102 protein-coding genes, 1 tRNA gene and 3 pseudogenes (1 of these 106 cut by a window edge) are annotated in these 114,407 nt (G+C 70.9%); 70 read left to right on the forward strand and 36 right to left on the reverse strand.

The annotated features are described in order from the left end of the window. The 3 genes in view from OHA72_RS20540 to OHA72_RS20550 are tightly spaced (at most 48 nt apart) and all read left to right on the forward strand, a layout consistent with a single transcriptional unit that may run on beyond the window. On the forward strand, positions 1-661 hold the end of the coding sequence (locus OHA72_RS20540) for an AMP-binding protein (protein WP_327009413.1). It extends 797 nt beyond the left edge of the window; the window shows 661 of its 1,458 coding nt (coding positions 798-1,458); the start codon falls outside the window, past its left edge; the stop codon is at positions 659-661. A gap of 48 nt (positions 662-709) precedes the next feature. Continuing rightward, positions 710-1,381: a response regulator transcription factor gene (locus OHA72_RS20545; protein WP_327009414.1), complete on the forward strand. Its 672-nt coding sequence runs from the start codon at positions 710-712 to the stop codon at positions 1,379-1,381. Between the two features lie 3 nt (positions 1,382-1,384). After that, entirely contained in the window at positions 1,385-2,770 is a 1,386-nt protein-coding gene (locus OHA72_RS20550; RefSeq protein ID WP_327009415.1) for a sensor histidine kinase, read from the forward strand. Positions 2,771-2,789: 19 nt separating this feature from the next. Here the strand turns inward: OHA72_RS20550 and OHA72_RS20555 are convergent, their stop codons facing one another. From OHA72_RS20555 to OHA72_RS20575, 5 genes are read right to left on the reverse strand one after another with little or no spacing between them, the layout of a single operon-like run. After that, entirely contained in the window at positions 2,790-3,728 is a 939-nt protein-coding gene (locus OHA72_RS20555; protein ID WP_327009416.1) for a TAXI family TRAP transporter solute-binding subunit, read from the reverse strand. Then, a complete protein-coding gene (locus OHA72_RS20560; RefSeq protein ID WP_327009417.1) occupies positions 3,725-4,321 on the reverse strand; it encodes an HAD family hydrolase in 597 nt (198 codons plus the stop codon). The genes OHA72_RS20555 and OHA72_RS20560 overlap by 4 nt, the downstream gene beginning before the upstream one ends. Beyond that, positions 4,318-5,436 (reverse strand): carboxylate-amine ligase, encoded by a 1,119-nt coding sequence (locus tag OHA72_RS20565; protein WP_327009418.1) that lies wholly within the window; start codon positions 5,434-5,436, stop codon positions 4,318-4,320. Before OHA72_RS20565 ends, OHA72_RS20560 begins: the two co-directional genes overlap by 4 nt. Further along, positions 5,430-6,416 carry an aldo/keto reductase gene (locus tag OHA72_RS20570; RefSeq protein WP_327009419.1) on the reverse strand — a complete coding sequence of 329 codons (987 nt, stop codon included), beginning with the start codon at positions 6,414-6,416 and terminating at the stop codon, positions 5,430-5,432. The genes OHA72_RS20565 and OHA72_RS20570 overlap by 7 nt, the downstream gene beginning before the upstream one ends. Before the next feature lie 17 nt (positions 6,417-6,433). Then, the gene (locus tag OHA72_RS20575) at positions 6,434-8,215 is read right to left on the reverse strand and encodes a bifunctional metallophosphatase/5'-nucleotidase (RefSeq protein WP_327009420.1); all 1,782 of its coding nucleotides are present in this window, start codon (positions 8,213-8,215) and stop codon (positions 6,434-6,436) included. 84 nt (positions 8,216-8,299) lie between these two features. Here OHA72_RS20575 and OHA72_RS20580 point away from each other — a divergent pair. Next, a pseudogene (locus OHA72_RS20580) lies at positions 8,300-9,837 on the forward strand (M28 family peptidase). Here the strand turns inward: OHA72_RS20580 and OHA72_RS20585 are convergent. The 4 genes from OHA72_RS20585 to OHA72_RS20600 form a co-directional block, all read right to left on the reverse strand. Continuing rightward, positions 9,824-10,450, reverse strand: a complete 627-nt coding sequence (locus tag OHA72_RS20585; RefSeq protein WP_327009421.1) for a TetR/AcrR family transcriptional regulator — start codon at positions 10,448-10,450, stop codon at positions 9,824-9,826. The pseudogene OHA72_RS20580 and the gene OHA72_RS20585 overlap by 14 nt on opposite strands. A 237-nt stretch (positions 10,451-10,687) precedes the next feature. After that, complete coding sequence (locus OHA72_RS20590) at positions 10,688-12,745, reverse strand: hypothetical protein (RefSeq protein ID WP_327009422.1); 2,058 nt, start codon at positions 12,743-12,745, stop codon at positions 10,688-10,690. Between the two features lie 157 nt (positions 12,746-12,902). Further along, entirely contained in the window at positions 12,903-13,775 is an 873-nt protein-coding gene (locus OHA72_RS20595) for a hypothetical protein (protein ID WP_327009423.1), read from the reverse strand. 6 nt (positions 13,776-13,781) lie between these two features. Then, positions 13,782-15,050, reverse strand: coding sequence for a sensor domain-containing phosphodiesterase (locus tag OHA72_RS20600; protein ID WP_327009424.1), 1,269 nt, complete (start codon positions 15,048-15,050; stop codon positions 13,782-13,784). Between the two features lie 108 nt (positions 15,051-15,158). Between OHA72_RS20600 and OHA72_RS20605 the strand changes: the two genes are divergently transcribed. Both OHA72_RS20605 and OHA72_RS20610 read left to right on the forward strand, forming a co-directional pair. Further along, positions 15,159-15,728, forward strand: coding sequence for a hypothetical protein (locus tag OHA72_RS20605; RefSeq protein ID WP_327009425.1), 570 nt, complete (start codon positions 15,159-15,161; stop codon positions 15,726-15,728). Between the two features lie 30 nt (positions 15,729-15,758). Then, entirely contained in the window at positions 15,759-16,574 is an 816-nt protein-coding gene (locus OHA72_RS20610) for a spermidine synthase (RefSeq protein ID WP_327009426.1), read from the forward strand. Between the two features lie 37 nt (positions 16,575-16,611). On the opposite strand, the gene OHA72_RS20615 is transcribed toward OHA72_RS20610, so the two are convergent. Further along, a tRNA-Leu gene (locus OHA72_RS20615) sits at positions 16,612-16,685 on the reverse strand. A 96-nt stretch (positions 16,686-16,781) separates the two neighbouring features. On the opposite strand from OHA72_RS20615, the gene OHA72_RS20620 reads away from it, so the two are divergent. From OHA72_RS20620 to OHA72_RS20640, 5 genes are all read left to right on the forward strand, one after another. Then, positions 16,782-17,393: an ANTAR domain-containing response regulator gene (locus OHA72_RS20620; RefSeq protein WP_327009427.1), complete on the forward strand. Its 612-nt coding sequence runs from the start codon at positions 16,782-16,784 to the stop codon at positions 17,391-17,393. Positions 17,394-17,564: 171 nt separating this feature from the next. Continuing rightward, a complete protein-coding gene (locus OHA72_RS20625; protein ID WP_327009428.1) occupies positions 17,565-18,845 on the forward strand; it encodes a branched-chain amino acid ABC transporter permease in 1,281 nt (426 codons plus the stop codon). A 10-nt stretch (positions 18,846-18,855) separates the two neighbouring features. Continuing rightward, complete coding sequence (locus OHA72_RS20630) at positions 18,856-19,848, forward strand: branched-chain amino acid ABC transporter permease (RefSeq protein ID WP_327009429.1); 993 nt, start codon at positions 18,856-18,858, stop codon at positions 19,846-19,848. Beyond that, entirely contained in the window at positions 19,838-20,827 is a 990-nt protein-coding gene (locus tag OHA72_RS20635; protein ID WP_327009430.1) for an ABC transporter ATP-binding protein, read from the forward strand. The genes OHA72_RS20630 and OHA72_RS20635 overlap by 11 nt, the downstream gene beginning before the upstream one ends. Then, on the forward strand, positions 20,824-21,624 hold the full coding sequence (locus tag OHA72_RS20640; RefSeq protein ID WP_327009431.1) for an ABC transporter ATP-binding protein: 801 nt from the start codon (positions 20,824-20,826) through the stop codon (positions 21,622-21,624). Before OHA72_RS20635 ends, OHA72_RS20640 begins: the two co-directional genes overlap by 4 nt. Positions 21,625-21,748: 124 nt before the next feature. On the opposite strand, the gene OHA72_RS20645 is transcribed toward OHA72_RS20640, so the two are convergent. Then, positions 21,749-23,005 (reverse strand): ABC transporter substrate-binding protein, encoded by a 1,257-nt coding sequence (locus OHA72_RS20645; protein ID WP_327009432.1) that lies wholly within the window; start codon positions 23,003-23,005, stop codon positions 21,749-21,751. A 292-nt stretch (positions 23,006-23,297) separates the two neighbouring features. On the opposite strand from OHA72_RS20645, the gene polA reads away from it, so the two are divergent. Then, the gene (gene polA, locus OHA72_RS20650) at positions 23,298-25,988 is read left to right on the forward strand and encodes a DNA polymerase I (protein WP_327009433.1); all 2,691 of its coding nucleotides are present in this window, start codon (positions 23,298-23,300) and stop codon (positions 25,986-25,988) included. A gap of 344 nt (positions 25,989-26,332) precedes the next feature. On the opposite strand, the gene OHA72_RS20655 is transcribed toward polA, so the two are convergent. Next, positions 26,333-27,142 carry a class I SAM-dependent methyltransferase gene (locus OHA72_RS20655; RefSeq protein WP_327009434.1) on the reverse strand — a complete coding sequence of 270 codons (810 nt, stop codon included), beginning with the start codon at positions 27,140-27,142 and terminating at the stop codon, positions 26,333-26,335. 257 nt (positions 27,143-27,399) lie between these two features. On the opposite strand from OHA72_RS20655, the gene rpsA reads away from it, so the two are divergent. Beyond that, positions 27,400-28,905: a 30S ribosomal protein S1 gene (rpsA, locus tag OHA72_RS20660; protein ID WP_033356766.1), complete on the forward strand. Its 1,506-nt coding sequence runs from the start codon at positions 27,400-27,402 to the stop codon at positions 28,903-28,905. Positions 28,906-29,912: 1,007 nt separating this feature from the next. On the opposite strand, the gene uvrB is transcribed toward rpsA, so the two are convergent. Further along, the gene (gene uvrB, locus OHA72_RS20665) at positions 29,913-32,066 is read right to left on the reverse strand and encodes an excinuclease ABC subunit UvrB (protein ID WP_327009435.1); all 2,154 of its coding nucleotides are present in this window, start codon (positions 32,064-32,066) and stop codon (positions 29,913-29,915) included. Between the two features lie 441 nt (positions 32,067-32,507). After that, positions 32,508-33,077 (reverse strand): annotated as a pseudogene (coaE, locus tag OHA72_RS20670) (dephospho-CoA kinase); the annotation flags it as partial. Between the two features lie 147 nt (positions 33,078-33,224). Between coaE and OHA72_RS20675 the strand changes: the two are divergent. Both OHA72_RS20675 and OHA72_RS20680 read left to right on the forward strand, forming a co-directional pair. Next, positions 33,225-33,467, forward strand: a complete 243-nt coding sequence (locus OHA72_RS20675; RefSeq protein WP_327009436.1) for a hypothetical protein — start codon at positions 33,225-33,227, stop codon at positions 33,465-33,467. A 238-nt stretch (positions 33,468-33,705) separates the two neighbouring features. Next, positions 33,706-34,614: a hypothetical protein gene (locus OHA72_RS20680; RefSeq protein ID WP_327009437.1), complete on the forward strand. Its 909-nt coding sequence runs from the start codon at positions 33,706-33,708 to the stop codon at positions 34,612-34,614. Positions 34,615-34,618: 4 nt separating this feature from the next. On the opposite strand, the gene OHA72_RS20685 is transcribed toward OHA72_RS20680, so the two are convergent. Next, complete coding sequence (locus OHA72_RS20685) at positions 34,619-34,912, reverse strand: antibiotic biosynthesis monooxygenase family protein (protein WP_327009438.1); 294 nt, start codon at positions 34,910-34,912, stop codon at positions 34,619-34,621. 21 nt (positions 34,913-34,933) lie between these two features. Here OHA72_RS20685 and pnuC point away from each other — a divergent pair, with 21 nt between their 5' ends. The 7 genes from pnuC to OHA72_RS20720 are packed head-to-tail and all read left to right on the forward strand — an operon-like array spanning position 34,934 to position 41,883. Continuing rightward, positions 34,934-35,548, forward strand: a complete 615-nt coding sequence (gene pnuC / locus OHA72_RS20690; RefSeq protein ID WP_327009439.1) for a nicotinamide riboside transporter PnuC — start codon at positions 34,934-34,936, stop codon at positions 35,546-35,548. Then, on the forward strand, positions 35,545-36,618 hold the full coding sequence (locus OHA72_RS20695) for an AAA family ATPase (protein ID WP_327009440.1): 1,074 nt from the start codon (positions 35,545-35,547) through the stop codon (positions 36,616-36,618). The genes pnuC and OHA72_RS20695 overlap by 4 nt, the downstream gene beginning before the upstream one ends. Before the next feature lie 46 nt (positions 36,619-36,664). Then, entirely contained in the window at positions 36,665-37,591 is a 927-nt protein-coding gene (locus tag OHA72_RS20700; protein WP_327009441.1) for an STM4015 family protein, read from the forward strand. Then, entirely contained in the window at positions 37,588-38,793 is a 1,206-nt protein-coding gene (locus OHA72_RS20705; protein ID WP_327009442.1) for an STM4014 family protein, read from the forward strand. Before OHA72_RS20700 ends, OHA72_RS20705 begins: the two co-directional genes overlap by 4 nt. Beyond that, positions 38,790-39,596, forward strand: a complete 807-nt coding sequence (locus OHA72_RS20710; RefSeq protein WP_327009443.1) for an STM4013/SEN3800 family hydrolase — start codon at positions 38,790-38,792, stop codon at positions 39,594-39,596. The genes OHA72_RS20705 and OHA72_RS20710 overlap by 4 nt, the downstream gene beginning before the upstream one ends. Continuing rightward, the gene (locus OHA72_RS20715; RefSeq protein WP_327009444.1) at positions 39,596-40,963 is read left to right on the forward strand and encodes an STM4012 family radical SAM protein; all 1,368 of its coding nucleotides are present in this window, start codon (positions 39,596-39,598) and stop codon (positions 40,961-40,963) included. Before OHA72_RS20710 ends, OHA72_RS20715 begins: the two co-directional genes overlap by 1 nt. Beyond that, positions 40,960-41,883 (forward strand): STM4011 family radical SAM protein, encoded by a 924-nt coding sequence (locus OHA72_RS20720; protein WP_327009445.1) that lies wholly within the window; start codon positions 40,960-40,962, stop codon positions 41,881-41,883. Before OHA72_RS20715 ends, OHA72_RS20720 begins: the two co-directional genes overlap by 4 nt. 21 nt (positions 41,884-41,904) lie before the next feature. Here the strand turns inward: OHA72_RS20720 and typA are convergent, their stop codons facing one another. Next, the gene (typA, locus tag OHA72_RS20725; protein WP_327009446.1) at positions 41,905-43,770 is read right to left on the reverse strand and encodes a translational GTPase TypA; all 1,866 of its coding nucleotides are present in this window, start codon (positions 43,768-43,770) and stop codon (positions 41,905-41,907) included. Between the two features lie 156 nt (positions 43,771-43,926). On the opposite strand from typA, the gene OHA72_RS20730 reads away from it, so the two are divergent. Together OHA72_RS20730 and OHA72_RS20735 are read left to right on the forward strand one after the other, a co-directional pair. Continuing rightward, positions 43,927-44,823, forward strand: coding sequence for a transglycosylase SLT domain-containing protein (locus OHA72_RS20730; RefSeq protein WP_327009447.1), 897 nt, complete (start codon positions 43,927-43,929; stop codon positions 44,821-44,823). 23 nt (positions 44,824-44,846) lie between these two features. Beyond that, positions 44,847-46,574 (forward strand): CocE/NonD family hydrolase, encoded by a 1,728-nt coding sequence (locus OHA72_RS20735; protein ID WP_327009448.1) that lies wholly within the window; start codon positions 44,847-44,849, stop codon positions 46,572-46,574. On the opposite strand, the gene OHA72_RS20740 is transcribed toward OHA72_RS20735, so the two are convergent. Then, positions 46,538-46,867, reverse strand: coding sequence for a hypothetical protein (locus tag OHA72_RS20740; protein WP_033356775.1), 330 nt, complete (start codon positions 46,865-46,867; stop codon positions 46,538-46,540). The genes OHA72_RS20735 and OHA72_RS20740 overlap by 37 nt on opposite strands. Before the next feature lie 4 nt (positions 46,868-46,871). Next, positions 46,872-47,969, reverse strand: a complete 1,098-nt coding sequence (locus tag OHA72_RS20745) for a DNA glycosylase AlkZ-like family protein (RefSeq protein WP_327009449.1) — start codon at positions 47,967-47,969, stop codon at positions 46,872-46,874. Between the two features lie 137 nt (positions 47,970-48,106). On the opposite strand from OHA72_RS20745, the gene OHA72_RS20750 reads away from it, so the two are divergent. Beyond that, positions 48,107-48,322: a hypothetical protein gene (locus OHA72_RS20750; RefSeq protein WP_327009450.1), complete on the forward strand. Its 216-nt coding sequence runs from the start codon at positions 48,107-48,109 to the stop codon at positions 48,320-48,322. Between the two features lie 74 nt (positions 48,323-48,396). On the opposite strand, the gene OHA72_RS20755 is transcribed toward OHA72_RS20750, so the two are convergent. Both OHA72_RS20755 and OHA72_RS20760 read right to left on the reverse strand, forming a co-directional pair. Beyond that, on the reverse strand, positions 48,397-49,722 hold the full coding sequence (locus tag OHA72_RS20755; RefSeq protein ID WP_327009451.1) for a DUF6745 domain-containing protein: 1,326 nt from the start codon (positions 49,720-49,722) through the stop codon (positions 48,397-48,399). Then, positions 49,722-50,042 (reverse strand): DUF8820 family protein, encoded by a 321-nt coding sequence (locus tag OHA72_RS20760; protein WP_327009452.1) that lies wholly within the window; start codon positions 50,040-50,042, stop codon positions 49,722-49,724. The genes OHA72_RS20755 and OHA72_RS20760 overlap by 1 nt, the downstream gene beginning before the upstream one ends. 260 nt (positions 50,043-50,302) lie before the next feature. On the opposite strand from OHA72_RS20760, the gene OHA72_RS20765 reads away from it, so the two are divergent. Then, on the forward strand, positions 50,303-51,313 hold the full coding sequence (locus OHA72_RS20765; RefSeq protein WP_327009453.1) for a terpene synthase family protein: 1,011 nt from the start codon (positions 50,303-50,305) through the stop codon (positions 51,311-51,313). 189 nt (positions 51,314-51,502) lie between these two features. Continuing rightward, the gene (locus OHA72_RS20770) at positions 51,503-52,261 is read left to right on the forward strand and encodes an SAM-dependent methyltransferase (protein ID WP_327009454.1); all 759 of its coding nucleotides are present in this window, start codon (positions 51,503-51,505) and stop codon (positions 52,259-52,261) included. 307 nt (positions 52,262-52,568) lie between these two features. On the opposite strand, the pseudogene OHA72_RS20775 reads toward OHA72_RS20770, so the two are convergent. Beyond that, positions 52,569-53,021 (reverse strand): annotated as a pseudogene (locus OHA72_RS20775) (SRPBCC family protein); the annotation flags it as partial. 110 nt (positions 53,022-53,131) lie between these two features. Here OHA72_RS20775 and OHA72_RS20780 point away from each other — a divergent pair. Beyond that, positions 53,132-53,971 carry an MHYT domain-containing protein gene (locus OHA72_RS20780; protein WP_327009455.1) on the forward strand — a complete coding sequence of 280 codons (840 nt, stop codon included), beginning with the start codon at positions 53,132-53,134 and terminating at the stop codon, positions 53,969-53,971. 10 nt (positions 53,972-53,981) lie between these two features. On the opposite strand, the gene OHA72_RS20785 is transcribed toward OHA72_RS20780, so the two are convergent. Further along, on the reverse strand, positions 53,982-55,109 hold the full coding sequence (locus OHA72_RS20785; RefSeq protein ID WP_327009456.1) for a LolA family protein: 1,128 nt from the start codon (positions 55,107-55,109) through the stop codon (positions 53,982-53,984). A 98-nt stretch (positions 55,110-55,207) separates the two neighbouring features. On the opposite strand from OHA72_RS20785, the gene OHA72_RS20790 reads away from it, so the two are divergent. From OHA72_RS20790 to OHA72_RS20815, 6 genes are all read left to right on the forward strand, one after another. Then, positions 55,208-55,867, forward strand: coding sequence for a response regulator transcription factor (locus OHA72_RS20790; RefSeq protein ID WP_327009457.1), 660 nt, complete (start codon positions 55,208-55,210; stop codon positions 55,865-55,867). An 82-nt stretch (positions 55,868-55,949) separates the two neighbouring features. Further along, positions 55,950-57,293: a sensor histidine kinase gene (locus OHA72_RS20795; RefSeq protein WP_327009458.1), complete on the forward strand. Its 1,344-nt coding sequence runs from the start codon at positions 55,950-55,952 to the stop codon at positions 57,291-57,293. An 18-nt stretch (positions 57,294-57,311) separates the two neighbouring features. Continuing rightward, a complete protein-coding gene (locus OHA72_RS20800; protein ID WP_327009459.1) occupies positions 57,312-57,911 on the forward strand; it encodes a MerR family transcriptional regulator in 600 nt (199 codons plus the stop codon). After that, entirely contained in the window at positions 57,908-61,057 is a 3,150-nt protein-coding gene (locus OHA72_RS20805; protein WP_327009460.1) for a VIT domain-containing protein, read from the forward strand. The genes OHA72_RS20800 and OHA72_RS20805 overlap by 4 nt, the downstream gene beginning before the upstream one ends. A 62-nt stretch (positions 61,058-61,119) precedes the next feature. Further along, entirely contained in the window at positions 61,120-63,150 is a 2,031-nt protein-coding gene (gene thrS / locus OHA72_RS20810; RefSeq protein ID WP_327009461.1) for a threonine--tRNA ligase, read from the forward strand. A gap of 76 nt (positions 63,151-63,226) precedes the next feature. Next, a complete protein-coding gene (locus OHA72_RS20815) occupies positions 63,227-63,691 on the forward strand; it encodes an HIT family protein (RefSeq protein ID WP_327011619.1) in 465 nt (154 codons plus the stop codon). A 7-nt stretch (positions 63,692-63,698) separates the two neighbouring features. Here the strand turns inward: OHA72_RS20815 and OHA72_RS20820 are convergent, their stop codons facing one another. Beyond that, positions 63,699-64,712, reverse strand: coding sequence for a hypothetical protein (locus tag OHA72_RS20820; protein ID WP_327009462.1), 1,014 nt, complete (start codon positions 64,710-64,712; stop codon positions 63,699-63,701). A gap of 37 nt (positions 64,713-64,749) precedes the next feature. Between OHA72_RS20820 and OHA72_RS20825 the strand changes: the two genes are divergently transcribed. Beyond that, positions 64,750-65,205: a GNAT family N-acetyltransferase gene (locus tag OHA72_RS20825; protein WP_327009463.1), complete on the forward strand. Its 456-nt coding sequence runs from the start codon at positions 64,750-64,752 to the stop codon at positions 65,203-65,205. A gap of 4 nt (positions 65,206-65,209) precedes the next feature. Here the strand turns inward: OHA72_RS20825 and OHA72_RS20830 are convergent, their stop codons facing one another. Beyond that, positions 65,210-67,372 (reverse strand): elongation factor G-like protein EF-G2, encoded by a 2,163-nt coding sequence (locus tag OHA72_RS20830; protein ID WP_327009464.1) that lies wholly within the window; start codon positions 67,370-67,372, stop codon positions 65,210-65,212. Between the two features lie 188 nt (positions 67,373-67,560). Here OHA72_RS20830 and pgsA point away from each other — a divergent pair, with 188 nt between their 5' ends. The 12 genes from pgsA to OHA72_RS20885 all read left to right on the forward strand — a co-directional run bounded on the left by pgsA (position 67,561) and on the right by OHA72_RS20885 (position 79,952). Then, entirely contained in the window at positions 67,561-68,229 is a 669-nt protein-coding gene (gene pgsA, locus OHA72_RS20835; protein WP_327009465.1) for a phosphatidylinositol phosphate synthase, read from the forward strand. Next, positions 68,226-69,143 carry a phosphatidylinositol mannoside acyltransferase gene (locus OHA72_RS20840; protein WP_327009466.1) on the forward strand — a complete coding sequence of 306 codons (918 nt, stop codon included), beginning with the start codon at positions 68,226-68,228 and terminating at the stop codon, positions 69,141-69,143. Before pgsA ends, OHA72_RS20840 begins: the two co-directional genes overlap by 4 nt. An 8-nt stretch (positions 69,144-69,151) precedes the next feature. Continuing rightward, on the forward strand, positions 69,152-70,291 hold the full coding sequence (locus OHA72_RS20845) for a glycosyltransferase family 4 protein (RefSeq protein ID WP_327009467.1): 1,140 nt from the start codon (positions 69,152-69,154) through the stop codon (positions 70,289-70,291). A gap of 24 nt (positions 70,292-70,315) precedes the next feature. After that, on the forward strand, positions 70,316-70,786 hold the full coding sequence (locus OHA72_RS20850; RefSeq protein WP_327009468.1) for a hypothetical protein: 471 nt from the start codon (positions 70,316-70,318) through the stop codon (positions 70,784-70,786). A 240-nt stretch (positions 70,787-71,026) separates the two neighbouring features. Further along, entirely contained in the window at positions 71,027-71,875 is an 849-nt protein-coding gene (gene pdxS, locus OHA72_RS20855) for a pyridoxal 5'-phosphate synthase lyase subunit PdxS (RefSeq protein ID WP_327011620.1), read from the forward strand. An 8-nt stretch (positions 71,876-71,883) separates the two neighbouring features. Further along, positions 71,884-72,495, forward strand: coding sequence for a pyridoxal 5'-phosphate synthase glutaminase subunit PdxT (pdxT, locus tag OHA72_RS20860; protein WP_327011621.1), 612 nt, complete (start codon positions 71,884-71,886; stop codon positions 72,493-72,495). A gap of 3 nt (positions 72,496-72,498) precedes the next feature. Beyond that, entirely contained in the window at positions 72,499-73,251 is a 753-nt protein-coding gene (locus tag OHA72_RS20865; protein WP_327009469.1) for a YebC/PmpR family DNA-binding transcriptional regulator, read from the forward strand. Between the two features lie 20 nt (positions 73,252-73,271). Next, the gene (locus OHA72_RS20870) at positions 73,272-74,954 is read left to right on the forward strand and encodes a recombinase family protein (RefSeq protein WP_327009470.1); all 1,683 of its coding nucleotides are present in this window, start codon (positions 73,272-73,274) and stop codon (positions 74,952-74,954) included. A gap of 248 nt (positions 74,955-75,202) precedes the next feature. Next, entirely contained in the window at positions 75,203-76,204 is a 1,002-nt protein-coding gene (locus OHA72_RS20875; RefSeq protein ID WP_327009471.1) for an AAA family ATPase, read from the forward strand. Positions 76,205-77,704: 1,500 nt separating this feature from the next. After that, on the forward strand, positions 77,705-78,859 hold the full coding sequence (locus OHA72_RS20880; protein WP_327009472.1) for a phage major capsid protein: 1,155 nt from the start codon (positions 77,705-77,707) through the stop codon (positions 78,857-78,859). A gap of 429 nt (positions 78,860-79,288) precedes the next feature. Then, complete coding sequence (locus tag OHA72_RS64720) at positions 79,289-79,462, forward strand: hypothetical protein (RefSeq protein WP_442788730.1); 174 nt, start codon at positions 79,289-79,291, stop codon at positions 79,460-79,462. A 265-nt stretch (positions 79,463-79,727) separates the two neighbouring features. Next, positions 79,728-79,952, forward strand: coding sequence for a hypothetical protein (locus OHA72_RS20885; RefSeq protein ID WP_327009473.1), 225 nt, complete (start codon positions 79,728-79,730; stop codon positions 79,950-79,952). Between the two features lie 90 nt (positions 79,953-80,042). Here the strand turns inward: OHA72_RS20885 and OHA72_RS20890 are convergent, their stop codons facing one another. Continuing rightward, positions 80,043-80,342 carry a hypothetical protein gene (locus OHA72_RS20890; protein ID WP_327009474.1) on the reverse strand — a complete coding sequence of 100 codons (300 nt, stop codon included), beginning with the start codon at positions 80,340-80,342 and terminating at the stop codon, positions 80,043-80,045. 170 nt (positions 80,343-80,512) lie between these two features. On the opposite strand from OHA72_RS20890, the gene OHA72_RS20895 reads away from it, so the two are divergent. Then, positions 80,513-80,728 carry a winged helix-turn-helix domain-containing protein gene (locus OHA72_RS20895; RefSeq protein ID WP_442788731.1) on the forward strand — a complete coding sequence of 72 codons (216 nt, stop codon included), beginning with the start codon at positions 80,513-80,515 and terminating at the stop codon, positions 80,726-80,728. Between the two features lie 141 nt (positions 80,729-80,869). On the opposite strand, the gene OHA72_RS20900 is transcribed toward OHA72_RS20895, so the two are convergent. From OHA72_RS20900 to OHA72_RS20915, 4 genes are read right to left on the reverse strand one after another with little or no spacing between them, the layout of a single operon-like run. Then, positions 80,870-81,049, reverse strand: a complete 180-nt coding sequence (locus tag OHA72_RS20900; protein ID WP_327009476.1) for a hypothetical protein — start codon at positions 81,047-81,049, stop codon at positions 80,870-80,872. 38 nt (positions 81,050-81,087) lie between these two features. Continuing rightward, positions 81,088-81,717 (reverse strand): DUF2637 domain-containing protein, encoded by a 630-nt coding sequence (locus tag OHA72_RS20905; RefSeq protein ID WP_327009477.1) that lies wholly within the window; start codon positions 81,715-81,717, stop codon positions 81,088-81,090. Then, positions 81,714-82,265, reverse strand: a complete 552-nt coding sequence (locus OHA72_RS20910; protein WP_327009478.1) for a helix-turn-helix domain-containing protein — start codon at positions 82,263-82,265, stop codon at positions 81,714-81,716. Before OHA72_RS20910 ends, OHA72_RS20905 begins: the two co-directional genes overlap by 4 nt. After that, the gene (locus tag OHA72_RS20915; protein WP_327009479.1) at positions 82,262-82,516 is read right to left on the reverse strand and encodes a hypothetical protein; all 255 of its coding nucleotides are present in this window, start codon (positions 82,514-82,516) and stop codon (positions 82,262-82,264) included. The genes OHA72_RS20910 and OHA72_RS20915 overlap by 4 nt, the downstream gene beginning before the upstream one ends. 372 nt (positions 82,517-82,888) lie before the next feature. On the opposite strand from OHA72_RS20915, the gene OHA72_RS20920 reads away from it, so the two are divergent. Continuing rightward, positions 82,889-83,353, forward strand: a complete 465-nt coding sequence (locus OHA72_RS20920) for a hypothetical protein (protein WP_327009480.1) — start codon at positions 82,889-82,891, stop codon at positions 83,351-83,353. A gap of 1,043 nt (positions 83,354-84,396) precedes the next feature. Here OHA72_RS20920 and OHA72_RS20925 read toward each other — a convergent pair. Both OHA72_RS20925 and OHA72_RS20930 read right to left on the reverse strand, forming a co-directional pair. Beyond that, positions 84,397-85,077: a response regulator gene (locus OHA72_RS20925; RefSeq protein WP_327009481.1), complete on the reverse strand. Its 681-nt coding sequence runs from the start codon at positions 85,075-85,077 to the stop codon at positions 84,397-84,399. Next, positions 85,074-86,195 (reverse strand): sensor histidine kinase, encoded by a 1,122-nt coding sequence (locus tag OHA72_RS20930; RefSeq protein ID WP_327009482.1) that lies wholly within the window; start codon positions 86,193-86,195, stop codon positions 85,074-85,076. Before OHA72_RS20930 ends, OHA72_RS20925 begins: the two co-directional genes overlap by 4 nt. Before the next feature lie 183 nt (positions 86,196-86,378). Between OHA72_RS20930 and OHA72_RS20935 the strand changes: the two genes are divergently transcribed. Then, positions 86,379-87,629, forward strand: a complete 1,251-nt coding sequence (locus OHA72_RS20935; protein WP_327009483.1) for a hypothetical protein — start codon at positions 86,379-86,381, stop codon at positions 87,627-87,629. A gap of 79 nt (positions 87,630-87,708) precedes the next feature. On the opposite strand, the gene OHA72_RS20940 is transcribed toward OHA72_RS20935, so the two are convergent. From OHA72_RS20940 to OHA72_RS20960, 5 genes are read right to left on the reverse strand one after another with little or no spacing between them, the layout of a single operon-like run. Next, a complete protein-coding gene (locus OHA72_RS20940) occupies positions 87,709-88,863 on the reverse strand; it encodes a cytochrome P450 (protein WP_327009484.1) in 1,155 nt (384 codons plus the stop codon). Next, the gene (locus OHA72_RS20945) at positions 88,860-90,515 is read right to left on the reverse strand and encodes an FAD-dependent oxidoreductase (protein WP_327009485.1); all 1,656 of its coding nucleotides are present in this window, start codon (positions 90,513-90,515) and stop codon (positions 88,860-88,862) included. Before OHA72_RS20945 ends, OHA72_RS20940 begins: the two co-directional genes overlap by 4 nt. A gap of 34 nt (positions 90,516-90,549) precedes the next feature. Then, a complete protein-coding gene (locus OHA72_RS20950) occupies positions 90,550-91,353 on the reverse strand; it encodes a sensor histidine kinase (RefSeq protein WP_327009486.1) in 804 nt (267 codons plus the stop codon). Further along, positions 91,305-91,616: a hypothetical protein gene (locus OHA72_RS20955; RefSeq protein WP_327009487.1), complete on the reverse strand. Its 312-nt coding sequence runs from the start codon at positions 91,614-91,616 to the stop codon at positions 91,305-91,307. The genes OHA72_RS20950 and OHA72_RS20955 overlap by 49 nt, the downstream gene beginning before the upstream one ends. Further along, on the reverse strand, positions 91,613-92,260 hold the full coding sequence (locus OHA72_RS20960; protein ID WP_327009488.1) for a response regulator: 648 nt from the start codon (positions 92,258-92,260) through the stop codon (positions 91,613-91,615). The genes OHA72_RS20955 and OHA72_RS20960 overlap by 4 nt, the downstream gene beginning before the upstream one ends. Before the next feature lie 147 nt (positions 92,261-92,407). Between OHA72_RS20960 and OHA72_RS20965 the strand changes: the two genes are divergently transcribed. From OHA72_RS20965 to OHA72_RS21060, 20 genes are all read left to right on the forward strand, one after another. Further along, the gene (locus OHA72_RS20965; RefSeq protein ID WP_327009489.1) at positions 92,408-93,031 is read left to right on the forward strand and encodes a GtrA family protein; all 624 of its coding nucleotides are present in this window, start codon (positions 92,408-92,410) and stop codon (positions 93,029-93,031) included. After that, positions 92,925-94,097 (forward strand): glycosyltransferase, encoded by a 1,173-nt coding sequence (locus tag OHA72_RS20970; protein ID WP_327009490.1) that lies wholly within the window; start codon positions 92,925-92,927, stop codon positions 94,095-94,097. Before OHA72_RS20965 ends, OHA72_RS20970 begins: the two co-directional genes overlap by 107 nt. Continuing rightward, positions 94,087-95,703, forward strand: coding sequence for an ArnT family glycosyltransferase (locus tag OHA72_RS20975; protein ID WP_327009491.1), 1,617 nt, complete (start codon positions 94,087-94,089; stop codon positions 95,701-95,703). The genes OHA72_RS20970 and OHA72_RS20975 overlap by 11 nt, the downstream gene beginning before the upstream one ends. 16 nt (positions 95,704-95,719) lie before the next feature. After that, the gene (locus tag OHA72_RS20980; protein WP_327009492.1) at positions 95,720-97,234 is read left to right on the forward strand and encodes a hypothetical protein; all 1,515 of its coding nucleotides are present in this window, start codon (positions 95,720-95,722) and stop codon (positions 97,232-97,234) included. Between the two features lie 5 nt (positions 97,235-97,239). After that, positions 97,240-98,313 (forward strand): sensor histidine kinase, encoded by a 1,074-nt coding sequence (locus OHA72_RS20985; protein ID WP_327009493.1) that lies wholly within the window; start codon positions 97,240-97,242, stop codon positions 98,311-98,313. Continuing rightward, positions 98,313-98,972 (forward strand): response regulator, encoded by a 660-nt coding sequence (locus OHA72_RS20990; protein ID WP_327009494.1) that lies wholly within the window; start codon positions 98,313-98,315, stop codon positions 98,970-98,972. Before OHA72_RS20985 ends, OHA72_RS20990 begins: the two co-directional genes overlap by 1 nt. A 90-nt stretch (positions 98,973-99,062) precedes the next feature. Continuing rightward, positions 99,063-100,265 (forward strand): glycoside hydrolase family 5 protein, encoded by a 1,203-nt coding sequence (locus OHA72_RS20995; RefSeq protein ID WP_327009495.1) that lies wholly within the window; start codon positions 99,063-99,065, stop codon positions 100,263-100,265. 67 nt (positions 100,266-100,332) lie between these two features. Continuing rightward, the gene (locus OHA72_RS21000; protein ID WP_327009496.1) at positions 100,333-101,241 is read left to right on the forward strand and encodes an alpha/beta hydrolase family protein; all 909 of its coding nucleotides are present in this window, start codon (positions 100,333-100,335) and stop codon (positions 101,239-101,241) included. Positions 101,242-101,428: 187 nt separating this feature from the next. Beyond that, entirely contained in the window at positions 101,429-102,583 is a 1,155-nt protein-coding gene (locus OHA72_RS21005) for a substrate-binding domain-containing protein (RefSeq protein ID WP_327011622.1), read from the forward strand. 60 nt (positions 102,584-102,643) lie between these two features. Beyond that, entirely contained in the window at positions 102,644-103,387 is a 744-nt protein-coding gene (locus OHA72_RS21010; protein WP_327011623.1) for an ABC transporter ATP-binding protein, read from the forward strand. Beyond that, complete coding sequence (locus tag OHA72_RS21015; protein WP_327009497.1) at positions 103,384-104,106, forward strand: ABC transporter ATP-binding protein; 723 nt, start codon at positions 103,384-103,386, stop codon at positions 104,104-104,106. The genes OHA72_RS21010 and OHA72_RS21015 overlap by 4 nt, the downstream gene beginning before the upstream one ends. Then, entirely contained in the window at positions 104,103-104,990 is an 888-nt protein-coding gene (locus OHA72_RS21020) for a branched-chain amino acid ABC transporter permease (protein ID WP_327009498.1), read from the forward strand. Before OHA72_RS21015 ends, OHA72_RS21020 begins: the two co-directional genes overlap by 4 nt. After that, the gene (locus OHA72_RS21025; RefSeq protein ID WP_327009499.1) at positions 104,987-106,081 is read left to right on the forward strand and encodes a branched-chain amino acid ABC transporter permease; all 1,095 of its coding nucleotides are present in this window, start codon (positions 104,987-104,989) and stop codon (positions 106,079-106,081) included. The genes OHA72_RS21020 and OHA72_RS21025 overlap by 4 nt, the downstream gene beginning before the upstream one ends. 218 nt (positions 106,082-106,299) lie before the next feature. Next, complete coding sequence (locus OHA72_RS21030; protein ID WP_327009500.1) at positions 106,300-107,058, forward strand: ABC transporter ATP-binding protein; 759 nt, start codon at positions 106,300-106,302, stop codon at positions 107,056-107,058. After that, entirely contained in the window at positions 107,045-107,737 is a 693-nt protein-coding gene (locus tag OHA72_RS21035) for an ABC transporter ATP-binding protein (protein ID WP_327009501.1), read from the forward strand. The genes OHA72_RS21030 and OHA72_RS21035 overlap by 14 nt, the downstream gene beginning before the upstream one ends. A 10-nt stretch (positions 107,738-107,747) precedes the next feature. Then, positions 107,748-108,989, forward strand: a complete 1,242-nt coding sequence (locus OHA72_RS21040; RefSeq protein WP_327009502.1) for an ABC transporter substrate-binding protein — start codon at positions 107,748-107,750, stop codon at positions 108,987-108,989. 4 nt (positions 108,990-108,993) lie between these two features. Then, entirely contained in the window at positions 108,994-109,866 is an 873-nt protein-coding gene (locus OHA72_RS21045; RefSeq protein WP_327009503.1) for a branched-chain amino acid ABC transporter permease, read from the forward strand. Continuing rightward, entirely contained in the window at positions 109,863-110,819 is a 957-nt protein-coding gene (locus OHA72_RS21050) for a branched-chain amino acid ABC transporter permease (RefSeq protein WP_327009504.1), read from the forward strand. The genes OHA72_RS21045 and OHA72_RS21050 overlap by 4 nt, the downstream gene beginning before the upstream one ends. 116 nt (positions 110,820-110,935) lie before the next feature. Further along, positions 110,936-112,528, forward strand: coding sequence for an MFS transporter (locus OHA72_RS21055; protein ID WP_327009505.1), 1,593 nt, complete (start codon positions 110,936-110,938; stop codon positions 112,526-112,528). Positions 112,529-112,586: 58 nt separating this feature from the next. Then, positions 112,587-113,201 (forward strand): TetR/AcrR family transcriptional regulator, encoded by a 615-nt coding sequence (locus tag OHA72_RS21060; protein ID WP_327009506.1) that lies wholly within the window; start codon positions 112,587-112,589, stop codon positions 113,199-113,201. Positions 113,202-114,407: the final 1,206 nt, after the last annotated feature.

Here is a 114,407-nt window from a genome sequence, read left to right on the forward strand (position 1 = left end):
GCGGTACGTCTTCTCCGGCGCCGCCCCGCTGCCGCCCGCCGCGGCGGCGGCGTTCGAGCGGCTGGTGCCGTCCGCGCGGGTCCTGGAAGGCTACGGCTGCACGGAGACCGGCGGGATCGTCAGCGGCAGCCCCCTGGACGCGCCCCGCCGGGGTACCGTCGGCAAGCCCCTGGAAGGCATCGAGGTCCGCCTCGCCGACGACGGCGAGATCCTCGTGCGCGGCCCCAACGTCATGCGCGGCTACTGGGGACCGGCGCCCGGCGAGGGGATCACCGACGGGTGGTTCGCCACCGGCGACATCGGCGCGATCGACGAGGACGGGTACCTCAGCGTCATCGACCGCAAGAAGGACCTCATCATCCGCGGCGGGTTCAACGTGTACCCGCGCGACGTCGAGGACGTGCTCACCGGCCACCCGGCGGTCGCGATGGCCGCAGTGGTCGGCCGGCCCGACGACCGCCTCGGCGAGGAGGTGATCGCCTTCGTGTCGCTGTCCGGCACCGACGGTGCGCACGGCACGGCCACCGCCGAGGAGCTCGACGCCTACGCCCGCGCGCACCTCGCCCCGACGCGACGGCCACGGGAGATCCGCATCCTGGAGCAGATCCCGCTGACCTCGGTCGGCAAGCTCAACCGTAAGGCGCTGCGGGCCCTGCTGTGAGGCTGCGGGCCCTGCTGTGAGGATGCACTCCATTACCATGAGCGCACGATGCGAGTGATGCTGGTCGAAGACGACGCTCGGGTGGCGGCCGCGCTGGCCACCGCCCTGCGCCGCCGCGGGCACGACGTCGCGCACTGCCCGACGGCGCAGGCCGCCCTCGACACGTTCGCCGGTGAGCCGTTCGACCTGGTGCTGCTCGACCTCAACCTGCCCGACGGCGACGGCATCGAGGTGTGCCGCACCCTGCGCCGCAAGGACGAGACGGTCGCGATCATCGCCGTCACCGCCCGTGGCGAGGAGCGCGACCGGGTCATCGGCCTGCAGACCGGCGCCGACGACTACGTCGTGAAGCCCTACTCGATGGCCGAGCTCAACGCCCGCATCGAGGCGGTCCTGCGCCGCGCGTCGCGGGCGCCGCAGACCGCCGTGGAGGTCCTGGCGGCCGGCCCGGTCCGCGTCGACGTCGGTGCCCGCCAGGTCGCCGTCGCCGGGCGTGACGTCGCGCTCACCCGCAAGGAGTTCGAGATCCTCGCCGTGCTCGTGCGCACCCCGGGCGTCGTGGTCTCCTACGACCGGCTGATCCTCGCCGTGTGGCAGACCAGTTTCGTCGGCCGGCACACCCTCGATGTGCACGTCGGCTCGCTGCGGGCGAAGCTCGACGTGCCGGGCCTGGTGCAGACCGTCCGCGGCGTCGGATACCGCCTCGTGCCGGGGCTCTGAGCCGTGCGGATCCGCCTCGTCACCACATACCTGCTGCTGCTGTTGCTGGTGCTCGCCGCGCTGGAGGTGCCGCTCGCGCTCGCCATCGCGGGCCGCGACACCCAGCAGCTCGTCGCCGACCGCCTCGCCGACGCGACCCGCTTCGCCGCGCTCGCCGAACCGGCCCTGCGGGCCCGGGAGACCACCGAGCTGGAGGCGGAGCTCACCCGCTACGACGAGGTGTACGGCGTCACCGCCGTCGTCGTCAACCAGGACGCCTTCCGCGTGGTCGCCTCCCGCCAGGAGGTCGACCTCACCGACCGGGCCGTGCAGCGGCAGGCCCGCCGCGCCCTGGAAGGCCGCGAGGCCAGCGACGACGGCACCGTGTGGCCGTGGCGCCTCGAGCCGTTCGTGGTCGCGATCCCCGTCGGGCGCGGCGGGGAGGTCGTCGGCGCCGTCGTCACCATCTCGCCGACGGGCCGGCGCGTCGCCGGGGTCCGCGCCGCCTGGAGCATCCTGGCCGGCGGCGGCCTCGTCGTGCTGTTCGCCGGGATCGTCGCGGCCTGGTCCCTCGCGCGCTGGACGCTGCGGCCCGTCGCCGAGCTCGACGCCGCCGCCCACGAGCTGGCGGCCGGTGACTACGCCGCCCGGGTCCCCGCCGCCGACGGCCCGCCGGAGCTGCGCCGGCTGGGCGCCGCGTTCAACGAGATGGCCGCGACCGTCGCGGACTCCCTGGAGCGGCAGCGCGCGTTCGTCTCCCACGCCAGCCACCAGCTGCGCAACCCGCTGACCGCGCTGCGCCTGCGGGTCGAGGACCTCGGCGTCGACCTCACCGACCCGCAGGCCGTCGAGGGGCACCGCCTCGCCCTGGAGGAGGCCGAACGCTTCGGTGACGTCCTGGACAGCCTCCTCGCCCTCGCCCGCGCCGAGCGGGGGCGGTATGAGCTCGCCGACATCGACGCCGGCGAGGTCGCCTGGACGCGGGTCGTCGCGTGGCAGCCGGTCGCCGCGAAGAAGGACATCACGCTGCGCTACGTCCGCCCGCCGCGCCCGCTGCGGGCGCGCGCCGTGACGACCGCGCTCGACCAGGCCCTCGACGCGCTCATCGACAATGCCGTGAAGTTCTCCACCTGCGGCAGCACCGTCACGGTCCGGCCCGTCGCCGCCGACGACGACGGGGCCGGCGGGGTCGCCGTGCACGTGGTCGACACCGGGCCGGGGCTCACCGAGCAGCAGCGGGAGCTGGCCACCGAGCGGTTCTGGCGGGCGCCCGGCACGCAGAACGTCGACGGCAGCGGCCTCGGCCTGCCGATCGTCGCGGTCCTGGTGGAGGCGTCGTCCGGCCGCCTGGACCTGCTGCCGAACGACCCGAGCGGGCTGCACGCCCGGCTGTGGTTCCCGGCGCCCTGAGCGGACGGCGAACCCGGGCCTAGGCCTTCTGCGCGCGGTAGTAGCGCACCGCGCCGGGGTGCAGGGGCAGCGGCGGAGTGCTGATCGCGGAGCGGATGTTGAGCCGGGCCGCCGCCTGGTGGGCCTTCGCGAGCTCGTCGCGGCCCTCGAACAGCAGCCGCGTCACGCCGTACGCCAGGGGCTCCGGCATCGACACCCGCACGACGAGGTAGTTGGCGATGCCGATCGCGACGGTGGGGTTGATGCCGGCGTACGCCGAGGCCGGCACGATCCGCTCGGCGTAGTAGTCGCCGAAGCTCGCGCGCAGCTTCAGCACCAGCGTGTCGAGGGCGATGAGCTGGATGGCGAACGTCTCGGCCAGTTCCTGGATCAGCGACACGGCCAGCCCGCCGGAGAAGAAGAACGCGTCGATCTCGTCCTTGCGCAGCGCCTCGACCGACTCGTTGAGGCTGAACGGCTGCGGGATGACGGCGTCCTTGAGCCCGGCGACCTCCAGGATGTGATCGGCGGTGACGGCGGTGCCGGAGCCCTTCTGGCCGACGGACACCCGCCGGCCCCGCAGGTCCTGCACGGTCTTGATCGGGCCGTCGCGGGCGACGACGAGGTGCACGTAGTCGTCGTAGATGCGGGCGAGGGCGGCGAGCTGGCCCGGCGCGGCCTTGTTGCCGTCGCCGGCGATGTCGGCCTGGGTGAACCCGACGTCGGCGACGCCGTTGAGCACGGAGTCGACGTTCTCCTTCGACGCGTTCGTGGGCAGGACGCTGGCGGTCACGTGCGGCAGGTACCGCTTCGCCAGCTCGGCGATCGCGGAGCCGTACGTGTAGTAGACGGCGCCCTTGCTGCCGGTCGCGATGCGCAGCGTCCCGGTCGCCTCGTCGCCGCCGGACTCGCACGCCGCGAGCAGGGCCGAACCCGCCCACCAGCCGAGTCCGCCGGCCACCAGCGTCCGCCGTCTCATTGCAGGCAGGCCTCGAGGAACTGCAGCGTCTCGTCCGGGGTGCGGTGCCGCACCGTCGTCATCCCCAGGGCGCGCGCCGGTTTCAGGTTGCCCGGCAGGTCGTCGACGTAGACGCATTCGTGCGGCTGGAGGCCGATCGCGGCGGCACCCAGCACGTAGATCGCCGGGTCCGGCTTGCGCACGCCGACGTCGCCGGAGATCACGATGCCGTCGAACAACTCGTCCAGCAGGATCCGGTCGTACCGCTGCGAACCCCATGAGTTGGAGATCAGTCCCGTGCGGATCCCGCGGCCGCGGGCGGCCCGGACGAAGTCGAGCATCGCCACGTCGGCGGTGGTGCTGCCGAGCAGCCGCTCGATCAGGCCCTCGGGGGGCACGCCGAGCAGCGCCGCGAACCCCGCCTCGAACTCGGCGTCGGGCAGCGTCCCGTCCTCCAGGCCACCGAGCAGCGAACGGGCCGCCGGGTCGTCGCGGAACAGGTCCCGGACCGTGCCGGGCGGCAGGCCCTCCCGCGCGCAGAACGCGTCGAACGAGGCGAACACGTCGGTGGTCAGGACCCCGCCGTAGTCGACCAGCAGCCCGCGCAGTGTCACGAGGATCCCGTCCCCTCAGCAGTTTCCGCCGCCAACGACTGTACGACCTCGCGGGCGTCCCTGACCGCCCGCTGCCGGGTCGCCGACGTGCCGCGGGCGCGCAGGTCCTCGAGCAGGTCGACGGCGATCTCCCACTCGCCGCGGGCCTCCAGGGCGGGGCGGATGTGCCGCATCAGCGCGTCGACCCGGGCGCCGGCCGTCACCGCGGAGCGGGTCGCCGGGTCGACCAGGTGGCCGCTGAGCCCGGACCGGGCGGCCCGCCACGTGGCGGCGCGCAGCAGCACCTGCGGCGCCTCCGGCAGGGGCCGGCCCGCGGCGTCCTCCTCGGCGGCGACGGTGACGAGGCCCCGGGACAGCGCGGCGAGCAGCACCGCGTCGTCGACCCGCGGGCACGAGTCGGCGACCCGGACCTCGACGGTCGGGTACCGCGCCGACGGCCGCGCGTCGAAGTAGACCATGCCGGCGTCGCTGATCACGCCGCTCTCCACGAGCGTCGCGACGACCCGCTGGTACTGCGCGTCGGAGTCCAGGTCCGGCGGCGGCCCGACGGTCGGCCAGCGGGACGTGACGACCGTGCGGTAGGAGGCGTACCCGGTGTCCTGACCGGCGAAGAACGGCGAGCTGACGCTGAGGGCGAGCAGCGCCGGCAGCCACTCCCGGATGCGCCGGGTGATGCGCACCGCCAGGTCCCTGTCGGGCACGCCGACCTGCACCTGGCAGGCGGCGACCTGCTGCTCGTCGACGAGCTGCCGGTACTCCTGCGCCATGCGTTCGTACCGCTCGTCGGGGTACACCCGGCTGGGGCCGCTGCCGGAGCCGGGGACCGAGCCGGCCGCGACGACGGCGAGGCCGAGCCGCCCGGCGGCACCGACGAGGGACCGGCGCTTCTCGATGAGGTCGGCGCGCAGCCCGGTCAGGCCGGTGTGCACGCCGGTGGCCGTCTCGACCATCGAGCGGTGCAGCTCCGGCTCCGCGTCCGCGCCGCGCAGGACCCGCCGGGCGGCGGGCTCCAGGTCACCGGTCTCCGCGTCGACGACGTGGAACTCCTCCTCGACGCCGATGGTGTCGCCGGCCTTGACCGTGCCGCCCGCGTCCGCCCTCGCGGGGCTCACCATCGACTGTGCACCGACGTGCGGATCAGCTCGTCGTAGATCTCACGGACCGCGTCGTGCGCGGTGGCGGGCAGCGGCTCGGCGGCGCCGACGGCGGCATTGGCGCGGGCCTGGTCGCCGTTGCGGGCGCCGGGGATGACCACGGACACGGCCGGGTGGTCGACGATCCAGCGCAGCGCGAACTGGGCCATGGTCAGCCCCTCGGGCTTGAGCGGCGCGAGCCGGCGGACCGCGGCCAGGCCGGTGCCGTAGTCGACGCCGGAGAACGTCTCGCCCTGGTCGAACGCCTCACCGTGCCGGTTGTACGTGCGGTGGTCGTCGGCGCCGAACGTGGTGTGCTCGTCGTAGCGCCCCGACAGCAGGCCGCTGGCCAGGGGTACCCGGGCGATGATCCCGACGCCCATCTTCTCCGCCGCGGGCAGCACGTCGTCGAGGGGCTTGAGCCGCAGCATGTTGAAGATGATCTGCACGGTGGCGACGCCGGGCCGGGCGATGGCGGTCAGCGCCTCCGCGGCCGTCTCGACGCTCACCCCGTACGCCTTCATCCGGCCTTCCTGCACCATCAGGTCGAGGCCGTCGAACACCTCGTCGGCCGAGTACACCTCCGACGGGGGGCAGTGCAGCTGGACGAGGTCGATGGTGTCCACGCCGAGATTCTCCCGCGAGCGGTCGTTCCACGCGCGGAAGTTGTCCAGGTTGTACCGGTCGGCCTCCTGCGGGACGCGGCGGCCCATCTTGGTGGCGACCGTGACGCCGTGTCCTTCGGGAAGGCCGGCGACGAACCGGCCGACGAGGCGTTCGCTGCGGCCGTCGCCGTACACGTCGGCGGTGTCGATGAACGTCACGCCCGCCTCGTGCGCGGCGGTCAGGGTCGCGAGGGCCTGGTCCTCGTCGACCTCGCCCCAGTCGGCGCCGAGCTGCCATGCGCCGAGCCCTACCACGCCGACCGGGGCACCGGTCCGTCCTAAGATCCGTTCCTGCATCCGCCCAGAGTATGGCGTTACGCGAAGACCGGCACGTTCTCCCGCACCAGCCGCCAGTTCGGGGCGTAGAAGTCGGCGGGGTTGATGGAGCCCTTTGCCTGTGCCCAGTCGATCAGCAGCTGCCGGATCTCCTGCTGGGCGTTGTACACCTGCGTCTTGACGATGCCGGGGAAGTTGCCGCCGCCGGAGCGCCGGTAGTTGTTGACCGCGACCACGAACTGCTCGGCGTCGCCGACCGGGGTGGTGGTGCCCGGGTGCACGAGCCTGGTGATGCGCTGCCCGACGGGCCTGCTGATGTCGATGTCGTAGTCGACGCCGGAGATCGTGTCGTAGTTGTAGTCCGGCACGGCCGGGTCGTTGATCGTCGCCGGGTCGACGGGCGCGCCGACCGGCAGCGTCACGAAGTACTTCGCCGAGTACTCCAGGTAGGCGCGGACCTCGGCGCCGGTCAGGACGACGGCCTCGAGGGTGTTGTCGTAGATGTACAGCCCCGCGACGTCCTTGATCTTGACGTCGCCGGCGGGGAACACCGCGGTCCGCGAGAACGGCGCCGCGATCGACAGCACCGGCAGGGCCGTGCCGAGCGCGGCGGTGACCGTGTCGGTCTGGACCTTGTTGATGTAGTCCAGGATCGGCGTGTCCTTGTAGCGGGACTCGGCCGCCGACAGCGTCTCGGTCGACGTGGCCACGACCTGGTTGACGTAGGCGACGGTCTTGGTGTGCTGCGCGCGCACGGCGGCGATGACCTTCGGGTCGGCCTCGACCGTGTTGGTGTTCAGCGACGTCGCCGCCTTCGACGTGATCGTCCAGCGGTTGCGGTCGCGGCTGAGCTGGAAGTCCATGCGGGTCAGTCGCTGACCCCACCGCGACGGCTCGGACAGCAGCACCTGCGCACCGGTCGCGGTGTTGGTCACGAAGCGCTGCGGGATGTCGCTGTGCGCGTGGCCGAACAGGATCGCGTCGATGCCCGGGACCTGCTCGGCGATGAGCGCCGACGGGTTCTCGTTCGGCAGCTCGGGGCCGTAGCTGGACTTGCCGCTGTCGCCGCCGTGCGCGGAGATGAGCACGATGTCGGCGCCGCGGCGGCGCATCTCCGGCACGTACCTCGCCGCGGTGGCGACCAGGTCGTCGAAGCGCAGCCGGCCCTCGACGTTGGCGCGGTCCCAGATGGCGACGCCGGGGTTGGTGAGGCCGAGGATGCCGACGCGCAGGTTCGGCGCGCCGTGCCCCAGGTCGACCTTCTTGATCACGTACGGCACGAACGCCGGCCGCCCGGTCTGCACGTTGACCGCGTTGGCCGCCAGGGCGGGGAAGCCCAGCTGCCGGATCCACAGGGCGAGCAGCGGCAGCCCGTAGTTGAACTCGTGGTTGCCGAGGGTGACCGCGTCGTAGTCGATGATGTTCATCGCCCGCGCCATCGGGTGCTTCTCGCCGGTCGTGGTGATCGGCTCCTGCTTCGCGTAGTACGTGGCCAGGGGCGTGCCCTGGATCGTGTCGCCGGCGTCGAGGACGAGGGTCGCCTTCCCGCGCCGCTCGGCCCGGATCTGGTTGACCAGCGTGGCGACCTTCGCCAGGCCGATGTCGTTGTGGGCGCTGTCGTCGTACTCGGCGTCCTTGTAGTAGTCCCAGTTGTAGACGTTGCCGTGGGTGTCCGACGTGCCGAGCAGCGTGAGGTCCCAGGTCCTGGGTTTCGCTGCGGGTGCCGCGCCGGCCTCACCGCCGGCGACGAAGGGTGCCGCCGCCGCGGCCGCCGCGACGGCCAGGACGGTCCGCCGTGAGGTGCCTGAAGGGTTGTTCATGGCAGGCACCCTATGCAGCTGCGGCCCGCGACGCGCGCGCGGGCCCACCCGATACCTTGACGCCAGTCGATGTCCACGCTGACGATGGTGGATGTGAAGAAGCTCTGTGCCGCGGCCCTGGTGGTTGCGCTGACGCTGGCCTCCGCCGGGACGGCACCGGCGTCCGCCGCACCGGCGAAGATCCTGCTCGCCGCCGCGCCCAACATCTCCGTGACCAGCGTCAAGGCGCACCTGTCGCAGCTGCAGAGCATCGCGACCGCCAACGGCGGCAACCGCGCCCACGGCCGCCCCGGCTACCTGGCCTCGGTCAACTACGTGAAGGGCCAGCTCGACGCCGCCGGATACACCACGGCCGTGCAGTCGTTCACGTACAACGGCGCCACCGGGTACAACCTCATCGCCGACTGGCCCGGCGGCGACCCCGGCGACGTGCTCATGGTCGGCGCGCACCTCGACAGCGTCACCGCGGGACCCGGCATCAACGACAACGGCTCCGGCTCCGCGGCCAACCTGGAGGTCGCGCTCGAGGTGTCCCGGCAGTCGCTGAGCACCACGAAGCACCTGCGCTTCGGCTGGTGGGGCGCGGAGGAGCTCGGGCTGCGCGGCTCGACCGCCTACGTCAACAGCCTGCCGGCGGCCGAGAAGGCGAAGATCAAGGCGTACCTGAACTTCGACATGGTCGGCTCGCCGAACCCCGGCTACTTCCTGTACGACGGCGACAACTCCGACGGCGTCGGCTCCGGTCCCGGCCCCGCCGGCTCGGCCGCCCTGGAGCAGACGCTGAAGGACTACTTCACCTCGATCAGCGTGCCGACCGAGGGTACCGACTTCGACGGCCGCTCCGACTACGGCCCGTTCATCGCCGCCGGCATCCCCGCCGGGGGCATCTTCACCGGCGCGGAGGGCCGCAAGACCGCCGCCCAGGCGACCAAGTGGGGCGGCACGTCCGGCGCCGCGTTCGACGCGTGCTACCACCGCGCGTGCGACACCACCGCCAACATCAACGACACGGCCCTGGACCGCAACAGCGACGCGATCGCCTACGCGGTGTGGACCATCGTCACCGCGCCCACGACCCCGCCCGGCAGCACCGTGTACAGCGACACCTTCGAGACGGCGACCGGCTGGACGGCCAACCCGTCCGGCACCGACACCGCCACGGCGGGCGGGTTCGAGCGGGCCGACCCGGCGGCGACCACGTCCGGCGTGACGCTGCAGCTCGGCACGACCGTCAGCGGCTCCTTCGACCTGGTCACCGGCGCGGCCGCGGGCAGCAGCGCGGGCACCTACGACGTGGACGGCGGGTCACCAGCATCCGCTCGCCCGCGATCACGCTGCCGTCGACCGGCACGCTGACGCTGACGTTCTCCTGGTACCTGGCGCACCTCAACAACGCCACCAGCGCCGACTACCTGCGGGTGCGGATCGTGGGCAGCACCACCACGACGGTCTTCACGCAGGCGGGTGCGGCGTCCAACCGGGCCGGTGCCTGGGCGGCAGCGAGCGTCAGCCTGGCCGCCTATGCGGGCCAGTCGATCCGGATCCTGGTGGAGGCCAACGACTCCGGCACGGCCAGCCTGGTGGAGGCAGGCGTCGACGACGTGAAGATCACCCAGTCGTGACCTGTGGGGGCCGGTCGTCGCGGCCGGCCCCCAGCAGGGCGCTGATGCCGCTGACGTACGTCTCGCGGTCGATCTGGCCGATGAGGACCCGCTGCAGGATGTACCCCTGGATGAGCCCGAAGATCGCAGAGCCGATCGCGACCGGGTCGATGTCGGCGGCCAGTTGGCCGTCCTCCTGAGCGCGCCGCGCGAGGGCGACCGCGTTGCGCCGGATCCGCGAGTAGATCTCCGAGACCAGCGCGGCGAACTCGGGATCGTGCACCGCCTCGCCCCACACCTGCACGGCGATGCGGACCGTGCCGTCGTCGGTGAGGTTGGCGTCGATCTGGCGCAGCAGGTCGTCGATCACCACGAGCAGCGGCGGCGCCGGGTCCTGCGCGAGCAGGTGGTCCGCGGTCGCCTGCACGATGCTGATCTTCTCCCCGGCGATGGCCTTGATCAGCGCACCCTTGCTGTCGAAGTAGCGGTAGAACGCCCCGACCGACAGCCCCGCCTCCTTGATGACGTCCTGCATCGACGTCTGATGGAAGCCGTTGCGCAGGAAGCAGCGGGTGGCCGCGTCGATGATCTGTTCGCGGCGGGCGGCGAGGTGGGCTTCGGAGACGCGGGGCATGACTCCATTGTAAAGCGAATGTTCGCTTTCTGGTCCTGGTGCCACAATCCCTCGACTGCGGGGCCGCGTGCTGCTGGATCGCCTGGTGCACCAGGGAGGGGGCACGAACGGTTCACCCGCGCCGCGGAGCTGCGCGCGCCGGGCCGGCCGGTCAGGGAGCAGGTGGCCGGGGTCTCCGTCGCGTGCCTGCGGCTCGAACTCGGTGGTCGTCAGTGTCGAGAAACAGGCGGGCAGGGCTCAGACGCGGGTCGCGTTGAAGATCATCGCGGTCATGACGACGCCGCCGGCGCCCGCGTTGGACAGCATCAGCCGCGGTGACAGGCGGGTCACCGGGTTGGTCTTGTCGATCGCGGTCGCCTTGCGGTTGCCGGTCGAGAAGGCGGTCAGCTCCATCCCGCCGTCGGCGGTCGGCTTGCAGGTGACCTGCAGCGGGGTCGAGGCGGTCGTCGGCGGCCCGGCGTTCTTCGGCTTCGCCGACGCGGCCAGCTTCGTCGGCTGCCCGCCGACGAGCTTGTCGATCTGGATGACGCCGTCGGCGCCGACCTCGAACGTGTAGCCGTTGCCCAGGTCGGCGCCGTCGAGGCAGGCCGCGCCGATCTTGGCGCCGCCGGCGGTCTTGCCGATCGCGGCGAACTCCAGGTCCATCGCGAAGCCGCCGCCCTGCACCGCCAGGCGCTGCTCGGGGCCCGGCGCGACGCAGCGGGTGTTGGGCTGCTCCGCGGTGATCCGCAGCGCGTCCGGCACCTCGACCTTGCAGCCGGTCGCGGCGCCCCACGGCACCTTCTGCTGCAGCGCGGCGACCGTCTTGGTGCCCTTCAGCGTCCACGGCCCGACCGCGCCGACGGAGCACGCGATGACCGGCCGCGCCGTCCAGCCCGGCGGCAGCATCGGCTTCTCCAGGGGCAGGAACGACTGGCCGTACGGCACGCCGAGGTACGCGCCGTAGGACTGCTCGCAGACGGCCTTCGCGGCCGCGTCGACGGCGTCGCGGCCCGGGTCGTCGAGGAACGGCAGGTGCCCGACGTAGGTGACCTCGCCGATGTGCGCGGCGTTGCACGGCGTCACGTACCGCAGCTGCGACGACCCGCCGATCCAGTCGAAGCACTCGCCGGCCTTGAGCTCGAACTGGTCGCCGACGAAGATGTCGGCGGCCGCCTGCGACGGGTCGGCCAGGGCCTTCGCGATCCGGTCGCCGTCGTCGTTGCCGGTGACCTGCAGCCCCTTGTCCAGCAGCGCCAGCAGCGACGGCGACAGCCCGTCGACGGGGACGGCCGTGTCGTGGACCGCCTGCCGGTGCGTGGGGGACAGGCCCGCGACCACGACCACCTTGCCCTGCTCGGTGCGCAGGTAGTACTCGAAGCCCAGCCAGTGCCCGGCGCCGATGCCGAGCAGCGGCACGGCGACGGCGACGGCGAGCACCGAGTATCCGGCGGCGGTGCCCCAGGCCCGGCCGACCGACGCCGCGATGACCGCGGCCGCGCCGACCAGGATGCCGCCGAGCACGCCGATCGCGCCGCCGGTGGCGAAGATCAGGCCCAGCGGCTCGGCGAGCAGCCAGCCGATCAGGCCCCCGGCGCGGGAGGTGCCGCCGTCCAGCAGGCTCGGGTTGCCGCGGACCAGGTGCAGCAGGCCGAGGGCGGCCAGGGCGATGCCGGTCGCGCGGGTGAGGACCCGCTCGCGCAGGTAGTGGCCGGTGGCGACGGCGAGGGTCCGCAGCTCGGCGCCGGTCCACAGCCGCCGGTCGACGAACGGCACCAGCGGCAGCTGCCACGGCCAGGTCGCGCGGGGCAGCCGCGGCAGGGGCCACAGCAGCAGCAGGGGCAGGACCGGCAGCGCGTAGGCGGCGTAGCCGAACACGAACGTGAAGATCGCCGTCGCGACGCCGTGCACCGGCACCTGCGGCACCCACAGCAGGGCCACCAGCGCGGCGACGATCAGCGCGATGATCCCGATCCGCGGCCACGAGGGGCGTTGCGGGCGCGGCCTGGCCGGCTTTTCGAGCGGTTTCTCCAGTGGTACGGCCGGCTCGTGGGCCGCGCCGCCGCGGCGGGTGCGGCGGTGGGTGCCGGCCTCGGCGGCGGTGGCGCCCTGCCAGTCCGTGAGCGCGGCGCGGACCTGGTCGGTGGCGGCGACGCCGAGCAGCAGCCCCGCCACGAGCGTGAGCACGACCTGCCAGACCGGCGGCGCCGGGGCGATCCCCAGCAGTGTGGACAGCCCGAGAACGGCCGCGGTGGCGAGCGTCAGCAGCGCGACCGCGGGTAACGCAGCGCGAACGCGTTCACCGACCTCGGACATGGCTCTGGAGCATGGCACCCGCCGTACCCCATCGCAACTGGCCTAAGTCTGCCTTAAAAAAGAGAGTTCGAGTGCGGCGCGCAGCGTCGCATGGGGGGTGTGGGGTGGCGCAGCCCCTCACAGGGCCGTGGGCGTCAGCCCGCGGAGCTGGTGACAGCTACATCTCGGTGCGGTTGGCTGCGCAGGCGTCGATCACGGGCTTGAACGCGTCACGCTCCGCATCCGTGATCTTCAGTTCCGTGTACAGCGGCGGGCCGCCGTCGAGGCTGAGCCAGGCGGGGAACACGTACGGCTTCTTGATCTCCGCGAGGGCGTGCGGGGTGCAGCGTTCGCCGTCGACCACGACCGGGACGATGACCTCGTTCTGCCCGGGCTGCAGCACGGCGTACGGCTTCGGCGTCTGCTCGCGGGCCGGCAGCGGCAGGACCTCCAGCAGGATGCTGCCGACGAACTCCTGCAGCGTCACGGTCCCGGTGTACCCGACCCGCTTGAGCACCACGGTGCCGTTGAGCCAGCCACTGGGCAGGTGGGTCCACGGGCCGAACGTCAGGGTCACCTGCCGGTCCAGGTACGCCTGCTGGCAGTCGATGGCGAGCAGCTTGTCGAGCATCGGGTCGGGGTCGGGCAGCGGCAGCCGCAGGTCGTGCAGTTTGCCGTCCTCGGTGCGCACGGCGAACGCGACGTGCGAGGCGGCGCTGCGCGGCTTGAGCTCGTCACCCTGGCAGACGCCGGTGCCGTAGGAGACCGGCACGTCCACGCGCAGGCCGCCGACGGGCAGCGGGGCGTCGACCTGGACCGGCCCGACGCCCTTGAACGACGGCGCCTGCAGCTCGACGCGCTCGACGGTGACCTTCGCGGGCCCGTCGTTGTGCATGGAGATCTGCACCGTGTGCCGGACCTCGTCGACCCGGCCCTGGGTCAGCTCGACCCGCAGCTTGACCGGGCTGTCCTGCGCCTTGCCGTCGGGGCTGGAGCAGCCCGTGCCGCCGGCGAGCAGGGCGACCACCATGACGAGCGCCAATCGCTTCATAGCCGCCTATGTTGGCACGATCCAGTGCAGCAGCGCACGGGCCGCCTCCAGGACCAGGTCCCGGTCGTACGTGAGGGCGTAGGTGAAGCGCCGGTCGGCGTCGGGGCCGTCGTCGGCGAGGTCACGCGCGACCAGGGCGCCGGCGAAGTGCGGCCCGACCACCACCACGTTCCACTCGCCGCGCAGCGGGTCGTCACCGGCGATCGCGGCGCCCCTGACCCCCGGCACCGGCCGGCTCGGCACCTCCGTGCCGAGGGCGGTGACCAGGGCGGCGGTCTGCGCCACCGTCGCGTACCGGCGGGCGGTCGCCGCGGTCAGGAACCGCGCCTCCTGGAAGCAGCCGAGCAGGATCGGTGGCTCGGCCGGGTCGAGGGCCTTCTCCTCCAGGTACCGGCTCAGCGGCATGAGCATCCGTTTCGTCGCCTCGGCCGTCGGGCGGCGGCCGGCGACGATCTCGTACGGCGTCCGCGTCCCCGTGCCGGCCGGCGGGGCGACGAACGGCACGGGCAGCGTCGCGCTGCGCTCGGCGACGCCCGCCGGCAGCGGGCCCGGCCGGCCGAACAGCCAGCCCTGCCCGAGGGTCGCGCCCATGCCGAGCGCGGCCGCGACGTGCTCGCGGGTCTCGACGCCCTCGGCGAGGACCGCGGCGCCGGTCCGTTCGGCGTACGCGACGATCGCGTTGACGACCCGTGCGGCGTAGGCGCCTCCGGGCTGCTGCGTCAGGTGCCGGTCGACCTTGACCACGTCGGGGTGCACGAACGGCATGACCGCGAGGGACGCGGGTTCGGTGCCGACGTCGTCCAGGGCGACGCCCCAACCGGAGCCGCGGCACGCCTCGGCGGCGGTGAGCAGGGCCGCCGGGTCGTCGGTGATGGCCCGTTCGGTCATCTCGACGACGACCCGCAGCCGCAGCTGCGCGTCGAGGATGGTCGGGGCGAGATCCGCCGGGCACGGCACGCCGAGGGCGGCGGGTTCGGCGTTGACGAACAGGGTCAGGCCGAGGGGGAACCCGGCGTCGATCGCGGCCCGGTACGCGGCGGCGCGGCAGACCCAGTCGAGCTCGGCGAGGCGTCCGGCCCGGCCGGCGGCGGCGAACAGCTCCAGCGGCGCCTCCCACGGCGTGCCGGCGGGGCCGCGGGCGAGGGCCTCGTAGCCGACGACCTCGGGCCGGTGGCGGCGCCACGAGTCGAGCCGCACGATCGGCTGGAACACGGTGGTGACGGCCCGCGCATCGATGACGTCGTCGATGCCGCGGATGATGGTGGTGCCGTCCATGCCCTTCATCTCGGCCCGGCCGGACCGGAACTGAGGGTTGTTTGCCCGAAACTGAGAGTAATCGCCGGTTTGGCGGGGGGTGGGGTCGCTCCGGTAGGTTGGGCGCCGATGCGACGTGTACTGGTGGTGACACTGCTCCTGGGTCTGACGGCGTGCGGTCTGACGGCGTGCACGGAGGTCGACCCGTCCACATCCGCCTCGTCGAGCGCCTCCGGCGCGCCGGGTGCCGGGCTGCGGACCGCCGGCTGCGGTGCGTCCGCGCCGGCTGCTTCGGCCGCGGCCGACCCGGTGGACGTGACCGGGCAGATCGGCGCCCGGGGCGAGGCCGACTTCGCCGCCGTGTTCGCCGGTGCCCGCGTCGGCGACGAGGGCGTGGAGGTCTACCGCAAGCCGTCGGCCGAGTTCGACACGTGGGTCACCTCGACGTTCGCCGCGTCGTGCGTGATCGTGCGTGACGCGCGGTTCTCCGCGGCCGAGCTGGCGAAGCGCTACCAGCAGGTCAGCGACGACAACGTGTACTGGAGCGAGCAGGGCGTGCACGTCAACAGCGTGTCCTCGGACTTCGTGCGCGGGGTGGTGGTCGTCGGCACCCAGGAGGTCGACAAGGCCAGGCCGCTGTTCGCCGCCCGCTACGGCGACGGGCCGCCCGTGGAGCTCGTGGACGAGGCACCCGCGTAAATGGGCGCGTTCCGGACGGGCAGGTTCTAGATGGGGACGTGGCGGGAGATCATCGACGGGATCGGCGAGCGCACCGAGTTCGGCAACGCCAGGCTGGTGCGAGACCCCCGCCGCAAGGGTGGCTGGACGCTGCTCTTCGAGGAGGTCCAGCAGTCCTACGTCGACGTCGCCGACCCGACCTACCTCAGCTTCGAGTACGCCAGGCGCATCGCCGCCGTGGTGGACACCATGGCGCCCGCCGGGGCGCCCCTGGAGGTGCTGCACCTCGGCGGCGGCGCCTTCACGATGCCGCGCTACGTCGCCGCGACCAGGCCCGGCTCCACGCAGGTCATCGTCGAGCGGGACCGGCAGCTGGCCGAGTTCGTGCAGCGGGTCGTGCCGTTCGCCGACGCGACCGGCATCTCGTTCGTGTTCGGCGACGCCCGGCAGGTCGTGTCCGACATTCCGGCTTCGTCCTACGACCTCGTCATCGGTGACGTGTACGACGCCGCCCAGATGCCAGAAAGCGTGTCGGACGTCACGTTCGCCGCCGAGGTGGCCCGGATCCTGCGCCCCGAGGGGATCTACGCGGTCAACGTCGCGGACCTCGCGCCGCTGGCGTTCTCCCGGGGGCAGGCGGCCACGCTGCGCACCGCCTTCGACGACCTGTGCCTGCTGGTGCGCCCGGAACTCCTGCGGGGCCGCCGCTTCGGCAACGTGGTTTTTGCGGCGGGGAAGGCCGCCGACCGGCTGCCTGTCGGCCGCCTGGCCGCGATCCTCGGGCGGGACCGCCAGCCCGCGCAGGTCGTCAGCGGCGCCGGACTGGACCTGCTGACCGCCGGGGCGGAGCCCGTGGTGCTGCCCTAGCGGTGGCGCACTGATGCCGTAATGGGTGAATCGTGCGTGCCCCGGGTGGGATTCGAACCCACACTGTCGGAGGTTTGAGCTCCGTTCCTCTGCCGATTGGGATACCGGGACGAGTACGCCGCACCAGGGTACCCACTAGTCTGATCGCGTCGGTAACCGCCGTCAGTCGTATCAGTCTGTCCAGTCGAGTCGGATCGGGAGTTGCGCGTGGCCGAGGCACAGAGCCGCCGGGTGCTCATCGCGGAAGACGAGGCGCTCATCCGCCTCGACCTGCGCGAGATGCTCGTCGAGGAGGGCTACGACGTGGTCGGCGAGGCCGGCGACGGCGAGACCGCCGTCCGTCTCGCTGAGGAGCTCAAGCCCGACCTCGTCATCATGGACATCAAGATGCCGATCATGGATGGGCTGGCCGCCGCGGAGAAGATCGCCGGCGCCCGCCTCGCGCCGGTCGTCATCCTCACCGCGTTCAGCCAGCGTGACCTGGTCGAGCGCGCCCGCGCCGCGGGCGCCATGGCCTACCTGGTGAAGCCGTTCCAGAAGAGCGACCTGGTGCCGGCCGTGGAGATCGCGGTGTCGCGCTTCGCGGAGCTGGCGGTGCTCGAGGAGGAGGTCGCCACGCTGACCGACCGGCTCGAGACCCGCAAGGTCGTCGAGCGGGCCAAGGGCCAGCTGATGGCGACCTACGCGATGAACGAGCCGCAGGCGTTCAAATGGATTCAGCGCACCGCGATGGACCATCGAATGACCATGCGCGAAGTGGCTGATCGGATCATCGCGGAAACGGCCGGTGGTAACAGCCCCGTAACCCCGGAGTCCTGACCTTTTACCTGCGCACGGCACGTTTGGGCATGTGGCGCTCAAGGGCGAATAACGGCTTGGTAACAGCCCGCAATTGGCTTGTGGCGCGGGCTATGATCCGCCAGTCCCGAGGGTCGGGACGGATTGCCGCCATCAGTTATTCGAGGAGCACCATTGCGTAGAGCCGTGATCATGCTCACGGCCTTCCTGGCCTGCCTGATGCTGTCCTTCGGTCTTGGCGCCACGAGCGCGTGGGCCGAAGGGGAAGCACTGCAGGGGACGTTGACCAACAGCGGCGCTCCGGTCGCCGGTGTCAAGATCAAAGCGTTCACCCAGGACGGCGCGCCCGCCGGTGAGGACACATCCGACGAGCAGGGCAAGTGGAGTATTCCGGTAACCGGTCCGGGCACCTACAAGGTGGAACTCGATCTGACGTCGCTGCCCTCCGGTGTCGGGCTCACCAACAACCGGCCCGTCCTGACCCCGACCGTGGCGGAGGGACAGGCGCGTAACGTGCTGTTCCCGCTCGGCGCGGCCGGCACCAGCACGGGCGGCAACCAGCCGGGGACGAGCGACTCGGGCGGGGGTTCGTCGTTCGACCGCTTCGCCGACCTGCTGTACTCCGGCCTGCACTTCTCGCTGATCATCGCGCTCGCGGCGCTCGGCATCTCGTTGATCTTCGGCACCACCGGTCTGACCAACTTCGCCCACGGCGAGATGGTCACCCTCGGTGGTCTCGTCACGTTCCTGTTCAACGTCACGATCGGGATGCCGCTGGTGCTCGCCGGCGTGATCTCGGTCGCGATCGGCGCCGCGCTGGGCTACTTCCAGGACCGCGCGTTCTGGGGCTGGCTGCGCAAGCGCCGCACCAACCTCGTGACCATGATGATCATCTCGATCGGCCTGTCGCTGCTGGTGCGCTACGTCTTCCTGTACTTCTTCGGCGGCGAGTCGCGCAACTTCGCCGACTACAACGCCCAGGCGGGCGTGCAGTACGGACCGTTCCTGATCGCGCCGAAGAACCTGATCGCCGACGGGGTCGCCATCGTCGTCCTCGCCGCGGTGTCCTTCGCGCTGGTCGGCACCCGGCTGGGCAAGGCGACCCGCGCGGTCGCCGACAACCCGGCCCTCGCGGCCGCGTCCGGCATCAACGTCGACCGCATCATCCGCCTCGTGTGGACGATCGGCGGTGGCCTCGCCGCGCTCAGCGGCGTGATCCTCGGCGCCTTCCAGGGCGTCGGCTACCAGATGGGCTTCCAGATCCTGCTGCTCATCTTCGCCGCGGTGACCCTCGGCGGCTTCGGCACGGCCTGGGGCGCGCTGATCGGCAGCCTCGTCATCGGGTTGTTCATCCAGATCTCCACGCTGTGGATCCCGACCGAGTTGAAGTCTGTGGGCGCCCTCGCGGTGCTGATCGTGATCCTGCTCTTCCGGCCGCAGGGCATCCTCGGCCGCCGGGCCCGGATCGGCTGAGGGGACGACGATGAACTGGGACAGCATCTTCAGCGTGTCGCTGGAATCGATCGTCGGTTCCACGACTATTGCCTACGCCCTCGCGGCCATCGGCCTCAACGTCCACTTCGGCTACACTGGCCTGCTCAACTTCGGCCAGTCCGCCTTCCTCGGCGTCGGTGCCTACGGCATCGCGATCACCGTGGCCACCTTCGGCCTGCCGCTGTGGCTCGGCATCGGGATCGGTCTGCTGGCGGCGGTGGTCCTCGCGCTGCTGCTCGGTATCCCGACGCTGCGCCTGCGCGCGGACTATCTGGCCATCGTCACGATCGCCGCGGCCGAGATCATCCGGCTGTTCTACCGCGCCACCGACCTGCGCAAGTGGACCGGTGCCTCGGACGGCCTGCAGAGCTTCTCGCAGGACTTCTACGACCTCAACCCGTTCTCGGGTGACGGCGTCGAGTTCTGGGTCATCAACTTCACGCCGCGCGAGCTGTGGGTCATGCTCGTCGGCTGGACCCTGGTGCTGATCAGCTGCCTCGTGGTCTACCTGCTCATGAGCAGCCCCTGGGGCCGGGTCCTGAAGGCGATCCGTGAGGACGAGGACGCCGTGCGCAGCCTCGGCAAGAACGTGTTCTCCTACAAGATGCAGTCGCTGGTCCTCGGCGGCGTCATCGGCAGCCTCGGCGGTTTCGTGTTCGCCCTCGACCGCGCCGCGGTCCAGCCGGACACGTACGGCACGGAGTTCACCTTCTTCGCGTACACCATCGTGATCCTCGGTGGCGCGGCCCGGGTCTTCGGCCCGGTCGTCGGCTCGATGATCTTCTGGGTCCTGCTGGTCTTCATCGACTCGACCCTGAGCGAGGCGTCCAACAACAAGGTCTTCCCGGAGTGGTTCATGACCACCTCGCAGGCCGGCTCCGTCCGGTACATCCTGGTAGGCCTCGGCCTCATCCTGCTGCTGATCTACCGGCCGCAGGGCATCTTCGGCGACAAGAGGGAGGTCATGCTCGATGGACGTTGAGAAGAAGTCCGACCGGGCCGCCCGGACGCGAGCCGTGCAGGCCCTGGCCGGCCTGCCGTGCGAGCCCGGCGTCCCGAAGCCGGACCCGATCCTCGTCGCCGACAACGTGATCCGCCGCTTCGGCGGCCTCACCGCGGTCGACGTCAAGCACGTGGAGATCCAGCGCGGCTCCATCACGGCACTGATCGGCCCCAACGGCGCCGGCAAGACGACGTTCTTCAACCTGCTCACCGGCTTCGACGTGCCGGACGAGGGCAGCTGGACGTTCAACGGCAAGTCGCTGTCCGGGGTGGCCGCGCACAAGGTCGCGCGGTCCGGCATGGTGCGCACCTTCCAGCTCACCAAGGCCCTGTCCAAGCTCAAGGTCATCGACAACATGCGGCTCGGCGCCACCGGGCAGCGCGGCGAGACCTTCTGGCGCGCGCTGCTGCCCGGTTCCTGGAAGCAGCAGGAAGCCGAGATCACCGCCCGCGCCGAGGACCTGCTGACGCGGTTCAAGCTCATCGCCAAGCGGGACGACTTCGCCGGCAGCCTCTCCGGCGGCCAGCGCAAGCTCCTGGAGATGGCCCGGGCCCTGATGGTCCAGCCGGAGATGGTGATGCTCGACGAGCCGATGGCCGGGGTCAACCCGGCGCTGACGCAGTCGCTGCTCGGCCACGTCAAGCAGCTGCGCGAGGACGGCATGACCGTGCTGTTCGTCGAGCACGACATGGACATGGTCCACGACATCAGCGACTGGATCATCGTCATGGGGCAGGGCGGCGTCATCGCCGAGGGCACCCCTGACAAGGTCATGGCCGACCCTCGGGTGATCGACGCCTACCTGGGCGCGCACCACGACGGCGCGGTCAAGACCGTCGGCGGCGAGGAGATCGACGCCGGGGACCTGCAGGAGACCGACGGCGTGACACTGATCGGTGCAGTCGACGAGCTCTCGCAGGATGATCCTTCCGACGACACGAAGAGGGGGCCGGCATGACCGATCCGATCGAGGACGACGCCGCGGCCACCGGCAACGAGATCGTCGACCGCGGCGACCACCTGGCGCACGCCGACGGGGCGGTCCTGCGGGCCGACGACGTCGTCGCGGGCTACCTGCCGGGCGTCAACATCCTCAACGGCGCCGACCTGTACGTGCACGACGGCGAGCTCGTGGGCATCATCGGCCCCAACGGCGCCGGCAAGTCGACCCTCCTGAAAGCCATGTTCGGCCTGGTCAACATCCGCTCGGGTCAGGTGACCCTGCGCGGGGAGAACATCACCAACCTCAAGGCGCACGGCCTGGTGGAGCGGGGCATCGGCTTCGTTCCCCAGAACAACAACGTGTTCGCGGCGCTGACCATCGAAGAGAACCTGCAGATGGGCACGTTCCTGAAGCCGAAGCGCTACAAGGAGCGCTTCGACTTCGTGACCCAGCTGTTCCCGACCCTGGCCGAGCGGCGCAAGCAGCGGGCCGGGCTCATGTCCGGCGGTGAGCGGCAGATGGTCGCCATGGCCCGGGCGCTCATGATGGAGCCCACCGTGCTGCTGCTCGACGAGCCCTCAGCGGGTCTCTCGCCGGCGCTGCAGGACGAGGTGTTCTTCCGGACCAAGCAGATCAACTCGACCGGTGTGACGGTCGTGATGGTCGAGCAGAACGCCCGCCGGTGCCTGCAGATCTGCGACCGGGGTTACGTGCTCGATCAGGGCCGCAACGCCTACACCGCCTCGGGACAGGACCTCATCAACGACCCGAGGGTCATCGAGTTGTACCTGGGCACGCTGGCCCGCGCCTGAACCATCGTTTTTTCAATCCCGCGCCCCGACTTCGGGGCGCGGGATTTTTTTGTTCCCCCGTTTGTTCCCGGGCATGGAAAAGGGCCCCACCGCCGTAGCGGTGAGGCCCTTTTCGTTATTCAGATCAGATCTTGCCGGTCTGGTACTTCACGTCCGACGTGAGCTTGTTGTTCTCGTCGTAGGTGTAGACACCGATGGTGGCCTCGGCCGGGTCGCCGGCGTCGTTGAAGGAGATCGGGCCGCTCAGGCCGTCGTAGTCGATGTCCTTCTTGGCCTTGAGCAGGTCGGCGCAGGACTTGAAGTCCGTGCACTTCTCGCCGCCCTTGGACACGGTGCCCAGGTGCTTCGCGATCTCGCCCGGGTTGTCGCTGCCGGCCTCGATGGCCGCGAGGGCCGCGAGCATGGTGGCGTCGTAGGACTCGACGGCGTAGTTCCAGTCCTTCAGGTCCTTGTTGATCTCAAGGGCCCGCTTCTTGAAGTCGTCCTTGGTCGCGGCGCCGGGCTGGGTGCCCTTGAAGCCCTTCAGCGTGCCGGGAGCGAAGTCCTTCGAGTAGTCGGCGATGTTGCCGTCCACGAAGTACCACTTCTTGCTCTTGAGGCCGGCCTCGATCAGCTTGGGGACGATCTTCTTGGTCTCGTCGAAGCCGATGATGGCGATGGCGTCCGGGTTGGCCGCCTTGATCTTCGCGACGTCGGCCGAGAAGTCCGCGGCCTTCGGGTCGTAGGTCACCGACACGGCGACCTTGCCGCCGCCGCTCTCGATCTCCGCCTTGGCGTTCTCGGCGAGGCCGGTGCCGTAGGAGTCGTTGAGGACCAGCATGCCGGTGGACTGGTTGCCGTCGGCGACGATCAGGTCACCGAGGACGCGGCCCTGCAGCGTGTCCGGCGGAGCGGTCCGGAAGTAGAGGCCCTTGTCGTTGTAGGTGGTCAGGGCCGTCGACGTGTTGGCCGGCGAGATCTGAACCACGCCCGCGCCGGTGATCTTGTCGATCACGGACAGCGAGACGGACGACGAGGCAGCACCGATGATGACATCGGTCTTGTCGGTGAGCAGCTTGTTCACGGACTGGGTGGCGATGTCCGTGGAGGTGTCGCCCGAGTCCATGTGCTGGATCGTGACGGGCTTGCCCAGGACACCACCGTTGGCGTTGATCTCCTTGATCGCGACGTCGACGCCGGCGAACTCCGGGGGGCCGAGGAAGGCCAGCGAACCGGTCTGCGGCAGGATCGTGCCGATCTTGAGCACGCCGTCACCGGGGGCGGCACCACCGGTGGTCGCGCTCGTGCTGGGGCTATCTGCATCGTCACCACATGCACTGAGTGCCAGGACGGCAGCGCTCAGCACGGCGACCGAGCGCCATGCGAGGTTGGGGCGGATCATCACCTGTCTCCTTTTTACAGCGCGGTAGGCGTGGTTGCGCCTAGATGCCAAGACGCTGATGAAGGCAGAACCTAATGAAACTCCTGGGCTGGCACTAGGGCTTCGGGGCAACACGCCCTAGGAAGTTGCGCAGTCGTAATCTTCCTGTTCGCAACCGTCGCGGGAATCACTTTGTCGCGTCACTGTGTGGGGTCCGCCGAAGGTTCCTCTGTGAGATGCTCGCGCGATCCCCCGGTGATCACCGCGGGGTCTGTGCCGGGAAGTGTCATACCCCCGGACTAGGCTCGCCAGTGTGACGGGTTCAACAGACACCAGGCTCCTGCTGCTCGACGGGCACTCCCTCGCCTACCGGGCGTTCTTCGCCCTCCCGGTGGAGAACTTCTCCACCAAGACGGGGCAGGTGACCAACGCCGTCTTCGGCTTCACGTCGATGCTGATCAACATGCTGCGGGACGAGAAGCCCACGCATGTGGCGGTCGCCTTCGATGTGTCACGTCAGACGTTCCGCCTGGAGAAGTATGCGGAATACAAGGCCAACCGGTCCACGACCCGGCCGGAGTTCTCCGGCCAGCTCGACCTGATCAAGGAGGTCCTCAACGCGCTGCGGATCCCCTTCATCGAGAAACCGGGTTATGAGGCCGACGACGTGATCGCCACGCTCGCCCGCGAGGCCGTCGCGGAGGGCATCCCGACCTCGATCATCACCGGCGACCGCGATGCGTTCCAGCTGGTCACCGACCTGGTGACGGTGCTCTATCTCAAGCGCGGCGTCTCCGAGATGGACCGAATGACGCCCGCCAAGGTCGAGGAGCGCTATGGCATCCCGCCGTCGCTCTACCGGGCGAAGGCCGCCCTCGTCGGCGAGGACAGCGACAACCTCTCCGGCGTCCCCGGCGTGGGCGACAAGACCGCCGCCAAGTGGATCCTGCAGTTCGGCGACCTCGACGGGATCATCGCCCGGGTCGACGAGATCAAGGGCAAGGCCGGCGAGAGCGTGCGTGCCCACCTCGCCGACGTCATGCGCAACTATGAGCTCAACGGCCTGGTCGACGACCTGGACCTGCCGATCACCCCCGGCGAGCTGCACTGGCGCGGCTGGGACCGCGAGGCGGTCCACCAGGTCTTCGACGCCCTGGAGTTCCGGATCCTGCGCGACCGGCTCTACCAGTATCTCGACGCCGTCGAGCCGGAGGCCGAGAGCGGCTTCGACCTGGCCGGCAGCGTCCTGCGCGAGGGCGTCGGCGCCTGGCTCACCGAGCACGCGCCGGCCGGCACCCGCGTCGGCGTCGCCGTCGCCGGCAAGTTCGGCCGCGGCACCGGCGAGGTCACCGGCATCGGTCTCGCGGTCGCGGGCGGCCCGGCCGCCTGGTTCGACCCGACCGAGCTCGACGCCGCCGACGACGCGGCCGTGGGGGAGTGGCTCGCCGCCGACGACCGGCTCAAGGTCCTGCACGACGTGAAACCCGCCCGGCTGGCCTTCGGCGCCCGTGGCTGGGACCTGCGGGGCGTCGCCAGCGACACCGCCCTCGAGGCGTATCTGGCCCGCCCCGACCAGCGCTCCTATGAGCTCACCGACCTGGCCCTGCGCTATCTCAAGCGCGAGCTGCGGGTCGACACCCCGGACAACGGCCAGCTCGCGCTGGACGGCCTGGGCGGCAACACGGGCGAGGCGGAGGAGAACCTCATGCTCCGCGCCCGCGCCACCCTCGACCTCGCCGAGGCGATCGCCGAGGAGCTGCGCCGCGACGGCGACTCCTCCGCCCGGCTGCTCGCCGAGGTCGAGCTGCCGCTGGTCACGGTCCTCGCCGAGATGGAGCGGGTCGGCATCGCCGCCGACTCCGACTACCTCAGCGAGCTGGAGTCGAAGTTCGCCGGCGACGTCAAGGCCGCGGCCCAGGGCGCCTATGAGGTGATCGGCCGGGAGTTCAACCTCGGCTCGCCCAAGCAGCTGCAGGAGATCCTGTTCAACGAGCTCAGCCTGCCGAAGACCAAGCGGATCAAGACGGGCTACACCACCGACGCCGAGGCGCTGCAGAATCTGCACAAGCAGACCGAGCACCCGCTGCTGGCGCATCTGCTGCGCCACCGCGACGTGGCCAAGCTCAAGACCACCGTCGACGGCCTGCTCAAGTCGATCAGCGACGACGGCCGCATCCACACCACCTATTTCCAGACCGTCGCGGCCACGGGCCGGCTGTCCAGCACCGACCCCAACCTGCAGAACATCCCGATCCGCACCGAGGAGGGCCGGCAGATCCGCCGCGCCTTCATCGTCGGCGACGGCTTCGAGACCCTGCTCACCGCCGACTACAGCCAGATCGAGATGCGGATCATGGCCCACCTGTCGAAGGACGAGGCCCTGATCCAGGCGTTCAACTCCGGCTTCGACTTCCACGCCGCCACCGCGTCCTCGGTCTTCTCGATCCCCGCCGACGAGGTCGTCCCCGACCAGCGCCGCAAGATCAAGGCGATGAACTACGGCCTGGCCTACGGCCTGTCCTCCTACGGGCTGGCCGCGCAGCTCGGCATCACCCCCGCCGAGGCCACGGTCCTCATGGAGGAGTATTTCGCCACGTTCGGCGGGGTCCGCGACTATCTGCGCCAGATCGTCGTGCAGGCCCGCCGCGACGGCTACACCGAGACGGTGCTGGGCCGCCGCCGCTACCTGCCCGACCTCAACAGCGACAACCGGCAGCGCCGCGAGATGGCCGAGCGGATGGCGCTCAACGCCCCGATCCAGGGCTCCGCCGCCGACATCATCAAGGTCGCCATGCTCCACGTCGACGCCGCGCTGCGCGCCGCCGGCCTGCGCTCGCGCATGCTCCTGCAGGTCCACGACGAGCTGGTCTTCGAGGTCGCCCCCGGCGAGCACGAGACCGTCGAGGCGCTGGTGCGCGAGCAGATGGGCGCCGCCTATCCGCTCGACGTGCCGCTCGGCGTCTCGGTCGGCTCCGGCCGCGACTGGAACGCCGCCGACCACTGACCCGCGCACCGCGACCACGCGGCCGCGCACCGCGGCCGCGGGCGGTGCGCGGCCGGTGGCCGCGCGGCTGTGCACCAGTCCGGGTGGCCGCTTACCGCTCCGCTGCTCCGCGTGGCCGTTGCCCCCTCCGCGGGGCCGTGTGGCCGTGCGCTGCTCCGCGTGGCGGTGCGCTGCTCCGCGTGGCCGCTAACCGCTCACCGCTCCGCGTGGCTGTGCGCCGGTCCGTGCGGCCGTTCACCGCTCCGTGCGGCCGCGCGGTGGTGCACCGGTCCGCGCGGCCGCATCGCCGCACCGCCGCCCGGCCGCGCGGCGCGGGTCGGGTCGTGGTGCTCAGGCCGGCTTGCTCAGGTCGGCTTGGTGGCGATGAAGATCGCCGTGCCGGGGAAGATCCGGCCGCGCAGCGGGCTCCACTGCCCCCATGTGCCCTTGTGGTCCTCGGGCCACTCCGGCTCGATGAGGTCGTCGAGCACGAAGCCGGCCGCGACGAGCTCGCGGATGCGGTCACCGAGGGTGCGGTGCTGCTCCACATAGGTCGGCACGTGCGCCTCGTCCTCCTCGACGTAGGCGCGGCGGTCGAAGTACGAGTGCACGGCGACCAGGCCGCCCTCGCCCGGGTCGTCGAGGAACACCCAGCGCATCGGATGGGTGATCGAGAACGCCCAGCGCCCGCCGGGCCGCAGGACCCGGAACACCTCACGCATGACCCGTCCCGAGTCGGCGACGAACGGCACGGCCCCGAATGCGGTGCACACGACGTCGAATACGCCGTCGGCGAACGGCAGGGCGGTCGCGTCGGCCTGCAGCAGCGGCACCGGTACGCCCGATCGGATGGTTCCGGCGCTCGCGTGGCGGAGCATCCCGGCGGAAAGGTCGCTGGCCACGACCCTCGCGCCCTGCGTGCGCAGCCAGCGGGAGCACGACGCGGCGCCGCAGCCGATCTCCAGGACGTCCTTGCCGGCGACGTCGCCGAGCAGGCGCGCGTCCGCCTCGCGCAGGCCCTCCGGGCACCAGACGAAGTCGACGTCACCGAGGAACGCGCCGTGTTCGGCCTGGTAGGCGTCGGCGTCAGCGTCCCACCAGCCCCGGCTCGCGCGGCGGCTCTCGGCCGGGTTCACTGCGCGTCGTGTGACGCCTGCGTCTGGTGACGTTTCCATGGACTGCAACGGTAGGCCCCGCAAAAGTCGGCGGATCGGGTCTGGGGGAGGGTTGGACCATGTGGTATTGCGCAGGGTAGGCTGATCGGTGCACTCGTGGGTTGTGCGCCTCGGCATGGAGCAGGCTCACGGTCGTCCGACACATCCTGAGCTTCCAATGCACTGATCCTGCACTGCGACAGGCGGGTTGTGCCCGACGATGATCCGCGGGAGCGCAGGTCCACCGAAGTCACCCACCGACCGGAGCAACAACCCACATGACGAGCAGCATCGAGGCCACCTCGAGCGCCAGCAGCAACAAGGTCGTCGACGAACTCGCGTCCGATGAGGCGTTCCTCGCCGCGATCGACGAGACCATCAAGTACTTCAACGACGGCGACATCGTCGAAGGCACCGTCGTCAAGGTCGACCGGGACGAGGTCCTGCTCGACATCGGCTACAAGACCGAGGGTGTCATCCCCTCGCGCGAGTTGTCGATCAAGCATGATGTCGACCCTGCTGAGGTCGTGTCGGTCGGTGACCACATCGAGGCCCTGGTCCTTCAGAAGGAGGACAAGGAAGGGCGCCTGATCCTCTCGAAGAAGCGCGCGCAGTACGAGCGGGCGTGGGGCACGATCGAGAAGATCAAGGAAGACGACGGGATCGTCCGCGGTTCCGTCATCGAGGTGGTCAAGGGTGGTCTCATCCTCGACATCGGACTCCGTGGCTTCCTGCCGGCGTCCCTGGTCGAGATGCGTCGGGTCCGCGACCTGCAGCCCTACGTGGGCCGCGAGCTCGAGGCGAAGATCATCGAGCTGGACAAGAACCGCAACAACGTGGTCCTGTCCCGCCGGGCCTACCTCGAGCAGACCCAGTCCGAGGTGCGCACCGAGTTCCTGCACAAGCTGCAGAAGGGCCAGGTCCGCAAGGGCGTCGTGTCCTCGATCGTCAACTTCGGTGCGTTCGTCGATCTCGGTGGCGTCGACGGCCTGGTGCACGTGTCCGAGCTGTCCTGGAAGCATATCGACCACCCCTCCGAGGTTGTCGAGGTCGGCCAGGAGGTCGAGGTCGAGGTGCTCGACGTCGACCTGGACCGTGAGCGCGTCTCCCTGTCGCTGAAGGCGACCCAGGAAGACCCGTGGCGCCAGTTCGCCCGCACCCACGCGATCCAGCAGATCGTCCCGGGCAAGGTCACCAAGCTCGTCCCGTTCGGCGCGTTCGTCCGCGTCGACGACGGCATCGAGGGCCTGGTGCACATCTCCGAGCTGGCCGAGCGCCACGTGGAGATCCCCGAGCAGGTCGTGCAGGTCGGCTCCGACGTCATGGTCAAGGTCATCGACATCGACCTCGAGCGTCGCCGGATCTCGCTCTCGCTCAAGCAGGCCAACGAGGGCTTCGTCGAGGGCGAGGAGCACTTCGACCCGACCCTCTACGGCATGTCGGCCACGTACGACGAGCAGGGCAACTACATCTACCCGGAGGGCTTCGACCCGGAGACCGCCGAGTGGATGCCGGGCTTCGAGAAGCAGCGTGAGGCGTGGGAGCAGCAGTACGCTGAGGCCCGCCAGCGCTGGGAGGCCCACACCAAGCAGGTGCAGACGGCCCGCCAGGCCGACGCCGCCGAGCCCGCCGCCGCAGCCGCGGCAGGTGGCTCGACGAGCAGCGGCCCGGTGACCTCGTCGACCCCGACCGCGGCCCGCGCCCCGGAGGAGCCGGCAGGCACCCTCGCAACGGACGAGGCCCTGGCCGCCCTGCGCGAGAAGCTGGCCGGCGGCAAGAGCTGACGGCTCGCACAACATAAGAAAGGCCCCGCAGCCACCCGGCTGCGGGGCCTCTCTTTGTGCCACGCTCCCGCGGCCCACACCCTCGCGGCCCACGATCTGGCCCGCACCGCTGAGGCCCGCGATGCGCGGCGTCGATGCCGCGTCGGCCGGAACGCGGTCGCCACCTGCCAGCACTGGTCATCTCGTCGGTCGGAACTGCGTCGTTCGGAACGGCGCGATCGGAGCTGCGTCGTTCCGAGCCGTGCGGTCGAAATGGCGCCACGGCTCTGGGAAACGTGGCCGACGTGCGCCTACTGGGCTCCAGGAAGAGACGGAGCGCCTCACCGACCTGCCTGCGCGCTCCAACGGCCGATTCGACCGGCCAGACACGTCGGCGCCGGGCCGCCAGGTCGGCACGCGGTTGAGCCGCCAGGCGGTTGGACCCAGGGGGCGCTGGACCGCGGTGCCGCGGGGGCCGGGTCGTGTCCGTGGGCCGCTGGCCTGCGGGGCCGCTGGACCGCCAGGTTGCTGGGCCCCGGGGGCTGCTGGCCTGCCGGGGCTGCTGGCCTGCCGGGACTGCTGGCTTGCTTGGCGGGGACTGCTGGGCCGCCGGGCCTCTGTGGCGCCGGGCGGCGGCGGTGCGGCTGCGGTGGCGCGCGTGGCCGAGTCGCCGGATCTGTGTGCGACGGTGATTCGGCACTCGGGCGGGTCGGTGGTGGGTTCGGTTCGGTGCTGAGCGGCACGCGGTCAGGATGGAGCGGGCGGTTGTCGAGTGCGGGGCAGCAGACTGGCGCGACGGCTGCGGCGCCGGTCGCCGATGCGCCGATCCGCGGCCGGTGCTGGTGGTGGCGCCCGTTGCGGACATGGCGATCCGTGACTGGCGGCGGCGACAGCGCCGGTCGTGGATGTGGTGATCCGCGGCTGGCGTTGGTGGTGGCGCCCGTTGCGGACATGGCGATTCGTGACTGGCGGCGGGGGCGCCGGTCACGGATGTGGTGGTCCGCGACGGGGTGGGCGGGTAGGTGTGGTTACTTGACGCCGGCTACGTCCATGGCGCGGAGTTCCTTCTTCAGGTCGGAGACCTCGTCGCGGAGGCGGGCGGCGAGCTCGAACTGCAGCTCGCGGGCGGCGCCGAGCATCTGGTCGTTGAGCTCCTGGATGAGGGAGGCGAGCTCGGCTCTGGCCATGCCGGCGCGGGCGGGGGTGGCGGCGCCGGCGGAGCCCTTGGTGCCGCCGCCCTTCTGGCGGGCGCGGGTGTTCTCGGGGGACTTGCCGCGGCTCATCTGGCGGCCGCCGCCGACGGTGATGGCGCCGCCCGGGCCGTGGCCGCTGACGGCGCCGGCGGTGTCCTCGGCCTCGCGGTAGATGTCGTCGAGGATGTCGCCGAGCTTCTTGCGCAGCGGCTGCGGGTCGATGCCGCGGGCGGTGTTGTACGCGATCTGCTTGTCGCGCCGGCGGTTGGTCTCGTCGATCGCGAGGGCCATCGACGGGGTCATCTTGTCGGCATACATGTGGACCTGGCCGGAGACGTTACGCGCGGCGCGGCCGATGGTCTGGATGAGGCTGGTGCCGGAGCGCAGGAAGCCCTCCTTGTCGGCGTCGAGGATCGCCACGAGACTCACCTCGGGCAGGTCGAGGCCCTCGCGGAGCAGGTTGATGCCGACGAGGACGTCGAACTCGCCGCGGCGCAGCTCGCGCAGCAGCTCGACCCGGCGCAGCGTGTCGACCTCGGAGTGCAGGTAGCGCACGCGGATGCCGTGCTCCAGCAGATAGTCGGTGAGGTCCTCGGCCATCTTCTTGGTCAGCGTCGTGACCAGGACCCGCTCGTCGAGGTCGACCCGCTGGTTGATCTCGTGCATGAGGTCGTCGATCTGGCCCTTGGTCGGCTTGAGGACGACCTGCGGGTCGACGAGGCCGGTCGGGCGGATGACCTGCTCGACGAACTCGCCCTGGGTGCGGCCCAGCTCCCACGGGCCCGGGGTGGCCGACAGGTAGACGGTCTGGCCGACCCGCTCCTCGAACTCGTCGAAGCGCAGCGGCCGGTTGTCCTGGGCGCTGGGCAGCCGGAACCCGTGCTCGACCAACGTCCGCTTCCGGGAGGCGTCGCCCTCATACATGCCGCCGATCTGCGGGACCGTGGCGTGCGACTCGTCGATGACGGTGAGGAAGTCGTCCGGGAAGTAGTCGAGCAGGCAGTGCGGCGGGCTGCCCGCCTCGCGGCCGTCGATGTGACGGGAGTAGTTCTCGATGCCGTTGCAGAAGCCGACCTGGCGCATCATCTCGATGTCATAGGTGGTGCGCATACGCAGGCGCTGCGCCTCCAGGAGCTTGCCCTCGCGGTCGAGCTCGGCGAGGCGCTCCTCCAGCTCGATCTCGATCTGCGAGATCGCCCGCTCCATGCGCTCGGGGCCACCGCCGTAGTGCGTCGCCGGGAAGATCATCAGCTGGTCGACCTGGCGGATCTCGTCGCCGGTCAGCGGGTGCAGGTAGGACAGGCGCTCGATCTCGTCGCCGAAGAACTCGATGCGGATCGCGAGCTCCTCATAGGCGGGGATGATCTCCAACGTGTCGCCGCGGACCCGGAATGTGCCACGGTTGAACGCGAGATCGTTGCGCGTGTACTGGATGTCGACCAGCCGGCGCAGCAGCTTGTCCCGCTCGAGCTCCTCGCCGACGGTCACCTTCGCGGCCCGGTCCAGATACTCCTCCGGCGTGCCCAGGCCGTAGATCGCGGACACGGTCGCCACGACGATCACGTCGCGGCGGGTCAGCAGGCTCATCGTCGCGGAGTGCCGCAGCCGCTCGACCTCCTCGTTGACCGACGAGTCCTTCTCGATGTAGGTGTCGGTCTGCGGGATGTAGGCCTCGGGCTGGTAATAGTCGTAGTAGCTGACGAAGTATTCGACCGCGTTGTTGGGCATGAGGTCGCGGAACTCCTTGGCCAGCTGCGCGGCCAGGGTCTTGTTGTGCGCGAGCACCAGCGTCGGGCGCTGGAGCCGCTCGACCAGCCATGCGGTCGTCGCGCTCTTGCCGGTGCCGGTCGCGCCCAGCAGCACCGTGTGCCGGTCGCCGGCCCGCACGCGACGCGCCAGCTGCTCGATGGCAGCGGGCTGGTCACCGGAGGGGACGTATTCGCTGACCACCTCGAAGCGGTTGTCCAAGCGGGGGATGTCGAGCGCCATGACCCAACCGTACGCGGAGGGTATGACAACTTTCGGGGTCCTCGCCCTGGGTGGTTGATCGTATTCAACATGACGATTGTGTGGGGAAGATCACCGGACTAACGTAGAGCCGTAGGCCGCTCGCGGCGGCCGACCGGAGAGCAGGCCGGCCACCACACGGTCGGCCCTCCCGGCGCCAGGTTGCAGCCCCGGCCCGTCACGGCCGGCGAGCGCACCATGGTGGGATCGCGCGTCACGCGCGACCGGCCGCCGCGAGCGCCCCTTTGCCCGAAAACGTCACAAACCCGGAAACCCGGAAACCCGGAACCAGGAACCAGGAACCAGGAGACCACGCAGCCCGGAAACGGCACGCAGCCCGGAAACGACACGCAGCCCGGAAACGGGCACGCAGCCGGACGCCAGGGCAGCCTGGAAGCGTCACGCGGTACCGGCTATCGTCGGCCAGGCCGCCGCGACCGCCGTGTCAAGATCCTCCGGGGAGCCGTCGTTGACGATGGCGACGTCCGCGACCTCCCGCCGCTGCTCATCGGTGGCCTGCGCGGCGATCCTCGCCTCCGCCTCCTGCGGCGTCATCCCGCGCAGCCGCACCAGCCGGTCCAGCCGGGTCGGGAGAGAGGCGAAGACGACGACCACCGTGTCGTACAGGCGGGACATCTGCTTCTCGACGATGAGCGGCACGTCGTTGACCACCACAGCGTCGCCGGGCGCGGCCGCGATCAGCTCGGCGGTCCGGGCCCGGACCAGCGGGTGCACGATGCCCTCGAGGGTGGCGCGGGCCGCGTCGTCGCCGAAGATCCGCGCCGCCATCGCGGCACGGTCGAGCGCGCCGTCCGCGGTGAGCACGCCGTCGCCGAACGCCTCGACGACCGCGGCCAGCCCGGGCGTGCCCGGCTCCACGACCTCGCGAGCCAGCCGGTCCGCGTCGATGATCACAGCGCCGAGCGCGGCCAGCCGAGCCGCCACGGCACTCTTGCCGGCACCGATGCCACCGGTCAGGCCCACCATCCTCATCGCGCCATCACATCACTGCCCCGTGGGCAGCGCCGCAGCGGACGCCGGAAAGGTGACCTCCCGGCGTGTGATCGCAACAAGCGGCAATTGTAGAGATAACGTCCGTCCCGGGGAATACTTCCCGGGGGCGAACGTAACGGGGCGAACGTGACACAGGGGCGACACTGCATCGGCCGGCCGGGCCTCGGGCGCCGTGACATCACCATGATCCTGGCGGCCGTCGACGTCACCGAACGCCGGCCACGGCACCGCCGCGGGCGTTCCGTGCGCCGCTCGACGACCGAGGCCGCCGGCATCTTCGCCGCCGCCGCGGTGCTGGCGATGCTCGCGGTCAGCGGCTGGTACACGGCCTCCGGCGCCACCGCCGTCGTGCAGATGCTGGCCCGTTGACCAGGCAGGCACCCAAAGGCTGAGCCATCGGCCGTGGCGCGAGGCGCAGGGTGTCAGCGATACTCTGCCGGGCGAGTGCACGAGTGCCGTGCGCAAGTGCACGAACTGCACCGACGCCAGGACCAGAAGGACACGCTGCATGGAGCCGGGACACCCCCCACGGCAGGATCCACCGACGGAGCCGAGCCACGACCAGGTCAACGGGTCGCCACCGCGGCCCGGCAGCCGGCGTGGCTGGATGTCGGATTCGCCGCTCGACGGCGGCTCCGGCTGGCCGACGTCGGCGTACGCGATCGTCCCCCGCCAGGCGACCCCGCAGTCCCAGCCCCAGAGCACGACGTCGCAGAGCAGCACGGCCAAGGACACGGCACAGGACCAGAGCGGGGCACATCAGGTACCGCAGCAAAACGGACAACAGGTCAGGCATGAGACGACCGAGCACGCCGACGCCGAACCACCCCGCGACCCGCAGCACCGTCGCCGGCGGATCACCCTGCTGGTCATCGCCCTGATCGTGCTCGTGGTCGCGGCCGTCGGCGGCGTGCTGGCCGCCCGCGGCTCCGGCGCCGGCACCGAGGAGCCGGCAGGCGAGAGGCGCGCCGTGACCGGCCCGGCGCCGGCGACCACCGCCGGCACCGTTGCCGGCGCCACCGCGGGCGCGAGCGGCGGCCCCGGCCTCGACGCCAGCGGATCGCCGTTGCCGGGCGGCAGTGGCAGCCCGGACCCGAGCTCCGTGGTGACCAGCCAGGTCCCGCAGGGCACGGTCACCGACGTGCTGCGGGCCGGCGCCGTGCGCATGACCGTCCTGGCGGGGCAGCCCGACGAGACCTTCGACTTCGATGCCGGCGCCAAGCAGGCGGTGGGCGCCGACGTGGCCGCGGGCGCGCTCGGCCTGACCGCGCTGGGCGGTGCGGCCTTCGCCCCCGTCCTGCAGGCGCCGACGCTCGCCGCGTGCTCCGCGGTCCCGGCCGCGCAGTGGAGCGACCGGGTCCTGCTCACCGCGCTGCTGCCCACCGCGAAGGTGTGCATCCGCACCGGCGAGCAGCGCTTCGGCTGGTTCAGCCCCCGCTCCGGCGACGCCGTGATCAGCGGGCAGCTCTACACCACGTACCTCGACTTCACGGTGTGGAAGAAGACCGGAGACTGACCGCTCAGGCCGGCACGTCGGTGAAGTGCTCGACCCTCGGTGCGCCGTCGAAGAACGGGCCGAGCAGCGCGCGCCACTGCGTGAACCGGTCGGTGGCGCGGAAGTTGTCCAGGTGCGCGTCGACCGAGTCCCACTCCACCAGCAGCACGAACCGGCTCGCCGACTCGACGCCGCGCGTCATGCGCACCGACCGGCAGCCGGGGGTGGTCGCCAGCAGCGTGTGCCCCTTGCGGTAGGCGGCGGAGAACTCTTCCTCGCGACCCGCGAGCACGTCGATGAGCGCAACTTCCAAGACCATCCGGAAAGGGTAAAGGACATCGTGCTCGACTGGTTCACATCCGCCGCCTTCCATGCTTTCGGAGCCCCGACCACGTGGGCGGAGCTGCTGGGTTTCCTGACCGGTGTCGTCACGGTCTGGCTGGTGGTGCGCCAGCACATCGCGAACTGGCCTGTCGGCATCGCCAACGTGCTGCTGCTCATGGTCGTGTTCTGGCACGTCGGCCTGTATGGCGACGCCTGGCTTCAGGTGGTCTATGTGGTGCTCGGCGCCTACGGCTGGTGGCGGTGGCGTCCCGGTGCCACGACGGTAGTGCGGCGCACGAGCGGTGTCGAATGGGGTGCACTCGCCGTCGCTGGATCCTTGCTCACCGTGATTCTGTGGTGGTATCTCGACCGGTTCACCAGTTCCACCGTGCCGCTGCCGGACGCCGCGACGACCGCGGTCTCGCTGCTGGCGACCTACGGCCAGACCCGCCGGCTGGTGGAGAGCTGGTGGCTGTGGATCGCCGTCGACGTCGTGTACGTGCCGCTCTACGGCTACAAGGACCTCTGGCTCACCGCGGTGCTGTACCTCGTCTTCCTCGCCCTCTGCGTCCTGGGCCTGCGTGCCTGGCGGGAGGCCCTGGCCCGGCAGCCGCAACCGGTGCCGGCATGACGCACGGGCTCGTCGTCGGCAAGTTCTACCCGCCGCACGCCGGACACCACCACCTCATCGACACCGCTGCCCGGGCATGCGACCGGGTCACCGTCGTCGTCGCACCGTCCAGCGCCGAGTCCATTCCCCTCGACGCCCGCCTCGCGTGGCTGCGCGAGGTGCACGCCGCCAGCCCGCACGTGCGCTTCGCCGGTGTCTACTGCGACCTGCCGATCGACTACGACGACCCCGACATCTGGCAGGCGCACTACGAGGTCTTCCGCGGGGCCGTCGGCCCGTCACAGGTCGATGTGGTCTTTTCCTCCGAGGTGTACGGGGATGAGCTCGCCCGCCGGTTCGACGCCCGGCACGTGGCGGTCGACCCGGGACGGGTCGGTGTGCCGGTCTCGGGCACGGCCGTGCGCGCGGATCCCGTGGCGCACTGGGCGTTCCTGGCGCCGCCGGTGCGCGCCTGGCTGGCCCGCCGGGTGGTCGTCGTCGGCGCCGAGTCGACCGGCACCACGACCATGGCGCGTGCGCTCGCCGCCCAGTTCCGGCTGCGTGGCGGGGCGTTCGCCGGCACGCGGTGGGTCCCCGAGTACGGCCGGACCCTGACCGGACACAAGATGGCCGCGGGCGTCAAGGTCGAGGACCTCGTCTGGGACCGTGAGGACTTCCTGACCGTCGTGCGCGAGCAGAACGCCGCCGAGGACGCCGCAGCACGGGCCGGCGGGCCGCTGCTGATCTGCGACACCGACGCGTTCGCCACCGCGATCTGGGAGGAGCGCTACCTCGGCTCCGCCTCGCCGCAGGTCCGTGCCGCCGCCCGCGAGCCCGCCCTGTACCTGCTGACTCCCGATGACGACGTGCCGTTCGAGGACGACGGGATGCGCGACGGTGAACATCTGCGCGCGTGGATGACCGGCCGGTTCCGTGACGAGCTCGCCGTCGGCCGGGTGCCGTGGATCGAGCTGACCGGTCCGTACCGGGAGCGGCTGCGTACCGCGCTCGCGGCCTGCGACGACGTGCTCGCGCGAGGCTGGCACTTCGCGGCGCCGCAACTGCCGCGCGGGGCGGCGGACCAGGTGTGAGGGCGGCCGCCGGGAATTGTCGGTGGGTGCTGTTAAGGTCCGGCGCATGAGGCACATCACGACGTTCGCCGGGCTTCCGGTGATCGAGTTCGGGCCCGGCGTCGTCGACAAGCTGGACGTCGCGGGGACCCCTCGCAGCGCCGTCGCCTGGCGGATCTCGGCGGAATACGAGGACAGTGAGGAGGCGTTCCGGGCCCTCCTCGACCGGTGCCTCGACGTCGTCGGCGGTGAGTCCGTCCACGCGCTCGTCATCGGCGAGTGGGGCGAGGCGTATGACACGCCACCGCCGCTGCACCTGCTCATCGCCGCCCGCGCGCGGCTGCCGCACCTGCGGGCGCTGTTCCTCGGCGAGATGACCGGCGAGGAGTGCGAGATCTCCTGGATCAACCACACCGACGTGGCGCCGCTGCTCGCCGCGTTCCCCGGTCTGGAGATCCTGCGCATTCGCGGTGCCGAGGGGCTGCAGCTGTCCCCGGTGCGGCACATGCGCCTGCGCGAGCTGGCGGTGGAGAGCGGCGGGCTGCCCGCCGGCGTGGTGCGCGGCATCACCGACTCGCACCTGCCGGCCCTGACCGACCTGGAGCTGTGGCTCGGCGTCAGCCAATACGGCGGCGACGTGACGGTGGAGGACCTGGCCCCGGTGTTCAGCGGTGCCGGCGTGCCGCAGCTGCGCCGGCTCGCCCTGCGCAACGCCGAGATCGCCGACCAGGTCGCGGCCGCCCTCGCCGGCGCGCCCGTCGTGCCCCGCCTCGAAACGCTCGACCTGTCCCTGGGCATCCTGTCCGACCGGGGCGCGGAGGCGCTGCTGCTCGGCCAGCCGCTGACCCACCTGCGCCGGCTCGACCTGTCCCACCACTTCATCTCGGCCGAGCTGGCCGACCGGCTCCGGGCCGAGCTGCCCGGCGTCGACGTCGACCTGTCCGACCAGCAGGAGGAGGACGACGGCGAGCGCTACACGGCAGTGTCGGAATGACCGCCGTCACCGTCGTCGGCATCCCCGGCCACCGGCGGGTCCGGCTGTTCCGCGACGCGGCCGTCGCCGCGGGCCTGCCCGAGCCGGCCGTCGTGAGCTGGCGTGACGTCTGCGCCGGCGACTTCGCTCTCAGCGGTGACTGGGTGCGGCTGGAGTCGCCGGGTGAGGACGCCGAGACCGACCGGCTGCTGCGGGGGGCCGCCACGCCGGCGGCGCACGGTGAGATCGTCGGGCTCGCCGCCTGGCACCGCGGTCTCGTCGCCGCGGCCCGCCGGGTCGAGGCCCGCGGGGTGCCGCTGCTGACCGCGGTCGACGAGCTCGACGTCATGTTCGACAAGCGCCGCTGCCATGCGCTGCTGCGGTCCCGGGGCGTGGCCGTGCCCGAGGCGTTCACGGCGGACGGCTATCAGCAGATCCGGGACAGGGGCCGGCAGCAGGGCTGGCGGCGGGTGTTCGTCAAGCCGCCGCACGGGTCGTCGGCGTCGGGGGTCGTCGCGCTCGCGTTCGGCGGGACCCGGGGACCGGGGCGGGTCAGCGCCTACACGTCCGCGGTCCTGGACGGCGACCGGCTCTTCAACGAGCTGCGGGTCCGCCACTACACCGACGAGCGGACCGTCGCCGCGATCATCGACCGGCTCGCCGCCGACGGCCGGCACGCCGGAGGAGGCCCGCCTTTGGCGGAAGGGCCGCACGCGGCGGACGGCCCGCACTCCGTGGATGGCCCGCACTCCGTGGATGGCCCGCACGCCGGCGGTGGGCTGCATGTGGAGCGGTGGCTGCCGAAGGCGTCCCACGACGGCCTGGTCTTGGACCTGCGGGTGCTCGTCGTCGCCGGTCGTGTCAGCCACGTCGTCGTGCGCACCGGCCGGTCCCCGATGACCAACCTGCACCTCGGCAACGCCCGCGGTGACCTGCCCGGCGTCCGCGCGGCCGCCGGTGAGGAGCACTGGGCGGCCGCGATGCGCACCTGCGAGGCGGCCGCCGCCTGCTTCCCCGGCAGCCTGCACGTCGGCGTGGACCTGATGTTCGGCCGGGGCTACGGCACCCACGCGGTCGCGGAGGTCAACGCCTTCGGCGACCTGCTGCCGGGGCTGCTCGCGGGCGGCCGGGACACGTACGCCGCGGAGATCGACGCGCTGCTGACGGGCCGCTTCACGGCCGCGGCGCCCAGCCGCGACGGCGTGCTGGCGGGCGCACCGTGAAGGCGCTCATCGGCAGCCACGACCTGCTTTTCGTCACGCTCGACACGCTACGCCACGACGTCGCCGCCGGGCAGCTCGCGGCGGGGCGCACCCCCAACCTCGCGAGAGTGCTGCCCGGTGGGGTGTGGCAGCGGCGGCACACGCCGGCGTCGTTCACGTATGCGGCGCACCACGCGTTCTTCGGCGGGTTCCTGCCCACGCCGGTGACGCCGGGTCCGCACGAGCGGCCGTTCGCGGCCAGGTTCCCGGGCAGCACCACAGTCGGCGGGGACACCTGGGAGTTCGACGCCGCCGACGTCGTCACCGGGCTGCGCGCGGCCGGCTATCACACGATCTGCATCGGCGGCGTCGGCTTCTTCGCGATGACCTCGGCGCAGGGCGGGGTGCTGCCCGCGCTGTTCGACGAGGCGCACTGGACCCGCGAGTTCGGCGTCACCAACCCGGCCTGCTTCGAGGCGCAGCTCGACCGGCTCAAGGCCGTGCTGCACGAGGACAGGCATGGCGGCGGGCCGCTGTTCACGTTCGTCAACGTCGCCGCCATGCACCAGCCCAACCGGCACTACCTGCCCGGCGCCGCGCAGGACACGGTCGCGTCGCACGGCGCGGCCCTGGCGTATGTCGACCGGCACCTGCCGGCGCTCTTCGCCCTCGTCACGTCCCGCGGCCGGCCCTGCCACGTGATCATGTGCAGCGACCACGGCACCGCCTACGGCGAGGACGGGCACACCGGGCACCGCCTCGCGCACGAGGTCGTGTGGACCGTGCCGTATGCCGAGTTCACCCTCGAGCCGGGGGAGTGGTGATGCTCGGCTCCCCGTATCAGGGCTACCTGTATGCGTATCCGCACAAGACGGCGTACCGGCCGCTGCGGCCCCGCCCGAAGCTCGCCGACGTGTGGGCGGCCGAGCCGACGGACGCGCTGTTCCTCTACGTCCACGTGCCGTTCTGCGAGATGCGGTGCGGGTTCTGCAACCTCTTCACCCGCGCGAGGCCGCCCTCCGACCAGGTCACCGCCTACCTCGACCAGCTGGGCAGGCAGGCGGAGCGGGTCGCCGCCGCGGTGCCGGCCGCGACGTACGCCCGGGCCGCGATCGGCGGCGGCACCCCGACGTATCTGACCGCGGCCGAGCTGACCCGGCTCTTCGACGGCGTCGAGCGGGCCACGGGCGCGGACCTGCGGGCCGTGCCGATGTCGGTCGAGACGTCACCGGCGACCGCGACCGCCGACCGGCTCGCGGTGCTGCTCGACCGGGGCACGACCAGGGTCAGCATCGGGGTGCAGAGCTTCCTCGACGCCGAGGCGCACGCCGCCGGTCGCCCGCAGCACCGCGCCGAGGTCGACCTGGCGCTGGACACGATCCGCGCCGCGGGCCCGGCCGAGCTCAACATCGACCTCATCTACGGCATCCCCGGCCAGACCGTCGACACCTGGACCGCTTCGCTGTCCACCGCCCTGACGTGGCGGCCGGAGGAGCTGTACCTGTACCCGCTGTACGTGCGCCCGATGACCGGCCTGGGGCGGCGGGCGCCCGGCACGCCCGACCCGGAATGGGACGCGCAGCGCCTCGGGCTGTACCGGCACGCCGTGGACCTGCTCGCCGCCGCCGGCTACGAGCAGCAGTCGATGCGCGCATTCCGCCGCCGCGACGCGCCACCGGTCGAGGGCGTTGCCGGGGGTGCGGTCGGGGGTGCGGTCGGGGGCGCCGCCGCAGGCAGGGACAGCGCCGGCGGCACCGGCTACTGCTGCCAGGACGACGGGATGGTCGGGCTGGGGTGCGGGGCGAGGTCGTACACGTCGAGGTTGCACTACTCGTTCGACTACGCGGTGAGCGTGCGGCAGGTGCGGGGCATCATCGAGGACTACCTGGCGCGGCCGGCGGAGGACTTCGACGTCGCCGAGGTCGGGTTCGTGCTCGACGGCACTGAGCAGCGCCGCCGCTGGCTGCTCAAGTCGCTGCTGCGGGCGCCGGGGGTCGTGCCCGCCGACTACCTGGCGCGCTTCGGCACCGACGTCGACGACGACTTCCCGGCGCTGCGCCTGCTCCGCGAGACCGGTCACGTCGACGGGCACCGGCTCACGGCGGAGGGCCTCGCGCACTCCGACGCGATCGGGCCGTGGCTCACCTCCGACGGCGTCCGCGCCGCCATGGCCGGGCACGTGCCGCGATGAGGATTCTCTACCGCGGCCCGCTGGCGAGCTGCAACTACGACTGCCCGTACTGCCCGTTCGCGAAGCGGCGCGACCCGCCCGGCCTGCTGCGCGCCGACCGCGCCGCGCTGGATCGGTTCGTGGGCTGGGTCGAGGCGGGCCGGACCGCCGGGGGGCCGGAAGGTGGTGGGCCGCATGCCGGTGAGCCGGTCGAGGTGCTGTTCACGCCGTGGGGTGAGGGGCTGACCCGGTCCTGGTACCGCGACGCGCTCGTGCGCCTGTCGCACCTGCCGCACGTGCGGCGCGCCGCGATCCAGACGAACCTCGCCGGCCGGCTCGGCTGGGTCGCCGATGCGGACCCGGACACCTTGGCGCTGTGGTGCACGTTCCACCCCGGGCAGGTCGCCCTGGAGCGGTTCCTGCGGCAGTCGGCGACGCTGCACCGGCACGGGATCCGGCACTCGGTCGGCGTCGTCGGCCTGCCGGGGCACCTGGCGGCCGCCGTCGCGCTGCGCTCGGCGCTGCCCGGCGACGTGTACCTGTGGGTCAACGCCGCCGACGGTCACACGTACTCCGCTGCGGAGGAGGCGGCGTGGACGGCGATCGACCCGCTGTTCGGCTACAGCGTCCGGCCGCACCGGTCGCTGGGGCGGGCCTGCCGCACCGGCGACGAGGTGATCTCGGTGCTCGGCGACGGGACGGTCCGCCGTTGCCACTTCGTGCCCGAGCCGCTCGGCAACCTGTACGACGGGACCTGGCGGCGCACCGCGCGACCGTGCCCGAAGGGTGAGTGTGACTGCCACATCGGCTACGTCCATCTGCGGACGCTGCCGCTGTATGACGTGTTCGACGGCGGGGTGCTCGAACGCGTCCCGCACGAACTGCCCCTGTGGTCCGTGCCGCAGGCGGCGCTGGCGGAGACGGCGACGGGGGCCGCGTAGCGGCCCCCGTCGCCGGGTGGATCAGGCGTGCGACCGCTTCCGGGCGGAGCGCTCGCGGTCCTTCTGGTCGAGCATGACCTTGCGGATGCGGACCGCGGTCGGGGTGACCTCGACGCACTCGTCCTCGCGGCAGAACTCGAGGGCCTGCTCCAGGGTGAGCTTGCGCGGCGGGATCAGCTTCTCCGTCTCGTCGGACGCGGAGGAGCGCATGTTGGTGAGCTTCTTCTCCTTGGTGATGTTGACGTCCATGTCGTCGGCGCGGGAGTTCTCCCCGACGATCATGCCCTCGTACACCTCGGTGGTGGGCTCGATGAACATCGAGCCGCGCTCCTGCAGGTTCATCATCGCGAACGGGGTCGCGACCCCGGCCCGGTCGGCGACCAGGGAACCGGTGGCGCGCATGCGCAGCTCGCCGAACCACGGCTCGTACTTCTCGAAGACGTGGTGCAGGATGCCGGTGCCGCGGGTGTCGGTGAGGAACTCGGTCCGGAAGCCGATGAGGCCGCGGGCCGGGACCAGCCACTCCATGCGGATCCAGCCGGTGCCGTGGTTGACCATCTGCTCCATGCGGCCCTTGCGGGTCGCGAGGAGCTGGGTGATCGCGCCGAGATACTCGTCGGGCGCGTCGATGGTGAGCCGCTCCACCGGCTCGTGCACCTTGCCGTCGACCTCGCGGGTGACGACCTGCGGCTTGCCGACGGTCAGCTCGTAGCCCTCGCGGCGCATCTGCTCCACGAGGATGGCCAGGGCGAGCTCGCCACGGCCCTGGACCTCCCAGGTGTCGGGGCGCTCGGTCGGCAGGATCCGCAGTGACACGTTGCCGACCATCTCGCGGTCGAGCCGGTCCTTGACGAGCCGCGCGGTGACCTTGGTGCCCTTGACCTTGCCGGCCAGGGGCGACTGGTTGGTGCCGATGGTCATCGAGATGGCCGGCTCGTCGACGGTGATGAGGGGCAGCGCGACCGGGTTCTCCGCGTCGGCCAGGGTCTCGCCGATCATGATCTCGGGGATGCCGGCGAGCGCGATGATGTCGCCCTGCGCGGCCTCCTCGGCCGACTTGCGCTCCAGGCCCTGGGTCATCAGCAGCTCGGAGATCCGCACGTTCTGCACGGTGCCGTCGGTGCGGATCCAGGCGACGGTCTGACCCTTGCGGATCGTGCCCTCGCGGACCCGGCACAGCGCGAGGCGGCCGAGGAACGGCGACGCGTCGAGGTTGGTGACGTGCGCCTGCAGGGGCGCGCCCTCGGTGTAGGACGGCGCGGGGATCGTGCCCAGCAGCGTCTGGAACAGCGGCTGCAGGTTGTCGCTGTCGGCGGGGACGGTGCCGTCCTCCGGCTGGCTCAGCGAGGCGACGCCGTCGCGGGCGCAGGCGTAGACGATCGGGAACTCGATCTGGTGCTCGTCGGCGTCGAGGTCGAGGAAGAGCTCATACGTCTCGTCGATGACCTCCTTGATCCGGGCGTCGGGCCGGTCCACCTTGTTGATCACCAGGATGATCGGCAGGCGGGCCTTGAGCGCCTTGCGCAGCACGAACCGGGTCTGCGGCAGCGGGCCCTCGCTGGCGTCGACGAGCAGGATCACGCCGTCGACCATGGTCAGGCCGCGCTCGACCTCACCGCCGAAGTCGGCGTGGCCGGGCGTGTCGATGATGTTGATCGTGGTCGGGGTGCCGCCGTCGGCGGGGACGTAGCGCACCGCGGTGTTCTTCGCGAGAATGGTGATGCCCTTCTCGCGCTCGAGGTCCATCGAGTCCATCACCCGGTCGACCTGCTCCGCGCGCGCGTGGAACGCGCCGCTCTGCCGCAGCATCGCGTCGACAAGGGTGGTCTTGCCGTGGTCGACATGGGCGACGATGGCGACGTTGCGGAGGTCTGAACGGGTCTGCATGACCTCCATTGTTCCAGGCGGCCCAGGATTGCCGTCACGCACAGTGCGCGATGTGACGTACCGCGCCTCACCCATCGTTTTCACCTCCGCCGGCGTCATAGGGGACAGCGGGCATCGGCCGTCCGCGATAGCGTGCCAGGACCGGGGGAGGCATCGATGAGCTACGGCGATTTCTACGACGACGACACCGCTGAGCAGCGCTGGGACGATGAGGAGTTCAGGCCGCGCCGGCGGCGCGTCGGGATGATCTTCCTGATCGGCGCGCTGGTGGTGGTCAGCCTGATCGCCGTCGGCGGGCTCACGGTCCTCGTGAAGGGCCGCGACCGGGTGCCGGTGTCGGCCGGTTCGAGCCAGTCCAGCTCGCCGGCCGAGCCGAGCGCCGAGCCGACCGAGGTGGCGCTGGAGGTCACCTCGGCGCCGCCGAGCCCGACGCCGTCCGCCACGCCGTCGAAGACCCCCGCCGCGAAGAAGTCGATCGCGCCGCCGAAGCAGACGGCGCTGCCCCCGCCGCCGCCGAAGGTCAGCACGAAACCCGGCTGTCAGCCTGAGTACAAGGGCACCCAGCTGCCGAAGTCGACGGTGCGCGGATACCTCGACGCCGCCTCCACCAAGCAGTTCTGGGGCAGCGCCACGCCCGCCGAGGTGCAGGCGATCCGGGTGCCGAAGCGGCTGCTGTACGGCGTCGCCGATCAGGAGAGCGGCTGGCAGTCCAACATCTACGCCTGTGACGGCGGCGTCGGCGTCATGCAGATCATGCCCGACACCGAGACGTGGATGAACCAGCGCTTCGGCACGTCCTGGAAGATCGGGACCCCGCAGGACAACGTGATGCTCGGCGGGCAGTATCTCGCCTGGGCGATCCGCTACTTCGGCGAGCAGCTCGGCACCTTCGACGTCATGGGCGCCGACCCGACGCTGCTCAACGCGGTGATCTCCGCGTACAACAACGGCGCGGGCGCGGTCGACCTCACCAAGGGTGACGCCGGAATCACCAACTGGAGTTACGTGAACAACGTCAGAGCGCTCATGACCCGCTGCTGCGCCGACTACTGAGGCCACGGCTAACGTAGGGCGGCATGAGGCTCGACCCGGTAGGCCGACTGCTGAAGCTGCCGCCCGCGCTGACCGGGCGGGTCCGCGTCACCAAGGGCATCCCGGTCCGTATGCGCGACGGCGCGATCCTGCGCGCCGAGCACTACGGGCCGGCCCTGGACGCCGAGCTGCCCACGGTGCTGGTGCGCACGCCGTACGGCAGGGGCGCGCCGACGAGCCTGCTCTGCCGGGCCGTCGCGCAGCGCGGCTTCAACGTGCTCATCCAGTCCTGCCGGGGCACCGGCGACTCCGGGGGCACCTTCGAGCCGCTGCTGCAGGAGCGCGAGGACGGCCTCGACACGCTCGACTGGTTGCGCCTGCAGCCGTGGTACGACGGCCGCCTCCTCACCTACGGCCCCAGTTACGTGGGTTTCGTGCAGTGGGCGCTGGCCGCCGAGGCGGGCGACGAGCTCAAGGCGATGGCCACGATCGTCACCGCGTCGGACTTCGGCCCGCCGACGTATGCCGGTGGCGCCTTCTCCCTCGACACGGTCCTCACCTGGTCGGCGCTGCTCGACGCGCAGCGTGGCCCCCGGCTGGACAACGCCGTCGAGCTGCTGCGCGGCCAGCCGAGGCTGCAGCGCGGGCTGGCCCGGGTGCCCCTGGCCGAGGCCGACCGGATCACCACCGGCGCGGAGATCGAGTTCTTCCAGCGGTGGCTCGCCGAGGCCGACCCGACGTCGGCCTACTGGACGCAGCGCGGCCACACCCACAGCCTGCCGAAGATCACCGCACCCGTGCTGATGATCGGCGGCTGGTATGACATCTTCCTGCCGTGGCAGCTGGTCGACTACGCCGCGTTACGGGCCGCGGGCCTCCAGCCGTACCTGACGATCGGCCCGTGGCACCACGGCAGCGCCGGGCTGTTCCAGCACTCCGCGGCCGAGGCCGTCGCCTGGTTCCGGGCCCACACCGGCGGGCCCGAACGCATCCGTGAGCGCCCCGTCCGGGTCCACGTCGGCGGCACCGACGCCTGGCGCGAGCTGCCCGAGTGGCCTCCCGTGACGAGCCGGCAGCAGGCCTGGTACCTGGGGAGCAACGGCACCCTGAGCACGGCACCGGCGGCGGCCGACGGCGAACGTCTCGACGGCTTCATCTACGACCCGAAACATCCCACGCCGGCGCTGGGCGGCCCGCGGCTCATCGGCAAGATCTCCGGCCGGCGCGACAACCGCCCCCTGGAGACGCGGCCCGACGTGCTGACGTTCACGTCGGAGCCGCTCACCGAGCCCCTCGAGGTGGTCGGCCCGATCTCCGCCGAGATCACCGTGCGCGCGACCTGCGTGCGGCCGGACGGCTCGGCACCCCCGGCCCGCGGCCTCGTGCCGTACTTCGACGTGTTCGTCCGGTTGTGCGAGGTCGACGAGCAGGACCGCTCGTGGAACATCTGCGACGGCCTGGCCCGCGCGGCGGCGGCCGAGGCCGGCGAGGCAGGCCCGGCGGCCGGGGCGGGCACCGAGGCCGGCGAGGCGGGACGGATCGTGCGGGTGGAGCTGTGGCCGACCGCGTACCGGTTCGCGGCGGGGCGCCGCATCCGGGTGCAGGTCAGCGGGGGAGCGCACCCGCGCTTCTCCCGGAACCCGGGCACGGGCGCGCCGCTCGGCCACGAGCTGGAGCTGCGCGCCGTCCGGCAGGACGTCCTGGCCCCGTCGTCGATCAGCCTGCCGGTCGGTGCTCAGTCCTCGAACGTGGACGGGCCCACGTCGGTGTAGGTGCCGGCGTCGGCGTCCCACTCGAACTGCCGGCCCTCGGAGCCGGCGCTGACGATCTTGCCGAACGCCGGGTACCGCTCGACGAGCCACTCCAGATCGGGCATCAGCAGCTCACCGGCGTCGGCGAGCTGCTCGTCGGTCTCGTCGCCGACCAGCAGGTTCCACCCGCTGGCCTTCCGGCCGTCGGGCGCGGCGGGCAGTGTGGCGTCCTCGGGATCGTGATACACGTACCCGGGGAGCAGCGACTCGTCCTCCACCAACCGCCGCGACGCGAACGCGATCAAGTAGCTCATGCGCTCAAGTATCCCCACGCCCGACCGTGACCTCGGCGGTGGGGAGCCCCCGCGCCGCCGCCAGCCACTGCGCCTCGGCGTCGATCGCGTCCCGGACGGCGGCCCGCAGCGGCGCCCAGGGCTCCACGGTCACCGCGAGCCGCTTCCCCGCGATCCGGGCCCGCCACGTCCCGGCGAGGTCCCCGTCGAGCAGCAGCGCGCCCGGGTTGCCCAGGACCCGCCACACCTCCTTCTCCCGCGCCTTGTCGGGGGTCAGCACCGACCGGTCGCGGGCCTGCAGGAACGGATCCGACGACGGCAGCAGCCGCACGCCACGCACCGGCTCCGCGTCGAGGAGGCCGGCGAGGCACTCCTGCGGTATCCACGCCCTGCGCCCGTCGACGGTGACCTCGGCGAGCCCGCCGGGCCAGGCCGGCTTGAGCGCCGTGACCGTCGTGCCGAGGTACTTCGCGACGTCGGCGGGCGCGGCCGGCCCGAGCAGCCGCAGGTACGCGAGGATGAGCCCGGACGGGTCGCCGGGCCCGTCGGGGACGGCCGGCGCACCGTCGATCGGCAGCAGCACGGTCGTGCTCGCGGCCTCGTCGAGCTGGACCCCGCCGGCGAGCCCGGCCTGCTGGAACACCGAGCCCGAGATGTGCCGCGCCTCGCACGGCCCGCAGTAGTAGGTCAGGGCCTCCGGAACCAGGTCGCTGACGCCGCGGCTGGCGTCGCCCTTCGCCGTCGGCCCGCCGACGACGGCCGCGAACGCCTCGGCGGTCGCCCGGAACGCGGCGATCCCCAGCTTCCCGCCGTCGGGGATCTGCCTGCTGCCGAACCGCGCCTCCGCGTCGGCGTCACTGATCGGCCACAGCGCCGTGACCAGGCCCGGCAGGTCACCGGGCCGGTGCAGGTGGCGCGCGCCCCGGGCCGACCAGACCAGCGCGAGGGGCCCGTCGAACCGGCTCGTCCGCGCGGCCAGGGCCTGCCGCGCGGTCCCGGCCGGCACGTTGGGCACCCCGAGGTCGAGGACCGCCAGGTCGCCGGGGTCGGCGTCGACCCGCTCGTGCAGCTGGTTGGTGACGGTCCGGTACGCGAGCACCTTCGCCCGTCCGACAGTCGGCATCGACCCATTCTCGTGCGGCCGGCCGCACCTCGCACCCCGGCGCACCCTGGCGCACTCCTGGGCGCACCCCCGGCGCACCGGGCCTTCGTCGCCGGAGTGCTTGCGCGACCCGTCCGCAGGGGCGGACGATTGTCACCATGAGCAGCGAGACGGACCGGGCCGGGGACGGCTCGGCCGAGATCACGTTCACCGATCCCGACCTGGCATTCCTGCGCCACGTCAGGTTCGGCGAGCTGCCCGGCAGGGTCCGCCCGGCCGACATGGTCGAGCTGGTCGAGACCGACCCCCGCCGCGACTGGCCCGACACCGGCCCCAGCCGGGAGCAGAACGACGCCCACTGGGGCGGCGGCTGACCGCGTCGGGCGCCTGATCGCGCCAGGCGGCGGCCAGCCCGCCAGGCTGGGTGGCCCGCCAGGCTGGGTGGCGCTCAGGTCTGCACGAGCGGCTGATACTCCTCCTCGGTGAGGCCGAACGTCCACGCCACGCCCGCCCGCGCGGTGCGGGTCGTCGGGGGGACACGCAGCCAGTAGACCCGGCTGGTGCCGTCGGGCTCCGGGGTGCTGTTGATGACCTCGACCATCGTCAGCGGCTCGTCGTCGTTGAAGCTCAGCTGCCACAGCACCCCGCACGCGTCGGCGCCGAGGCGGCGGGCGCCGGCCTCCCGCAGATAGCGCTCATAGCCGAAGTGCTCCAGCATGACGCGGCGGAGCTCGGCGTTGCGCTCGGCGGCGATCTGCGCGTGCGTCAGGTGGGCGAGCCGGTCGACGAGGTCCGACGGGATCGGCATGCCCCGCCACGCGTGCAACGCGAACCCGTCGCTGTAGCGCAGGGCCGGCGTCTCCGCGGCGTGCAGCCGGCCGACGTTGTCCCGGTGCAGCTGGTCGGGGCGGTCGGTGAGGACGGCGACATTGGCATACGGCCACCACCAGCCGGCGGACCGGGCCACCCCGGCCAGCCCGGCGAGGCGCTGCGCCGCACCGAGCACCGCCGCGGGAGCCTCGCCCCGGACGCCCCGGGAGCCCTGCGAGTGATCGGCCCGGGAGGCGGCGGCGTCGAACGCGGCCAGCCAGCCCGCGTCGTGCTGGCCTCCGACGGCGTCCAGCAGCACGGCGCGCACGTGGGTGGGCAGCTCGTTGCGCAGGTGCGTGCGCAGCGGCGTGGCGACGCGGTCATTGACCATCCGCCAGACGTCGGCGCCGCACGCCGCCCACAGGCGCGCCCAGCCGTCGGGGCCGAGCGAGTCGTGGACCTCGGCGCGGGCCGCCGCCCACGGCGTGGTGCGCACCGCCGCGCGCACCGACACGCCGGCGGTGCCCGGGACCGGCGGGCAGCCCTGCGCGCGCAGCTCCTCGGCGACGATCGCGTCCGCGGAGGCGGGGACCACGCCGGTGGAGACGCCCAGCCGCGCGGTGGGCAGGGTGAGGCCGGCCCGGGCGGCGCGGCGGGCGGCGGTGGTCATGGGCCGGGGGCGCGCGGGAGCCGGGTCGTGGACGGTGCCAGGACCGGCAGCTGAGCCGGGCAGGTCACGGCGCCCGGTGAGCAGCGCCGCCGCCCTGGCGCCCGCCGCCGGCGAGGCGAACCACACCACGTGCGCGGGCTCGGGCAGGCCGGCGGCGCGATAGGCGAGGCGGACCGCGTCCGCGGCGGCGTCACGGTCGGCGGGCGCCGTGGACAGCCCCGCGGCCAGCCACTTCGCCGCGTTGGCGCCGAGCACCGCGGCGCTGGTCTCGTCGGTGAGCGGGGTCGTGGTCATCAGTCGGCCACCGGTCGCCACGAGCCCGGCACGTATTCGCGCTGCCGGATGATCCGATACGACCCTGCGGGGATCGAGATCGCGCCGTGCTCCTCGTGCACGACCCTCGCCCGGGACACGACCTTGACGAAGAGCCGGTCGATGTCGTCGCGGTCGGCGAGCAGCAGCGTGTCGGGGCCGACGATCACGTGGGCGTGCCCGGTGGCCTCGCCACGGGCGAGGATCATGCGGCCGGAGCGGTCGCGCGGGGCGGGCACCGCGGTCGGGGGCACCTCGCCCGCGGCGATGGGCACCAGCAGGACGTCACCTTGTCGATACACGGCCGGACCTCCCAGCGGGAAAAGACGAACCAACAGACGTTCGAACCAGCAACGGGCACGATATCCGGGGGGTACGACACTTTTCCGCGCGCCCGCCGCCCGGACGCGGCCCCCCGTCCGGTCAACCCCGTTAGCGACGTCTGTGCGGGGAACGCGTAAGCAGACAAGGGCTGAGAAACCGGGTCGAAGCCATCGAACAGGGTCGCGGAAAGCGTGAAAAAACGCGACCATGAAGATCTCGCGGCGCAAGGGGGTGCATCATGCAGTCGACACTCGCGGTCCTGTGCCCGTTCACGCCGCGTCTCTCGCCGCACGTCGATCTCGTGCAGCGCTGGTCGCTGCACTGGGCCACCAGGCACGGCCTGCTCGACCGGCCGGGCGCCAGGGCCGCGTTCGCCCGGGCCAGGTTCGCCAACCTCATGGCCCGCACGTATCCGGACGCCGACCCCGTCGACCTGCAACTGGCCACCGCGTGGCTGATCAGTGTCTTCGCCCTCGACGACCACCTCGAGCGGGCCGGCGACCCGGGCGCCACCAGACGCCTCGTCGACGAGGTCCTCGACCTGCTCGAGCGGGACGAGCAGGACCCGCACGAGCCGCCGAAGGGTCACCTGCGCGCGCTCGGCGAGGTGTGGCGCCGGACCAGGCCGAGGGTCAGCCCCGCCTGGCGGGCGCGGTTCGCCGGGCACGTCGGCGACTACCTGGAGGCCACCGTCTGGGAGGCCGGCAACCGGGCCGCGAACCGCCCGCCGTCCCTCGCCGAATACCGCACGATGCGGTTCCGCACCGCCGCGATCGACATGTTCTTCGACCTCATCGAGCCGATGCACGGCGTCGAGCTGCCGGCGGCGGTCTTCGCCGACCACGACTTCGCCGCGATGCACCGCTCCGCCGGGATGATCACCGCGATCTTCAACGACCTCGTGTCGTGGCCGAAGGAGGAGGCTGCCGGCGACCACCACAACATCGTGCTCGCGCTGCGGCACGAGCGCCGCCTGCCGGTGGAGGCCGCGGTCCGCGCCGCCGTCGCGGAGCACGACGCGCTGGTCGAGGACTTCGTCGCGGCCCGGGCCCGCTTCGCCGACGGCCCTCTCGCCGCCGACCCCGCGGTCGCGGCGGTCGCCGGCGACTTCGCGCACTGGATCCGCGGCAACGTCGACTGGTCGATGGAGTCCGGCCGCTACACGCCGTCGGACGACGAGGCCGCTGACGCCGCCGACCCGCACGCCAGGCGGATCGCGATCCCCGCGCAGCGCCAGCCCGTCGACTAACTGCGTCGAACAACCACCGCGGCGCTGGTACCGTCGGCGCAGGTTCTCTTTTCTGGAGGATGCCATGCCTGCCCGGGCCCCAGTCCCGGGTCGCCGCTGACCACGGACCTGCCACGGTCCGCTGGTGTGCGCAGGTGTGCCCGGGCGACGACCTTCCCCGATCATGCACGCCCAGGAGGAGATCCTCAGTTGTCCCAGCACGTCCCGTCCGCGTGGTACGCGGACTTCTTCACCGAACTGCCCAACGAGTTCTGGCGCCGTGCCGCGGCGCCGCAGGCGACCGCCGCCGACGTGGCCTTCGTGCAGGACCGGCTCGGGCTGGCACCCGGGTCGCGGCTGCTCGACGTGCCGTGCGGCAGCGGCAGGCACAGTCTCGCCCTCGCCGCGGCGGGTCACCGGGTCACCGGCGTCGACCTCTCCGCGGAGGCCGCCGGGCACGCCCGGCGGGCCGCGGCCGAGCAGGGCGCCGATGTCGAGTTCGTCGTCGCCGACATGCGGGACATCCCGCGGACCGGCGACTTCGACGCGGTGCTGTGCCTCGGCAACAGTTTCGGCTACCTGGAACCGGCCGACCTGACCGTGTTCGTCGCGGCGGCCGCCGCGGCGCTGCGGCCCGGCGGCGGGCTCGTCGTGGACTTCAACGCGACGGCGGAGACCGTCCTGCCCGGCTTCACGGGGCAGGACCGGGTGATGCGCACCGGCGACATCACCGTCGAGGCGGCCACCGAGTACGACGTCGCCGCCAGCCGGCTGCTCAGCCGGTACACCTTCGTCCGCGGCGGGGAACGGCTCACCGCGACGGCCGTGCACCACGTCTACACCAGCGGGCACCTCGGTGCCATGCTGCGCGACGGCGGGTTCACGGACGTGACGCTGTACGGCGGGCCGGACGGTGCGCCGTACACCGTGGGCAGTGACCGCCTGCTGATCACCGCGCGACGGGCCTAGCCCGCACACGCACGCCGGCCGGTCAGCGCGAACGCTGGCCGGCCGGCCTTTCCGGTGCGGTGGAGAGTGAGGCTCAGATGGCGTGCCGGGAATCGTCGGGGTCCGGCATGCGGTGCACGTCCGTGCTCTGGGTCATGTCGGGTGCCGCCTGAATGGCGTCGGACTGGTACGTGCCCGGCTGGTCCGCGTCGGGGGAGCGCAGGGCCGCGCCGGGCGGCGTGCTGCCGGGCGCGATCCACGAACCCGGCTTCGGGACGGCACCGGAGGTGCCGGGAGCGGCACCGGGAGCGGCCCCCGGGGAGGCGGACGGCTGGGCGACGTCGCCGCGCCACGCGCCGGTCTCGCTGCCGCGCTGCTCGATGAACTCACGGAACTTCGCCATGTCGGACTTGATCAGCCGGTCCACGATGCCGGCCCTGTCCGCGACGTTCTCGACGAACCCCTCAGGGTCGATGTCGAGCTGCGCCGTCACCCGGCTGTGGGTGTCGTCGAGCCGGTGGAAGGTGACCACCCCGGCGTGCTTCGGGCCCTCGGTCGACGTCCATGCGACCCGCTCGTCCGGGTGCTGCTCGGTGATGCGCGCGTCGAACTCGCGGCGTACCCCGCCGAACTCGACCACCCAGTGCAACCTGGTGTCATCGAGCTGGCGGATCTCCCGCACGCTGTGCATGAACGCCGGGAACTCCTCGAACTGGGTCCACTGGTTGTACGCGGTGCGGACGGGCACGGCCACGTCCACGGTCTCCACAACCTGACTCATGTGCGATCAACTCCTCTCGGTGCTCACCTTTGGCTACCCCCGCAGGGTGAGGGCAAACCCGCACAAGTTGTCCGACCGGCCGAACCATCGGGCTGGCTGAATGGGCGTTCGTGGAGCACTTCGCCTACGGCGCCATCACGCCCGCGCTCGCCCTTGCCCTGTCGTTCTTCGGCTGCCTGCTCGGCGTGTTCATCGCCGCCCGGTCCCGGGCGTCCAGCGGCGGCAGCAGAGCCCGGTGGCTGACCCTGTCCGCGGTCGCGATCGGGGGAGCGGGCACGTGGGTGCCGCATTTCATGGCGTTGCTCGGCACCGACGTGCCCAACTCGGTGGTGCGCTACGACGTGCCGATCACCGCGCTCGGCTTCGGCATCGCGGTGGTGGTGTACTGCCTGGGCCTGTACGTCGTCGGCTTCGGCCGGCCGTCGCTGTGGAAGGTGCTGCCGGCCGGGATCGTCACCGGGCTTGGCCTGACCGCCGTCTACAGCACCGCGCCCCTGGCCATGCGGGTGGCCGGGACCGTCGGCTACGACCCCGCGACCGCGATCGCCGCCGTCGCCGCGTCGGTCGTGGGGGCGACGGTGACGCTGTGGTGCGTGTCCACGGTCCGTGGCAACAGGGCCCTCGCCGTCGCCGCCGGGATCATGGCCGTGGCGGCGTGCAGCACCCACTACACGGTGATGGCGGCGGTGCGTCTCGACACCACCCCGGCCGCCGGGGAGGTCCAGGGCGCGAGCCAGCTGGAGCTGCTCACCCCGGTCTGCGTGGTCGCGTGCCTGCTGCTGAGCGTCCTGGCCTACACGACCGTCGGGTTCTCGGTCCGGCAGAACACCGCCTCGGAGGAGGAACTGCTGCGCCGGGCCCGGGACATGTACTCGATCGCGACGTTACATCGCGCCGCCGCCGCCAGGCACGAAGAGAGGGACCGCGGCAACGCCGCGGTCCCTCACTGATTGCGGTCCGTTACTTCAGTGCGGCTGCCGGGTCGGCGGCCACCTGCGAGAGCCGCTCGGGGGTCACCGCGCCGACCAGGACCCGGCCGTCGTCGGTGATGAGGACGCTGAACAGCTTGCTGTTGAACGTCCGGCCGCCGTTGCCCAGCGGGAGCTGGTTGATGGCGTCCTGGGCCTTCTTGGCCTCCGCGTCGCCGGGCGCGGCCTGTGCCGGGGTGCCCGTCCGCAGGACGAAGACCGAGGTCCAGCCGGTACCGATGACGGCGCTCTTGGGCTTTTCACCGGAGGCCGACTCGTCGACCTTCGGCTGCCCCTCGGCGCCGGCCTTCGCCGGGTCCGCCTCCTCGACCTTGGTGCCGGCCGGAGGGTTGAACACGAACTGCCCGTCGTCGGGCCGGGCGAAGCTCACCTGCGTGAACGCCACCTCGAACGCCGGGTTGGACTGCCCCTTCGCCAGGATCTGCACGCGCAGCGGCAGCTTCTCCTGGGCGTCGATCGCCAGGCGGACCTGGCCGATGAGCGACGCCGTGTCCCGCGGGCGCAGGATGAGCTCGTAGGCGTCCCGTCCGGCGATCTTCGCCGAGTTGCCGATGGAGACCTGCGTGGTCGGGTCGATCGCCTTGAGGGCGAGGTCGGCCGCTTCCTGCGGGCTCTTCGGGATGTCGCTCGGGATCGCCCCCGGGCCCTTGTCGGCCGGGTGCTCACTGTCGCCGGAGTCCTTGAAGTGCTGCGCCTTGCCGGACTTGCTGTTCCAGGTCCAGGTGTCGGCGCCGTTGTGGATGATGTCGCTCTGCCCCTGCGTGCCCAGCAGCGACACGCGGGCCTTGTCCGGGCCCGAGTACCACACGCGCAGGGTGTGCTTGCCCGACACGAGCGACGTGAGCTCGGAGCTCTGGTCGCCCAGCAGGGACGGCAGGGCCGGCAGGCCCAGGTCCGCGCGCTCCACGACGGTGCCGGACAGTCCGTCCAGCTGTGCGGTCTGCAGGTCGACCAGCAGCTGCGCAGCGGTGCGCGGCGGCAGGTTCGGCTCGGCGGCGACGGCGAGGGTCTTTGCGGCCACGCCCGCACCTACCACAGCGACCGCGGCAAGCACGGGCACCGCCCACCGTAGGACAGGTCGTGACGTGAACTTCGACATTGGGTACACCTCCTGCCGACCATGGTGCTCGGGGTCGGCTGTGACATCGCTGAGACCGCCTGTGCGTTCCCACAGCACAGCGTGCCACGCTGGTGCTCGTGCGGCTGCTGGTGGTTGAGGATGAGATTCGTATGGCGGGAGCGCTGCAGCGCGGCCTGCAGGCGGAGGGCTTCGCCGTGGACGTGGCCGGGGACGGGCCCACGGGCCTGGAGCTGGCCAGGCACGGCGGCTACGACGCGGTGATCCTGGACATCATGCTGCCCGGTCTTTCCGGGTACCGCGTGGTGTCGGCGCTGCGCGCCGAGAAGAACTGGGTGCCGGTGCTGATGCTGTCCGCGAAGGACGGTGAGTACGACCAGGCCGACGGCCTCGACTGCGGCGCCGACGACTACCTGACCAAGCCGTTCTCCTACGTGGTGCTGGTCGCCCGGCTCCGTGCACTGCTGCGCCGCGGCGCGCCGGAGCGGCCGAGCGTGCTGACGGTCGGGGAGCTGACCCTGGACCCGGCGCGGCGGCGGGTCACCAGCGGCGGCGAGGAGATCGTGCTGACGGCGCGGGAGTACGCGCTGCTGGAGTACCTGATGCGCCGCCCGGGGCAGGTCGTGTCGAAGACGGAGCTCCTCGATCACGTGTGGGACGCGAGCATCGACACCGCGCCGAACGCGGTCGAGGTGTACGTCGGCTACCTGCGGCGCAAGCTCGGCCGCGACGCGCTCGAGACGGTCCGCGGGGCCGGATACCGGCTGAGGACGGCATGAGCGGTCCGGAGCGCAGCGGAGGAGCCACGAGCCGGCCGGCTCGTGGTCGAGGGCCGGGTCGCCGGAGCGAGGCGGAGGCGGCATGACCTGGTGGTCGCGGTTGTCGCTGCGCGGGCGGCTGGTGCTGCTGGGCACCAGCGGGCTCATCGTCGGGCTGGCGATCGCGGGCGTGGCGATGGCGACCGCGATGACGTACAGCTTCCGGGGCACCCTGGACCGCTCGGCCGATGCGACCATCCTGGAGATCTCCGCACTGCTGGAGGAGGGCTCGACGCTGCCGTCGCCGCTGCCGGCGCCAGCGGGTCAGGTCGTGCAGGTGCTCGACGCCCAGCACCGGGTCGTCGCCGGCGACCGGAACGCGGACCTGCTCGTGCCGCTGCTGCAGCCCTCCGAGGTCGCCGCGGCCCAGCACGAGCGGATCACCGTGCCCGGAGACCGGGCGCTGCAGCGGGACCCGTTGCGGGTCACCGCTCGGCAGGTGCAGGACGGCCGGGTCGTCGTGGTCGCGGTGCCGCTCGGCGACTACAACCGCAGCCTCGAGCTGCTGAAGACGTCGTTGTGGGTGACGTACCCGGCCCTGGTGACCATCCTGGTCGCGATCGCCTGGAAGGTGGTCGGGCAGGCCCTGGCGCCCGTGGACCGGCTCAGCGCGTCCGCGGAGCGGATCACGGGCGCGGCGACCGACGAGCGGCTGCCGGTGCCGCCGTCCAGCGACGAGATCCAGCGCCTCGCGGTGACGCTCAACCACATGCTGGACCGCCTCGCCACGACCCGGGCCAGGCAGCGCTCGTTCATCGCGGACGCCGCGCACGAGCTGCGCAGCCCCCTGGCCAGCATGCGCATCCAGGTCGAGGTGGCGCAGAAGCTGGGCGACTGGGACGCCGTCGGCGACGACCTGCTGACCGACCTTGACCGGCTGTCGCGGCTGGTCGACGACCTGCTGCTGCTGGCCAGGGCGGACGAGCGCGACGGGCGCCGGGTGGCGCGGGAGCCGGTGGAGATGCAGAGCCTGCTGACGAATCTGGCGAAGCGGTACGCCACCGTCACCGTCGAGCCGTCCGGGCAGCCGCTGTGGGTCGAGGGTGAGCAGGACGCGCTGATCAGGGTCGTGCTCAACCTCGTCGACAACGGGGTGCGCCACGCCCGCACGGGGGTCGTGCTGCGCGCGGAGGCCGAGGGCCAGGAGGTCCTGGTCACCGTCACCGACGACGGGGAGGGCATCCCCGGCCCGCTGCGGGAGCGGGTCTTCGACCGTTTCACCCGCCTCGACGACGGCCGGGCCCGCGACGCCGGCGGCACCGGCCTCGGCCTGGCGATCGTCCGGGAGCTGGTCCGCCGGCACGGCGGCACGGTGCGCCTGCTCGACGCGCGTCCCGGGGTGCGGGCCGAGGTGCGGCTGCCCCGCTTTGTTGACAGTGTCATGTGACAGTGTCATAGTTGTCGTGTGACCGCGACGGGATGGACGCTCGACGAGCTGACGGCAAGGGTTGCCGCCGCGCTCGAAGGCACCGCCTATGCGGGCGCACCCAACGGCCGGGTGCGCGACGTTCCCGACGCCCGTGCCATCAGGTGGTATGCGACGATCGGGCTCGTCGACCGCCCGACCATGCGGGGCCGCACCGCGCTCTACGGTCCGCGACACCTTGCGCAGCTGGTGGCGATCAAACGCCGCCAGTCGGAGGGCAGGCGGATCGCCGACATCCAGATCGAGCTTGCCGAGGCACCCGACGCGCTCCTGTGGGAGATCGCCGACCTGCCGAAGCACGAGCAACCGCACAGAACCAGCCTGCGCGGCTCCGCCGCGGTCAGGTTCTGGACCGAGCCGCCCGCACCGCACACACCGCCACCGGCGCCGCCGCCCGCACTGCTCAGCGGGGTGCCGTTGAGCGGCGACGTGACGCTGCTGCTGCCCGGCACGCCGGGACCCGACGACATGGCCGCCATCCAGGCGGCCGCCCAGCCGCTGCTGGACCTGCTGGCCGCCCGTGGGCTGACGCGGGAGCCCGTCCGTGATCCGAGCCCCGAGCGAGGGAGTGTGCAATGAGAGTCGCCACGATGAGCGAGGCGGAGGCCCAGCGGGTCGCCGCGCCGAAGGACGACGCCGGTCTCGGCGCGCTGCGCACCGAGCGGGGCAACCTGCCGCTCGACCGGATCGACGTCCGCACGGCCATCACCGGCCTGGTCGCACGGATCGACCTGACCCAGGAGTTCGTCAACGTCCACGACGAGGCCCTCGAGGCGACCTACGTCTTCCCGCTGCCCGACCGCGCCGCGGTGACCCGCATGGCGATGACCGCCGACGGGCGGGTCGTGGAGGCGCAGCTGCAGGAGCGCGGCGCCGCCCGTGAGACCTATGACCAGGCGATCGCCGCCGGTCAGCGCGCCTCGATCGCCGAGGAGGAGCGGCCCGACGTGTTCACCATGCGGGTCGGCAACATCCTGCCCGGCGAGCGGGTCAGCGTGTCACTGTCACTGGCCGGGCCGCTGTCGTTCGAGGACGGCGAGGCGACGTTCCGGTTCCCCCTGGTCGTCGCCCCGCGGTACATCCCGGGCGGCGCGCTGGACGGTGACAGTGTCGGCGTCGGCCACGCCCTCGACACCGACGCCGTGCCCGACGCGTCCCGGATCACGCCACCGGTGCTGCTGCCGGGGTTCCCCAACCCGCTGCGGCTGAGCATCGAGGTCGACATCGACCCCGCGGGGCTGCCGCTCGGCGAGGTCCGCTCCAGCCTGCACACCGTGCAGCAGACGGAGCGCACCGTGTCCGTGCTGCCGGGGGAGCGGGCCAACCGTGACTTCGTGCTCCGGCTGGCCTACGGGCCCGGCGAGGCCGGGCTGGCCCTGGTGCCCGACACCACCGGCGAGGAGGGCACCTACCGGCTGACCGTGCTGCCGCCTGCGTCGCAGGCGCCGCCGAAGCCCAAGGACGTGGTGCTGCTGCTGGACCGCTCCGGCAGCATGGGCGGCTGGAAGATGGTCGCCGCCCGCCGCGCCGCCGCCCGCATCGTCGACACGCTCACCGTCGCCGACCGGTTCGCGGTCCTCGCCTTCGACGACCGGGTGGAGACGCCCGCCGCGCTGCCGTCCGGCCTGGCCGACGGCACCGACCGGCACCGCTTCCGGGCCGTGGAGCACCTGTCGCGGGTCGACGCCCGCGGCGGCACCGAGCTGCTCCAGCCGCTCCTCGACGGGCTGAAGCTGCTCGATGCTGCCACCACGGGCGCGGGCAGTGCCGGCAGCGGCCGTGACCGGGTGCTCGTGCTGGTCACCGACGGGCAGGTCGGCAACGAGGACCAGATCCTGCGGACCGTCAGCGCGGCGCTGCGCGGGGTGCGGGTGCACACCGTCGGCATCGACCAGGCCGTCAACGCCGGGTTCCTCGGCCGGCTGGCGATCGCCGGCGGCGGCCGGTGCGAGCTGGTCGAGAGCGAGGACCGGCTCGACGAGGCGATGGACCGCATCCACCGGCGCATCGGCGCGCCCGTCGCCAGCGGCGTCACCGTCACCGCCGAGGGGCTCGACCTGATCGACGGCACGCAGGCGCCGGCCCGGCTGCCCGACGTGTTCCCGGGCGTGCCGTTCGTGGTCACCGGGCGGTATCGCGGCCCGGCCGGCGCCGCGGAGGGCACTGCGGACGACGGCGGGGACGGCGGCGGGGACGGCGCGCTCACGGTCGCGGGCACCATGCGCGACGGCACGCCCTGGTCGAGCACGGTCCCCGCGACCCGGCACGACAACCCGGCGCTGACCGCGATCTGGGCCCGGGCGCTGCTGCGCGACCTCGAGGACGCCTACGTCTCGGGGCTGGCCGGCGGCGAGGAGCTGGAGCGGCGGATCACCGAGGTGTCGCTGCGCTTCCAGGTGCTGTGCCGGTTCACCGCCTACGTGGCGGTCGACAAGCGCGTCGTCACCGAGGGCGGCGAGCCGCACCAGGTGGTCCAGCCCGTCGACATGCCGGCCGGCTGGGAGCTGCCGACGGCGGTGCCACCGCCGCCGCTGCACCCGACGTCGATGCCGTATGCCGCGCCGCTGCGGCGCAGCACCGCGATGCCGGCGTCGATGCCCGCCCCGGGCGGGCCGCCGCCCATGCCGCCGATGGTGCCGTCACCGGCGCGCCGGACATCGACGGGTGGCGTGTTCGGCGGTGGCGGGGTCGGGCGGGCGCTGCGAGGCCGGGGCTCCGTGCGCCCGCAGGCGCCGGCGGCGGCGCAGCCGTCGGTCGAGGCGGAGCAGCGGCGGGCCGACTCGGCCGACCTGCGCGAGCTCGCGTCCGGCGAGGCGCGGCGGCTGCGGGACGCCGGGGGCTGCCCGACTTCGAGCGGCGCGAGCTGCTCGAGGACCTCGGGTCGCGGCTGGCCGTGCTCGGCATCGGGGTGCTGCGGGCCCTCGCGGAGCGGCTCACGCCGGCGGCGATCGCGGCGCGGCCCCTGGAGGAGCTGTGGCGGGAGGTCCTGGCGGAGCTGGACGCGGTGGCCGGCGGCACACCCGAGCGGCCCGCCGGCCGGGGCGCGTTCTGGAAGCGCTGATCAGCACGGACTGAGGCGGCCGGCCGATGTACTTCAAACGGGGGAGTGCATCGGCCGGCGTCTCTCTATGTACGGTACTGCGGTGATCTTCCAGCGCATTGCCCGCGCCGTGACCGAGCTTCTCGCCCCGGCGGTGCTGGTGTCGGTGCTCCTCGTGCTGCTCGCCGTGCACGGTGCGCCGGGCGTGGGGCGGGGGCTGCTGCTCGGGGTCGTCGCCGCGCTGTTCGAGAGCGTGCTGCCGTTCCTGTACATCCTGCGCGGGGTCCGGCGCGGCGACCTGACCGACCGTCACGTCGGCGACCACCGGCAGCGGCGCGGGCCGCTGCTCGTCGGCCTCGCGTCGGTCACCGCCGGGTTCGTGGTGCTGCTCGCGCTGGACGCGCAGCGGGAGCTCCTGGCGGCCGTCGTCGCCGGCGGGATCGGGCTCGTCGTCGCCGCCGTCGTCAACCACTGGTGGAAGATGTCGATCCACACCGCGGTCGCGGCCGGCGCGCTGGTCATCCTGGTGCTCGTCTACGGCTGGCCCCTGGCGGTCACCGCCCCGCTCGTCGCGGCCGTCGGATGGTCCCGGGTGGCGTTGAAGGACCACACCGTGGCGCAGATCGTCGTCGGCGCGCTCGTCGGCGCGGCCGTGGCGGGCGGGGTGTTCGCGGCCCTGCGGTAGCCCGGCGGATAGAGTTCGGAGGAATCAGACCTCTTCACGCTTGGGAGCAGACCGTGTCCACAGTGCGCTCGAATACCCTCGTGGTCACGGCCGGCACGACCGCCGCCGCCGCGGTCGCCGAGGCCGGGCTGCCGGCCAGCGGACCCAAGGCCATCGTCGTGGTCCGCGAGGCCGACGGCCGGCTGCGTGACCTCGACTGGACGCCGGAGCAGGACACCGAGGTCGAGGCCGTCGACCTGTCCTCACCCGACGGGCTCAACGTGCTGCGGCACTCGACCGCGCACGTGCTCGCCCAGGCCGTGCAGGACCTGTTCCCCGAGGCGAAGCTCGGCATCGGCCCGCCGATCGACAACGGCTTCTACTACGACTTCCAGGTCGACAAGGCGTTCCACCCCGACGACCTGGTCAAGCTCGAGAAGCGCATGCAGGAGATCATCAAGTCGGGCCAGCGGTTCCGCCGCCGGCGGTTCGACTCGGTCGAGCAGGCCAAGGCCGAGCTGAAGGACGAGCCGTTCAAGCTGGAGCTCGTCGACGTGAAGTCCGACAGCGGCCAGGCATTGGACACGAGCGAGGTCATGGAGGTCGGCGGCGGCGAGCTGACGATCTACGACAACCTCGACGCCCAGTCGGACAAGGTCTGCTGGTCCGACCTGTGCCGCGGCCCGCACCTGCCGTCGACCCGCATGATCCAGGCGTTCAAGCTCACCCGCATCGCCGCCGCCTACTGGCGCGGCTCGGAGAAGAACCCGCAGCTCCAGCGGGTCTACGGCACCGCCTGGCCGACCCGCGACGCGCTGAAGGAATACCAGAAGCTGCTGGAGGAGGCGGCCCGGCGCGACCACCGCAAGCTCGGCGCCGACCTGGACCTGTTCAGCTTCCCCGACGAGATCGGCTCCGGCCTCGCGGTCTTCCACCCCAAGGGCGGCATCATCCGCCGGGAGATGGAGGCGTACTCCCGCCAGCGGCACGAGGAGTCCGGCTACGAGTTCGTCAACACGCCCCACATCAGCAAGGCCAACCTGTTCCAGACGTCGGGCCACCTGCCGTACTACGCCGACACCATGTTCCCGCCGATGGAGATGGAGGGCGCGGAGTATTACCTCAAGGCGATGAACTGCCCGATGCACAACCTCATCTTCCGGGCCCGTGGCCGCTCCTACCGGGAGCTGCCGCTGCGCATGTTCGAGTTCGGCACCGTGTACCGCTACGAGAAGTCCGGCGTCGTGCACGGCCTCACCCGGGTGCGGGGCCTCACGCAGGACGACTCGCACATCTACTGCACCAAGGAGCAGATGCCGGGCGAGCTGCGCGACCTGCTGCAGTTCGTGCTCAACCTGCTGCGTGACTACGGCCTGGACGACTTCTACCTGGAGCTGTCCACCCGCGACGACTCGCCGAAGTTCATCGGCGACGTGGCGGACTGGGAGGAGGCGACCGAGGCGCTGCGCAACGCGGCCCTCGAGTCCGGCCTGGAGCTGGTGCCGGACCCGGGCGGCGCCGCGTTCTACGGCCCGAAGATCTCCGTGCAGGCCCGCGACGCGATCGGCCGGACCTGGCAGATGTCCACCATCCAGGTCGACTTCAACCAGCCGAAGCGTTTCGCCCTGGAGTACCAGGCGTCCGACGGCACCCGGCAGCAGCCGGTGATGATCCACCGGGCGTTGTTCGGCTCGATCGAACGGTTCTTCGGCGTGCTCACCGAGCACTACGCGGGCGCGTTCCCGGCGTGGCTCGCCCCGGTGCAGGTGGTCGGCATCCCGGTGCGCGCCGACCACGCCGACTACCTCGCCGAGTTCGCCGCCCGGCTGCGCAGGGAAGGCATCCGGGTCGAGGTCGACGCCTCCGACGAGCGGATGCAGAAGAAGATCCGCACCGCGCAGCAGCAGAAGATCCCGTTCATGGCGATCGCCGGCGACGACGACGTCAGCGGGGGCACCGTCTCCTTCCGGTACCGCGACGGCTCGCAGCGCAACGGCGTCGCCCTCGACGAGGCCGTGGCGCACGTCGTCGAGGTCGTCCGGTCCCGCACCAACCAGGGACCGTCGGCGGCCGGGGCGACGGCTCCGGCGGAGGCGGCGGAGGAGACGGCGTGACCGGACCGGAGCGCAGCGGGGAGGCAGCGTGACCGGGACCCCGGATGATCTCGAGCGGTTGTGGACGCCGCACCGGATGGCCTACATCAAGGAGGACCGGGCCGGCGACCACGACGAGCCGACCGGGTGCCCGTTCTGCCGGGCGCCCGGGCTGCCGGACGACGAGAGCCTCGTCGTCGCCCGGGGTGAGGTGGTGTTCGCGGTGCTCAACCTGTACCCGTACAACCCGGGGCACCTGATGGTCTGCCCGTACCGGCACATCGCCGACTACACGGACCTGACGGCCGAGGAGACGGTGGAGCTGGCGACGTTCACGCAGACCGCGATGCGGGTGATCCGGCGGGCCAGCGGCGCGCACGGCTTCAACCTCGGCATGAACCAGGGCTCGGTCGCCGGCGCCGGCATCGCCGCCCACCTGCACCAGCACATCGTGCCGAGGTGGGGCGGCGACACCAACTTCATGCCCGTCGTCGGCCGGACCAAGGTCCTGCCGCAGCTGCTCGGCGACACGAGGAAGCTGCTCGCCTCCGTCTGGGAGTAGGGGCCGTTCAGGCCAGGTGCGCCACGGCCTCCAGACCGGGGTCGTGGGCGCGCTTGACCGTCGCCTTGCCGCCCGGCCAGCCGGCCGCGGCCGCGGTGAGGTCGTCACCGGCGGACGAGGTGCCGTCGACGTAGAAGTGCAGCGTGCGCCGGCCGCCGCCGGTCTCATGGGCGAGCAGCTCGCCGTTGCCGTGCAGCGCCGCCTCCAGGGTGCCGTCCTCGAAGGCGACCAGCGCCTCGGCGACCTCGTCGGAGGGCAGCCCCGCGACGGCGCCGGCGAACGGCAGCACCACCGCCACGTGCGTGTCGAACCGTGGCCAGCGGGCCGAGCGCAACGGCCGCTGCGCGATCCCGGTGACGGGGCGGCCGCGTACCTCGGCGGAGAAGACCACCCACTGCGGCTCGCGGTGCTCCTCGCGCAGCGCGTCGACCGCGGCGGCCAGGTCCAGGGGGTCGCGGGCGCCGGCGGGCTCGTCGGCGCTGAAGTCGACGGAGCCGATCCACAGCTCGACGCCCTCCTCGCCGAGCAGCCAGTCCAGGGCAAGGAACGTGATCTGCCCGCGGACCGGCTCCGGCAGCTTGCGGAACAGCGGGTGGTGGCCGACGACGTCGATCGCGGCGGAGTCCTCGTCGCGGCTGAACGCGAAGCGCAGCAGCGCCAGGTCGAGCTTCGCGCCGGCGATCTCAATGGTGGCGCTGAGCGTGTCGTGGTCGGGCTGGCGGGCGGTGTGGAACTCCCAGTCGGGGTCGGCGGCGGGGGCGAGGGCACCCCAGCGGGCGACGACGGCGCGCAGCGCGGGGTTGCCGCCGGGGGAGACGACCAGCGCGTGCCGCGAGTCCGTGCCCTTGCTGAACTCCCAGGTCAGGTCCTTGTGGATGGCCGCGACCCGCTTGCTGATCTGCGGGGTGAGCGGCTCGAACCCGCCGGTGGAGATGGCGTCGGTGACGGCGGGGCGGATCGTCGGCCACCAGGCCCAGAACTCGACGACCGGATCCTGTTTCCTGCCCCGCGAGAAAATCATGCCGCGCAGTGTAGGCCGACCTGGGAGGGTGGGCGTCGTGCGAGTGGTGGAGTACGGCGGCGACCGGGCCGAAGTGCGGTGGCTGTTCGAGCTGGCCGAGGACTCCGCGGCCGAGCTGGACGGTTACCTGCACGAGGGCCGGGTCCTCGTGGCCGTGGCGGACGGGCGGCCGGTGGGGCACCTGCAGCTGGTCGACCTGGAGATCAAGAACATGGCGGTGGTCGAGGAGCGGCGGGGCACCGGCGTCGGCGCCCGGCTGGTCGAGGCCGCCGCGGACCTGGTCCGGGCGGCCGGCGGGGGGACCATGCTCGTCGCGACCGGCGCCGCCGACGTCGGCAACCTGCGCTTCTACCAGCGGCAGGGCTTCCGGTTCCGGTCGATCGAGCGCGACGTGTTCACCCCTTCGAGGGGGTACCCGGCGGGCATCATGGTCGACGGGATCGAGCTGCGTGACCGGGTCTGGCTGGACCGGGAGATCCAGCCAGACCGTTGAGCGGTCACCGCGACGCGGCGTGCTCCTTCTTCACCGCGTCCGCCAGGTGCGACGGCATCGGGTCGTGCCGGGCGAAGACGCGGCTGAACGTGCCCGAGCCCGACGTCATCGCCCGCAGCTCGACCGCGTAGCGGACCAGCTCGGTCGCGGGGACCTCGGCGCGGACCAGGGTCCGCTCGTGCCCGGCGGGGTCCGGCTCGTTGCCCAGGACCCGGCCGCGGCGGCCGGACAGGTCGCTCATGACCGCGCCGACGAACTCGTCGGGGACGCGGATGGTGACCTCGTCGATCGGTTCCAGCAGCGTCGTCTGGCCCTGCTCGGCGGCCTCGCGCAGGGCGAGGGCACCCGCGGTCTGGAACGCCGCGTCGGAGGAGTCCACGGAGTGCGCCTTGCCGTCGACGAGGGTGACCCGTACGTCGACGACGGGGTAGCCCGCGACCATGCCGCGCTCCATCTGGTGGCGTACGCCCTTCTCCACCGACGGGATGTAGTTGTGCGGCACGACCCCGCCGACGATCTTGTCGACGAACTCGAAGCCGGTGCCGCGCGGCAGCGGCTCGACCTTGATGTCGCAGACCGCGTACTGGCCGTGGCCGCCGGACTGTTTGACGTGCCGGCCGTGGCCCTGGCTGGGCGCGGCGAACGTCTCGCGCAGCGCGACCCGGACCGGCTCGGTGTCCAGCTCGACGCCGCCGGAGCGCAGCCGGTCCAGCACGACGTCGGCGTGCGCCTCGCCCATGCACCACAGCACCAGCTGGTGGGTCTCGGCGTTGCGCTCCAGGCGCAGCGTCGGGTCGCCGGCGACGAGCCGGCCGAGGTTCTTGGCCAGGGCATCCTCGTCGGAGCGGGTCTTGGCGACGATCGCGATCGGCAGCAGCGGCTCCGGCATCACCCAGGGCGCCATGAGCATCGGGTCGTCCTTGCCGGAGATCGTGTCCCCGGTCTCGGCCGTCGTCGACTTGGTGATCGCGACGATGTCGCCGGCGACCGCGTAGGGCACCTCCCGCAGGGTCGCGCCGAGCGGGGAGAACAGGTGCGCGAACCGCTCGTCGGCGTCGTGGTCGGGGTGGCCGCGCTCGGCCATGCCGTGCCCGGAGATGTGCACCGGCTGGTCGGGCCGCAGCGTTCCGGAGAAGACCCGCACCAGCGACACCCGCCCCACGTACGGGTCGATCGTCGTCTTCACCACCTCGGCGATCAGCGGACCGGCGGGGTCGCACCGCAGCGGGGCGTGCGGGTTGCCGTTGACGTCGGTGACGGGCGGCACCACGTGCTCCAGCGGTGACGGGAACCCGCTGGTCAGCACCTCGAGCAGGGCGTCGATGCCGAGGCCGGTCTGCGCGCAGACGGGCACGACGGGGTAGAACGTGCCGCGCGCGACGGCCTTCTCCAGGTCCTCGATGATCACCGACGTCTCGATGACCTCGCCGCTGACGTAGCGCTCCATGAGCGTCTCGTCCTCGCTCTCGGCGATGATGCCCTCGAGCAGGCTGTTGTGCGACTCCTCGATCGCCGGCAGGTGCTGCGGCTCGGGGTCGCGGACCACCGGCGGGTAGCCCGCGGAGTAGTCGAAGACCCGGTGGGTGATCAGCCCGATCAGCCCTTCCACGGCCGCGCCGTCGTCGCCGAGCATCGGCAGGTACAGCGGCAGCACGTTGTCGCCGAAGACGTCCTGGCAGAGATCGAGGGTGTCCTGGAAGTCGGCCCGGGGATGATCGAGGCGGGTGACGGCGACCGCGCGGGGCATCCCGACGGCGGCGCACTCCTCCCACAGCGCCGCGGTGGCGGCGTCCACGCCGTCCACCGACGACACGACGAACAGTGCCGCGTCCGCGGCCCGCAGGCCGGCGCGCAGCTCCCCGACAAAGTCGGCATAGCCGGGGGTGTCGAGCAGGTTGACCTTCGTCTCGCCGTGCACCAGCGGGGCGCAGGACAGCGTCACCGACCGCTGCTGCCGCACCGCCGCCGGGTCGTGGTCGGTCACCGTGGTGCCCTCGGCCACCGCGCCTGCCCGCCCGATCGTGCCGGTCGCTGCGAGCAGCGCCTCCACGAGGGTCGTCTTCCCGGCGCCGGAATGCCCGACGACGACCACGTTGCGTACCCTGCCGGGGTCATCAACCGCCGGCACCGGGCCGGCGACACCCTTCTCCTGGACCTTCTGCGCCATCACGCGCCTCCCGTCCTGCCCGCTGTGAGCAGTCTCACAGTCACGACCTGTTCACCGATCCCACACCCGAACCATCACCGACACAAGCCCGTCGGCTCCCACCGGCGTCATACGGTTTACTCAAGCACCGTGAGCAGGCCCACGCGCAGGTATCCGGCAAGCTCCGCCGCCGTTATCGTGGGAGCGCCATGGCGAAGATCCTCAGCGTAGTCAGCAAGGCCGGACTGGCCCGCATCGTCAACCCCGTCGCAGCCGCGTTGCTGCGTGCCAGGGTGACGCCCAACGCGGTGACCGTCGCCGGCACGGTCGGCGTGCTCATCGGCAGTGTCGGCTTCGCCACGCGCGGCCACATGGTCATCGCGCTCGTTATCGTCACCGTGAGCTGCCTCACCGACATGCTCGACGGGTCCATGGCCCGGCAGCTCGGCGTCAGCAACAAGTTCGGCGCCCTGCTCGACTCCTCCATGGACCGCGTCTCCGACGGTGCCATCTTCGGCTCCGTCGCGTTCTGGTATGCCTCGCAGGGCCAGCTGCGCGAGTGCTCCGCGGCGCTGCTGTGCCTGCTGACGGGGCAGGTGGTGTCCTACGTGAAGGCCCGCGCGGAGGGTCTCGGGATGACCGCCAACGTCGGGCTGGCCGAGCGCACCGAGCGGCTCATCCTCGTCGGCATCGGCGGCCTGCTGTTCGGCTTCGGCGTGCGGCACGGCATGGAGGCGGCGCTGTGGCTGCTGGTGCTGTTGTCGGTGATCACCATCTGGCAGCGGATGTCGCACGTGTACCGGCAGGCCCGCGACATCGCCGAGGCCGCGTCCCGTGGTGACGCGGCTGCCGCCGCCGACGATCGGGTCGCTCAGTGAACCTGGCGGAACTCGGCTACGGCGCCGCGTTCTCGCTCATCCCGAAACTCCCCCGGTCCGTGGTCTGGCCGTTCTTCGCGGCTGCCGCGGCGCATGGCTCCCGCCGGTACCGCGGCGGCAACGGTGGCAAGGGCACCCTGACGCTGGCGTCCAACCTGCGACGGGTCGTCGGCGACGGGCCGTCGGACGCCGAGCTCGCCGACCTGGTCGGCCGCGGGCTGCGCTCCTATGCGCGCTACTACCTGGACGCGTTCCAGCTGCCGGGCCGCCCCAAGGCCGAGCACCTGACCGGGTTCCGCCTGGAGCGCGGGGAGCTGCTCGGCCAGCACGTCGCCGACAAGGTCGGTGCGGTCGTCGCCCTGCCGCACGCCGGCAACTGGGACGCGGCCGGCGCCTGGGTCGCCGCCAACGGCTGGCCGATCGTGACGGTCGCGGAGCGGCTCAAACCGGAGAGCGTGTACCGGCGGTTCCTGCATTTCCGGCGCTCGCTGGGTATGGAGATCCTCCCGATGACCGGCGGTGACCGGCCCGCGTTCGACGTGCTGGAGGAGCGCCTGCGAGCCGGTTACGTGGTGCCGCTGCTCGCCGACCGGGACCTGACGGCCCGGGGTGTCGAGGTCGACTTCTTCGGCGGCCGGACCAAGATGCCGGCCGGCCCCGCGCTGCTGGCTCTGCGCACCGGCGCCCCGCTGTACGTGGTGTCGATGTGGTTCGACCCGGACGCGGCCGCCGGGCGCCTGGAGGGTCCGATCCCGCTGCCGGCGCCGGATGAGGGTGCGCTGGACGTGCGGGTGCGGCTGCTCACCCAGCGCATCGCGGACGTCCTGGCCGAGGGGATCGCCCGCAACCCGCAGGACTGGCACATGCTGCAAAGACTCTGGATCGACACCCCCGCTGTCGTGAACCCGGCCTAGGAGGCGTGTTGCGCATCGGGATCGTCTGCCCGTACTCGTTCGACGTGCCCGGCGGCGTGCAGAACCACGTCCGCGACCTCGCCGAGACGCTCATCGCGCTCGGCCACCACGTCAGTGTCCTGGCGCCCGGCGACGAGGAGAACGGCGAGCAGCCCTACGTGGTGCCGGCGGGCCGCGCGGTGCCGGTGCCGTACAACGGCTCCGTCGCCCGGGTGTCCTTCGGCCTCATCTCGGCGACCCGGGTCCGGCGGTGGATGGCGGCCGGCCGGTTCGACGTGCTGCACGTGCACGAGCCGCTCATCCCCAGCCTGTCGATGCTGGCGGTGCTGTCGGCGCGCGGTCCGGTCGTGGCCACATTCCACACCGCGATGACCCGTTCCCGTGCGCTCGCCGCCGCGCAGGGGCTGCTGCAGCTGGTCCTGGAGAAGATCACGGGGCGGATCGCGGTGAGCGAGCTGGCGCGCAAGGTCCAGGTGGAGCACCTCGGCGGCAGCGCGTGGGAGATCCCGAACGGGGTGCAGGTGTCCCGGTACCGTTCGGCCGTGCCGCTGCCCGGGTGGCCGGGCTCCGGCGGGACCCTCGGGTTCCTCGGGCGGTTCACCGAGCCGCGGAAGGGCTTCCCGTTCCTGCTGCGGGCGTTCGCGTCCCTGGCGGCCGAGCGGCCGGGGCTGCGGCTGCTGGTCGCCGGGCCGGGCGACGTCGACGAGGTGATGTCCGATTTTCCGGAAATATCACCTTATCGTGATCGGATCGTGTTTCTCGGGAAGGTCTCCGAGGAGGACAAGGCGCGGATGCTGCGCAGCGTCGACCTGTACGTGGCGCCCAACACCGGCGGCGAGTCCTTCGGCATGATCCTCACCGAGGCGATGTCGGCCGGCACCACCGTCGTGGCCAGCGACCTCGACGCGTTCCGGCGGGTCCTGGACGGCGGGCGGGCCGGCGCGCTCTTCCCCGTCGGCGACAGCGCCGCCCTGGCCAGGACGGTCGCCGGCCTGCTCGACGACCCGGCCCGGCGGGCCGCCCTCGCGGCCCGGGCGACCGCGGTCGTCTCCGCCTACGACTGGCCCGTCGTCGCCGAGCGGGTCCTGGAGGTCTACTCCACGGTGATCGAGGTCGCCGGCGCCGTGGTGGAGCAGCCCGTCCCGTAAGCCCCGTCCCGTAAGCTGCGTGCCGTGTGGTGGGTGATCACGGTGGTGGCGGTGGTGGTCCTGGTGGCCACGTACCTCACCTGGCTCGCGGCCCGCGTCGACCGCCTGCATGCGCGGGCGGTCGCGGCCTACGCCACGCTCGACGCCCACCTGCTGCGGCGGGCCGTCGCGGCGGTGGCCCTCGCCGAGGCGGCGCAGCTGCCGACGCTCATGTACGCGGCCCGCATCGCCGTGGACGCCGAGCCGGAGGACCGCGAGGTCGCCGAGAACGACCTGACCCGGCACCTGCGCGAGGCCCGCGAGGCCGGCGCGGATGAGGTCATGGACGGGTTGGTGCAGGTCAGCCGGCGGGTCGCGCTCGCGCGGCAGGTGCACAACGACGTGGTCCGCGACGCCCTCGCAGTCCGGCGGCGGCTGTTGGTCAGGCTGTTCCGGCTGTCCCGGAAGCACCCCCGTCCCGCGTACTTCGACGTCGACGACCCGTCGCTGCCGTGACTTCTGCCGTTTTCCGGTTTGTCAGGTTTCCGGTTTATCAGGCGCTCCGCGCCCGCTAAACCGGAAATATCATCATCTGGGTTTGTGGGCCGCGAGGTTGCCATTGGACGTCGGCCGTGGTCACCCCCTCGGCGTAAACTGAAGGTGAATCCCGCTCATCCCTGTTAGGAGTGCTTCGTCGTGTCCGAGTCGCCCACCACCAGCACGTCAGTCACCGGCACCGCACGCGTCAAGCGGGGCATGGCAGAGATGCTCAAGGGCGGCGTCATCATGGACGTCGTCACCCCCGACCAGGCGAAGATCGCCGAGGACGCCGGCGCCGTCGCCGTCATGGCCCTCGAGCGCGTGCCCGCCGACATCCGCGCGCAGGGCGGGGTCTCCCGCATGAGCGACCCGGACATGATCGACGGCATCATCGCCGCCGTCTCGATCCCCGTCATGGCGAAGGCCCGCATCGGCCACTTCGTCGAGGCCCAGATCCTGCAGGCGCTCGGCGTCGACTACGTCGACGAGTCCGAGGTCCTCACCCCGGCCGACTACAGCAACCACATCGACAAGTGGGCCTTCACCGTGCCGTTCGTCTGCGGCGCCACCAACCTCGGCGAGGCCCTGCGCCGCATCACCGAGGGCGCCGCCATGATCCGCTCCAAGGGTGAGGCCGGCACCGGCGACGTCTCCAACGCCACCACCCACATGCGCAAGATCCGCGGCGAGATCCGCCGGCTCACCTCCCTGCCGGAGGACGAGCTGTTCGTCGCCGCCAAGGAGCTGCAGGCGCCGTTCGAGCTGGTCAAGGAGATCGCCGAGACCGGCAAGCTGCCGGTCGTGCTGTTCACCGCAGGCGGCATCGCCACCCCCGCCGACGCCGCCATGATGATGCAGCTCGGCGCCGAGGGCGTCTTCGTCGGCTCCGGCATCTTCAAGTCCGGCAATCCCGAGCAGCGCGCCGCCGCCATCGTCAAGGCCGTCACCTTCCACGACGACCCCGACGTCATCGCCAAGGTCTCCCGCGGCCTCGGCGAGGCCATGGTCGGCATCAACGTCGAAGAGATCCCGCAGCCGCACCGTCTCGCCGAGCGCGGCTGGTGACCGGCAGCATGATCATCGGTGTGCTCGCCCTGCAGGGCGATACCCGCGAACACCTGCACGCCCTCGCCGAGCTGGACGTCATAGCCAGGCCGGTGCGCCGCCCCGACGAGCTCGACTCCGTCGACGCCCTGGTCGTCCCCGGCGGCGAGTCGACGGCGATGAGCAAGCTGGCGGTCGAGTTCGGCATGACCGAGCCGCTGCGCAAGCGGATCGCCGGCGGCATGCCCACCTACGGCTCCTGCGCCGGCATGATCATGCTGGCGACCACGATCCTGGACGGCCGCGCCGACCAGGTGCCCTTCGGCGGGATCGACATGACCGTCCGGCGCAACGCGTTCGGCAGGCAGGTCGACTCGTTCGAAGGCACCGTGGACATTTCCGACATCGACGGCGGCCCGTTCTCCGCCGTCTTCATCCGCGCGCCGTGGGTCGAACAGGTCGGACCCGACGTGCGGGTGCTGGGGCGTGTGAGCGCCGGACCGGCCGCCGGTAGGATTGTCGCGGTTCGGCAGCAGCACCTGCTCGCGACCGCTTTCCATCCCGAGCTCACCGGCGACCTCCGAGTCCATCGGTACTTCGTGGAGATGGCGCGTGAGGCGGGCCAGACGACGGAGGGTTAGGCCATGTCCGGGCACTCAAAATGGGCGACGACCAAGCACAAGAAGGCGGTCATCGACGCCAAGCGCGGCAAGCTCTTCGCCCGCCTGATCAAGAACGTCGAGGTCGCCGCCCGCACCGGCGGCGGCGACGTCAACGGCAACCCCACGCTCTTCGACGCCATCCAGAAGGCGAAGAAGAACTCGGTGCCCAACGACAACATCAACAACGCGGTCAAACGCGGCTCCGGCCAGATCGGCGGCGGCGCCGACTGGCAGACCGCGATGTATGAGGGCTACGGCCCCAGCGGCGTCGCCATCCTCATCGAGTGCCTCACCGACAACCGCAATCGCGCGGCGACCGAGGTCCGGGTCGCGCTCACCCGCAACGGCGGCAACCTCGCCGACGCCGGCAGCGTCTCGTACATGTTCACCCGAAAGGGTGTCATCATCGTGCCCAAGGCCGGCGAACTGACCGAGGACGACCTGCTCCTCGCCGTCCTGGACGCCGGCGCCGAAGAGGTCAACGACCTCGGCGAGGCCTTCGAGATCATCAGCGAGGCCACCGACCTCGTCGCCGTCCGCACCGCCCTGCAGGACGCCGGCATCGACTACGAGTCCGCCGACTCCTCCTTCGTCCCCAGCGTCACGGTCCCCCTGGACGAAGAGGGCGCCCGCAAGGTCTTCAAGCTGATCGACGCCCTCGACGACTGCGACGACGTGCAGAACGTCTACGCCAACTTCGACGTCAGCGACGAGATGCTAGCACAACTCGCTTAGATCGCTGTAGGGTCCGGGGCATGACGCCCCGGACCGCCCCTCAGCGCGCCAGCCTGTATGTCCGACTGTCGAAGGCTTCCGATGATCGGAACCTCAGCCGGCAAGGCATGGCGGATGACCTCCGGAAGCTGTGTGCTGACAGGGGATTCGTTGAGGTAGCCCTCCATGTCGACGACGGCAAGTCAGGGGCTGTCCGCAACCGCCCGGAGTTCCGGGCATGGCTGGCGGACGCTGTTGAGGGCCGCGCTGACGTCCTGGTGGCGTGGCACGTGGACCGGCTTAGCCGTGAAGGGCTCAACGTCGCAGCGACGATCCTGGACGTCATAGAGGGGAAAGATCCCGATACGGGGAAGGAAGTTCGTCCCCCTGTCCGGTTGATCGGCTACGACGATCGGCTCGATTCGTCAGACGGTGACGGCTTCCGACTCAACTTCGTCATCAAAGCGGAGCTTGCTCGTGCCGAGCTTGCCCGCATGAAGTCGCGTAGTCAGTCAAGGGTGCGAAGGATGCGTGCCGAGAAACGGTCTACGGGTGGCCTTACGCCTTACGGCTTTCAGCGTGCCCAACGGGGTCCGATGGAGTTGGAGCACGATCCCGTGAGCGCTCCTGTGTTGCGGGAAGCAGTCCGCCGCGTCATTGATGGTGCCAGTGTCGCCAGCATCGCTAGAGACCTGAACGATAAGGGAGTGCTATCCCCGAGGGACCATGCCGCTATGCGCGACACGGGCGAGGCACGCAAGGACAGGGAGACCGGGGAGCCTCTTCCGCCTCAACGTTGGACTGATGAGACGTTGCGCCGAATGCTCGGTAATGAGGTCCTTCTCGGAAAACTGACGGACAACGGCAAGGTTGTCCGTGACTCGGAGGGTAAACCCGTGCTGCGGGGTGAGCCGTTGATCTCTGAGGACGATTGGCTCGCTCTGCGAGCCGCTATCAACGGCTCGAAGAGGCCGAAGTATCGTGCCGCCCCGGATGCTCTTCTGTCCGGCGTTGCCTTCTGTTTGCTGTGTGGGGAGCCGCTGCACTTCCACTGGGCTGTAAAGCCTGAGCGTAACCAGGAATACCGCTATTACCGGTGTTCGGGACGTACCCGGAAGGGCAACAATTGTGAGGCCGGCGCTCCGAGGGCCGAACGGCTGGAAGAGGTTACGGAGGAAATTCTCCTGTATCTCTTGGGTGACCTTGAAATCATGGCCAAGAGATTTGTTCCCGGTAGCGATACCGGGCGGGAGCTTGCCGAGGTTGAACAGACTCTCAGTGAGCTACGCGCGGACCGGGCGGCTGGCCTCTACCGTGGCGAGCGTGGAACGGCCGAATACCGGGAGATGTATGCGAACCTTGAGGCACGCCGTGAAGGGCTAGAGGGAACGCCGAGTGTTCCCGATTCCTGGGCGATGATCTCTACTGGCGTCACGTACAGAGCGAAATGGCAGGCTTCCGACGTTCAGGAACGGCGGAAGTTGCTCCTTGACTCTGACATCCGTATTGAAGGTATGAAGGCCGCTGGTGTCGGCGCCGTGTCTTTTGGCGTACGTGATCGCCCGGACAGCATGCTTACGGTGACTGCGACTGAGGGGGTTCAGGTCGCGTTGCTCCTTCCTCGGGACCTGGCCGCGCGTGTCACTGGCGACCCTGGCGCACAGGTGACGTTCCGGCAACGGTCGCTTATCCCTGGTGAGCCTGGCAGGACCATCACCATCTAGCCTCATTCGGCCTGTGGGACGCTTTCAGCCCTGGAGGGTACCCGGCTAAGGGTGCAGCTTTCCGGGCCTTCTCTGTGGGTTCCTGTGCGTCCCGTTTAAACGGCGTACACGGGATGTCACACCCCCACGCGGTACAGTCAGGCAAGGATTCAAGACAGCACGAGCAACCAAGGCCACGCAACCGCGTGGCCTTTTTTCGTCCCGAAGGAGAGTTTATGGACTTCCCTACCCTTTGTTGCGTGGGCTGAGTGAGCACCGACGTTACCGATATCGACTTTGAGTCCATGTCATGGAGTGAGGCTATACGGGAGAGTGAAGTGCGACAGCCGTTCATCGTTGAAGGCATCATTTCGGCATCCTCGACCCTCATCTACGGGGAAGCGAAGGTTGGTAAATCCTTCCTCGTGTCGAGTCTTGTTGCTTCTCTCGTGACCGGCAGCGACTTCCTTGGAAGGGAAGTTGAAGATAGAGACTGGAAGGTCGCCATTTGCTGGACCGATGATGACGGGGTGGCCGAATACGGGGAACGGATCGCAACCGTTCTCCCTGACGGGATTGAGCCTGCCGTTCGCTTCTACGGGTTGCCCGTGATGCGGACTAGGCGGCACTGGGAGGCGCTGTTCGCCAGGGTGATGGCTGACGGCTCTAACTTCCTCGTCATCGACAATCTGTCTCAGGCTTCCCGTGGGAGCCTGAACGATGACAACGCGGTAAAGGACTTCTTTGACGGTGTGCGCATCTTTACGCGCGCCGGTATCCCCGTGGTAATCGTCGGTCACTCCTCCGAGAAGCGCAGCGACACCGGAAACAAGTCTGATCTACCGTTGGGTTCCTCTGTCATCTCGCAGTCCGTCCGTTGGCGCTGCTTCTACTCTCGCAGTCGAGGGAAGGTCAACGTTCGATTCTCCGGTAACCATGCTGAGGCTCACAGCATGACCTTGGATCACGGGGTCGGGGCACGGTTCACCGTCGTTGAGAAAAAGGACGCTCAGGCCGTGAAGGACGAGCAACAGGAGCGCACCCGTACCCGGGATAGCGCCACGCTGGACCGCAACGCGGACATCGCCCGCTGGGTAGTCGCTGAGTGCCAGGGGAAGGGCCGTAACGCTGCCGCTGAGGCCATTGCTGGCCAGTTCGGTGGAACGCTGAGCACTGCCAAGACTCACCTGTCCAAGCGGTCCGCGTACGGGTGCCTGCTGGCCCCTCTACCAGGCAACCGTTGGGCCCTGGCTGGGCCGCTAGCGGCCTGAGGTGGTGGTGGTGGTGGTGTGGTGATGTGGTGACCCTATAGGTGATGGTGTACCACCACCACCAACCCACCTAACTATCTATCTCTTCTCCCTCTGCGAGAAGCAGAGGGGTAGGTAACGTTTAAACAGTTAATAGGGGACGGCTTGACGGCCGTCCCTTTTGACTATCCATCATTAGTTACTCAGCGAAGGCTTCCGAGCCTTCGTGTTCCATTACTCAGGTAACCGTTAAAGTAAGCCCTTCCCGGGCTTACGTAACTGATAGCTATTATCCGTCGCTTACCGCAACGGCTATCACTTAGGTACCTATTACCAACGAAGGCATAGAGGGCAGGCCCTAAGCCTGCCCGATAAAGAGACTAATTGTTATTCAATACCAATTCATTCCCTTTATGCAGGGCATGCATAATATGCAGCCATAGGGGTAAGGGGGGTCTGAAAGGCTGAGCGGATCGCTTCAGGAACCCAGGTACTTAGCGGCGCTAACGCGCCCGCGGTGCGGCCGGCTCTGTGGGAATGCATAAATACATCCACCTGTCAAGCATGAATATTATGCAACCCCACTCGACCATTCTCAGAATGGTCTGAGATGCCTTAGTGGAGGGTTTGTTGCTTGCGTGAGTTGAGAAACCGCAGGTCAGAGGACGTGACAGGGATCACTCCTCGGACCGTACGGATTTGAAGGCCGTATTAATACTGAAGGCAGAAAGCGTTTCGGTAAGCGTAACGGAAACGTGACCCGGATCACTCCTCCAGGCATCCCAGCTCGGAGGACTTTTAAGACAGTGGAAGCACAACTACAGAAAGGCGGTGGATAGATGATCGAGCGCACATGCTTCATATGTGGTGCGGCTGTGACGCGTGAAGCGTCCACCGGCAGGATTTCGCGTTACTGCTCAGATGAGCACCGGGCCGAAGCTCGGAAGCTCCGAGCACGAAGGGCACGGCAACGGCGGTATGACGCCACGTACGCCGCTGAGCGGTTCGCTTGGCAGGCTACCTACGACAGGTATGCAGCGTGACGCACGCTGACAGCGTTTCTAGCGCGGAGGCCGTGTGGGTGAATCGCCACGGCGAGCCTGACGCTGTGCGCCTGGACCGATAACAGACTTCCTGGCGTCGCCAGGAAGATTCTAAATTGTGTGAAAGGGGTTCCCGGAAGGGTCCTTTTCGAATTGGTTAGGCAGTGACAGTCAGGGCCTTGACGCGATTTAGGATCGAACGCCACCATGGGGCGCGCAAGAAATCCATGGGACCTCCTTTCAGGTAAGCGCGCTGTCGCGAGCGTGCGCAAAGGAATCGTGACATCGGCCAGCCGGCTACCACCGGCCGCTTTGACCGCTAGCCCCACGGGAGAGCCATCACGGGGCCTCATCTCGCGCTAGACGATCGCGCGCAAATCAGATCGTCAATCAAGGGTCACGGCTGCCGTGGCCCTTTCTTTTTCCCCAAATCACCGGGCCAACGGGTCCGGCGCTACCTATCCGATCGGAGATTTTTATGGACTACCTTGCACTGGCTGATGCTGTCCTTGAGAAGCGTGCCGCGCTCTGGGAGCAGCGAAAGGTGGTAATTGCTGACGTCAAGCTGGCGGACGCTGAGAAGCGTGCCAAGGTCGAGACTATTGACGCGGAAATGAAGGCGATGGCGAAGGAAGCCACCGACCACATTCGAGCGGGTGAGCAGGAGGCCCTAGAGCACCGTGCGGCCGTGCTGGCGTCTACCCGGGGTCGCAAGGGTGCGAGTGAGTGGCGCTCGATCGTCCCGAGTGCGCACGAGTGGCGGGCCCTGGTCGCGGAGGGCACTCCGGCCGCAGGTGGTTACGCCGTTCCGACCAAGGTTTCTGAGCAGTGGATCGATAAGCTTCGCGCTCAGTCGACTTTCCTGCGTGCCCCGGGCCTGAATGTCATCCGCTACGACTACGGTAAGTCGTTTACTATTCCCCAGCTGACCGCCTCGACTGATCCGGCGGTTGTGGGTGAGGGTAACGCGATTCCTGAGGGTTCGCTGACGTTCGCTGGTGTCTCTCTGGACCCGGTCAAGTACGCCGCGCTCTACCGCGCGTCGTCTGAGATCGTAGAAGATTCCTCTGTTGATATCGAGGATCTGATTGGTCAGACGCTTATCCGCGATGTCGCAAACATTGTCGATAAGGATGCTTTCGTTGGCGCTGGCAGTACGACTGCTCTTGCTGGTCTGACGCTTGCGGCTAACTCGACTGCTGTCAACCTCGCCACGGGTAACACGTCTGTGAAATGGGATGACGTCATTGATGCTGTCGGCGCAATCATGGGAACGGGCGGCACGCCTACCGTGGTTTGGGCGAACGTGACTGAGTGGAAGAACCTCATTAAGCAGCGTGAGGGTTCGGGCGCTACTGCTGGCGGTTATCTTGCCGGTTCGGTGACTACCGATCCGTCTAAGGCTGCGATGGGGCTTCCGCTTCTGCCGACGATCAACCTTCCTGCGAGGACGGTGATCGTGGCTGACGCTACCCGGGTTTGGGTTGGTGTGCGTCGTGATGTTCGGCTGGCTCGCTCTGAGGAGTGGAAGTTCCAGGAGGACAGCCTCGGCTACCGGGCCACGTACCGAATCGCTGGCGTCCGCGTTGCTGAGGCGACCTCGATTCAGAAGATTGTTGCTTCCGCCACCTGATTCGACGGTGTAGCGGATTACGGAGTGGAGTCCCCGGGAAATCCCGGGGTTCACTCGTTTAAACGGCTTCTCTGTTGTCTGTGATGGCTTTACGTGGGGTTTGCCAACCTTCCTAACCCCGTAGGGCTTTCTCGGTTCGCAGGGTGGGCCGGATTAGGTGGGTAGCTGGGGAGCGGGGAGTCGGACCGGAATGTTTTCCGGTCCGCTCTTTCTTTTGCCCGTTGAGTTGTAATCCATTGCTAACGATAGGGGTTAGGTGACGTGACTAGGTCAATCGAGAAACGAATTATGGAGCGGGTATGCAAGATGCCGGCGAGCGAGGGAGCGTGCCACATCTGGACTGGGGCCACGACAAAGGGTGGCTACGGAGCTATCCGCCACAAAGGCAAGGTGGAATACGTACACCGGATTATGGCGGAGCACTACGGAATGAACATCGACGGTCAGACCGTCGATCACCTTTGCCGTAATCGAGCGTGTGTCAACCAAATGCACATCATGACGTGTAGTCGTGGGGAAAATTCGCGCCGAATGATGTCTGAGGCGTGGCAAAGGGTAGCGGCCGACCTTATCGCACAGCAGAACAAGGAGGCTCAGGAATGAAATACCAGGTAACGCATCTCGCGTACGTTCCCGACGCTCACTCAATCGGTTTGCCTGTCGAGGAATTCCCTAACGGTGTTGGGCTTGTACTTATCGCTGCCGGTCCGATCAAAGCGACCAGGGCAGGCACCCCTGAGGCCGTGATGAAGCTGGAACTAGCCGGATTCAAAACCGCTGAGGCTGCGCTAGCGGCCTTTCCGAGGATTGCTGTTGGGCATCCTCACGACTGGGGGAAGGCGCCGGATTGGAAGCGGAGGGGGAAGCTGTGAGCAGACAGGAGACGATTGCTCAGCAGATGGCGAAGTCCGCCAGAATTCAGGCTGAGGCTTTCGAACAGCGGTCCACCCGGGAAGTTGATTGGGATTTCGCGATCAATAACCGCTGTGAGTGCCATATGTGGGAGCTGTGGCGCTGCCACGTAGTCCAGGCCGACGACACCGCGCGCCACGTCGAGCGGAAGCGGTACGGCCGTGGAACGGTCACAGAGTGACCCTAGAAGCGTTGTGGGCAAACAGAACCCCTGTCGTACCCATGAGGTACGGCAGGGGCTTTTCGTCGTTTACGGGCCCCCTCGGGGCCGCTACCGGGCGGGGGTGGCGCCTCCAAGGTCAGGGAACTGGAGGACGTTCCCGGACGCGCGTCTACGGACACCCTCAGCTCTCGCTTCGATGAGGTCTAGGAACTGGTCAACGTCAGCCCGAAGGCTCTTGAGCGCGTCGACAGCTTCAGTGGAGAACCTGCCCGCCCCCTGCTCGATGATCATTATCATGTTGTCATCGCCGACCGTGAGGGCGAACTCGTCGCCTACGGCTTGGAGTCGCGAACGAAGTTCCCGCGTGTCCACGATGAACGCGACGTCCGGCTCAAACTTCTTAGCCACTGTGCGGCCCTCCGTTTGGCTTGCTGCTGGAAGGGCGTCCCGCCCGTGGCGATCGGACCAGACGGACGGGACACCCGCTCCCCAACCTATCTAGAGAGCCTAGGGAACACAAGGTATGTGTGTTATCTACCCTCGGTAGGTTGGATGATCGAGTAGTGCCAGCAATTCCAATGTCGTCCGGTCAGATAGTCGATGACCTGGCGGAGCGGATCCGTGCGGGAGAGTACGAACCGGGGTCGCAACTGCCGACGTACGCCGCGCTCGCGAGCCTGTACGACGTGTCGCCCGCTACCGTCGCGATCGTGGTCCGCATCCTGCGGGAGCGTGGCCTTGTCGTCGGTGTCCCCGGTCGCGGTACGTACGTGGCGGACCGCCCCCGAATCTGAGCAGCAGCAACGCTTCCATCGATTCGGTTGCGCTAGAAGCCTTTGCCAGCACCATTTTGCCGAACCTGCTTCGCTGAAAGCGTTGTGACACAGCAGGAAAACGGCACCCTCGAAGAGTGCCGTTCCTCCGTACCGCTCTGGTCAGTCGACCGTGACGCGGTGAACCTCCCACGTCATCAGCAGGTGCCCACCGTCCTGCTCGACGTCAGTAAGGGCAGCGTCAGCCGGAAGGCTGCCGGCAAGCTCCGTCAGGTCAGCCGGAGTAACGGGCGCGTCCAGAACAGCAACGTAGACGCCGGGCGAGGGTTGCGTGATCTCCATTGGGGGTACTTCCTTACGCCGTTTGAGTGTTGAGGACGCTACGGAGGTAGCGGGGGGTTACGGACAGCCGGGCGGCTACTTCCTCCCGGGTGATGTTCGGACGTTCGGACAGCATGGCTTCCGCCAGGCGCCGAGTCTCGGCGACCGGTCGACGCTTCCGCTTCAGGTTCGCCGTAGGCGCCTTGGGTTCTCCGCTGGTGGGCTGCCGGTTCCGCCGGAAGTTCCGGGGGCTGTGCGGCGCTCTCAGGGGCTTCCGTAGGCGCTTCCACCGGCTGTGCCGCAACGGGTCTCACGGGTTGTGGAACTTCCTCCGGAGCCTTCCCCGAACGGGTCAGGATCTCCACCGTCAACAGCAGTGCGAGAGCAGGCCACGCGGACACCACCCGGGCAACCGGGTTCGGATCGGCAACCATCACGTTGGCGGCGAGCGAAGCGGTCACGCCGATCAGGAACGCCAGCCATGCCGACCAGCGGGACCGGCGACCATCCCCGAGGGCAAGCGTTGCGACCAAAAGCATTCCGTCGACGGACAGCGGCAGAAGCGTTGCCAGCAAAGGAGTTTGACCGGCGATCAGTGCTAGTTCCCTTTGGTGATCGTAACTTCCGACAGCGGCAATGACCGTAACCGCTACGGTGCCAGCGATCGACGCGAACCTACGGGCGTTCACGCCGCCCCTCCAAGAGCCTCAGAGCGGCAGGGGCCGCAGTTGTGGGCAGGGGAACCGGGATGGGATGCGCACCGACTGACGTGACGCTCAGGCGGCAGGGCCGCACCTCGACGCTCGGGGTAGCCGTACGTCTGTTGCTGCGGTTCAGGGGTTTTGCTCTTGAGGAATCGGCGCCAACTCGGCGCGTCAGCGCCGTTCTTCTTCTTCGAATAATCTTCAGAACTTCGGGTGACGCTCTGGGTGTCACCTTCGGGGTTCCGTTCCGTCACCCCGTCGCTCTGGTTGTCACCCTGACCCGTCACCAGGCGGTAGACCCGGGTAGTGATGTTGGCGACCTGGCGCACGACCAGGCGGCCAAGCTCAACCAGCTTGGCGAGGCACCGTTGCACCGTCCGGGCGGAGACACCCGCATACTCGGCGATCGTGGCGACGGACGGCCAGGCGTCCCCGTCGCGGTTACTGTGGGCAGCGATGGCAACCAGGATCAACCGCTCATTGGGGCGGAGATCCTTAGAGGCCAACATGGCGGCCTTAACAGCCTGGCTCATCGCTTGCAGCCCTTCGCCTCAGCGAGACGGGCACGCTCGATCAGGGAAACGATCGTCCTGGCGGTCGAGTCATCGAGGGTCCGGACCATCCACGTGATGATGCGCTCGTCGTACGCGCCGAGGTCGACACCGCGCAGCGCATCCCGGACGGCCTCGACGCGAACCGCGTCGAGAGTGAACGGGCCGGAAGGTTCCGCGTCGAGGCGGGTGGCGGGTGCGTAGGCGCGTGCAGCGCCGTTAAGCTTGGACATGGGCGGAGTGACCTTCCGTCAAGGCTCCGGAGCCGGTGCTACCAACACCGACCGGAGCCGATCTAGTTGTGACGGCGACTCATTCGACGTCTCCGACGAGGTCATGGCCCTGGTCGAGGCCTGACCGGCCATCGCGCGCACGGCGCCCCGCCCGATCCAGGGCCGGGCGCCGTAGCCTTTTGTGGGAACTGATCCGGGTGAACATATGAGCATATGACGGCATGACGGAGTGGTGGTGACCGATATCCCCATCCGCCGCGAATCGATCTGCAGATCGACAAGGCCGATCGATGAGGTATCCGGCCGGCATGAGTGCCGAGACGCTCCTGGCGGCGCCCGCCGAGCGATATGCCGCCGCTGAGGAGGAGTTCCGTGTCCGATTCGCTCGCCGCGCTGGTGCGGTCGTTCCCTGATGAGCCGCTGCGGCTCGCACCCGGTGATCCCGCTGCCGAGTGGTCCGCGAACACACGGTGGTTCGGCATCCCCGACGGGGCGGTGGACGCGCCCGCGGTGACGGTCGCGCTGGACGAGGCCGGGCGGCGGCTGCGGGTCAGGTTCGGTGACGCGCCGGGTCCGGTCACCTTCTACGCCTGGTATGACGAGCAGGCCGGACAGCTCCGCTGCGCGCTGCGCTCCGTCGCACCGGACGCGCTGCCGTTCGGCGCTCGGCACGTGGTCGTCGAGCGCCCGGATCCGGTGGTCGCCCTGATCGTCGCGGACCGGCACCCCGGTGTCGTGCCGTGGGAGGAGCTCAGCGAGAGCTCCCCGCCCGCCGCCGCCGGATCATCGCCGCCGCCACGGCCGTTCCCGGTCTTCGCGATCACGATCGCCGCCTGAGGGCCGCGACCGAGCGGTGCGCCGGCGTGCGGGGCGCGACGGGAGCCTTCGTCCGTGATGGCGATCGGGGGCATCACCGATCGAAGGCGCGCCGACCCACCTGGGGCGGATGACCACGGGGCGACTTCGATCTGTGAAGGGCTGTGTCAATCGGTGGTTCCGGCGGGGTGGCGTCCCCGAATCGCGAGGTAATTCGTGACCGTCGATGACTGGACCGGGGAGCACCGCGCTCCAAGGGGCGATCTTCACCGCCGTCGCTTGATCGAAGGGCGCCCGTGGTCGCGGGTGCGGCCACTGCCGTCCTTCGATCACGCCCGCAAGATCGTCCGCCGGCACCGCACCGCGGCCGCCGGGCAGGAGAACTCCTGTGCACAGGCCGCCACCCCGTCACTCCGGCTCGCCGCTGCGCCGTGATCAACGCCGCGGGCCGGCCGTCCGGCCTGCCGGCCCGCGACTTCGATCTGTGAACGGCCTAACGGCCTTGTCAATCGGCGGTAGCGCCGGACCGAGCGGTCCCGTTCCTCCCGGATCCCTGCGAAGTCGCGGCCATCGATGACTGGACCGGTGGGTACCACGCCCCAGACAGCGACCTTCCCCCACCCCGCTTGATCGAAGGACGCCCCTGGCCACTGGGACGACCACCGCTGTCCTTCGATCACGGCCGCAAGATCGTCCGACAGCTGCCCGCCAGCCACGGCGACACCCGGCGAGGGCAAACACCAATCATCGGCGGGCCGGACCCGCGGCCGGCGCGCTGGTCGCTCACACGGCCACAAGACGACTTCGATCTGTCGTCGATGATCAAACAGTCGCCGGGCGGCCGGATCTCGCCGTTGATCACGACGCGGAGAGCGGCGAAGCGGGAGACGCGGCGGCCGGCGTGGAAGCCCCGGCCACCGGGATGCCGCGCGCATGCGCGAAAGCGGCCGCGCGCATGCGCGAAAGCGGCCGCGCGCAGCGCAGGGCGTGCGAGCGCAGCGAGCATGGAGGCGTGGGGTGGGAACCCCCACCGCGGCCGGAGGCCGCGGGATTCCCGCGCAGGGTTACTGGCCGGGGCGGATCAGGCCTGACTCGTAGGCGTAGACGACGGCCTGGACGCGGTCGCGGAGGGCGAGTTTCATCAGGACGCGGGCGACGTGGGTCTTCACGGTGGCCTCCCCGACGGTGAGGGAGGCGGCGATCTCGCCGTTGGACAGGCCGCGGGCCATCAGGCGCAGGACGTCGGTCTCGCGTGGGGTGAGGTCGGCGAGTTCCGGGGGCGGTTGCGGGCCGGGGGTGCCGGCGTAGGAGGCGATGACCCGCGTCGTGACCGCCGGGTCGAGCAGGGCCTCGCCGGCGGCGACCACGCGGATCGCGGTGATGAGGTGCTCGGGGGAGGAGACCTTCAGCAGGAAGCCGCTGGCGCCGGCGCGCAGCGCCTCGTACAGGTTGTCGTCGGTGTCGAACGTGGTGAGGACGATGACGCGGGGCGCGCCGGGGGCGGCCAGCAGGGCGCGGGTCGCGGTGAGGCCGTCCTGGCGGGGCATCGCGATGTCCATGAGGACCACGTCGGGGCGCAGCCGGCGGGTGAGGGTGACCGCGTCGACGCCGTCGCCGGCCTCGCCGACCACCTGCATGTCGGACTCGGTCTCGATCACCATGCGCAGGCCGGCGCGGACCATGCGCTGGTCGTCCGCGATCACCACACTGATCTTCGAAGGGCCGGGGGCGCCGGAGACGGTCATGACGCCACCAGGAGGGGCAGGCGGGCGTGGACGGCGAAGCCGCCGCCGGGGTGCGGGCCGGCGGACAGGTCGCCGCCGAAGAGGGAGGCGCGCTCGCGCATGCCGATCAGGCCCTGGCCGCCGCCGTTCGACACCACCGTGGCGCGGCCGCCGGAGTCGACGACCGACAGGTGGACGCCGTCGCCGGCATAGCGCAGTTCGACGGTGACCTTGGCGGGGCCGGCGTGTTTGAGCACGTTGGTGAGGGCCTCCTGGACGATGCGGTACGCCGACAGGTCCGCGGCCGGCAGCAGCGTGACGGGGGTGCCCTCGCGCCGGAAGGTGACCGTGAGGCCGGCCTCGCCGACCTGGGCGAGCAGCTCGTCGAGGCGGTCCAGGCCGACCGGGGCGGCGGTGGTGCCGCCGGTGTCGCCGCGCAGCAGGCCCAGGGTGCGGCGCAGCTCACCGACGGCGTCGCGGCCGGAGGACTCGATGCTGCGCAGCAGGTCCGCGTCGACGGTCAGGCCGGCGTCGAGACGGCGGCGGACCACGCCGGCCTGGATCACCATGACGGTGACGCTGTGCGCGACCATGTCGTGCAGCTCGCGGGCGATGCGGACGCGCTCCTCCATGACCGCCTCCCGGACCCGCTGCTCGCGGATCGCGGCGCGGGCCGCGGCGGCGTCGCTGCTCTGGCGGTGCTGGACGGCGAAGGCGGCGCCGAGCAGCCACGGTGCGAACGGGAAGAAGAACGCGCCCATCGGGTCGACCGGGTCGACCTGCCAGAAGACCGAGCCGGTCGCGAAGGTCAGCAGCAGGCCGGCGATCCCGCGGGCCCGGGCCTTCCACCCGTCGGTGCCGAGGATCGGCACGTGCCGGCCGACGGTGTACGCGGCGACGATCATCGCGGCGAGCTGCCAGAGGCGGTAGTTGACGACCTGGTCCGGATACCAGTACTTGAGGCCGGCGATGCAGTTGGCCAGCAGGACGGTCAGCGGGGCGACCCGGCGCAGGGCCACGAGAGGGGCGAACGCCGCGAGCACCCACGGCCACCAGTTGCCCGGCTGGTGCGCGACGAGCTCCTCGGTCAGGGCGAACGCCACCAGGGCGCCCGCCAGCGCGAGGTCTGTCCGGCTCATGTTCACCTGATGACGGTACGGGCTGACCGGCGGCAGGCTCGCCAGTCCACCGGATGACGGGGCGTCCCCCTCGCGGCGGAGGCGGGTTCCGCCGCGGTGCGGGCGACCCGCGGGCCCGCGCGTCCGTACGGTGCTGGTCCAACTTCGGATCGACTCGCTCAGGGGTACCATATGCGGCTTTTCATGCTTCGGTTCTTGCTCTTCCTGGCGCCGGCGGTGCTTGCCGTCGCCACGGCGGTCGACCCCGCCCTCGGCGAAGACCAGGGCGTCGGGATCTACCGGGCGCACCCGGACGCCATCCAGTGGCACTCGGTGCTGCTGCACTGGTCATGGGTGCTGTTCGCGCCGGCGTTCCTGGGGCTGCTGGCGCCGGTCCGGCGCCGCGGCGCGGTCCTCGCCCGGATCACGTGGTGCGCGATCGTGTTCGGGCTGGTCACGTTCTCCGCGTTGATGGCGTACGACCTGGCGCTGCTCGCGATGGAGCAGACGCTGCCCGACGCCGATGTGACCCGCGTCGACGAGGCGTTCCAGTCGATGCAGTGGGCGGCGTGGGGCTGGCAGACGCCGGGCCTGGCCGGCTGGGCACTCGCGCTGATCCTGACCCCGGTCACGGCGGCGTACGCGAAGGTCATCTCGTGGTGGACGGCGGGCGCGGCGCTGCTCGGCACGGTGCTGTACCTGCAGTTCGCGATCTCGCCGCTGCCGGTGAACCTGGCGGGGCCGGTCGTGATGCTCGTCGCGTACGGGTTCGCCGGCTGGGAGGTCGGCAGGTTCTCCGCACCGGCCGAGCCGGACCGGTTCGGCGCGTTCAAGGACACGGCCGGGCGGGCCGGCCTGGTCGCGGCGCCGGTCGTGTTCGGCGCTGGCCTGCTCACCGTCCCCGGCCTGTCGCCGGACATCGCGGAGGCGGTGCGCCACCCGGGCCTGGCGCAGGCGAGCGCGTTCCTGCTGCACCTGTCGTGGCTGCTGTTCGTGCCGGGGATGCTGCTGCTGATGCGGCGCGGCCGCCGGTTCACGGCCGTGGCGGCCGGGGTCACGGCGTTCGCACTGATGCACTTCAGCGGGCTGATGGTCGGCGACTACAGCGACCTGGCGGTGCGCCTGACGGTGCCGGCGGAGCTCGCGACGAAGGTCAGCGACGCGTTCGGCGGGTACGCGCTGTTCACGTTCGGCTGGGCGGTGCCGGCGATGGTGCTGAGCCTGCTCGGGCTGATCGCGGTGCCGATCGGCGCGGCGGCCGACGGGCTGGTCCGCTGGTGGGTGCCGGTGCTGACCGGGCTCGGGGTGGTGGCGTTCCTCGCGGTCGGCGTCGGGCCGCTGTCGGTGCTCAGCCCGCTGCTCCTCCTGGCCGGCTACGGCCTGCTCGCCAAGGCCCTCCCGCCGCGCGACCCGGCCCCGGCGCCGGTGACCGCCGAGGAGCCGGTGGCCGCCTGAGGACCGGAGGCCGCCTGAGGGACCGTGGCCCACTGGTGGACCGGTGGCCGCCTCAGCGGCCACCGGTGTCGCGAAACGGTCAGTCCAGGGCGACGCGCAGGTGGCGCGGGCCGCGCAGGATCGGGCTCGGGCGGTACTCGGGCGGGTCCTCCAGGAGGCGGGCCCGGGCGAGGACCGGGGCCAGGGCCCGCAGCGCCACCTGCGCCTCCAGGCGGGCCATGGGCGCGCCGAAGCAGTAGTGGATGCCGTCGCCGAAGCCGAGGTGCTGCACCGGGCGGCGGTCCGGGTCGAAGCGGTCCGGGTCGCTGACGTGGCCCGGGTCGCGGTTGCCCGCGGCGAGGACCAGGGTGATCGAGGCGCCCCGCGGGATGGTGGTGCTGCCGATCGGGATGTCGTCCAGCGCGGTGCGCCACGGCAGGAACTGCACCGGCGGGTCCCAGCGCACGACCTCCTCGACGAGCGGCACCGCGAACTGCGGGTCGTCCAGGAGCCGGTCCAGCCAGCGCGGCTGGCGCAGCAGCACCAGCGAGGCGTTGGCGATCAGGTTGACGGTCGTCTCGTGGCCGGCGACGAGCAGCAGCAGCGCGGTGCTGACCAGCTCGTCGCGGGTGAGCCGGCCGTCGGGGCCGTCGTCGGTGGCCAGGGCGCGCAGCAGCCCCGGCTCCGGGTCGGCGTCGATGAGGTCGCCGAGGTAGTCGGCGAGCTCGCGGAACGCCGCCGTCTGGCGGGGATGCTCCGGGATGGACAGCGCCGCGTCGATCCATGCCTTGAAGCGGGGCTCGTCCCGCAGGGGTACGCCCAGCAGCTCGCAGATCACCAGGACCGGCAGCGGGTAGGCGAACTGGTCGACGAGGTCCGCGGTCGAGGGCGGGAAGTCGGCGACGAGCCGGTCGACGATGCCCTCGAGGGACGGCTGCAGGTCCGCGACGAGCGTCGGGCGGTGCGGCGGTCCGAACTGCCGGGTGGCGAGGCGGCGCAGCCGGTCGTGCTCGGGCGGGTCGGTGCGCAGGAAGCTGGGAACCAGGCCGATCGGGTCGGCCTCCGGGTCGTACGCCGAACTGATCCGCGGGTCGTGCAGCAGCGCCGAGATCTCCCGGAACGTGGTCACCAGCCAGGTGCCGTCGGGTTCCCGGCCGACCGGGGTACGGCGCAGCGAGGTGTACAGCGGGTACGGGTCGTGCCGGTTCACGGGGTCGAGGACCGCACCGAACACGGAGCCGACGGACGTGGTCATCGGGCCCTCCTGAGCAGCGTCGCGGAGCGGGAACTGGGATCGTGGCCGGTGACCACGACCGTGGCGTCGCGGGCCAGGAACTTCGGGTCCGGCACGTCGGCGGCCACCGGCACCATCGACTCCGGCTGGTCGACGGTGGCGAAGCGCGGCGGGAACGGCGCGGCCTGCTCGATCAGCCGCTCGTAGAACGGCAGCCACTTGCCGTGGTTGAAGGTGACCGCGCCGGTCAGGCGGCCCTTGTACCCGTATGCGGCCGCGAAGCGGCGATCCTGCACCGAGCCCTGCGTGACGACGACCTCGTCGGCGAACGTGGGCACGCCGACGGCCTTGATGTTGGTGCCGAACTGCAGCGACCAGAACGACGGCATGTGCAGGTGCGGCCAGCGGTCGGACTCGTCGCTGACCATGTTGTGCGCGGCGACCTCGGCCTGGGACACGGCGTTCGCCCAGTGTTCGAGGGCCAGGAACTGGTAGCCGAACATCGCGTTCGGTGCCCTGGCCACGTCGCCGGCGACGAACACGTCGTCCAGCACGAGGCCGTTGACGTCGAAGGCGCGGCAGCCGGCGTCGCAGGCGACGCCCCACTCGCCGACGGCGAGCCCTGAGTCGCGCAGCCACTCGACGTTGCGGACCCCGCCGAGCGCGGCGACCACGACGGCGACGTCGGCCTCGGTGCCGTCGGAGAAGCGGGCCCGCCGGACCCGCCCGCCGGGGTCGCCCTCGATGGCCTCGACGGTGATGCCGCAGCGCAGGTCGACGCCGTGGTCGCGCTGCAGGTCGGCGGCGACGGCGCCGACGACCCCGCCGAGCGCGCCGGCGAGCGGGGTCGCGGCGGCCTCCGCGACGATGACGTCCAGGCCCATCGACCGGCACGTCGAGGCGACCTCCGACCCGGCGAACCCGGCCCCGATCACCAGCACCCGCGGCGCCTGGCGGGACCGCGGCGCGACGCCTTCCGCGGGTGGCGGCGTGGTGCGCAGGTGCGCGGCGGCGCCGTGCGGGGCGAGCGCGGCGAGCCGTTCGTGCAGGTGCAGGGCGTCGTCGCGGGTGCGCAGCACGAACATGCCGTCCAGCGCCGCCTCGACCGGGTTCGGCCACGGCCTGGCGCGCACGCCGGTGGTGATGAGCAGCCGGTCGAACGGCACGGACGTGCCGTCGTCGAGCTGGACCCGCCGCTGCGCGAGGTCCAGGCCGATGGCGGCGACGCCGAGCCGCCAGGTGGCGTTCAGGTCGGCGTGCGGCAGTGCGGTCCCGTGCGGCGGCACCCGGCCGCTGAGCGCCTGCTTCGACAGGGGCGGGCGGTCGTACGGCTGGCAGTCCTCGCAGTCGACGAGGGTCAGCGACCCGGTGAACCCCTCCTCCCGCAGGGCCTCGGCGGCGCGCAGCCCGGCCAGGGACGCGCCGATGATCACGATGCGGGACGGGCGGTCCTCGGTGCGGATCGGCGGCATGTCCTGCACCGACAGCCGGTCGATCTGGATCGCCTGCACGGGGCAGGCGGCCGCCGCCCGGTGGACACGCTCGCGCTGGTCGTCGGCGGGTTCAGGGTCGTACATGAGCGCCTCGTCGCCCTGCATCTGGAACGAGGACGGCGCCAGGAAGGCGCACTGGGCGTACCCCTGGCACTTGGTGAGATCAACTACCACGCGCATGAGCCAACGGTCACCCCCGTCGGCGGGGGTCGCCTCACCCCACGAGGACGGGGGCGGAACTGGGCAGGATCGCGCGCACGACGGTGCCGGCGCCCGGCGCGCTCATCACCTCCAGGGTGCCGCCGACCAGTTCGGCCCGTTCCCGCATGGAGCGCAGCCCGAGCCGGCCGAGCCGCGCCCCGCCGCCGGACCCGGCGGCCAGGGCGCCGGGCTGGAACCCGACGCCGTCGTCGACGACCTCGAGGACCACCCGGGTGTCGTCGCCGGCCAGCCGCAGCGTCACCTGCGAGGCGCCGGCGTGCCGGGCGGCGTTGCCGAGGGCCTCCAGGGCGATGCGGTACAGCGCCTCCTCCACCTGCGGGCTGACCGCCGGTTCGGCGTCCAGCTGCAGCCCCCAGCCGGGCGGGACGGCGCCGGTGCCGGGCGCGAAGTGCAGCGCGTCGACGATGCGCCGCAGCGCCGCGGCGAGCCCGGCGCCGACCAGGGTCTCCGGGCGGAGCCGGACGATGATGCCGCGCAGGTCGCTGAGGCCGGCGCTGGCCGTCTCCTGGATCCAGGCGAGGGACGCCTGGGCGTTGACGGGGTCGCCGTGCACGAGCTCGGCGGCGGTGCCGGCGCCGAGGCTGATGCCGTACAGCGTCTGCACGACCGAGTCGTGCAGTTCCCGGGCGAGCCGCTCGCGTTCGCGGGTGGCGTCGGGGGCGGCGGTGGACAGGGTGAGCGCGGCGGCCGCGGCGAACGCCTCCAGGCGCCGCGGGTGCGGCGCCCGGCGCCGGCCGGTGGCGACGATCACCCCGGCGGTCTCGGCCCCGCCGGGACGGGCAGCGGCACGCAGCACAGCGCGCCCCGCCGCAGGGGACGGCCGGTGCGCACCACCGCCGCGACGATCGCGTCGAGGCCGGGCCGGCCACCGTGTGTGCCGGTGGGAAGGCCGGTGGAGGGGCCGGTGAGAGGTCCGGTGAGGGGACGGCCGGACGCGTCGAGGATCAGCACCGCCGCCGCCGGCAGCGCGCGCCGGGCCCGGTCGCACACCGCTTCGAGGACCTCCTGCGCCGGGGCGCCGGCCCGCAGAGCCGCGTGCAGCGCCGCGAGGTGTCTCAACTGGGTGCCGCCGCGTGGACCGGCACGAGCCCGACCCGCATCGCGTACAGGGCGGCCTGCGTTCGGCTCTCCGCGTTGAGCTTCTGCAGGATGTTGCTCACGTGCGTCTTCACCGTCTGCGGCGCGATGTGCAGCTCCCGGGCGATCTGCCCGTTGGCCCGCCCCCGGGCGAGCAGGACGAGGACCTCCTCCTCCCGCCTGGTGAGCTGCGGCGGGGTGGTCGGCACGTGCACGTCGCGGACCAGGCGGGCCGCGACCGCCGGCGACAGCTGCACCTGTCCGGCCGCGGCGGCCCGCACCGCGCGGTGCAGCTCGTCGGAGGAGGTGTCCTTGAGCAGGTACCCGACCGCGCCGGCGTGCAGGGCATCGGCGATGAGCTGCGGTTCGAGGTAGCCGCTGAGGGCGACGACCTCGACCCCGGGCAGCTCGCGGCGGATCACCGTGGTCGCTGAGATACCGTCGAGGACCGGCATGAGCAGGTCCATGAGGACGAGGTCGGGGCGCAGCTCGTGGGCGAGGCGCACGGCCTCCCGCCCGTCGCCGGCGAGGCCGACGGTCTCCAGGTCGCCGCTGAGGGACAGGAAGCCACGCAGGCCCTCACGGACCATGGCGTGGTCGTCGGCGATCAAGATCTTGATACTCATTGCCGCGCGCTATACCCCGGTGCGGCGTCGAATCACCACGTCCCCGGTGCCGTTCGGTGTAGTCCGAATGGGGGAGGACGAAGGTCGCCGCCACCGACCGCCCATGGCGTGATGTAAGGCGGGCCACGGTGCGGGCACCGTTGCACCGTGACGCCCAACTTGCGCCGGCTGGGCCGGTTTTCGCTGGTGGGAGCCGGCGGTGTGGTGGTCAACAACGGTGCGTTGCTCGTGCTGCACGGGATGTTCGGACTGGCGCTGCTGCCCGCCACCGTCGCCTCGGTCGAGCTCGCCATGGTCACCAACTACGTGCTGCACGAACTGTGGACGTTCCGTCACCAACGCAACGGCCGCCGGCTGTCACTGCAACGGTTCGCGTACTTCAGCCTGGCCGGTCTCGCCGCGTTGCCGGTCAACGTGGTCGCCGTTCAGCTGCTGGTCGCCCTCGGCATGCACTACCTGCCCGCGAACCTGATCGGCATCGTCGCCGGGTTCGCCGTCAACTTCGCCGTCAGCTCGAAGTGGATTTGGAGTGAACGCACCGATGGAACAGCTGGTGTTGACCATCCTCACCCTGATCTCGCTGGTGCTGACGGTGCAGGCGGCGCATGCGTTGTACCTCATGATCTACACGTGGGACCGGCCGGAGGCCGGCGACAGGGCGCGGGTGCCCGATCGACGTGCTACGCCGGTACTCTCCTTCACCGCCATCCTCCCGGCACGGCACGAGGAGGAGGTCATCCAGCACACCATCGCCCGCGCCGCGTCCGCTGACTACCCGCCCCACCTGGTGCAGATCCTGGTGGTGTGCTCCGCCGACGACGTCGGCACGATCGAACAGGCCCAGGCGCAGGTGAACCGGCTGCGCGCGATGGGCCGCACGAACGTCGAGGTGGTCGTCTTCGACGACGGCCCGATCAACAAGCCGCACGGGCTCAACACGGCGCTGCGGTACGCCACGAACGACGTCGTGGCCATCTTCGACGCCGAGGACGAGGTCCAGCCGCAGCTGTTCGACATCGTCAACACGATCATGTCGGAGGAGGACGTCGGCTGCGTGCAGGCCGGGGTCCAGCTGATGAACTTCGACTCCAACTGGTACTCGACGTTCAACGTCCTGGAGTACTTCTTCTGGTTCCGCAGCCGGCTGCACTACCACGCGAAGAACGGGGCGATCCCGCTCGGCGGCAACACCGTGTTCTTCAAGCGGGGCCTCATCGAGCGGCTCGGCGGCTGGGACGAGTCGAACCTGACCGAGGACGCCGACATCGGCCTGCGCATCTCCAGCATGGGCGAGAAGGTCCGGGTCGTGTACGACGACCGCTACGTCACGAAGGAGGAGACACCACCGACGCTGCAGAGCTTCATCAAGCAGCGGACCCGGTGGTGTCAGGGCTTCATGCAGACCCTCGGCAAGGGCACCTGGAAGCTCATGCCGACCCGCCGGCAGCGGTTCCTCGCCTGGTACACGCTGGCGTTCCCGCACGTGCAGGCGATGCTCGGGATCTACCTGCCGGTGGCGCTGCTGTCCGCGTTCGTGCTGACGGTGCCGGTGCCGGTGGCGATGCTGTCGTGGCTGCCGGTGCTCATGCTCGGCGCGCACTTCGTGATGAGCGTCGTCGGCCTGTACGAGTTCACCGGCGCGCACGGGCTGAAGGCCACCCCGGGCACCGTCGTGAAGATGGCGATCACCTGGTTCCCGTACCAGATGGTGCTGTCCTACGCGGCGGCACGGGCGCTGTGGCGGCAGGTCAAGGGTGAACGCAACTGGGAGAAGACCGCACACGTCGGTGCGCACCGCACCGCGGCGGAGACGGCGGAGTTGACCAATGTCGGCTGATGTCCTGAACCGGCCGGGGACGCCGGACACCCCGGCTCCGGCCAAGAAGACGCCGGCGCCGCAGACGCGCGGCTGGCCGCTCATCATCCTCAGCCTGGCCATCGGCCTGGCGACGCACGGCTGGAACATGTTCCGCTACCCGCTGTACCTCACCGACGAGGGCATCTACATGGAGCAGGCGTGGTCCGTGCTCCGTGAGGCGAAACTGTCGCCGTACACGTACTTCTACGACCACGCGCCGATGGGCTGGCTCACGATCGCCGGCTGGGTCGCGATCCTGCCCGGCGGCTTCAACGCGTTCGGCAACGCCATCAACACCGGGCGGGTGCTGATGCTGATCGTGCACCTGGTGTCGGTGTTCCTGCTGTGGGAGGTCGTGCGGCGCTTCACCAGCAGCAAGGCCGGCGCGTTCCTCGCGGTGTTCGTGTTCAACGTGTCCCCGCTGGGCGTGTACTACCAGCGCCAGGTCCTGCTGGACAACCTGATGATGCTGTGGATCCTGCTGGGCCTGTACCTGCTGGCCCGCAAGGACGGCCGGATCGTCACCGTGATGGGCGCCGGGCTGTGCTTCGGCCTCGCCCTGGTGACGAAGGAGAACGCGCTGTTCATCCTGCCCGGCTGCGCGTACCTGCTGCACCGCGCGATCAAACAGCAGGCGAACCGGCGCTTCGGGGTGTCGTTCTGGTGGTTCGCCGCGATCGCCCCGGTCGTCGGCTACCTGCTCTTCGCGCAGATCAAGAACGAGCTGTTCCCGCAGAACTTCAACTTCAACCTCGCCGCGGCCACCCCCGGCGACCACGTGTCGCTGCTCTACACCGTGTGGTGGCAGCTGCACCGCAACTCCAACAGCAGCAACGGCCTGTCGTTCACCACCCTGCTGCAGGACAGCTGGCTGTTCAAGGACCGGTACCTGCTCATCGCCGGCAGCGCCGTGGCGGTGCTCGGCCTGTTCGCCGGCCGGCGCAACAAGCGGCTGCGCGGGCCGCTGCTGGCCTGCTCGCTGATGGCCGTCGGGTACGGCTTCTACCTGACCCGCAGCGCCCTGCTCGACTTCTACATCGCGCCGATGGTGCCGCTGTTCGCGCTGAACCTCGGGATGTTCTTCGGCTGGCTCACCCGGCGCACGAAGCCGGCCGGTGCGGCAGTCCTCGTCGCCTGTCTGCTGGTGCCGGTCGTGGCCATGCCGGGCGGCTTCATGGTCAAGTACAACACCAAGGGTGAGCTGGAGTTCAGCGACGCGTACCGGCTGCCGCTGACCCGCCTGCAGGAGCAGCAGGTCGCGTGGATCAAGGCGAACGTGCCGACCGACGCGAGGCTCATCATCGACGACGACATCTGGGTCGCGCTGCACGACAACGACCCGCCGTACAAGTACGCGCACCCGCACTACAAGGCCACGTCCGACCCGGACGTGCGGGACAAGGTGTTCGCCTCCAGCTGGGAGAACGTCGACTACGTCGTGATGTCGAACAAGATGCGCGACGCCCTCGAACGCGGTGGCGAGACCTGGATCATCGAGGCGATCGACCAGCACGGGACACCCGTGTGGCAGGCGACCCGCGGCGACGTCTCACTGCAGATCATCAAGATCGGTGCAACCTCGTGAGCGAGCTGGAGTGACGATGCAGACCCTGAAGCGCCGAATGGCACCGGCGAAGCGCCGGGCACCCACGGGCACGACCGGCAAGCGGCGGTCCCGGAAACGGCTGTCGCGCCCGAAGATCTCCGGCCGCCGGCTGCTCGTCGCCGCCGTCGCCGTGTTCCTGCTGTTCAGTGTCGGGCGGTCGGTGCTGCCGGCGCTCGGCATCGAGGCGCCGGGGCTGCCGTCGTTCGGCGGTGGCGGCGACGACGCGCCGACCACGCCGGTGACCAAGGCGCCGAAGGCGCCGACCGTCGACCTGAACGGCGTCATGGTGCCCGGCGGCGGCGAGCCGATGATCACGCTGAACCCGGGCCTGGTGCGCCTCGGCGGCTCCGTCACCGTCAACGGATCCGGCTTCGACCAGGGGTCCGTCATCGAGGTGTACCTGGGCTCGCCCGCCACCGCCGCGCAGCCCTCCGGCAAGACGAAGCCGTCCAAGGGCGCCGCGGCGAAGCCGGTCCAGGTGGGCACCGCGAAGGCCGGCAAGTACGGCATCTTCACGCTCAACTTCCCGTTCCCCACCAAGATGACCACGCCGGTGCTGGAGGTGACGGCCCAGGCGCGCGGCAGCGACAAGGTCGCCAAGGCCGAGGCGGCGGTCGCGCAGGGCGCCGGGCAGGCGACGCTGTCCGCCATCGTCGGCAAACCCGGCGACGTCATCAACCTGACGGTGAAGGGCTTCTCACCGGGGGAGAGCCTGGCGGTGTACTGGGGGCGCATCAGTGGTGACCCGGCCCTCACCCTCAAGGCCGACGAGGATGGCTCCGTGGGTAAGACACCGATCAAAGTCGGGGTGACGGCGGTCGGGACGACCAGTCTGGTGGTCGTGGGCAAGACGAGTGGCGCGGCGGCGAGTGCGCCGTTCCAGGTGCTGCGGCTGTACCCGTCGATCAAGCTCGCGCCGTACGCGGTGAAGGCGACCCAGTCGATCACCTTCTCCGGCGCCGGGTTCGCGCCGGGGGAGCGGGTCCTGGTGCGGCTGAACGCGGCCGGCGGGCAGCCGGTGATGGCGGTGACGACCGACGGCGCCGGCGGTTTCAAGGGCGCCGGGCTGACCATGCCCTACCAGCTCAAGGGCGCCCAGTCGCTGGTGTTCATCGGCGAGCAGAGCCGGGCCGCGACCTCGTCCGGGTTCACGATCCTGCCCTACACGCCGCAGGCGCGCACCAACGCCTACGGCGGCCTGCCCGGCACGGTGGTCAACTTCTACGCCACCCAGTTCGCGCCGAACGAGGCCGTCCACGTGTACGCCAAGACGTCCAAGGGCGCCAAGGGTGACCTGGTGTCCGCGTTCCGGGTCAACAAGGCCGGCACGGCCCGCGCGGTCGGCCAGTACACGATCCCGGGCAACACGGAGAACAGCGTCATCTTCGAGCTGCGGGGGCAGCTCAGCGGCTCCACCGCGACGGTCAACTTCAAGGTCGACAGCTCCGGCGGACCGGTGGACATCCCGACGCCGAAGCCGTACGTCCTGCCGAAGGATCTGGAGAAGTAACCCCGGTGTACTGGCAGGCTTTTCGGGCCGCCCCGGAGGCGTTGGTCGTGCTCGACGCCGCCGGGGTGGTCCGGCTCGCCAGCAGCGCCGCCGAGACGCTCTTCGACCGGGTGACCGCGGACCTCGTCGGCCGCCGGGTCGAGGAGCTGTTCGTCGCCGACCCGCGCTCGGCCTCGCCCACCGCCGGGGTCACCCCCGGCGGGGACGAGCCGGTCTACACCACCTCCGCGATCCGCCGGCCCGGCGGCGCCGAGGTGCCGGTGGACGTGCGGCTGCGGACCCTGCCGGGTGACCCGAGCGGCCTGGTCGTGCTCGCCGTCGACGACCAGGGATCCGGCGGGCTGTCCCGGGCCAGCCTCGAGCACCGGGTCGCCCGGCTGCAGCAGGCCGAGGTCGCCACGGGGCAGGCGCTCGGCGACGTGATCCTCAACCAGGAGCGGGAACGGGCCCGCATCGCCGCCGGCGTGCACGACGACAGTCTGCAGGTGATCACCGCGGCGATGCTGCGGCTGCAGCACCTGCGCCGCCGGCTGCGTGAGCCCCGCGACCTGGAGCTGCTCGGCAAGCTGGAGGACAGCCTGGCCCTGGCGGCCGACCGGCTCCGCCGGCTGATCTTCGACTTCCGGCCGCCAAAGCTGTCCAGCGAAGGGCTGGCGGCGGCCACCCGAGACCTCCTCGACGGGCTCGCCGAGGACCATTCGCTGGTCGTACACCTGGAGGACCGGCTGCAGGACGAGCCGGCGCTGCCCACCCGCCTGCTGCTGTTCCGGATGCTGCAGGAGGCCGTCGCCAACGTCGCCAAGCACGCCGACGCCGACCGGTGCACGGTGATCCTCGGCGAGCAGGACGACGGCTACCTGGTCCGGGTCATCGACGACGGCGTCGGCACCGAGCACGCCGAGACCGACTTCGAGACCCCCGCCGGGCACCTCGGCCTGGTCCTCATGCGGGAGCGGGCGGCCCTCGCCGGGGGCTGGTTCCGCATCAGCAGCGTTCCCCGGGGCAGTCCCAGCAGCGGCACCACCGTCACGTTCTGGGTGCCGCGCGGCGCCGACCTGCAATCCAAAGGAGCGGCCTGATGCGCTACCGCGTGCTGATCGTCGAGGACCACCAGGTGGTCGCCGAGGGACTCGCCGCGCTGCTCAACGAGCATCCCGAGCTGCGTGTCGTCGCGATCGCCGGCGGCGTCGGGGAGGTCGAGCACCTCGCCGACGTCGAGCGGATCGACGTGGTGCTGTGCGACTACTGGCTGCCCGACGGCACCGGGCCCGAGGCGGTCGCCGCGCTGCGGCTGCACCTGCCGGACGTGGCGATCGTGTTCCTGTCCGCCGACAACAGCGACGAGGTGGTCCTCGCCGCCCTGGAGGCCGGGGCCGCCGGGTACCTGGTGAAGAGCGCCGCCGGGGCGGACGTCGCCGACGCGGTCCGCCGGGCGATCGACGGGGAGATCCTGGTGCCGGCCCGCCAGCTGGCGAAGCTGCTCGCGCGGCGCCGGGAACGCTCGCACCGCTCCGCCGAGCACGCCCGGCGCCTGGACAGCCTCACCCCGAGGGAGCGGCAGATCCTGAGCCTGATGACGTCCGGCATGGACAACCGCGACATCGCCCGGGAGCTGAACATCAGCTACACGACGGTCCGCAGCCACGTGCGGCACCTGTTGTCGAAGATGGGCGCCCGATCGAAACTGGAGGCGGTCGTACGGGCGGCGGACTGGGACGCTCCTACCGTTGCACCATGAACAATTGGGACATTCGTACGCTGCCCCGATATTTCCGAATCCGTAAGGTTTTGACCTGCCCGACGTCGTCGTACGTGAGGACAGGTCAAGTTGAAGCGTTCCCGTCTCGTGTGGCTCAGTGCCACCCTGGCGCTCGCCGCCGCCGTCACCGCCGGTTGCACCGCCATGAACAAGTCCGCTGACAAAACCGAATCCCAGGCCGCCGGCCGGCAGTTGAAGCTGCCGCTGCACACCGACGGCAACCGCATCGTCGACGCTGCGGGCAAGACCGTCACCTTCACCGGCGTCAACTGGTTCGGCCTGGAGACCAACACGTTCGCCCCGCACGGGCTGTGGTCCCGTTCGCTGGACGACATGCTGGACCAGATGGCGGCGCAGGGGTTCAACTCGGTGCGCCTGCCGTTCAGCAACGAGCTCTTCGACGCCACCGCCAAGCCCAACGGCGTCGACTACAAGCTCAACCCCACCCTGGAGGGCCTCACCGGCCCGCAGATCATGGACAAGGTCGTCGAGGGCATCACCAAGCGCGGCATGATGGTGATCCTCGACCGGCACCGGCCGACCTCGCAGGGCCAGAGCAACCTCTGGTACACCGACAAGATCAGCGAGGAGCGCTGGATCTCCGACTGGACGAAGCTCGCGAAGCAGTACCGCGACAACCCCCTCGTCGTCGGCGCCGACCTGCACAACGAGCCGCACGGCGAGGCCACCTGGGGCACCGGCGGCGACAAGACCGACTGGCGCGCCGCCGCCGAACGGGCCGGCAACGCCATCCTCGCCGAGAACCCGAACTGGCTCATCGTCGTGGAGGGCATCGAGTCCTACGACGGCGACGGGTACTGGTGGGGCGGCAACCTGCAGGGCGCGGCCAAGGACCCGGTCCGGCTGAAGGACCAGTCGAAGCTGGTGTACTCCGCGCACGACTACAGCCCCAAGGTGTGGTCGCAGCGCTGGTTCACCGACCCGGCGTTCCCGGCGAACATGCCGGCCCTGTGGGACAAGCAGTTCGGTTACCTCGTCAAGAACAACGTCGCGCCGGTGCTGATGGGTGAGTTCGGCGGCCGCTCCGTCGCCGAGACCGACGCCAAGGGCGGCAAGGACCTCGAGGGCATCTGGCAGCGCCACCTGATCGCGTACCTGAAGGACAACGGGCTCAGCTACACGTACTGGTCCTGGAATCCCAACTCCGGCGACACCGGCGGGGTGCTGAAGGACGACTGGAAGACGATCGACCAGGCCAAGATGGACCTGCTCAAGTCCTACCAGTCGGTGTCCGCGGCGAAGCGGCCGTAAAGATCCATCCAGAGGTCGCTGTGAATGGGCCCTCCCCGCGCTGTTACGTTCAGTGCGGGGAGGGCCCATGCCTGTTCAGGAACGGGACACAACGGTCAAGACCGCCGACGGCGACCTCAACGCGATCGTCACCGCGCCCGGCGGGCCGCCGCGCGCGGGGCTCGTGCTCATCGACGGGTCCGGGCCCGCGACCCGGCATGAGTGGGCCGGCATCCCGGACTGGCTCGGCGCCCGGGGGATCGCCACGCTGCGGCACGACAAACCCGGCTGCGGCGGGTCGCCCGGCGACTGGCGGGCCCAGAGCTTCGCGGACCGGTCCGCCGAGGCGCTCGCCGCCGTCGATGCCCTGCGCGCCGGGACCGGCGTCGAGCGGGTCGGCCTGATCGGCTACAGCCAGGGCGGCTGGGTCTCGCTGCTCGCCGCTGCCAGCCAGCCGCAGGCCGTCGACTTCGTGATCACCGTGTCGGGGCCCGCGGTCGGCATCGCCGAACAGGAACGGGTCTCCGCCGAGCGGTCCCTGCGCCGGGCCGGCCATCCGCCCGCCGTCGTCGACGAGGCGATGCGCTGGGTCGACGAGCGCGCCGCCCGCCTCGCCGTCGGCGACCCGCCCGCGGACGTCCTCGCCGCGCAGGCCGCGCACGCCGGTCGCGTCTGGTACGACATCGTCGCCGCCGCGCCGTACGACACGGTGGAGACCCTCGCGTTCTTCGCCAGGACGCTGGCCTTCGACCCGGCGGCGGTGATCCCGCACCTGCGCTGCCCGATCCTCGCGCTCTTCGGCGCCGCCGACGAGCAGGTGCCCGTCGAGCGCAGCGTCGCGGTGCTCGCCGAGCGGCTGCCCGGGCTGCACCGCGGGCGCAACGCCGTCGCCGTCCTGCCGGGCGCCGGCCACATGCTTTTCGTCGCTGAGGGTGAGCACTCACCCGTATTTCTGCCGATGCTGGGGGCGTTCCTCGACCTCGTGGCGTTCTCGTAGGGCACTGCGCCGGGCAACTCGCCGGACTTGTGTGGCCTGCCCACATAGCTCAGTGCCCGACGCCACTCCTAGCGTGTGCGAACACCGCCAGCGAGCGCTGGCCTTAACAAGGCGTTCACACGGAGGAAGCGTGATTCGGCAGACGAGTGCGCCGCGGCGGCTACTGTTCGCGGCGGTCGGCTTGAGCATGGCGGCGGCGTTCACGTCCGCCTGCAGCAGTCCCCAGGAGGCGGCGCAGGAGCCGGCCGGGGACAGCACCCCGATCAAGGTCGGCCTGGTGTACTCGCAGACGGGTGCCCTGGCCGGTTACGGCAAGCAGTACATCGAGGGCTGGAAGGCGGGCCTCGCCTACGCCACGAAGGGCACCGGCAAGGTCGGCAACCGGCCCGTCGAGGTCAAGGAGGTCGACGACGCCGGCGACCCGGCCAAGGCCGTCTCGGCCGCCAAGGACCTCATCGGGCAGGGCTACAAGATCATCGCGGGGAGCACCGGCTCGGCCGTCGCCGGGCAGGTCGCGCCCCTCGCCGCGCAGAACAAGGTGCTGTTCGTCTCCGGGCCGGCGGCGTCCGACGCGGTCACCGGCGTCAACAAGTACACCTTCCGCTCCGGCCGCCAGTCCTACCAGGACGTCCTCGCGGCGAAGTCCTACCTGCCCTCGCCCACGGGCAAGAAGGTCCTCGTGTTCGCCCAGGAGGGCACCTTCGGCAAGTCCAACGCCGACGCGGTGAAGGCCGTCATCGGCGGCGCCGGCGCCACGGTGGACAACCTGTTCGTGCCGGCCAGCGCGACCGAGTTCACCGGCTTCGCCGCGCAGGCCAAGAACGCCAAGGCCGACATGATCTTCGTGGCGTGGGCCGGCACCACCGCCCCCGCCATGTGGACCGCGCTGGACCAGCAGGGCGTGCTCGGCTCGACGATGGTCGTCACCGGCATCGACCAGCGGGCGTCGTGGGCGACGTTCGGCGCGGCCGGCGGGAAGCTGTCGCTGCTCGCGCACTACTTCGACGGCGCCAGCGACAACGAGGCCACCACCGCGCTGCGCAAGGGTGTCGAGGGCGGCAAGGTCGACCTGTTCCACCCCGACGGCTTCACCGCCGCGCAGATGATCGTGCGGGCGGCCGGCGAGGGCGGCGACGACGTCGACAAGATGGTCACGGCCCTGGAGGGCTGGAGCTTCGACGGCGTCAAGGGCAAGCTGACGGTCCGCAAGGAGGACCACGCCCTGCTGCAGCCGATGTTCCAGGGCAAGTTCTCAGGCTCCGGCGCCGAGCTCAAGCCGGAGCTGGTCAAGGCGATCGACCCGGCCGACGCGACCCCGCCGGTCGTCCAGATGAAGGGCTGAGGGTTGTTCCCCCGAAGCAACACACCGGCGGCCGGGGTGGTTGACGCCCCGGCCACCGGCCTGCTGTCCACCAGGCGGCTGACCTGGAAGATCGGCGAGGTCGCGATCGTCGACCACGTGTCGGTCGACCTGGCCGAGGGCGAGTTCCTCGCCGTCATCGGCCCCAACGGCGCCGGCAAGACGTCGCTGTTCAACCTGATCTCCGGGCTGCGCCGGCCGACGGACGGCTCGGTCACCCTCGCCGGGCAGGACATCACCGGGCTCGCGCCGCACCGCCGGGCCCGCCGCGGCCTCGGCCGCACGTTCCAGTCCTCGTCGGTGTTCGGGTCGCTGAGCGTCGCGCAGAACGTGCGCCTCGCCGTGCAGGCCCGCCGCGGCGGGTCGATCCGGCCGTTTCCGCTGCGCGGGTCCGACAAGGACATCGCCGAGCGGGCCGACCGGGTCCTGTGGCGGGTCGGCCTGGACCACCGCGCCGGCACCCTGGCCGGCACCCTCGCCCACGGCGAGAAACGCAAGCTGGAGATCGCGCTGCTGCTCGCCGGCGAGCCCAGGGTGCTGCTGCTGGACGAGCCGATGGCCGGGGTCAGCGCCGAGGACGTGCCGGGGCTGGTCGCGCTGATCAAGACGCTGACCCGCGACGAGCGGCGCAGCGTGCTCATGGTGGAGCACCACATGGATGTGGTCCTGGACCTGGCGGACCGGGTCGCGGTCATGCACCACGGGGCGCTGCTCATCTGCGACACCCCGGAGGTCGTCATGGCCGACCGGACCGTCCAGGAGGCGTACCTGGGGGAGAAGCTGTGAGCCCAATTCTCGACGTATCCGATTTGTCGGTCAAGGTGGGCGGGTCGCACATCCTGCAGGGCGTCACGTTCAGCGTGCAGCCGCAGGGCGTCACCGCGCTGCTCGGCCGCAACGGCGTCGGCAAGACCACCACCCTCAAGGCCGTGCTCGGCCTGATGCCGCGCGCCGCGGAGATCACCGGCCGGGTCGCCTACGACGGCGCCCCGATCACCCGGCAGCCGACGTTCCGCCTGGTCCGGCAGGGTCTCGGCTACGTGCCCGAGGACCGGGGGGTCTTCGCCGGGCTCACCGTCGCGGAGAACCTCCGCCTCGCCGAGCGCGCCGGCGGTACCCCCGACTACGACACCGTCCACGGCCTCTTCCCGGAACTGCGCAAGCGGGCCCGGCAGCGGGCCGGCACCCTGTCCGGCGGCCAGCAGCAGATGCTGGCGATCGGCCGGGTGCTGCTCAACCCCAACCGGCTGCTGCTCATCGACGAGCCGACGAAGGGCCTCGCCCCGAAGGTCGTCACCGAGGTCGCCGCCGCCCTGGAGGCGGTCGCCGCCGTCGTGCCGATGCTGCTCGTCGAGCAGAACCTGGCGGTCGTGCGGCGCATGGCCCGCCACGCCGTCGTCATCGCCAACGGCCGGGTCGCCTACACCGGCGGCGCGAGCGACCTGCTCGACTACACCGAGAAGACCAAGGCGCTGCTCGGCGTCGGCAAGGGGGACCACGCGTGAGCACATTTGTACTGCTGACGCTGACCGGGCTGGGGCTGGCGGCGCTGTACTTCCTCGTCGCGTCCGGCCTCGCGCTGGTGTTCGGGCTCGCCGACGTGCTGAACTTCGCGCACGGGCTGTTCCTGTCCGTCGGCGCGTACGGCACCTGGTGGGCGTCGGGCAACCTCCCCGGCGCCGGGCCGTCCGGCTGGGGCTTCGTCCTCGCCGTGATCTTCGGCGTCGTGTGCGGCACCGCCGTCGCCGCGCTCGTCGAGCTGGTGCTCATCCGGCCCCTGTACTCCCGCACCATCGAACAGGTCCTCGTCACCGTCGGGCTGTCCCTCGCCGGGGTGGCGCTGCTGCAGGCGTCGTGGGGCGCGGACCCGCGCACCTACCCGCGGCCGCAGTGGACGCAGGAGCTGACCGAGGTCGCCGGCGCCCGCGTCCCCAACGACCGGTTCCTGCTCATCGGCGCCGCCGCGATCGTGCTCACCGGCCTCCTCGCCTTCCTCAAGTACACCCGGATCGGCCTGGTCATCCGGGCCGGCGTCGAGGACCGGTCGATGGTGACCGCGCTCGGCATCGACGTGCGGCGGGCGTTCACGCTCGTCTTCGCGATCGGTGGCGCCGCCGCCGCCCTGGCAGGAGCACTGGGCGGGGTCTACGCCGGCTCGATCTCCCCGACCGGCGGCAGCTCGCTGCTCATCTTCGGGTTCATCGTCGTGGTCATCGGCGGCATGGGCTCCGTCGTCGGCGCCGCCTACGCCGCCGTCGCCGTCGGGCTGCTGCAGCAGTTCGTCAACTACACCTCCCCGGGACTCGGCGACATCTGCGTCGTCGCGCTGCTCGCGATCGTGCTGCTCGTCCGCCCGCAGGGCATCACCGGAAAGGTCGCCACCTCATGATGACGGACACCGCGGTGACCCCCGGCGGCACGTCCACCCGCCCCCGGCGCAAGCTGCACCCCGCCCGCTTCGGGCCGCTGGTCGTGCTGGTCGTGCTCATCGCGCTGCCGTACTGGTCGATCGAGATCCCCGGCGTGTTCGACGCGGCGATCAACAAGCCCGGCACCCTGCAGCTGCTCGCGCTGTGCCTGGTGTTCGGCGCCCTCGCCACCGGCTACGACCTGCTGTTCGGGCGCACCGGCCTGCTGTCCTTCGGCCATGCGCTCTACTTCGCCGCCGGGGTCTACGGCACCGACGTCCTGGTCACCAAGGCCGGCTACCCGCTGTGGCAGGCGGTGATCCTCGCCGTCGTCGGCACCGCCACGATCGCCGCGGCGCTCGGCGCGATCGCGCTGCGCACCAACGGCATCGCGTTCGCGATGGTCACCCTCGCCTTCGCCCAGGTCGGCGCGATCACCATCGGCCGCGACCCGGGCGGCGTCACCGGCGGCGAGGAGGGCCTGCCGATGGACACCACGGGGGTGCCCGACGCCCTCGTCGGCGTCACCAACACCGTCAACCTGTACTGGCTCGCCGTCGGCGTCGCCGTCGTCACCGTCCTGATCGTGCACGCGATCGCGGACGCGCCCGCCGGCCGGGTCCTCGCCGCGATCCGCGACGACGAACGCCGCGTCGGCGTCCTCGGCCTCGACCCGTACCGGTACAAGCTGTTCGCGTTCACCGTCGCCGGCGGCCTGGCCGGGCTGGCCGGCGCCATGTACGCCCTGCTGATCGGCGGCGCCACCCCGCACGTGGCGGCCTCCGACCAGACGCTCACGCTGCTGGTCATGGTCGTCCTCGGCGGGCCCGGCACCCGATGGGGGCCGCTCATCGGCGGGATGCTCTTCACGTACCTCGACTACCGCCTGGTGTCCTTCGGCCGCTCCGACGCCGTGGACAGCCTGCCGGGCGTGCTGAGCGGCCCGCTGTCGCAGCCGCTGTTCGTGCTGGGGACCGTGTTCATCCTCGCGGTGTACTTCTTCCCCGGTGGCCTGGCCGGTCTGCGGACCCGCCTCGGCCCGCTCGCCAGGTGGATCCCCGACCGCCGCTGACGGGATCCACCTGCTCGTCAGGCGCCGATCGGTTCGATGAAGATCGAATCGATCGGCGCCTTTTTCGTGTGGTGGAGGCACACACGGGCACGCCGGTAAATGTATGGATCGCCTCCATGGCCTGGGTGTGGCGCCGGTCATAGCGTTCGCCGCAACGGGCGGGCCACATGTGACCGCCCACCACCAACCGCCCTTCGCCCCGAGGAGGTGTGTCCCTATTGGACGGTCCAGCTCTGACCGCTCGCGGCCTCACCCGTGACTTCCGTGGCTTCCGCGCCGTCGACCAGGTCGACCTGACCGTCGCCGCCGGCAGCGTGCACGCGCTCGTCGGACCCAACGGCGCCGGCAAGACGACGCTGTTCAACCTGCTCACCGGATTTCTCGCGCCGACCGCCGGGCACATCGAGCTCGCCGGTCGCGACATCACCGGGCTGCCGCCGGAGCGGGTCGCCCGCCTCGGCGTCGCCCGGTCCTTCCAGATCACCAGCCTGTTCCCGCAGCAGACCGCGCGGACCCACGTCGAGCTGGCCCTGCAGAGCGCGACCGGGCTCGGCTGGCGGTTCTGGCGCAGCCACCGGCTCCTGGCACGGTTCTCGGCCCATGCCGGTGAGCTGCTCGACCTGGTCGGCCTCGGCGACGCGGGGGAGACCCTCGCCGGCAGCCTCGCGTACGGGCGCAAACGCGCCCTGGAGCTGGCGATCGCCCTGGCCCTCGACCCGAAGGTGCTGCTGCTGGACGAGCCGACCGCCGGCATGGGCCTCGAGGACGTCGACCGCACCGTGGAGCTCATCGCCGCCGTCCGCGACGGCCGCACCGTGGTGCTGGTCGAGCACAACATGCGCGTCGTCGGCCGGCTCGCCGACACCGTCACCGTGCTGCAGGCCGGTCGCGTGCTGGTCGAGGGCCCGTACGAGCAGGTCCGCGCCGACCCGCGGGTCATCGAGGCGTACCTGGGGAGCGCTGATGCTGCGCATTGAGAAGCTGTCGGCCTGGCACGGCGAGGCCCGCGTGCTCACCGACGTCGACCTGCACGTCGAGCGGGGCGAGGTGGTCACGCTGTGCGGGCGCAACGGCGCCGGCAAGACCACGCTGCTGCGCAGCGTCATGGGGCTGCACACCGGCCAGTCCGGCGGCGTACACCTGGCCGGGGAGGACATCACGGCCCGCAAGGTCCACCAGCGGGCCCGCCGCGGCCTGGGCTGGGTGCCCGACGACCGCGGTGCCTACGCCACCCTGACCGTCGCCGAACACCTCACGCTGCCCCCGGTCGTCGGCCCCGCCCCGTGGAGCCTGGAGCAGGTCCACGAGGCGTTCCCGGCGCTGTACACCCGCCGCGCCAGCCCCGCCACCAAGCTCTCCGGCGGCGAGCAGCAGATGCTCGCCCTGGCCCGGGTGCTGCGGATGGGCGCGACGGTCCTGCTCTGCGACGAACCCACCGAAGGCCTCTCCCCGCTGCTGGTCCAGCAGGTCGGCGAGATCCTGCGGCGGGCCAAGGACCACGGCGTCACCGTCCTGCTCGTCGAGCAGAACATCCACTTCGCCACGACCGTCGCCGACCGCCACTACCTCCTCGCCGAGGGGCGCATCGTCGGCACCTTCGACAACACCGACATCCACTCCCGCGAGGCCGAACTCCTCGCACACCTCGGGATCTAGGGGATATTTCATGAGAAAGTCACTCGCGGCCGGTGCCGCGCTCTGCGTCATGCTGGCCGGCTGCGGCGGCGGTGGTCCCCGCTCCGGCGGCGACTCGAAGCTCACCGGCGACAAGCTCGTGCTCGGCGTCCTGAACGACCAGTCCGGCGTGTACGCGCAGCTGTCGGGCAAGAACTCCGTCGAGGCCGTGAAGATGGCCATCGAGGACTTCAAGGCCAAGTACGGCGACAAGGCCGTCACGAAGAACATCACGGTGGAGACCGCCGACCACCAGAACAAGCCCGACGTGGCGAACACCCGCGCCGCGGAGATGTACGACCGGATCGGCGTCGACGCGATCCTCGACGTGCCCACGTCCTCGGCCGCGCTGAAGGTCGCCGACGTCGCCAAGGCGAGCAGGAAGCTCTACTTCAACATCTCCGGCGCCACCACCGACCTGACCGGCAAGTCCTGCAACAAGTACACGTTCCACTACGCCTACGACACCGCGATGCTCGCCAACGGCACCGGCACCGCGACGACCGAGGCGGGCGCCAAGAACTGGTACATCGTCTACCCCGACTACGCGTTCGGCCAGGACATGGAGAAGTCCTTCAAGGCAGCGATCGCCAAGGGCGGCGGCAGCGTCGTGGCCAGCGACCCGACCCCGTTCCCCAACGACAACTTCTCCACGTTCCTGCTCAAGGCGCCGACGCTGAACCCGAAGCCGGACGTGCTGGGCACCATGCAGGCCGGCGCCGACCTGGTGAACCTGGTCAAGCAGTACAACGAGTTCAAGCTGCGCGACAAGGGCGTCGGGCTCGCCGTTGGCCTGATGTTCCTCACCGACATCCACTCCCTGACCCCGGACGCGCTGGCCGGCACGACGTTCACCGACGCGTGGTACTGGAACTTCGACGCGCAGAACCGGGCGTGGGCCGACAAGTTCTCCGCCCGCACCGGCGGGCAGCGCCCCACGTTCGCGCACGCGGCGAACTACTCGGCGGCGACGCAGTACCTGGAGGCGGTGCAGGCCGCCGGTACCGACGACGCCGACGCGGTCGTCAAGCAGCTGGAAGGCAAGAAGGTCAACGACTTCTTCCTGCGCAACGGGGAGTTCCGGGCCGCCGACCACCGGGTCCTGCACGACGCCTACCTCGCCAAGGTGAAGCCCGGCAGCGAGGTCAAGGAACCCTGGGACTACGAGCAGATCGTGAAGACCATCCCGGCCCAGGACGCGTTCCGCGCCCCGTCGGCAGACTGCAAGCTGTAGTCCGATGGGTCTGCTCACCCACACGTTCAACGGACTGGTCGGGGGCAGCTTCTACGCGTTGCTCGCCCTCGGCCTGGCCGTCATCTTCGGCATGCTGCGGGTGGTCAACTTCGCCCACGGCGCGTTCTACATGCTCGGCGCGTTCGGCGCCTACGTGCTGCTGGCCGAGGCGGGCATCTCCTTCTGGTGGGCGCTGCTCGTGGTGCCCGTCGTCCTCGGCCTGCTCGGGATCCTGCTGGAGCGCTCGCTGATCCGGCGGCTGTCCACATTGGACCCGCTGTACAACTTCCTGCTCACCTTCGGGCTCACGCTGATGCTGCAGGACGTGGTGAAGTCGCGCTACGGCTCGCAGTCCAACCCGTACGGCGCACCGCCGGGGCTGCGCGGCACCGTCGACCTCGGGCTGTTCGACTTCCCGGCGTACCGCGTGTTCGTCTTCGGCGTCGCCGTGCTGCTGTGCGTGGCCGTGTGGTGGCTGCTGACCCGCACCCGGGTCGGCACCGTCGTGCGCGCCGCCACCGAACGCCCCGAGCTCACCCGCGCGCTCGGCATCGACGTCGGGCGGTGGATCGCGCCGGTGTTCGGCTTCGGGGTGGCCCTGGCCGCGCTCGCCGGGGTCCTCGCCGCGCCGATGCGGGCGGTGAACCCGCTCATGGGCGCCGACCTCATCATCGGGGTCTTCGCGGTGGTCGTCATCGGCGGGCTCGGCTCGGTCTTCGGCTCCGTCGCCGCCGGCTTCGGCATCGGGCTGCTGCAGGCGTGGAGCGAGGCGTACGGCCCGGCGCTGCTCGCACAGACCCTCATCTTCCTGGTCATGGCCCTCGTGCTGCTGTTCCGCCCGGCCGGGCTGTTCGGACGGGAGGAGACCCCGGCATGACGTCATTGGTGTTACAGCGGGTCCGGACGCCCCGCTGGGCCGGTTGGACCCTGGTCGCGGCCGGCGCCGCCGTGGCGCTGTGGCTGCCCAACGGGCTCTATCCCGCGGTCGCGGTCGACATGCTGTGCTGGGCGCTGTTCGCCGTCGCCATCGATCTGCTGCTGGGGTACGGCGGGCTGCTGTCCTTCGGGCACGCCGCGTTCTGGGGCACCTCGGCGTACACCGCCGGGCTGATCGCCGCGCACCTCGGGGTGCCCTTCCCGGTCGCGGTGCTCGGCGGCGCGCTCGCCGCGGCGGTCCTCGCGGTGCCGATCGGCTACCTGGCGGTGAAACGCACCGGGATCTACTTCGCGATGGTGACCCTGGCCTTCGCGCAGCTGGTGTACTTCGTGGCCAACGAGTGGTCGTCGGTGACCGGCGGCGAGAACGGCCTGCAGAGCGTGCCCCGGGAGCTGTTCGGGCTCGACCTGTCCGACCCGTACTACTTCTACTACGCGGCGCTGCCCATGGCGGCGCTCGGGATGCTCCTGGCCTGGCGGATCGTGCACTCGCCGTTCGGGCGGGTCCTCGTCGCGATCCGGGACAACCCCGCCCGGGCCCGCGCGCTGGGCTACCCGGCGCACCGGTACAAGCTGCTCGTCTTCGTCCTGTCGGCGTTCGTCGCCGGGCTGGGCGGCGGGCTGTTCGCCGTCGCGCACGGGTTCGTGTCCCTCGACGTCGTGCACTGGACGACCTCGGGCAAGGGCGTCGTCCTCGTCGTGCTCGGTGGCATCGGCACGCTGTGGGGCGGGGTGGTCGGCGCGGCGCTCGTGGTCAACCTGGAGGACCAGCTGTCGCAGGCCGGCTTCACCCTGATCGGCCTCGTCACCGGCGGCATCTTCGTCCTGGTGGTGCTGCTCTTCCGGCGCGGCCTGTGGGGATCGGCGCTGTGGCTGCTCCGCAAGCGCATGTGATCACACGCACATTCTGATACGAGACGGTTCCGTATCGCTCGACCTTCCCTTACGTTGGTCGAGGATACGGAACTGTTCCGTATCGTATCGCGTTCGCTCACTGGGGGCACGTACACATGGACGCCACCACCGCTCCACCCAACACCGGACATCCTCGACGCTGGGCCATCCTCGGCGTGCTCGTCATCAGCCTGCTCGTCGTCGTGCTGGACAACACCGTCCTCAACGTCGCGATGCGCACGATCGCCGACCCGAAGCACGGCCTGGGCGCCACCCAGAGCGAGCTCGAATGGGCGATCAACTCCTACACCCTGGTCTTCGCCGGCCTGCTCTTCACCGCCGGCATCCTCGCCGACCGTCTCGGCCGGCGGATCTCGCTGACCGTCGGGCTCGCGCTGTTCGGCATCGCGTCGCTCGTCTCGGCCTACGCCGACACGCCCGACCAGCTGATCTGGGCCCGCGCCCTGATGGGCCTCGGCGCCGCGGCGATCATGCCGTCGACCCTGTCGATCATCGCCAACGTCTTCGACCCGCGCGAGCGCGGCAAGGCTATCGGCGTCTGGGCCGGCGCCGTCGGCATCGGCGTCGCGATCGGCCCGATCGTCGGCGGCCTGCTCCTCGAGCACTTCTGGTGGGGCTCCGTCTTCCTGATCAACGTCCCGATCGTCGTCGCCGGCGTGGTCCTGGTCAGCGTCCTCGTCCCCGAGTCGAAGGACCCGAAGCCCGGCCGCATCGACTTCGTCGGCGTCATCCTGTCGATCATCGGCCTGACCCTGCTCACGTACGGCGTCATCGAGGGCGGCGAGTCCGGCTTCAGCGAGCCGAAGTCGTGGGGCGCGCTGCTCGCGTCCGTCGTCGTGCTCGCCGCGTTCGTGATCTACGAGCGGCGCGTGGAGTTCCCCTCGCTGGACGTGCGGCTGTTCTCCAACCCGCAGTTCTCGGCCTCCACCGCGATGATCGGCCTGGTCTTCTTCGCCGCCATGGGCGCCATGTTCACCAGCGCGTTCTACCTGCAGCTGGTGCGCGGCTACGGCCCCCTGGCCTCCGGCGCGCTGTTCGTGCCGTTCGCGCTCGGCCAGCTGGTCTTCGCCCCGCGCAGCGCCGCGATGGTGAAGCGCTACGGCCCGAAGGCGGTCAGCACCACTGGCCTGCTCCTGGTCGCCGCCGGCCTGGCCGGCTGGATCTTCATCGGTGCCTCGACGCCGATCTGGGTGGTCGGTGCGCTGTTCTTCATCATGGGCGTCGGCATGGCCAACGTGATGCCGCCCGCCACCGAGGCCATCATGGCCGCGCTGCCCCGTGAGAAGGCCGGCGTCGGATCGGCCGTCAGCAACACCATCCGTCAGGTCGGCGGCGCCCTCGGCGTGGCCGCGCTCGGCGCCGTCATCAGCTCCTACTACCGCAGCGGCGTCGAGTCCTCCACGAACGGCCTGCCGGCCGCCGCGAAGCACGTCGCGGACGAGTCGATCTCCGGTGCGTACGGCATCGCGGCGAACGCCGGGCCCGCCGGGCAGGCACTGATCCAGCACGCCAACGACGCCTTCATCACCGCGATGCACTACTCGGCGATCGGCTCCGCGATCTTCGCGGTCCTCGGTGCCGCCGTCGCGTTCGTCTGGCTGCCCGGCAAGCGCCCGGCGTCCGCTCCCGCCCCCACGGTCGCGGAGAGCATCGCCGAGGAGCAGGGCGTCGAGCTGGTAGACGTGTGATGACCGGCGAACGGTTCGTGTGTGGCTTCCAGGTGAGAACTCGGCAACAATGGAAGCCATGACGACGGCGAGCGTGGATGTGGTGGCCGACCAGGACCGCAAGGGTCCCGGCCGGCCCCGCAGCGCCCGTGCCGACGAGGCCATCATCGAAGCGGTCATGCAGCTGCTCAGCGGCGGCCAGAGCGCGGACGCGATCTCGATCGAGGCGGTCGCGGCGAAGGCGGGCGTGGGCAAGGCGACGATCTACCGCCGCTGGCCCAACAAGGAGGCGCTGCTCATCGACGCCGTGACGGCGATGAAGGGCCCCCCGCCGGAGCTGGCCGGCGAGTCCGTCCGCGGCGACCTGGTCACCCTCATCGCCGGGATGCGCACCAAGCGCATGGACCACTACGGCAAGGTGACCGCCTGCCTGCTGCCGCAGCTCGCCAAGGGCGAGGAGATGCACCGGGTGTATCAGGGCGTCATCGAGCCCCGCCGCGACGTGATGCGGGCCGTGCTGCGGCGCGGGATGGCCAGCGGCGAGCTGCGGGCCGACCTCGACGTGGAGCTGACCCTGCTCATGCTGTCGGGCCCGACCCTGGCGCAGAACATCCTGCGGTGGAACCCGAACGTGTCCGACGAGCAGTTCGCCGAACGCCTCGTGGACGCCATCCTCCGCGGCGCCCACGCCTGACGTCCGGACGCTTCCTCCCGGACGCTTCCCGGCACCGTCCCCGCCGCTGTCCTCGGCGCGGTCCTCGGATATGTCGGCCGGCTGCCGCCGACCGACATATCCGAAATTTCAACATATGGCCGCCGCCTTGACGCTGCCGAAGCGCTTGGTGGGCCGCGCGCACGCCGACCTCCGCGCCGGCGCCCTCATCGCCGTGATCGCGGACCTTCGACAGCGCCCACGGCCCAGCGAGTTTCCGCGATCACGGGAGAGCCGTCCGGGCTGATGGCTGGACCGGTGGGTACCGCGCCCCGGGCAGTGATCTCCGGCTCCGGTGCGTGATCGAAGGATGGCCCTGGTCGTCTGGGCGGCCATCTCCGTCCTTTGATCACGGCGGGGGTGCCGGTGTGGCGGTCACGTCGTGTGCGCCGGTCTCCGTGATCACGGGGGACCGGCCTGGGTCGATGACAGGACCGGTGGGTACCGCGCTCCGGGCAGTGATCTCTGGCTCCGGTGCGTGATCGAAGGATGGCCCTGGTCGTCTGGGCGGCCATCTCCGTCCTTTGATCACGGCGGGGTGCTGGTGCGCCGGTCGCGTTGCGTGCGCTGGTCTCCCTGATCGCGGAACTTCGGCACGTGGCCTCGGTGGCGCCCATGGCTCAGTGAGTTTCCGCGATCACGGGAGAGCCGTCCGGGCTGATGGCTGGACCGGTGGGTACCGCGTCCCGGACGGCGATCTCCGGCTCCGGTGCGTGATCGAAGGACGGCCCTGGTCGTCTGGGCGGCCACCCTCGTCCTTTGATCACGGCGGGGGTGCTGGTGCGCCGGTTGCGTCGTGTGCGCCGGTCTCCGTGATCACGGGGAGTGGCCCGGGTCGATGGCTGGACCGGTGGGTATCGCGCCCCGGACGGTGATCTCCGGCTCCGGTGCGTGATCGAAGGATGGCCCTGGTCGTCCGGGCGGCCATCTCCGTCCTTTGATCACGGCGGGGGTGCCGGTGTGGCGGTTGCGTCGCGTGCGCTGGTCTCCGTGATCACGGACCTTCGGTGGCGCCCACGGTCCAGCGAGCTTCCGTGATCACGGGGGAGTGGCCCGAGTCGATGGCTGAACCGGTGGGTACCGCGCCCCGAACGGCGATCTCTGGCCCCGGGTGCGTGATCGAAGGACGGCCCTGGCCGTCCGGGCGGCCACCCTCGTCCTTTGATCACGGCGGGGGTGCTGGTGCGG

The sequence above is a fragment of the Dactylosporangium sp. NBC_01737 genome (assembly GCF_035963215.1).
Classification (GTDB): domain Bacteria; phylum Actinomycetota; class Actinomycetes; order Mycobacteriales; family Micromonosporaceae; genus Dactylosporangium.

Excerpts from the sequence above, each read along its gene's own strand:
- OHA72_RS20545 (WP_327009414.1), top strand. The coding sequence starts at position 710 with ATGCGAGTGATGCTGGTCGAAGACGACGCTCGGGTGGCGGCCGCGCTG.
- OHA72_RS20555 (WP_327009416.1), bottom strand. The coding sequence starts at position 3,728 with ATGAGACGGCGGACGCTGGTGGCCGGCGGACTCGGCTGGTGGGCGGGT.
- OHA72_RS20565 (WP_327009418.1), bottom strand. The coding sequence starts at position 5,436 with ATGGTGAGCCCCGCGAGGGCGGACGCGGGCGGCACGGTCAAGGCCGGC.
- OHA72_RS20570 (WP_327009419.1), bottom strand. The coding sequence starts at position 6,416 with ATGCAGGAACGGATCTTAGGACGGACCGGTGCCCCGGTCGGCGTGGTA.
- OHA72_RS20575 (WP_327009420.1), bottom strand. The coding sequence starts at position 8,215 with ATGAACAACCCTTCAGGCACCTCACGGCGGACCGTCCTGGCCGTCGCG.
- OHA72_RS20585 (WP_327009421.1), bottom strand. The coding sequence starts at position 10,450 with ATGCCCCGCGTCTCCGAAGCCCACCTCGCCGCCCGCCGCGAACAGATC.
- OHA72_RS20590 (WP_327009422.1), bottom strand. The coding sequence starts at position 12,745 with ATGTCCGAGGTCGGTGAACGCGTTCGCGCTGCGTTACCCGCGGTCGCG.
- OHA72_RS20595 (WP_327009423.1), bottom strand. The coding sequence starts at position 13,775 with ATGAAGCGATTGGCGCTCGTCATGGTGGTCGCCCTGCTCGCCGGCGGC.
- OHA72_RS20600 (WP_327009424.1), bottom strand. The coding sequence starts at position 15,050 with ATGGACGGCACCACCATCATCCGCGGCATCGACGACGTCATCGATGCG.
- OHA72_RS20605 (WP_327009425.1), top strand. The coding sequence starts at position 15,159 with ATGCGACGTGTACTGGTGGTGACACTGCTCCTGGGTCTGACGGCGTGC.
- OHA72_RS20610 (WP_327009426.1), top strand. The coding sequence starts at position 15,759 with ATGGGGACGTGGCGGGAGATCATCGACGGGATCGGCGAGCGCACCGAG.
- OHA72_RS20625 (WP_327009428.1), top strand. The coding sequence starts at position 17,565 with ATGCTCACGGCCTTCCTGGCCTGCCTGATGCTGTCCTTCGGTCTTGGC.
- OHA72_RS20630 (WP_327009429.1), top strand. The coding sequence starts at position 18,856 with ATGAACTGGGACAGCATCTTCAGCGTGTCGCTGGAATCGATCGTCGGT.
- OHA72_RS20635 (WP_327009430.1), top strand. The coding sequence starts at position 19,838 with ATGGACGTTGAGAAGAAGTCCGACCGGGCCGCCCGGACGCGAGCCGTG.
- OHA72_RS20640 (WP_327009431.1), top strand. The coding sequence starts at position 20,824 with ATGACCGATCCGATCGAGGACGACGCCGCGGCCACCGGCAACGAGATC.
- OHA72_RS20645 (WP_327009432.1), bottom strand. The coding sequence starts at position 23,005 with ATGATCCGCCCCAACCTCGCATGGCGCTCGGTCGCCGTGCTGAGCGCT.
- OHA72_RS20655 (WP_327009434.1), bottom strand. The coding sequence starts at position 27,142 with ATGGAAACGTCACCAGACGCAGGCGTCACACGACGCGCAGTGAACCCG.
- rpsA (WP_033356766.1), top strand. The coding sequence starts at position 27,400 with ATGACGAGCAGCATCGAGGCCACCTCGAGCGCCAGCAGCAACAAGGTC.
- uvrB (WP_327009435.1), bottom strand. The coding sequence starts at position 32,066 with ATGGCGCTCGACATCCCCCGCTTGGACAACCGCTTCGAGGTGGTCAGC.
- OHA72_RS20680 (WP_327009437.1), top strand. The coding sequence starts at position 33,706 with ATGTCGGATTCGCCGCTCGACGGCGGCTCCGGCTGGCCGACGTCGGCG.
- OHA72_RS20685 (WP_327009438.1), bottom strand. The coding sequence starts at position 34,912 with ATGGTCTTGGAAGTTGCGCTCATCGACGTGCTCGCGGGTCGCGAGGAA.
- OHA72_RS20695 (WP_327009440.1), top strand. The coding sequence starts at position 35,545 with ATGACGCACGGGCTCGTCGTCGGCAAGTTCTACCCGCCGCACGCCGGA.
- OHA72_RS20700 (WP_327009441.1), top strand. The coding sequence starts at position 36,665 with ATGAGGCACATCACGACGTTCGCCGGGCTTCCGGTGATCGAGTTCGGG.
- OHA72_RS20705 (WP_327009442.1), top strand. The coding sequence starts at position 37,588 with ATGACCGCCGTCACCGTCGTCGGCATCCCCGGCCACCGGCGGGTCCGG.
- OHA72_RS20715 (WP_327009444.1), top strand. The coding sequence starts at position 39,596 with ATGCTCGGCTCCCCGTATCAGGGCTACCTGTATGCGTATCCGCACAAG.
- OHA72_RS20720 (WP_327009445.1), top strand. The coding sequence starts at position 40,960 with ATGAGGATTCTCTACCGCGGCCCGCTGGCGAGCTGCAACTACGACTGC.
- typA (WP_327009446.1), bottom strand. The coding sequence starts at position 43,770 with ATGCAGACCCGTTCAGACCTCCGCAACGTCGCCATCGTCGCCCATGTC.
- OHA72_RS20730 (WP_327009447.1), top strand. The coding sequence starts at position 43,927 with ATGAGCTACGGCGATTTCTACGACGACGACACCGCTGAGCAGCGCTGG.
- OHA72_RS20735 (WP_327009448.1), top strand. The coding sequence starts at position 44,847 with ATGAGGCTCGACCCGGTAGGCCGACTGCTGAAGCTGCCGCCCGCGCTG.
- OHA72_RS20740 (WP_033356775.1), bottom strand. The coding sequence starts at position 46,867 with ATGAGCTACTTGATCGCGTTCGCGTCGCGGCGGTTGGTGGAGGACGAG.
- OHA72_RS20745 (WP_327009449.1), bottom strand. The coding sequence starts at position 47,969 with ATGCCGACTGTCGGACGGGCGAAGGTGCTCGCGTACCGGACCGTCACC.
- OHA72_RS20750 (WP_327009450.1), top strand. The coding sequence starts at position 48,107 with ATGAGCAGCGAGACGGACCGGGCCGGGGACGGCTCGGCCGAGATCACG.
- OHA72_RS20755 (WP_327009451.1), bottom strand. The coding sequence starts at position 49,722 with ATGACCACGACCCCGCTCACCGACGAGACCAGCGCCGCGGTGCTCGGC.
- OHA72_RS20765 (WP_327009453.1), top strand. The coding sequence starts at position 50,303 with ATGCAGTCGACACTCGCGGTCCTGTGCCCGTTCACGCCGCGTCTCTCG.
- OHA72_RS20785 (WP_327009456.1), bottom strand. The coding sequence starts at position 55,109 with ATGTCGAAGTTCACGTCACGACCTGTCCTACGGTGGGCGGTGCCCGTG.
- OHA72_RS20795 (WP_327009458.1), top strand. The coding sequence starts at position 55,950 with ATGACCTGGTGGTCGCGGTTGTCGCTGCGCGGGCGGCTGGTGCTGCTG.
- OHA72_RS20805 (WP_327009460.1), top strand. The coding sequence starts at position 57,908 with ATGAGAGTCGCCACGATGAGCGAGGCGGAGGCCCAGCGGGTCGCCGCG.
- OHA72_RS20815 (WP_327011619.1), top strand. The coding sequence starts at position 63,227 with ATGGCCTACATCAAGGAGGACCGGGCCGGCGACCACGACGAGCCGACC.
- OHA72_RS20820 (WP_327009462.1), bottom strand. The coding sequence starts at position 64,712 with ATGATTTTCTCGCGGGGCAGGAAACAGGATCCGGTCGTCGAGTTCTGG.
- OHA72_RS20830 (WP_327009464.1), bottom strand. The coding sequence starts at position 67,372 with ATGGCGCAGAAGGTCCAGGAGAAGGGTGTCGCCGGCCCGGTGCCGGCG.
- pgsA (WP_327009465.1), top strand. The coding sequence starts at position 67,561 with ATGGCGAAGATCCTCAGCGTAGTCAGCAAGGCCGGACTGGCCCGCATC.
- pdxS (WP_327011620.1), top strand. The coding sequence starts at position 71,027 with ATGGCAGAGATGCTCAAGGGCGGCGTCATCATGGACGTCGTCACCCCC.
- pdxT (WP_327011621.1), top strand. The coding sequence starts at position 71,884 with ATGATCATCGGTGTGCTCGCCCTGCAGGGCGATACCCGCGAACACCTG.
- OHA72_RS20865 (WP_327009469.1), top strand. The coding sequence starts at position 72,499 with ATGTCCGGGCACTCAAAATGGGCGACGACCAAGCACAAGAAGGCGGTC.
- OHA72_RS20870 (WP_327009470.1), top strand. The coding sequence starts at position 73,272 with ATGACGCCCCGGACCGCCCCTCAGCGCGCCAGCCTGTATGTCCGACTG.
- OHA72_RS20880 (WP_327009472.1), top strand. The coding sequence starts at position 77,705 with ATGGACTACCTTGCACTGGCTGATGCTGTCCTTGAGAAGCGTGCCGCG.
- OHA72_RS64720 (WP_442788730.1), top strand. The coding sequence starts at position 79,289 with ATGAACATCGACGGTCAGACCGTCGATCACCTTTGCCGTAATCGAGCG.
- OHA72_RS20895 (WP_442788731.1), top strand. The coding sequence starts at position 80,513 with ATGTCGTCCGGTCAGATAGTCGATGACCTGGCGGAGCGGATCCGTGCG.
- OHA72_RS20900 (WP_327009476.1), bottom strand. The coding sequence starts at position 81,049 with ATGGAGATCACGCAACCCTCGCCCGGCGTCTACGTTGCTGTTCTGGAC.
- OHA72_RS20910 (WP_327009478.1), bottom strand. The coding sequence starts at position 82,265 with ATGAGCCAGGCTGTTAAGGCCGCCATGTTGGCCTCTAAGGATCTCCGC.
- OHA72_RS20915 (WP_327009479.1), bottom strand. The coding sequence starts at position 82,516 with ATGTCCAAGCTTAACGGCGCTGCACGCGCCTACGCACCCGCCACCCGC.
- OHA72_RS20925 (WP_327009481.1), bottom strand. The coding sequence starts at position 85,077 with ATGACCGTCTCCGGCGCCCCCGGCCCTTCGAAGATCAGTGTGGTGATC.
- OHA72_RS20930 (WP_327009482.1), bottom strand. The coding sequence starts at position 86,195 with ATGAGCCGGACAGACCTCGCGCTGGCGGGCGCCCTGGTGGCGTTCGCC.
- OHA72_RS20935 (WP_327009483.1), top strand. The coding sequence starts at position 86,379 with ATGCTTCGGTTCTTGCTCTTCCTGGCGCCGGCGGTGCTTGCCGTCGCC.
- OHA72_RS20940 (WP_327009484.1), bottom strand. The coding sequence starts at position 88,863 with ATGACCACGTCCGTCGGCTCCGTGTTCGGTGCGGTCCTCGACCCCGTG.
- OHA72_RS20945 (WP_327009485.1), bottom strand. The coding sequence starts at position 90,515 with ATGCGCGTGGTAGTTGATCTCACCAAGTGCCAGGGGTACGCCCAGTGC.
- OHA72_RS20960 (WP_327009488.1), bottom strand. The coding sequence starts at position 92,260 with ATGAGTATCAAGATCTTGATCGCCGACGACCACGCCATGGTCCGTGAG.
- OHA72_RS20975 (WP_327009491.1), top strand. The coding sequence starts at position 94,087 with ATGTCGGCTGATGTCCTGAACCGGCCGGGGACGCCGGACACCCCGGCT.
- OHA72_RS20980 (WP_327009492.1), top strand. The coding sequence starts at position 95,720 with ATGCAGACCCTGAAGCGCCGAATGGCACCGGCGAAGCGCCGGGCACCC.
- OHA72_RS20990 (WP_327009494.1), top strand. The coding sequence starts at position 98,313 with ATGCGCTACCGCGTGCTGATCGTCGAGGACCACCAGGTGGTCGCCGAG.
- OHA72_RS21000 (WP_327009496.1), top strand. The coding sequence starts at position 100,333 with ATGCCTGTTCAGGAACGGGACACAACGGTCAAGACCGCCGACGGCGAC.
- OHA72_RS21005 (WP_327011622.1), top strand. The coding sequence starts at position 101,429 with ATGGCGGCGGCGTTCACGTCCGCCTGCAGCAGTCCCCAGGAGGCGGCG.
- OHA72_RS21025 (WP_327009499.1), top strand. The coding sequence starts at position 104,987 with ATGATGACGGACACCGCGGTGACCCCCGGCGGCACGTCCACCCGCCCC.
- OHA72_RS21035 (WP_327009501.1), top strand. The coding sequence starts at position 107,045 with ATGCTGCGCATTGAGAAGCTGTCGGCCTGGCACGGCGAGGCCCGCGTG.
- OHA72_RS21040 (WP_327009502.1), top strand. The coding sequence starts at position 107,748 with ATGAGAAAGTCACTCGCGGCCGGTGCCGCGCTCTGCGTCATGCTGGCC.
- OHA72_RS21045 (WP_327009503.1), top strand. The coding sequence starts at position 108,994 with ATGGGTCTGCTCACCCACACGTTCAACGGACTGGTCGGGGGCAGCTTC.
- OHA72_RS21050 (WP_327009504.1), top strand. The coding sequence starts at position 109,863 with ATGACGTCATTGGTGTTACAGCGGGTCCGGACGCCCCGCTGGGCCGGT.
- OHA72_RS21055 (WP_327009505.1), top strand. The coding sequence starts at position 110,936 with ATGGACGCCACCACCGCTCCACCCAACACCGGACATCCTCGACGCTGG.
- OHA72_RS21060 (WP_327009506.1), top strand. The coding sequence starts at position 112,587 with ATGACGACGGCGAGCGTGGATGTGGTGGCCGACCAGGACCGCAAGGGT.